Source organism: Acetobacterium fimetarium, assembly GCF_014284475.1.
Lineage (GTDB): Bacteria > Bacillota > Clostridia > Eubacteriales > Eubacteriaceae > Acetobacterium > Acetobacterium fimetarium.
Map to the genome: position 1 here is coordinate 57672 of NZ_WJBC01000002.1, position 115343 is coordinate 173014.

The 115343-nt window shown below is 41.8% G+C and carries 118 protein-coding genes, 1 pseudogene and 1 other annotated feature (2 of these 120 cut by a window edge); of the genes and pseudogenes, 84 read left to right on the forward strand and 35 right to left on the reverse strand.

Going from position 1 to position 115343, the window contains the following annotated elements; all coding sequences use genetic code 11:
• The 13 genes from smc to GH808_RS01605 all read left to right on the forward strand — a co-directional run.
• Window positions 1-1773 carry the end of a chromosome segregation protein SMC gene (gene smc, locus GH808_RS01545; protein ID WP_186841051.1) on the forward strand. It extends 1800 nt beyond the left edge of the window, so only the last 1773 of its 3573 coding nucleotides appear in the window; its start codon lies off the left edge, out of view; the stop codon is at window positions 1771-1773.
• 348 nt (window positions 1774-2121) lie between these two features.
• Entirely contained in the window at window positions 2122-3024 is a 903-nt protein-coding gene (gene ftsY / locus GH808_RS01550) for a signal recognition particle-docking protein FtsY (RefSeq protein WP_338000859.1), read from the forward strand.
• Window positions 3025-3105: 81 nt separating this feature from the next.
• Complete coding sequence (ylxM, locus tag GH808_RS01555; protein ID WP_186841052.1) at window positions 3106-3462, forward strand: YlxM family DNA-binding protein; 357 nt, start codon at window positions 3106-3108, stop codon at window positions 3460-3462.
• Between the two features lie 9 nt (window positions 3463-3471).
• Window positions 3472-4809, forward strand: coding sequence for a signal recognition particle protein (gene ffh / locus GH808_RS01560; RefSeq protein WP_186841053.1), 1338 nt, complete (start codon window positions 3472-3474; stop codon window positions 4807-4809).
• A 57-nt stretch (window positions 4810-4866) separates the two neighbouring features.
• On the forward strand, window positions 4867-5112 hold the full coding sequence (gene rpsP / locus GH808_RS01565) for a 30S ribosomal protein S16 (RefSeq protein WP_186841054.1): 246 nt from the start codon (window positions 4867-4869) through the stop codon (window positions 5110-5112).
• 16 nt (window positions 5113-5128) lie between these two features.
• The gene (locus GH808_RS01570) at window positions 5129-5362 is read left to right on the forward strand and encodes a KH domain-containing protein (RefSeq protein WP_186841256.1); all 234 of its coding nucleotides are present in this window, start codon (window positions 5129-5131) and stop codon (window positions 5360-5362) included.
• A 287-nt stretch (window positions 5363-5649) separates the two neighbouring features.
• Window positions 5650-6162, forward strand: coding sequence for a ribosome maturation factor RimM (gene rimM / locus GH808_RS01575; protein ID WP_186841055.1), 513 nt, complete (start codon window positions 5650-5652; stop codon window positions 6160-6162).
• Window positions 6159-6857 (forward strand): tRNA (guanosine(37)-N1)-methyltransferase TrmD, encoded by a 699-nt coding sequence (gene trmD / locus GH808_RS01580; protein ID WP_186841056.1) that lies wholly within the window; start codon window positions 6159-6161, stop codon window positions 6855-6857. The genes rimM and trmD overlap by 4 nt, the downstream gene beginning before the upstream one ends.
• A 92-nt stretch (window positions 6858-6949) precedes the next feature.
• Complete coding sequence (rplS, locus tag GH808_RS01585; RefSeq protein ID WP_186841057.1) at window positions 6950-7294, forward strand: 50S ribosomal protein L19; 345 nt, start codon at window positions 6950-6952, stop codon at window positions 7292-7294.
• Window positions 7295-7467: 173 nt separating this feature from the next.
• A complete protein-coding gene (gene lepB / locus GH808_RS01590; protein ID WP_186841058.1) occupies window positions 7468-7995 on the forward strand; it encodes a signal peptidase I in 528 nt (175 codons plus the stop codon).
• A gap of 2 nt (window positions 7996-7997) precedes the next feature.
• Entirely contained in the window at window positions 7998-8834 is an 837-nt protein-coding gene (gene ylqF, locus GH808_RS01595; RefSeq protein WP_186841059.1) for a ribosome biogenesis GTPase YlqF, read from the forward strand.
• A gap of 421 nt (window positions 8835-9255) precedes the next feature.
• Window positions 9256-10032, forward strand: coding sequence for a ribonuclease HII (locus GH808_RS01600; RefSeq protein WP_186841060.1), 777 nt, complete (start codon window positions 9256-9258; stop codon window positions 10030-10032).
• Window positions 10032-10397: a YraN family protein gene (locus tag GH808_RS01605; RefSeq protein WP_186841061.1), complete on the forward strand. Its 366-nt coding sequence runs from the start codon at window positions 10032-10034 to the stop codon at window positions 10395-10397. The genes GH808_RS01600 and GH808_RS01605 overlap by 1 nt, the downstream gene beginning before the upstream one ends.
• Before the next feature lie 434 nt (window positions 10398-10831).
• On the opposite strand, the gene GH808_RS01610 is transcribed toward GH808_RS01605, so the two are convergent.
• Entirely contained in the window at window positions 10832-11152 is a 321-nt protein-coding gene (locus tag GH808_RS01610) for a nucleoside triphosphate pyrophosphohydrolase (RefSeq protein ID WP_186841062.1), read from the reverse strand.
• Between the two features lie 220 nt (window positions 11153-11372).
• Here GH808_RS01610 and GH808_RS01615 point away from each other — a divergent pair, with 220 nt between their 5' ends.
• Window positions 11373-12131 (forward strand): SDR family NAD(P)-dependent oxidoreductase, encoded by a 759-nt coding sequence (locus GH808_RS01615; RefSeq protein WP_186841063.1) that lies wholly within the window; start codon window positions 11373-11375, stop codon window positions 12129-12131.
• 256 nt (window positions 12132-12387) lie between these two features.
• Complete coding sequence (locus GH808_RS01620) at window positions 12388-13983, forward strand: ABC-F family ATP-binding cassette domain-containing protein (protein WP_186841064.1); 1596 nt, start codon at window positions 12388-12390, stop codon at window positions 13981-13983.
• Between the two features lie 240 nt (window positions 13984-14223).
• Here the strand turns inward: GH808_RS01620 and GH808_RS01625 are convergent, their stop codons facing one another.
• On the reverse strand, window positions 14224-14514 hold the full coding sequence (locus GH808_RS01625) for a DUF2769 domain-containing protein (protein ID WP_186841065.1): 291 nt from the start codon (window positions 14512-14514) through the stop codon (window positions 14224-14226).
• Between the two features lie 141 nt (window positions 14515-14655).
• A complete protein-coding gene (locus GH808_RS01630) occupies window positions 14656-15882 on the reverse strand; it encodes an MFS transporter (RefSeq protein WP_186841066.1) in 1227 nt (408 codons plus the stop codon).
• A 425-nt stretch (window positions 15883-16307) separates the two neighbouring features.
• On the opposite strand from GH808_RS01630, the gene GH808_RS01635 reads away from it, so the two are divergent.
• The 3 genes from GH808_RS01635 (at window position 16308) to GH808_RS01645 (ending at window position 20298) form a co-directional block, all read left to right on the forward strand.
• Window positions 16308-17861, forward strand: a complete 1554-nt coding sequence (locus tag GH808_RS01635; RefSeq protein WP_186841067.1) for an FGGY-family carbohydrate kinase — start codon at window positions 16308-16310, stop codon at window positions 17859-17861.
• A gap of 275 nt (window positions 17862-18136) precedes the next feature.
• The gene (locus GH808_RS01640) at window positions 18137-19345 is read left to right on the forward strand and encodes an EAL and HDOD domain-containing protein (RefSeq protein ID WP_186841068.1); all 1209 of its coding nucleotides are present in this window, start codon (window positions 18137-18139) and stop codon (window positions 19343-19345) included.
• Between the two features lie 86 nt (window positions 19346-19431).
• Window positions 19432-20298, forward strand: coding sequence for an SPFH domain-containing protein (locus GH808_RS01645; RefSeq protein ID WP_186841069.1), 867 nt, complete (start codon window positions 19432-19434; stop codon window positions 20296-20298).
• A gap of 49 nt (window positions 20299-20347) precedes the next feature.
• Here GH808_RS01645 and GH808_RS01650 read toward each other — a convergent pair whose 3' ends face one another.
• On the reverse strand, window positions 20348-21010 hold the full coding sequence (locus GH808_RS01650; protein ID WP_243166059.1) for a YczE/YyaS/YitT family protein: 663 nt from the start codon (window positions 21008-21010) through the stop codon (window positions 20348-20350).
• Between the two features lie 266 nt (window positions 21011-21276).
• Here GH808_RS01650 and GH808_RS01655 point away from each other — a divergent pair, with 266 nt between their 5' ends.
• Window positions 21277-21912, forward strand: coding sequence for a flavodoxin family protein (locus GH808_RS01655; RefSeq protein WP_186841070.1), 636 nt, complete (start codon window positions 21277-21279; stop codon window positions 21910-21912).
• Window positions 21913-21992: 80 nt separating this feature from the next.
• Here the strand turns inward: GH808_RS01655 and GH808_RS01660 are convergent, their stop codons facing one another.
• Genes GH808_RS01660 through GH808_RS15260 form a run of 3 tightly spaced genes read right to left on the reverse strand, consistent with a single transcriptional unit; the run spans window position 21993 to window position 23361 of the window.
• Window positions 21993-22838, reverse strand: a complete 846-nt coding sequence (locus tag GH808_RS01660; RefSeq protein ID WP_186841071.1) for a DUF4097 family beta strand repeat-containing protein — start codon at window positions 22836-22838, stop codon at window positions 21993-21995.
• On the reverse strand, window positions 22835-23056 hold the full coding sequence (locus GH808_RS15255; RefSeq protein ID WP_243166060.1) for a LiaF domain-containing protein: 222 nt from the start codon (window positions 23054-23056) through the stop codon (window positions 22835-22837). The genes GH808_RS01660 and GH808_RS15255 overlap by 4 nt, the downstream gene beginning before the upstream one ends.
• A gap of 23 nt (window positions 23057-23079) precedes the next feature.
• Window positions 23080-23361: a hypothetical protein gene (locus tag GH808_RS15260; protein WP_243166061.1), complete on the reverse strand. Its 282-nt coding sequence runs from the start codon at window positions 23359-23361 to the stop codon at window positions 23080-23082.
• Between the two features lie 485 nt (window positions 23362-23846).
• Between GH808_RS15260 and GH808_RS01670 the strand changes: the two genes are divergently transcribed.
• The 4 genes from GH808_RS01670 (at window position 23847) to GH808_RS01685 (ending at window position 26096) form a co-directional block, all read left to right on the forward strand.
• Window positions 23847-24131, forward strand: coding sequence for an ArsR/SmtB family transcription factor (locus GH808_RS01670; RefSeq protein WP_186841072.1), 285 nt, complete (start codon window positions 23847-23849; stop codon window positions 24129-24131).
• Between the two features lie 229 nt (window positions 24132-24360).
• Window positions 24361-24774, forward strand: coding sequence for a Fur family transcriptional regulator (locus GH808_RS01675; RefSeq protein ID WP_186841073.1), 414 nt, complete (start codon window positions 24361-24363; stop codon window positions 24772-24774).
• A gap of 204 nt (window positions 24775-24978) precedes the next feature.
• The gene (locus GH808_RS01680; RefSeq protein ID WP_186841074.1) at window positions 24979-25470 is read left to right on the forward strand and encodes a peptidylprolyl isomerase; all 492 of its coding nucleotides are present in this window, start codon (window positions 24979-24981) and stop codon (window positions 25468-25470) included.
• Window positions 25471-25529: 59 nt separating this feature from the next.
• On the forward strand, window positions 25530-26096 hold the full coding sequence (locus tag GH808_RS01685) for a zinc ribbon domain-containing protein (protein WP_186841075.1): 567 nt from the start codon (window positions 25530-25532) through the stop codon (window positions 26094-26096).
• 175 nt (window positions 26097-26271) lie between these two features.
• Here GH808_RS01685 and GH808_RS01690 read toward each other — a convergent pair whose 3' ends face one another.
• The 14 genes from GH808_RS01690 to GH808_RS01755 form a co-directional block, all read right to left on the reverse strand.
• A complete protein-coding gene (locus tag GH808_RS01690) occupies window positions 26272-27060 on the reverse strand; it encodes an acetyl-CoA carboxylase carboxyltransferase subunit alpha (RefSeq protein ID WP_186841076.1) in 789 nt (262 codons plus the stop codon).
• Window positions 27047-27934: an acetyl-CoA carboxylase, carboxyltransferase subunit beta gene (gene accD, locus GH808_RS01695; protein ID WP_186841077.1), complete on the reverse strand. Its 888-nt coding sequence runs from the start codon at window positions 27932-27934 to the stop codon at window positions 27047-27049. The genes GH808_RS01690 and accD overlap by 14 nt, the downstream gene beginning before the upstream one ends.
• 14 nt (window positions 27935-27948) lie before the next feature.
• On the reverse strand, window positions 27949-29301 hold the full coding sequence (accC, locus tag GH808_RS01700) for an acetyl-CoA carboxylase biotin carboxylase subunit (RefSeq protein WP_186841078.1): 1353 nt from the start codon (window positions 29299-29301) through the stop codon (window positions 27949-27951).
• A gap of 10 nt (window positions 29302-29311) precedes the next feature.
• The gene (fabZ, locus tag GH808_RS01705; RefSeq protein WP_186841079.1) at window positions 29312-29728 is read right to left on the reverse strand and encodes a 3-hydroxyacyl-ACP dehydratase FabZ; all 417 of its coding nucleotides are present in this window, start codon (window positions 29726-29728) and stop codon (window positions 29312-29314) included.
• A 1-nt stretch (window position 29729) separates the two neighbouring features.
• Window positions 29730-30206 (reverse strand): acetyl-CoA carboxylase biotin carboxyl carrier protein, encoded by a 477-nt coding sequence (accB, locus tag GH808_RS01710; protein WP_186841080.1) that lies wholly within the window; start codon window positions 30204-30206, stop codon window positions 29730-29732.
• A 3-nt stretch (window positions 30207-30209) separates the two neighbouring features.
• Entirely contained in the window at window positions 30210-31460 is a 1251-nt protein-coding gene (gene fabF, locus GH808_RS01715) for a beta-ketoacyl-ACP synthase II (RefSeq protein ID WP_186841081.1), read from the reverse strand.
• A gap of 9 nt (window positions 31461-31469) precedes the next feature.
• On the reverse strand, window positions 31470-32210 hold the full coding sequence (gene fabG, locus GH808_RS01720; RefSeq protein ID WP_186841082.1) for a 3-oxoacyl-[acyl-carrier-protein] reductase: 741 nt from the start codon (window positions 32208-32210) through the stop codon (window positions 31470-31472).
• Entirely contained in the window at window positions 32204-33145 is a 942-nt protein-coding gene (locus GH808_RS01725) for an ACP S-malonyltransferase (protein WP_186841083.1), read from the reverse strand. The genes fabG and GH808_RS01725 overlap by 7 nt, the downstream gene beginning before the upstream one ends.
• Window positions 33133-34080 (reverse strand): enoyl-[acyl-carrier-protein] reductase FabK, encoded by a 948-nt coding sequence (gene fabK / locus GH808_RS01730; protein WP_186841084.1) that lies wholly within the window; start codon window positions 34078-34080, stop codon window positions 33133-33135. Before fabK ends, GH808_RS01725 begins: the two co-directional genes overlap by 13 nt.
• Window positions 34081-34090: 10 nt before the next feature.
• The gene (locus GH808_RS01735) at window positions 34091-34312 is read right to left on the reverse strand and encodes an acyl carrier protein (RefSeq protein WP_186841085.1); all 222 of its coding nucleotides are present in this window, start codon (window positions 34310-34312) and stop codon (window positions 34091-34093) included.
• Between the two features lie 99 nt (window positions 34313-34411).
• Window positions 34412-35383, reverse strand: a complete 972-nt coding sequence (locus tag GH808_RS01740; protein ID WP_186841086.1) for a beta-ketoacyl-ACP synthase III — start codon at window positions 35381-35383, stop codon at window positions 34412-34414.
• A 30-nt stretch (window positions 35384-35413) separates the two neighbouring features.
• A complete protein-coding gene (locus tag GH808_RS01745) occupies window positions 35414-35878 on the reverse strand; it encodes a MarR family winged helix-turn-helix transcriptional regulator (protein WP_186841087.1) in 465 nt (154 codons plus the stop codon).
• 122 nt (window positions 35879-36000) lie between these two features.
• Entirely contained in the window at window positions 36001-37074 is a 1074-nt protein-coding gene (locus GH808_RS01750) for an NAD(P)H-dependent flavin oxidoreductase (RefSeq protein ID WP_186841088.1), read from the reverse strand.
• Between the two features lie 78 nt (window positions 37075-37152).
• Window positions 37153-38067 carry a DMT family transporter gene (locus GH808_RS01755; protein ID WP_186841089.1) on the reverse strand — a complete coding sequence of 305 codons (915 nt, stop codon included), beginning with the start codon at window positions 38065-38067 and terminating at the stop codon, window positions 37153-37155.
• A 168-nt stretch (window positions 38068-38235) separates the two neighbouring features.
• On the opposite strand from GH808_RS01755, the gene GH808_RS01760 reads away from it, so the two are divergent.
• From GH808_RS01760 to gloA, 7 genes are read left to right on the forward strand one after another with little or no spacing between them, the layout of a single operon-like run.
• On the forward strand, window positions 38236-38910 hold the full coding sequence (locus GH808_RS01760) for a histidine phosphatase family protein (protein ID WP_186841090.1): 675 nt from the start codon (window positions 38236-38238) through the stop codon (window positions 38908-38910).
• Between the two features lie 31 nt (window positions 38911-38941).
• Window positions 38942-39409 carry an rRNA maturation RNase YbeY gene (gene ybeY / locus GH808_RS01765; RefSeq protein WP_186841091.1) on the forward strand — a complete coding sequence of 156 codons (468 nt, stop codon included), beginning with the start codon at window positions 38942-38944 and terminating at the stop codon, window positions 39407-39409.
• A 57-nt stretch (window positions 39410-39466) separates the two neighbouring features.
• Window positions 39467-39871, forward strand: a complete 405-nt coding sequence (locus GH808_RS01770; protein ID WP_207722226.1) for a diacylglycerol kinase family protein — start codon at window positions 39467-39469, stop codon at window positions 39869-39871.
• Between the two features lie 20 nt (window positions 39872-39891).
• Window positions 39892-40788, forward strand: a complete 897-nt coding sequence (gene era, locus GH808_RS01775) for a GTPase Era (protein ID WP_186841092.1) — start codon at window positions 39892-39894, stop codon at window positions 40786-40788.
• Window positions 40789-40808: 20 nt separating this feature from the next.
• Entirely contained in the window at window positions 40809-41570 is a 762-nt protein-coding gene (gene recO, locus GH808_RS01780; RefSeq protein WP_186841093.1) for a DNA repair protein RecO, read from the forward strand.
• Window positions 41571-41599: 29 nt separating this feature from the next.
• Window positions 41600-41965: a NifB/NifX family molybdenum-iron cluster-binding protein gene (locus GH808_RS01785; protein ID WP_186841094.1), complete on the forward strand. Its 366-nt coding sequence runs from the start codon at window positions 41600-41602 to the stop codon at window positions 41963-41965.
• A gap of 45 nt (window positions 41966-42010) precedes the next feature.
• Window positions 42011-42400, forward strand: a complete 390-nt coding sequence (gene gloA / locus GH808_RS01790) for a lactoylglutathione lyase (protein WP_186841095.1) — start codon at window positions 42011-42013, stop codon at window positions 42398-42400.
• Window positions 42401-42476: 76 nt separating this feature from the next.
• On the opposite strand, the gene ltaE is transcribed toward gloA, so the two are convergent.
• Complete coding sequence (gene ltaE / locus GH808_RS01795) at window positions 42477-43511, reverse strand: low-specificity L-threonine aldolase (protein ID WP_186841096.1); 1035 nt, start codon at window positions 43509-43511, stop codon at window positions 42477-42479.
• 332 nt (window positions 43512-43843) lie between these two features.
• Between ltaE and GH808_RS01800 the strand changes: the two genes are divergently transcribed.
• The 4 genes from GH808_RS01800 to GH808_RS01815 all read left to right on the forward strand — a co-directional run bounded on the left by GH808_RS01800 (window position 43844) and on the right by GH808_RS01815 (window position 48220).
• The gene (locus GH808_RS01800; protein WP_186841097.1) at window positions 43844-44482 is read left to right on the forward strand and encodes an MBL fold metallo-hydrolase; all 639 of its coding nucleotides are present in this window, start codon (window positions 43844-43846) and stop codon (window positions 44480-44482) included.
• Window positions 44483-45084: 602 nt separating this feature from the next.
• On the forward strand, window positions 45085-45711 hold the full coding sequence (locus GH808_RS01805) for a corrinoid protein (RefSeq protein WP_186841098.1): 627 nt from the start codon (window positions 45085-45087) through the stop codon (window positions 45709-45711).
• Window positions 45712-45873: 162 nt separating this feature from the next.
• Entirely contained in the window at window positions 45874-46851 is a 978-nt protein-coding gene (locus tag GH808_RS01810) for a uroporphyrinogen decarboxylase family protein (RefSeq protein WP_186841099.1), read from the forward strand.
• A 340-nt stretch (window positions 46852-47191) separates the two neighbouring features.
• Window positions 47192-48220 carry a 3-deoxy-7-phosphoheptulonate synthase gene (locus GH808_RS01815; RefSeq protein ID WP_186841100.1) on the forward strand — a complete coding sequence of 343 codons (1029 nt, stop codon included), beginning with the start codon at window positions 47192-47194 and terminating at the stop codon, window positions 48218-48220.
• Window positions 48221-48246: 26 nt separating this feature from the next.
• Here GH808_RS01815 and GH808_RS01820 read toward each other — a convergent pair whose 3' ends face one another.
• Window positions 48247-49002: a ZIP family metal transporter gene (locus tag GH808_RS01820; RefSeq protein ID WP_186841101.1), complete on the reverse strand. Its 756-nt coding sequence runs from the start codon at window positions 49000-49002 to the stop codon at window positions 48247-48249.
• 291 nt (window positions 49003-49293) lie between these two features.
• On the opposite strand from GH808_RS01820, the gene GH808_RS01825 reads away from it, so the two are divergent.
• On the forward strand, window positions 49294-50901 hold the full coding sequence (locus GH808_RS01825) for a dicarboxylate/amino acid:cation symporter (protein WP_186841102.1): 1608 nt from the start codon (window positions 49294-49296) through the stop codon (window positions 50899-50901).
• A gap of 177 nt (window positions 50902-51078) precedes the next feature.
• On the forward strand, window positions 51079-51552 hold the full coding sequence (locus tag GH808_RS01830) for an HAD family hydrolase (RefSeq protein WP_186841103.1): 474 nt from the start codon (window positions 51079-51081) through the stop codon (window positions 51550-51552).
• 158 nt (window positions 51553-51710) lie between these two features.
• Here the strand turns inward: GH808_RS01830 and mgtA are convergent, their stop codons facing one another.
• Both mgtA and GH808_RS01840 read right to left on the reverse strand, forming a co-directional pair.
• The gene (mgtA, locus tag GH808_RS01835) at window positions 51711-54242 is read right to left on the reverse strand and encodes a magnesium-translocating P-type ATPase (protein ID WP_186841104.1); all 2532 of its coding nucleotides are present in this window, start codon (window positions 54240-54242) and stop codon (window positions 51711-51713) included.
• 241 nt (window positions 54243-54483) lie between these two features.
• On the reverse strand, window positions 54484-55161 hold the full coding sequence (locus GH808_RS01840) for a TetR/AcrR family transcriptional regulator (protein WP_186841105.1): 678 nt from the start codon (window positions 55159-55161) through the stop codon (window positions 54484-54486).
• Window positions 55162-55472: 311 nt separating this feature from the next.
• Here GH808_RS01840 and GH808_RS01845 point away from each other — a divergent pair, with 311 nt between their 5' ends.
• The 16 genes from GH808_RS01845 to GH808_RS01920 all read left to right on the forward strand — a co-directional run bounded on the left by GH808_RS01845 (window position 55473) and on the right by GH808_RS01920 (window position 74934).
• Complete coding sequence (locus GH808_RS01845) at window positions 55473-55670, forward strand: hypothetical protein (protein ID WP_207722227.1); 198 nt, start codon at window positions 55473-55475, stop codon at window positions 55668-55670.
• Between the two features lie 89 nt (window positions 55671-55759).
• On the forward strand, window positions 55760-56236 hold the full coding sequence (locus tag GH808_RS01850; protein ID WP_311135735.1) for a DUF6431 domain-containing protein: 477 nt from the start codon (window positions 55760-55762) through the stop codon (window positions 56234-56236).
• An 84-nt stretch (window positions 56237-56320) separates the two neighbouring features.
• On the forward strand, window positions 56321-57700 hold the full coding sequence (locus GH808_RS01855) for a DDE-type integrase/transposase/recombinase (RefSeq protein ID WP_186841108.1): 1380 nt from the start codon (window positions 56321-56323) through the stop codon (window positions 57698-57700).
• Window positions 57693-58508 (forward strand): ExeA family protein, encoded by an 816-nt coding sequence (locus GH808_RS01860; RefSeq protein ID WP_186841109.1) that lies wholly within the window; start codon window positions 57693-57695, stop codon window positions 58506-58508. The genes GH808_RS01855 and GH808_RS01860 overlap by 8 nt, the downstream gene beginning before the upstream one ends.
• A complete protein-coding gene (locus GH808_RS01865; protein WP_186841110.1) occupies window positions 58505-58798 on the forward strand; it encodes a DUF6618 family protein in 294 nt (97 codons plus the stop codon). Before GH808_RS01860 ends, GH808_RS01865 begins: the two co-directional genes overlap by 4 nt.
• Before the next feature lie 153 nt (window positions 58799-58951).
• Window positions 58952-60949, forward strand: a complete 1998-nt coding sequence (locus tag GH808_RS01870) for a chemotaxis protein CheA (RefSeq protein WP_186841111.1) — start codon at window positions 58952-58954, stop codon at window positions 60947-60949.
• Window positions 60950-60969: 20 nt separating this feature from the next.
• Window positions 60970-61497, forward strand: coding sequence for a chemotaxis protein CheW (locus GH808_RS01875; protein WP_420797514.1), 528 nt, complete (start codon window positions 60970-60972; stop codon window positions 61495-61497).
• Window positions 61481-63205, forward strand: a complete 1725-nt coding sequence (locus tag GH808_RS01880) for a methyl-accepting chemotaxis protein (RefSeq protein ID WP_186841112.1) — start codon at window positions 61481-61483, stop codon at window positions 63203-63205. Before GH808_RS01875 ends, GH808_RS01880 begins: the two co-directional genes overlap by 17 nt.
• Window positions 63206-63228: 23 nt before the next feature.
• A complete protein-coding gene (locus tag GH808_RS01885) occupies window positions 63229-64065 on the forward strand; it encodes a CheR family methyltransferase (protein ID WP_186841113.1) in 837 nt (278 codons plus the stop codon).
• Window positions 64066-64183: 118 nt separating this feature from the next.
• Window positions 64184-67318 (forward strand): PAS domain-containing hybrid sensor histidine kinase/response regulator, encoded by a 3135-nt coding sequence (locus GH808_RS01890; protein WP_186841114.1) that lies wholly within the window; start codon window positions 64184-64186, stop codon window positions 67316-67318.
• Between the two features lie 18 nt (window positions 67319-67336).
• The gene (locus GH808_RS01895) at window positions 67337-67735 is read left to right on the forward strand and encodes a response regulator (RefSeq protein WP_186841115.1); all 399 of its coding nucleotides are present in this window, start codon (window positions 67337-67339) and stop codon (window positions 67733-67735) included.
• A 166-nt stretch (window positions 67736-67901) separates the two neighbouring features.
• Window positions 67902-68276: an ArsR/SmtB family transcription factor gene (locus tag GH808_RS01900; RefSeq protein WP_186841116.1), complete on the forward strand. Its 375-nt coding sequence runs from the start codon at window positions 67902-67904 to the stop codon at window positions 68274-68276.
• A gap of 13 nt (window positions 68277-68289) precedes the next feature.
• Window positions 68290-70401, forward strand: coding sequence for a heavy metal translocating P-type ATPase (locus GH808_RS01905; RefSeq protein WP_186841117.1), 2112 nt, complete (start codon window positions 68290-68292; stop codon window positions 70399-70401).
• Between the two features lie 240 nt (window positions 70402-70641).
• Complete coding sequence (locus tag GH808_RS01910) at window positions 70642-71373, forward strand: ATP-binding cassette domain-containing protein (protein ID WP_243166062.1); 732 nt, start codon at window positions 70642-70644, stop codon at window positions 71371-71373.
• Between the two features lie 178 nt (window positions 71374-71551).
• On the forward strand, window positions 71552-73447 hold the full coding sequence (htpG, locus tag GH808_RS01915) for a molecular chaperone HtpG (RefSeq protein WP_186841119.1): 1896 nt from the start codon (window positions 71552-71554) through the stop codon (window positions 73445-73447).
• A 245-nt stretch (window positions 73448-73692) separates the two neighbouring features.
• Window positions 73693-74934 carry an EAL and HDOD domain-containing protein gene (locus GH808_RS01920; protein ID WP_243166063.1) on the forward strand — a complete coding sequence of 414 codons (1242 nt, stop codon included), beginning with the start codon at window positions 73693-73695 and terminating at the stop codon, window positions 74932-74934.
• Window positions 74935-75096: 162 nt separating this feature from the next.
• Here the strand turns inward: GH808_RS01920 and GH808_RS01925 are convergent, their stop codons facing one another.
• Window positions 75097-75501 carry a bacteriohemerythrin gene (locus GH808_RS01925; RefSeq protein WP_186841121.1) on the reverse strand — a complete coding sequence of 135 codons (405 nt, stop codon included), beginning with the start codon at window positions 75499-75501 and terminating at the stop codon, window positions 75097-75099.
• Window positions 75502-75722: 221 nt separating this feature from the next.
• Here GH808_RS01925 and GH808_RS01930 point away from each other — a divergent pair, with 221 nt between their 5' ends.
• The 4 genes from GH808_RS01930 to GH808_RS01945 all read left to right on the forward strand — a co-directional run bounded on the left by GH808_RS01930 (window position 75723) and on the right by GH808_RS01945 (window position 78769).
• A complete protein-coding gene (locus GH808_RS01930; RefSeq protein WP_186841122.1) occupies window positions 75723-76367 on the forward strand; it encodes a toxin-antitoxin system YwqK family antitoxin in 645 nt (214 codons plus the stop codon).
• Between the two features lie 279 nt (window positions 76368-76646).
• Entirely contained in the window at window positions 76647-76898 is a 252-nt protein-coding gene (locus tag GH808_RS01935) for a zf-HC2 domain-containing protein (RefSeq protein WP_186841123.1), read from the forward strand.
• A 192-nt stretch (window positions 76899-77090) separates the two neighbouring features.
• Window positions 77091-77798 (forward strand): DUF4349 domain-containing protein, encoded by a 708-nt coding sequence (locus tag GH808_RS01940; protein ID WP_243166075.1) that lies wholly within the window; start codon window positions 77091-77093, stop codon window positions 77796-77798.
• Between the two features lie 185 nt (window positions 77799-77983).
• On the forward strand, window positions 77984-78769 hold the full coding sequence (locus GH808_RS01945; RefSeq protein WP_186841125.1) for a FlxA-like family protein: 786 nt from the start codon (window positions 77984-77986) through the stop codon (window positions 78767-78769).
• Window positions 78770-78894: 125 nt separating this feature from the next.
• Here GH808_RS01945 and GH808_RS01950 read toward each other — a convergent pair whose 3' ends face one another.
• Entirely contained in the window at window positions 78895-79785 is an 891-nt protein-coding gene (locus GH808_RS01950) for a LysR family transcriptional regulator (RefSeq protein WP_186841126.1), read from the reverse strand.
• Between the two features lie 212 nt (window positions 79786-79997).
• Here GH808_RS01950 and GH808_RS01955 point away from each other — a divergent pair, with 212 nt between their 5' ends.
• From GH808_RS01955 to GH808_RS01975, 5 genes are all read left to right on the forward strand, one after another.
• Entirely contained in the window at window positions 79998-80960 is a 963-nt protein-coding gene (locus GH808_RS01955; protein ID WP_186841127.1) for an aldo/keto reductase, read from the forward strand.
• A gap of 27 nt (window positions 80961-80987) precedes the next feature.
• The gene (locus tag GH808_RS01960; RefSeq protein ID WP_186841128.1) at window positions 80988-82232 is read left to right on the forward strand and encodes an L-lactate MFS transporter; all 1245 of its coding nucleotides are present in this window, start codon (window positions 80988-80990) and stop codon (window positions 82230-82232) included.
• A 26-nt stretch (window positions 82233-82258) separates the two neighbouring features.
• A complete protein-coding gene (locus tag GH808_RS01965; RefSeq protein WP_186841129.1) occupies window positions 82259-84181 on the forward strand; it encodes an oxidoreductase in 1923 nt (640 codons plus the stop codon).
• Window positions 84182-84399: 218 nt separating this feature from the next.
• Complete coding sequence (locus GH808_RS01970; RefSeq protein ID WP_186841130.1) at window positions 84400-85068, forward strand: PspA/IM30 family protein; 669 nt, start codon at window positions 84400-84402, stop codon at window positions 85066-85068.
• 4 nt (window positions 85069-85072) lie between these two features.
• Window positions 85073-85858 carry a GIDE domain-containing protein gene (locus GH808_RS01975; RefSeq protein WP_207722228.1) on the forward strand — a complete coding sequence of 262 codons (786 nt, stop codon included), beginning with the start codon at window positions 85073-85075 and terminating at the stop codon, window positions 85856-85858.
• Window positions 85859-86099: 241 nt separating this feature from the next.
• Here GH808_RS01975 and GH808_RS01980 read toward each other — a convergent pair whose 3' ends face one another.
• The 3 genes from GH808_RS01980 to GH808_RS01990 all read right to left on the reverse strand — a co-directional run bounded on the left by GH808_RS01980 (window position 86100) and on the right by GH808_RS01990 (window position 88785).
• On the reverse strand, window positions 86100-86348 hold the full coding sequence (locus GH808_RS01980) for a CPF_0552 family protein (protein WP_186841132.1): 249 nt from the start codon (window positions 86346-86348) through the stop codon (window positions 86100-86102).
• Between the two features lie 349 nt (window positions 86349-86697).
• Window positions 86698-88038, reverse strand: coding sequence for an LPXTG cell wall anchor domain-containing protein (locus tag GH808_RS01985; RefSeq protein ID WP_186841133.1), 1341 nt, complete (start codon window positions 88036-88038; stop codon window positions 86698-86700).
• 174 nt (window positions 88039-88212) lie between these two features.
• Window positions 88213-88785 carry a hypothetical protein gene (locus GH808_RS01990; RefSeq protein WP_186841134.1) on the reverse strand — a complete coding sequence of 191 codons (573 nt, stop codon included), beginning with the start codon at window positions 88783-88785 and terminating at the stop codon, window positions 88213-88215.
• Window positions 88786-89012: 227 nt separating this feature from the next.
• Between GH808_RS01990 and GH808_RS01995 the strand changes: the two genes are divergently transcribed.
• From GH808_RS01995 to GH808_RS02045, 11 genes and pseudogenes are all read left to right on the forward strand, one after another.
• Window positions 89013-89828 carry a nitroreductase family protein gene (locus GH808_RS01995; RefSeq protein ID WP_186841135.1) on the forward strand — a complete coding sequence of 272 codons (816 nt, stop codon included), beginning with the start codon at window positions 89013-89015 and terminating at the stop codon, window positions 89826-89828.
• 262 nt (window positions 89829-90090) lie between these two features.
• Window positions 90091-90699 carry a TetR/AcrR family transcriptional regulator gene (locus GH808_RS02000; protein ID WP_186841136.1) on the forward strand — a complete coding sequence of 203 codons (609 nt, stop codon included), beginning with the start codon at window positions 90091-90093 and terminating at the stop codon, window positions 90697-90699.
• Window positions 90700-90763: 64 nt separating this feature from the next.
• Window positions 90764-92833: pseudogene (locus tag GH808_RS15720) on the forward strand (chemotaxis protein CheW).
• 40 nt (window positions 92834-92873) lie between these two features.
• Window positions 92874-93380 (forward strand): chemotaxis protein CheW, encoded by a 507-nt coding sequence (locus tag GH808_RS02010; RefSeq protein WP_186841137.1) that lies wholly within the window; start codon window positions 92874-92876, stop codon window positions 93378-93380.
• 68 nt (window positions 93381-93448) lie between these two features.
• Complete coding sequence (locus GH808_RS02015; RefSeq protein WP_186841138.1) at window positions 93449-94849, forward strand: HAMP domain-containing methyl-accepting chemotaxis protein; 1401 nt, start codon at window positions 93449-93451, stop codon at window positions 94847-94849.
• Window positions 94850-94916: 67 nt separating this feature from the next.
• Window positions 94917-95732: a CheR family methyltransferase gene (locus GH808_RS02020; protein ID WP_186841260.1), complete on the forward strand. Its 816-nt coding sequence runs from the start codon at window positions 94917-94919 to the stop codon at window positions 95730-95732.
• A 3-nt stretch (window positions 95733-95735) separates the two neighbouring features.
• Complete coding sequence (locus GH808_RS02025) at window positions 95736-96764, forward strand: protein-glutamate methylesterase/protein-glutamine glutaminase (RefSeq protein ID WP_186841139.1); 1029 nt, start codon at window positions 95736-95738, stop codon at window positions 96762-96764.
• A gap of 8 nt (window positions 96765-96772) precedes the next feature.
• Complete coding sequence (locus GH808_RS02030) at window positions 96773-97243, forward strand: chemotaxis protein CheD (RefSeq protein WP_186841140.1); 471 nt, start codon at window positions 96773-96775, stop codon at window positions 97241-97243.
• 47 nt (window positions 97244-97290) lie between these two features.
• Window positions 97291-100341: a PAS domain S-box protein gene (locus GH808_RS02035; protein WP_186841141.1), complete on the forward strand. Its 3051-nt coding sequence runs from the start codon at window positions 97291-97293 to the stop codon at window positions 100339-100341.
• An 80-nt stretch (window positions 100342-100421) separates the two neighbouring features.
• A complete protein-coding gene (locus tag GH808_RS02040) occupies window positions 100422-100820 on the forward strand; it encodes a response regulator (RefSeq protein ID WP_186841142.1) in 399 nt (132 codons plus the stop codon).
• An 18-nt stretch (window positions 100821-100838) separates the two neighbouring features.
• Window positions 100839-101624, forward strand: a complete 786-nt coding sequence (locus tag GH808_RS02045) for an HD-GYP domain-containing protein (RefSeq protein WP_186841143.1) — start codon at window positions 100839-100841, stop codon at window positions 101622-101624.
• 88 nt (window positions 101625-101712) lie between these two features.
• On the opposite strand, the gene GH808_RS02050 is transcribed toward GH808_RS02045, so the two are convergent.
• Window positions 101713-102075, reverse strand: a complete 363-nt coding sequence (locus GH808_RS02050) for a helix-turn-helix transcriptional regulator (protein WP_186841144.1) — start codon at window positions 102073-102075, stop codon at window positions 101713-101715.
• A 97-nt stretch (window positions 102076-102172) separates the two neighbouring features.
• Complete coding sequence (locus tag GH808_RS02055) at window positions 102173-102355, reverse strand: hypothetical protein (protein WP_186841145.1); 183 nt, start codon at window positions 102353-102355, stop codon at window positions 102173-102175.
• Window positions 102356-102508: 153 nt separating this feature from the next.
• Here GH808_RS02055 and GH808_RS02060 point away from each other — a divergent pair, with 153 nt between their 5' ends.
• A complete protein-coding gene (locus tag GH808_RS02060; RefSeq protein WP_186841146.1) occupies window positions 102509-103084 on the forward strand; it encodes a flavin reductase family protein in 576 nt (191 codons plus the stop codon).
• Window positions 103085-103193: 109 nt separating this feature from the next.
• Here GH808_RS02060 and GH808_RS02065 read toward each other — a convergent pair whose 3' ends face one another.
• A complete protein-coding gene (locus tag GH808_RS02065; protein ID WP_186841147.1) occupies window positions 103194-104216 on the reverse strand; it encodes a branched-chain amino acid aminotransferase in 1023 nt (340 codons plus the stop codon).
• A 35-nt stretch (window positions 104217-104251) separates the two neighbouring features.
• Window positions 104252-105148: a DUF445 domain-containing protein gene (locus tag GH808_RS02070; protein ID WP_186841148.1), complete on the reverse strand. Its 897-nt coding sequence runs from the start codon at window positions 105146-105148 to the stop codon at window positions 104252-104254.
• 384 nt (window positions 105149-105532) lie between these two features.
• Between GH808_RS02070 and GH808_RS02075 the strand changes: the two genes are divergently transcribed.
• From GH808_RS02075 to GH808_RS02100, 6 genes are all read left to right on the forward strand, one after another.
• Entirely contained in the window at window positions 105533-106237 is a 705-nt protein-coding gene (locus GH808_RS02075; protein WP_186841261.1) for an ABC transporter ATP-binding protein, read from the forward strand.
• Window positions 106221-106943 (forward strand): protein kinase domain-containing protein, encoded by a 723-nt coding sequence (locus tag GH808_RS02080; RefSeq protein WP_186841149.1) that lies wholly within the window; start codon window positions 106221-106223, stop codon window positions 106941-106943. The genes GH808_RS02075 and GH808_RS02080 overlap by 17 nt, the downstream gene beginning before the upstream one ends.
• Window positions 106944-106987: 44 nt before the next feature.
• On the forward strand, window positions 106988-107419 hold the full coding sequence (locus GH808_RS02085; RefSeq protein WP_186841150.1) for an EamA family transporter: 432 nt from the start codon (window positions 106988-106990) through the stop codon (window positions 107417-107419).
• A 61-nt stretch (window positions 107420-107480) separates the two neighbouring features.
• Window positions 107481-109328, forward strand: coding sequence for a TIGR03960 family B12-binding radical SAM protein (locus tag GH808_RS02090; protein WP_186841151.1), 1848 nt, complete (start codon window positions 107481-107483; stop codon window positions 109326-109328).
• Entirely contained in the window at window positions 109321-110007 is a 687-nt protein-coding gene (locus GH808_RS02095) for a TIGR03936 family radical SAM-associated protein (protein ID WP_186841152.1), read from the forward strand. Before GH808_RS02090 ends, GH808_RS02095 begins: the two co-directional genes overlap by 8 nt.
• Before the next feature lie 823 nt (window positions 110008-110830).
• On the forward strand, window positions 110831-111304 hold the full coding sequence (locus GH808_RS02100) for a nucleoside-diphosphate kinase (RefSeq protein WP_186841153.1): 474 nt from the start codon (window positions 110831-110833) through the stop codon (window positions 111302-111304).
• 226 nt (window positions 111305-111530) lie between these two features.
• On the opposite strand, the gene srtB is transcribed toward GH808_RS02100, so the two are convergent.
• Window positions 111531-112244 carry a class B sortase gene (gene srtB / locus GH808_RS02105; RefSeq protein WP_186841154.1) on the reverse strand — a complete coding sequence of 238 codons (714 nt, stop codon included), beginning with the start codon at window positions 112242-112244 and terminating at the stop codon, window positions 111531-111533.
• Between the two features lie 263 nt (window positions 112245-112507).
• Window positions 112508-112576, forward strand: a sequence feature (ribosomal protein L21 leader region).
• Between the two features lie 12 nt (window positions 112577-112588).
• Here srtB and rplU point away from each other — a divergent pair.
• The 5 genes from rplU to GH808_RS02130 all read left to right on the forward strand — a co-directional run.
• Window positions 112589-112906: a 50S ribosomal protein L21 gene (gene rplU / locus GH808_RS02110; RefSeq protein WP_186841155.1), complete on the forward strand. Its 318-nt coding sequence runs from the start codon at window positions 112589-112591 to the stop codon at window positions 112904-112906.
• Between the two features lie 5 nt (window positions 112907-112911).
• Window positions 112912-113244: a ribosomal-processing cysteine protease Prp gene (locus tag GH808_RS02115; protein WP_186841156.1), complete on the forward strand. Its 333-nt coding sequence runs from the start codon at window positions 112912-112914 to the stop codon at window positions 113242-113244.
• A 12-nt stretch (window positions 113245-113256) separates the two neighbouring features.
• Window positions 113257-113544: a 50S ribosomal protein L27 gene (rpmA, locus tag GH808_RS02120; protein ID WP_186841157.1), complete on the forward strand. Its 288-nt coding sequence runs from the start codon at window positions 113257-113259 to the stop codon at window positions 113542-113544.
• A gap of 111 nt (window positions 113545-113655) precedes the next feature.
• Window positions 113656-114939 (forward strand): GTPase ObgE, encoded by a 1284-nt coding sequence (gene obgE / locus GH808_RS02125; protein ID WP_186841158.1) that lies wholly within the window; start codon window positions 113656-113658, stop codon window positions 114937-114939.
• Window positions 114940-114990: 51 nt separating this feature from the next.
• Window positions 114991-115343 carry the 5' portion of a YhbY family RNA-binding protein gene (locus GH808_RS02130; RefSeq protein ID WP_186841159.1) on the forward strand. The gene runs 7 nt beyond the window's last position, so 353 of the gene's 360 nt are visible here — the first part of the coding sequence; the start codon lies at window positions 114991-114993; its stop codon lies beyond the right edge, outside the window.

Sequence of the window (115343 nt, forward strand, 5' to 3'; positions counted from 1 at the left end):
GAGAACCTGCCCGGCGTCGAAGGCATTGCCAGTGAACTGGTCGAAACCGATGCGGCTTACCGAAAAGCGGTTGAAAGTCTGCTGGGTAGAGTCATTGTTGCCAGCGATTTTGCGACCGGAAAAGAGATCCAGAAAAAACTGGCATCCAAATTCACCGTGGTGACGCTGGCGGGTGAAATCTTCTATCCGGGCGGTGCGATCGTCGGGGGACAAAGCAAGGATAACCGCCAGTCGCCGCTTTCCAAGAAAATAGAAATTGAAAACCTCGAAAAAGAAATGGCGGAACAGGAAAAATCATTATCGGCTCTGAAAATCCGGGCGCAACAAAGCCACGCTGCCCTGGCCGGGCAGGCGGAGGAGTTAAAAAGCCGTGAAGGCCAGTTTAATCTGGCTAAACAGAGCTTATGGGAAAAGAACAAGCTGGCCGAAGATCTGGCCCAAAAAAAATCGGCGAACGACCAGACGCTCCGGGAACTGCAGGAAAGAACCCAGCTTCTGGAACAGTGCTGTCAAAAACTGGAAGCGGAGTTGGCGGCGACCGAAAAAGCCTACAGCGACGTGAAGGAGCTGACCAGAGGGCAGAATTCCGATGAAAATACTGAAGCCATCCGGCTGCAGCTGGATGACTTGCGGACCCAGATATCAGAAAGTCAAATGGCAATCACCCGGATAAAAGGGGAAATCGCCGGTCTGGATCAGCAGTTGAACCTGATGCAGGAGCAGTTAAACCAGCAGACGGATCGAAAAACGGCGTTGGCAGATGAACAAAAAGGCTATCAGCAGAATTCAACCGAGCTGCTGGAAAAACAGAAGTATCTGGCCGTTGAAATCATCCGACTGAAGGAAATGATAAAAACCCGACAAGACAAAAACAGAAATGCCCAGGAGCAGCAAAAGAAGAACGCCCAGCGGCTGGAAACGCTTCAGGAAGAGATAAAAAATGACAACCATCAGCTGATCATCAACAATGATCAAAAGAATACGCTGACGACTCAGATCAATGGCCTGCAAATCCAGATGGACCACTGGGAAGAGAACATGTACAAAAGCTATGAGATGAACTTCCTGATGGTCACCGATGCGTATCAGCAGCTGGCGGCCGCTCAGCAGCTGGATGAACTGGATTTGTCCGAGGAACGGCAGCGTGAACTCAAAGGAAAAATTGCCGCACTGGGCAATGTTAATCTCAATGCGATTGAGGAATACGAAGAAATTCTGGCCCGACATGATTTCATGAAAGAACAACTGGATGACCTGATCAAAGCCAAACGGGAGATTCTGGATATCATCAACACCCTGCAGGATGCGATGACCGAGCAGTTCAAGAACAACTTCATCAAACTGCAGGAGAATTTCACCCGGATTTTCAGTGTCTTATTCGAAGGCGGAAGAGCCTATCTGGAATTTACAGACCCGACGGAAATTCTCGATGGTGGTATCGAAATGGTGGCGCAGCCGCCGGGAAAACGGCTACGGCATATTTCGCTGCTTTCCGGCGGCGAAAAATCGATGGTGGCCATTGCGCTGCTGTTTTCGTTTCTGGAAATCAATCCGTCGCCATTCTGCGTGATCGATGAGATCGATGCAGCCCTTGACGATCACAATATTTACCGTTACATTAATTATTTAAAAAAAATAGCCGAAAACAATCAGTTCATCGTCATCACGCATCGCCGGACAACCCTGGAAGTCTGCGATAACCTCTACGGCGTTTCGATGTCGCAACAAGGCGTATCCCAACTGGTGTCGGTGCGTCTGACTGATTATGCTTAGGACAGCGTGAGACTAAAGTGCCGTGAGCTTCGCTGCCGGTTTCCGCGAACCAATTGTTACACTGTACGGCGGACAGTTCAGCAGGCTGATGCGATAACCCGTACCGACCAATTGTTAATCTGTTGTGGTGCTGCAGAATCGGACACTCTTCGAGATGTCCGCTCTGAGGCACACAACATGATGTAACAATTGTCGGTACTCCGTTTGTACCTTTGAGCTACTGTTTCGTTTAACGAACTGTCCGCCATACAGTATGCAATTTGGTTCGCGTTAACCAGTAGCGAAGCTAGTGTAGGTCTTGCAAACGCCCAATAAGTCTAATAATATATAATCAAAGGAGGAGTTAAAATGGAATTGAGTTTATATGAGCGGATGCGCAACCGCTTGATCAAAACGAAGGATAATTTCAAGGAAAAAATAGAAAACGTCATGTACATGGGGAGCTTTGATGACGACTTTTTTGACGAGCTCGAAGAAACCCTGATTCTTTCCGATTTAGGGGCGCTGACAGCGACGAAAATCACCGAAGCGCTGCGGGCCAAAATTAAGGAAACCCGATCGAAAAGCAAAGAGGAAGTGATGGGCTTTCTGAAAGAGATTCTGATCGAGATGGTGCAGGTGGAGCCGGTCGAAAAGCAGTATCCGACGATTATGCTAGTAGTCGGCGTCAACGGCGTCGGGAAAACCACCACCATTGCCAAGCTTGCGAGCCGCTACAAAAAAGAAGGCAAAAAAGTGATCATCGCAGCAGCGGATACCTTCCGGGCTGCCGCCGCTGAACAGCTCGATGAATGGGCGCAGCGCGTCGGGGTGGACATTGTCAAAAGCACTACTGGTGCCGATCCCAGCTCGGTGGTCTACGACGCCATCGGGGCGGCGAAAGCCCGCAACGCGGATATTCTGATCTGTGATACCGCCGGTCGGCTGCATAATAAAGTCAATCTGATGAAAGAGCTCGAAAAAATATCCCGGATCATCAACCGGGAGGGGAGCGGCTTCACGATCCATAATCTGATGGTGCTGGATGCCACCACCGGGCAGAATGCCATCAATCAGGCCAAGGTGTTTCACGACTGCGTCGATATCAGCGGCATCGTGCTGACCAAGCTCGATGGAACTGCCAAAGGCGGGATTGCGATCGCGCTGATCGATGAATTGCAGATACCGATCGAGTACGTTGGCATTGGCGAAAAATCCGAGGACCTGATCGACTTTGATCCGAAAAAATTTGTTGATCTCTTATTTGAATAAAAGCTTGACATTTTAGCGTTCAGGACTTACAATAGTGAAGTCGTCAAGTAAAAATCCTTTACGACATTAATGAAGGTGACTATGGAAAAGAAGGTCGAAGAACAGTATTTATTTGATTTCTACGGCGAGCTGTTGACGCAGAAGCAGAAACAGATCCTGGGGTATTATTATGACGAGGATTACAGTCTGGCTGAAATTGCCGAAGTCATGTCGGTCACCCGGCAAGGCATTTTCGATGTGATAAAACGCTCCAAAGCCATGATGGAAGTCTACGAAGAAAAACTGGGACTGATCGAAAAATTTCTGAAATCACAAATTCTGCTGGATGAAGTCCAAAAGGATTTAATGGGTTTGGCTGATCGTGAAACGGATGAGAAAAAAAAATCCGAACTGATGGTGGCAGTTGAAAAACTGAAGCAAGTCAGTGAGGAAAACTAAAGGTGAAATATGGTCTTTGAAGGACTCAACGAAAAATTTCAAAATATATTTAGCCAGCTTAAACGAAAAGGCAAGCTTAACGAAAAAGATATTCAGGAAGTCAACCGGGAAATTAAACTGGCACTGCTGGAAGCCGATGTCAATTTCAAAGTCGTTAAGCAGTTTACCAAAAATCTCAGCGAACGGGCAGTGGGCCAGGAAGTTTTAAACAGCCTGACGCCCGGACAACAGTTTATCAAGATTGTCAAAGATGAAATGACGACCCTTCTGGGTGGTGAAATTGAACGCATGGATTTTGTCGACGGCCGCCAGAATGTATTTATGCTGGTGGGTTTGCAAGGCGCGGGAAAAACCACCACGGCAGCTAAGTTAGCTAATCTACTGCAAAAAGAGAAAAAATTCAAACCCTTGCTCGTGGCCTGCGATGTCTACCGTCCGGCGGCGATCAAACAGCTTGAAATATTGGGTAACGAATTAAACATTGCGGTGTATTCAGAACACGATGTGAAAGATCCGGTCGGCATTGCCCGACGCGGGTTGCAGAAAGCCGTGGCTGAACACTATGATCTGGTCATTATGGATACGGCCGGGCGACTGCAAATTGACGAAACACTGATGGAAGAGCTGGTCAACATCAAGGAAGCCATCAATCCAACCGAAATTCTGCTGACGGTGGATGGCATGACGGGGCAGGAATCCGTAAATGTCGCCAATGAGTTCAACCGCCTGTTAGATATTTCCGGCGTCATTCTGACCAAGCTTGACGGCGATACCCGAGGTGGGGCAGCTTTATCAATTACCTACACCATCGGCAAAGCAATCAAATATATCGGTACCGGTGAAAAGCTGACCGATATTGAACTTTTTTATCCCGACCGAATGGCCTCGCGAATTCTGGGGATGGGGGACGTGCTGTCTCTGATCGATAAAGCCCAGAACATGATGGATGAAGAAAAGGCCAAACAGCTCGAAGAAAAATTAAAAACTCAGGACTTTGATCTCAATGATTTTCTGGAGCAGATCAAACAGTTTGAAGATATGGGCTCGATCAGCAGTTTGCTGGAAATGATGCCCGCCGCCAATCAAAAGGCGTTTAAAAACATGGATTTGTCGCAAACCGATACCAAACGAACCGAAGCCATCATTTTGTCGATGACCAAAGAAGAACGACACAAACCCGGCATGATCAATGCCAGCCGCCGGAAGCGGATTGCTTTAGGCAGCGGCACCAAAGTGGCGGATGTCAATCGCCTGTTAAAAGGTTTTGAGCAGTCAAAAAAAATGATGAAACAGATGTCAAATCCGAATATTGCGAAAAAAGGCCGCATGAAGTTGCCTTTTATGTAAAATGTTATCAAGGACTCTAAGTCATGAGATAAAGAAGTTAAGAAAGGGGGAAATAAAATGTCAGTAAAAATTAGATTAAAAAGAATGGGTAAAAAGAAAAAACCTTTTTATAGAATCGTCGTTGCTGATGCACGAGCACCACGTGATGGAAAATTCATTGAAGAAATTGGCTATTACAATCCTTGCATCGAACCGAACATTGTAAAAGTTGATGCCGAAAAAGCAAAAGCATGGTTAGCTAATGGTGCAAAACCAACAGATACCGTTAAATATTTACTAAAAAAAGAAAACGTAATCGAGTAGTATCAGGAGGTAAATGATGAAAGAACTTGTGGAAGTTATTGCAAAGTCTCTGGTTGATCACCCCGATGCCGTCTCTGTCCAGGAAGTTGAAGGCGAACAATCCATTATTTTAGAATTGAAAGTTGCTGACGATGATATGGGCAAGGTAATCGGAAAACAGGGGCGAATCGCAAAAGCAATTCGTACCGTCATAAAAGCCGCTGCCACGAAAGAGGACAAACGTGTCATGCTGGAGATCATCCAGCAGTAAGGCATGGGGCTGTGTATACAGCTCTTTTTTTTTCGCAACCGAACAGCCGTAGGCTGTGCGGTCAGTTCGATGAAACGGACTAAAGGTAAAAAGCAACCGGAGTACCGACAATTGTTACATCATGTTGTGTGCATCAGAGCGGACATCTCGAAGAGTGTCCGATTCTGCAGCACCACAACAGATTAACAATCGTCGGTACGGGTTTAGCAACAACCTGCTGAAAACAGCGTCCTGAACTGACCGCAAAGCAATAATTGTTTGCTTTTTATTATGATCAGGAGAAGAAGATGAAAGATAACCACTTGATAATCATTGGCCGCATCATTGGTGTTCATGGCATCAAGGGCGAGTTGAAGGTGCTGCCTTTAACTGACGATCCGGGACGTTTCTATGATTTGGAATCCGTCACTTTAGTGAAGGGGGAAACCGAACAGGAGGTTGCGATTACCGCCTGTCGTTTGCATAAAACCAATGTGCTGCTGTTTCTGGATGGCGTAAAAACCCGGAATGACGCGGAAGCATTGATTGGCCGCGAAGTGGGAATTTCCCGGGAGCTGGCGGTGGCGCTGAACGAAGATGAATTCTTTGTTGAAGATCTGATCGGTTTGCCGGTTTACAATGACGGCGAGCTGTTGGGAAAAATAACCGATATCCTGCAGACCGGTGGTGTCGATGTGTACACCATCACCGGCGGCAAAAAAACCTATTGTGTGCCGGCCCGGAAAATCTATTTTAAAACGGTTGATCTTGGCAGTCGCCGGATTGATGCGGCGATTCCGCAGGAAATTCTGGAGCTATGAAATATTATTTTCTGACCTTGTTTCCCGAAATATTTCAGGCGTATTTTCAGAGCGGCATGATTGGTCGCGGGGTGAAAGCAGGAATCATTGAATACGAAGTGATCAATATCCGCGATTTTTCAGGCAACAAGCATCATAAGGTCGATGATTCCCCCTACGGCGGCGGCGCCGGGATGGTGATGGCAGCAAAACCGATTGCCGATGCCCTTAAAAGCATCCCCGACTACAGCCAGTATCCGGTGATCTATCTGTCGCCGGGCGGCAGAACGTTCGCGCAGAAGGACGGCATCGCCTTAGCGCAGCAGCCGGGGCTTATTTTTATCTGCGGTCATTATGAAGGCATCGACCAGCGGGTCATTGACCGTTACGTCACTATGGAAATTTCGGTCGGCGATTATGTTTTAACCGGCGGTGAGTTGCCCGCCTTAACGCTGGCGGATGCGATCGCGAGGCATCTGCCCGGATTTTTGGGGAACTGCGACAGTTTAGCCGAAGAATCATTTGAGGCTGATCTGCTGGAGTATCCGCAGTTCACGAAACCGCGTGAGTTTGAAGGCATGGAAGTGCCGGAAATTCTCTTGTCCGGGCATCATGAAGCGATCAGAAAATGGCGGATCGAACAAGCCGAGGAGAAAACACGAAAAAATCGGCCTGATTTATATGAAAAATATGAAAAAAACTTGCAAAAAAAATAGATCCAGTGTATAATTCATTGGTATGATATTAATAGAGATGGTCCTCTGTACTTGATACACGAACGTCGAAAATCGAATTTAAGGAGAAAAAAATGGACATTATCAAAAAGATTCAATTGGAAAACATGAAGGCAGAGGCACCAAAGTTCAGCGTTGGTGATACTGTCAAAGTTCATGTAAAAATAGTCGAAGGTAAACGCGAAAGAATCCAGATTTTTGAAGGCATCGTATTGAAAAAACAAAACGGCGGTGTTGGCGAAACATTTACGGTACGTAAGATTTCTTCCGGCGTTGGTGTCGAAAGAACCTTCCTGATCCATTCACCCAAGATTGAAAAAGTTGAAATTGTTCGACACGGTAAAGTGCGTCGAGCTAAACTGAACTATCTTCGTGATCGTGTTGGTAAAGCAGCAAAAGTCAAAGAAAAAAGAGCGTAATTCAGAGGCTGTCAAGCCTCTTTTTTGGTTATTTTCATGAAATCATGCTCCAGCGAAGCTCACATAAACATAAACTGACGTTGCTTTGATGTTGGTTTACGCAAACCGGCCGCGACGCATACGGCAGTTTTACAACCACTTAACTGGTTATTTTATAGCAAGGAAGTAAAAAAATGAGAGAAGATGAAAAGTCCAAAGGTAATTTGGAACTGAAAGAATGGATACAATCTGCATTAATTGCCATTATTCTGGCTTTTATTATCAAGATGTTTTTATTCGACTTCGTGATGGTTCAGGGAAGCTCAATGTTCCCGACGCTGGAAGAGGGAAACCGGTTGATTGTCAATAAAATCGGCTATACCATCGGCGAACCGGATTATGGCGATATTGTCATCCTCAGTTACAGTGATAGTGTCGAGTATGTCAAGCGGGTCATCGGCAAAGCCGGCGATACCATTGAAATAAAAGATATGGTGGTCTACCGCAACGGTGAAGCCCTGAGCGAGGATTATATCAATACCCAGGCGTACGAGGATTTTGCCAAAGTCACCGTTCCGGACGGCACTTATTTTGTGATGGGTGATAACCGGGCAAACAGTTCCGACAGCCGCTATCCAAGCCTTGGTTTTGTAAAAAAAGATGCCATTGACGGTAAAGTGATTTTCAGAATCTGGCCTTTCACTGAAGTCGGGACGGTATAGTAATGACGGAAGAAAAAATCGAATATATCCAATGGTATCCTGGCCATATGGCCAAGGCCAACCGGGAAATAAAGGAAAAGCTCAAACTGATTGACGTGGTCATCGAAGTGGTGGACGCCCGTTTGCCGCTTTCGAGCAAAAACCCGGAAATCAATCAATACACCTGGAACAAACAGCATATCCTCTTATTGAATAAAGCGGATTTGGCTGATCCGGATGTCAGTCAGGACTGGATCGACTGGTTCAAGAAAAATACCGATATTCAGGAAATCATGCTCTACGATGCCTTTGACCGGCGCCATAAAACAGAATTGGTCAAACAGATCCAGCGCCTGAATGTCAAAAACAAGGCGCAATTAAAATGCATGATCTGTGGCATTCCCAACGTGGGCAAATCGACGGTCATAAACAGCCTGATCGGAAAAAAGAAAACCCAGGTTGGCAACAAGCCGGGCGTGACAAAGGGTCAGCAGTGGCTCAGCACGCCGGATAAACTGATGCTGCTGGACACCCCGGGAATTTTATGGCCCAAGTTTGAAGATCCGTTGGTGGGTTTACACCTGGCCTGGCTGGGTTCGATCAAAGATACCATTTATGAAAAAGAGAACATTGCTGCGGATCTGTTAAAATATCTGGTGGCTTACTATCCGGATGAACTGGAAGTGCTGTATAAGATCACGCTCGACGATAAAAATCTTCCGGAAGTCTTTGATGCCATTGCCAAAAGCCGTGGTCTGCTGTTACGAGCGGGAGAATACGATTATACCCGCACCAGTGTCCTGCTGCTGAACGACTTTAAAAATGGCCGTATCGGCCGAATTACACTGGAACGCCCCTAATAAAAACAGTGCCGTATCGGCGCTGCTCAGTTGGGCGGCAAAAACCGTACCGACCAATTGTTAATCAGTTGGTTGCGGCAACTCAGACAAAACTGCCGTTTGCTTCGTTGCCGGGATTCACGAAATCATTTCTACACTGTACGGCGGACAGTTCTCCGAACGGTTCGCCTACACGTTACGAAATGGTTTGTGATTCCCGGCCGCTCCGCTCATTTTGTTCATACAGCCGACAACACGATGTAACAATTGTCGGTACTCCGTTTGTGTTTTGTCTACTGTCGCAATAGTGCCTAAACCGGCGCTTTTTTTTTGCTCAATATCAGGATCATGGCATTCAACAAATATGGAAGTTGTAGTATAATGGGGACATACGAACCGGTGCCATCAACAAGACCGGGTTAAAACTGAAAAAGAGGGTGCTATGAATTCATTTCAGAATATGACCGTTAAATCGATAAAAGAGATCGTGGCCAATTTGAATAGTGAGCGTTATCAAGAGACGATTCCGCTACTGAAAGCTGATTCCCGCGTGGCCGTGCAGAAGATGGGTCTTTCGCTGGAAAAAAAGCTGCTGGCAATCGCTGCTGAAACGCAGCGAATCGAAAAAATGAAGAGCCTGGAAGCGTCGTATTATGCCAAAGGCATCAAAAGAATCGGCGGGATCGATGAGGTCGGGCGGGGGCCGCTGGCCGGTCCGGTGGTAACCTGTGTGATTATCCTGAAACCGGATTCTCATCGGCTGTACGTCAATGATTCAAAAAAACTGTCGCAAAAGATGCGTGAGCATCTCTGTGAACAGCTCCTGGAGGATGCCCAGGACTACGCCATCGGCATGGTTGACAATGACATTATTGATCAGATCAACATTCTCAATGCCACCAAAAAAGCCATGACGGACTCATTGACCGCACTCAAAGATCCGCCGGAGCTGCTGCTGATCGATGCGCTGCAAATCAATACGGCGATTCCCCAAAAATCGCTTATTCATGGCGATGCCATCAGTTACGCCATTGCCGCGGCCAGCATCGTGGCCAAGGTCTACCGGGACAATCTGATGCAGATTTATCATCAGGAATACCCGGAATATGGGTTTGACCATAATATGGGTTACGGCACGGCGGCCCACATTGCGGCCTTGAGAGAATACGGACCGACGCCGATTCATCGAAAAAGCTTTATTTCTAATCTGGTGCGGTGATGAAAACGCACAATGTCAAAAAAGGAAACCAGGGGGAAGCATTGGCAGTTGCCTTTCTTACAAATGCCAATCACCGTATTTGTGAGCGGAATTATAAAAAACAGTCCGGCGAAATCGATCTGATCACACTCGATGGCGATACGCTGGTTTTCGTCGAAGTCAAATATCGGAAAAATCTGGATTATGGCTATCCCCGAGAAGCCGTTACGGTAGCGAAGCAGCGACGGATTTCCAAAACGGCGCTCTGGTATATCAAGGAGAAAAAACTCTACGACTGCAACGTCCGGTTTGATGTGATCGAAATCTATTTCGATAAAGACGGCCAGCAGATCATCAATCATCTGGAAAACGCCTTTACCTATTAAAGGCCTGGCGTTCAGCAGGTTGTTGCAAAGACCCATACCGACCAATTGTTAATCAGTTGGTTGCGGCAACTCAGACAAAACTGCCGTTTGCAGAGTGGACGGGATTCACGAAATCATTTCTACACTGTACGGCGGACAGTTCTCCGAACGGTTCGCCTACACGTTACGAAATGGTTTGTGATTCCCGGCCGCTCCGCTCATTTTGTTCATATAGCCGACAACATGATATAACAATTGTCGGTACTCCGTTTGTTTTTTCCTTTAGTCCGTTTCATCGAACTGTCCGCCGTACAGCATAAAAATTGGTTGATTGTAAAGCCAAAGGTACTTTGTTAATTGTGCGAATTCCATGAAAATAAAAAAAGGACTGTTGCCGACCCGGTGCTTTTTACCGGTGCGCAACAGTCCTTTAGCGTTTCTGCTTAGCGTTAATTTTATTGGCCATCGTCGACAGAAATCAGAAAGACTTTTTCAGAGTAGGAACCCTTGTTTTCTTTGTTCTGAATTTTCAAATAGTCGATATGAAGGGGTTCGTAATCGAACGCTTCAACAATGGTCTCCAGCAATTCATAGATGTCGGAGAGTTCATCTTCGGAGGGGCTATTCATAAAAACTTGCGCTTTTTCAAGAAGCTTATCTTTCAGTGCAGTCCGAATTTCTGATTGGCCCAGGATTTTGTATTCACAGGCACGTCCGCTTTCTCTAATGATTTCAGGAACTTTATCCCGAACAAGTTTGTTGTATTCAACTTTCATAATCCATCACCTCACGCTTATTATACCCGCTGCTGCGGTCTAAAAACAAGTCAGAAAAGTTATTTTAAGAAAAATTTCAAACTGACGGCAAAGCTAACGGAACGTTTTGCAATCGCCTGAAACAGTGATATAATATGAGCAAAATTTGGGCGAGATCGATCAATTCGTTGATCGTGCAGGATTAGGACAAAATAAATTTAGATGCTGGGAGGCAACAAAAGTGGATTTGAAACTGAAGGGAAGAAATGCGATTGTAACCGGCGCGTCCCGGGGAATCGGCAGGGCCATTGCCCTGGGGTTGGCTGAGGAAGGCGTGAATTTGGTCATCACGGGTAGGCATGTCGATGATAAATTGACGGAAGTTGTGGAAAAGGCAAAAGCTTTGGGGGTCAAGGCTTTTCCGGTTGCGACCAATCTGGAAAACGCGGATGAAGTCCTGACGATGATGAAGGAAGCAGAAACCCTGCTCGGCGATCTGGATATTCTGATCAATAACGCCGGAATCTGGCTGACCGGATGGATTCAGGACATTCCCCTGGAGGACTGGGAGCTGACGATGGATGTCAATCTGACCGCGCCGTTTCTCACCTCCCAGTACTTCGCCAAAGCGAACTTAAAAAAGAAACGGCCGGGAAAAATTATCAATGTGACTTCACAGGCTGCCTTTAACGGTTCCACGACTGGGCATTCTCATTACGCGGCCAGCAAAGCCGGTATGGTCGCGCTGACCATTTCGATGGCCAGGGAACTTTCTCCCAAGGGGATTACCGTCAACGGCGTTGCTCCCGGTGTCGTGGAGACGGATTTAATCCGGGAGAGTATTATTGCCAAACCCGGTTATTATGAAGGACGGATTCCGATGGGGCGGGTGGCGCAACCGGAAGACGTCGCCAACATCGTGGTTTTCCTGGCCTCGGAGCCGGCATCCTATTTAACCGGCACCACCATCGATGTGACCGGCGGGATGCTGATGCGCTAGCAAGAGACTTTCTATGATTCAGATCGTTTATCTGCTGCCAGACGAAGTCCGGCGGCCTTCCGGCAGCAAGGGGAGAAGCAGAATAACTTTAGTATTTATTAAAAACACACGATTTACGCAATATTTTGCAAAAAGACTGGAAATATTATCCCATAAAGGGTACAATGTAAAGGCTTATGGTAGAGGTTCTTTATCAGATACACTGATGAAGGCCTTTTCTTTATGATGATAAAAAAAGTGGAGGACCATTTATATAATGATAACTGTATCTGACTTAAGTTTAAATTTCAGCGGAGCAAATCTTTTTTCAAACGTTAATATAAAATTCATACCAGGAAACTGCTATGGTGTCATCGGCGCAAACGGGGCCGGCAAGTCGACCTTTTTACGGATTCTATCCGGCGAGCTTGAGCCATCAACCGGAAACGTCGCGATTCCTGCTAATATGCGGATGTCTGTTTTAAAACAGGATCACTTTGCCTTCGACGCTTATACTGTTCTGGACACCATCATCATGGGCAACGAAAGACTTTATTCGGTCATGAAGGAAAAAGACGCGTTGTACATGAAAGAGGATTTTTCGGATGAAGACGGCATCAAAGCCGGCGAACTTGAAGGCGAATTTGCCGAAATGGGCGGCTGGGAGGCAGAATCCGATGCCTCCCGGATCATTCAGGGTTTGGGTCTTGGTGCGGACATTCTTGATGCCAATATGGACTCGCTTTCCGGTAATGAAAAGGTCAAGGTTTTATTGGCCCAGGCGTTGTTTGGCAAACCCGAAATCATTCTGCTTGACGAACCGACAAACCACCTCGATATTCAAGCGGTTGAGTGGCTGGAGGAATTCATCATGGATTATGACGGCACCGTCATTGTCGTGTCCCATGACCGTTACTTCCTGAACAATGTCTGTACACACATCGTCGATATTGACTTTGGCAAGATCCGGGTTTACGTCGGTAACTACGATTTCTGGTATGAATCCAGTCAGCTGATGCAGCGACTGCTGAAGGATCAGAACAAGAAGAAGGAAGAGAAAGCCAAGGAGCTGCAGAACTTTATCGCCCGCTTCTCCGCCAATAAATCGAAGTCCAAACAGGCGACATCGCGTAAGAAAATGCTCGATAAACTGGACATCGAGAACATGCCGGCGTCTTCGCGAAAATACCCCTGGGTCGGTTTCCAGATTGATCGCGAACCGGGCAAAGAAATTCTATCGGTTGAGCATTTATCAAAAACCGTCGACGGCGTGAAAGTGCTCAATGACGTCAGTTTCCGCGTCAACAAAGGGGACAAGATCGCCTTTGTCGCCGACAATGAAATTGCGATGACGACCCTCTTCAAGATTCTGATGGAAGAAATGGAACCGGATGAAGGAAGCTTTAAATGGGGCGTCAGCACCTCGCAGAGCTACTTCCCCAAAGACAACAGCGAATTTTTCAACGGCTGCACCTTGAACATCTGCGAATGGCTGCAGCAGTATACCGAAGAAATCACCGAAACCTATATCCGCGGATTCCTCGGCCGGATGCTTTTTTCGGGCGATGATATTTACAAAGAGGTCCAGGTCTTGTCCGGAGGCGAAAAGGTGCGCTGCATGCTTTCCAAGATCATGATGTTCGGCTCCAACGTGCTGGTGATGGATCAGCCAACCAACCATTTGGATCTGGAATCCATTACGGCGGTCAACAATGGCCTGATCGATTTCAAAAGTAATTTGCTTTTCGCCAGCCACGACCATCAGTTTATGCAGACCGTGGCCAACCGGATCATCGAGATCCGCGAAGAAGGTGTCCTGGATCGTTTGTCAACCTACGACGAGTACATCGAGTATAAAAAAACACTGGCTTAGGCTTTTTGCGAAAGTACCGTGAGCTTTGCTGCCGGTTTGCGCGAATCAATTTGTACACTGTACGGCGGACAGTCTATCGACTGTTCGCCTACACGTTACCAAATTGATTGCGAAACCGACATCAAAGCAATGATTGTTCGTACATTTTCCGTTGCATCATTATCGAGCAGACTTTTCTGCGAAAAGAGAAAAGTCAAAAATAAATTTTACCAGCAAAAGGCAGTCCGCGGACTGCCTTTTTTATAGGGTCGGTTTTCCGCCTTCGATGATGCAGAAAAAGTCCTTATCCAAATCGAATTCACGGAATAATTCGCAATCTTCACAGAGGCAGCCTCTCTTTTCTTCAATGCAGCGACTGGTTTCATCGAAAGCGCAAAACATTATTTCAGCATGGCGCTTTTCTTCGACTGAGCCAATTATCAAACCGATATTCTCGGGCACTGATTTAACTTTGCAAAAGAAATTGTAACTCGGACACTTCATACACAGACATTTCTTCAAATTTTCCTTGGTTTTTGGTATGACTGACATATTCAGACCTCCTTTAGAATCAAAATGCAAACAAATCTGTTTGAAATATTTCTACCCCATTCAGCCCCTGATTAACCTGAAAAATGAAAATGAATGACAGTGGGCTGATGATCCGGATCATCAGGCATTATTCTGGCCCGGTCAGCTTTTTTCGAAAAAAGAAACAAAAACGATCAGCATCAGAACACTGGTGATTACGCCACAGATCAGGAAACCCATGCCGGCTCCGAAATTTTCGGTGATTGCGCCGGCGATGAGATTCCCGATGGGGGTTGTTCCGAGCAGAGAAAAAGAATAAATACTCATGATTCTTCCTCTGAATGCGTCACTTGTGTTAAGTTGCAGGGTAAGGTTGGCGGTTGACAGGAAAACGATCGTCAGAAAGCCAATCATGATAAGCAGTGCGACCGTTAATGCCAGCGAGTGAACGAAGTTGAGTGAGACAAACAGCAGTGAGTCCAGAAAGGCACAGGTAAACAGCCTTCGCATATGGTTGCCTTCTTTGCCTCCGGATGCAATCAGAAACGATCCAACGAGCGAGCCGATGCCCAGTGCTGACATCAGTATCCCGTATCCGCCGACACTTTGTTTTAGAACATCGACCGCATAGATTGGAATAATCACATAAAAATTCATCAAAAAGGTGCTGAGTATAAACAGCGCCAAGACGGTGCTTAACATCGTTGGCGAGCGTCGAATATGGATAAACCCTTTGTAAATTTCGGACAGTACTTTTTCTTGATCACGCCGGATGGCGGGATTTTTTATGCGGATTCGTTGGATCAAAATGATCGCGGGCAGGAAACTGATGCCGTTCAATAGGAATAAAAAACTGGGATGAAGCTGAGTCAGCAGCAGCGCGGCTAAAGCCGGGCCAATTATTTTGGCGCTGTTGAAGACCACCATATTGAGACCAATGGCGCTGCGAAGCTCATTTTTGGGCACGATTTCCGGGACGAAAGACTGGCGGGCGGGTGTATCGACGGCATTAATCAACCCGGAAAGCACCGATAAGGCAAAGATTTCCCAATAGGCGTGATGACCGAAAAATACGATCAGTGACAAGAGCAGGGCCTGAATCATTGCGGCGGTCTGGGCAAAAACAATAATCTGTTTTCGGGGATAGCGGTCGACCAAAACACCGGCAAAAAGCGAAAAAAACAGGACCGGTCCAAACTGGGCAACGCCAAGTAATCCCAACAACAGCGCGGATTTTGTGATGGTGTAAACAAACCATTGCAGCGCGGTGATTTGAATCCATGTTCCCACCAGGGAAATGGATTGACCAAACCAAAAGTATCGAAAATCGCGGTACTTCAAAGCGGGGAAAGAATTTTTGAGATCAGTTCTTAATATCGTATTTTTCATCTTCGCCAACCTCCGTTGCTATTAGTTTACCCAGTTTGGGGTATAAATAAAAGCAGTCAATGACAAAATCGAAAAGCAATCAGATTCATCAAGACAGCCGACTTAGTTGATAATGACTTGATCAGGAAAGCGTTTGAATAAGTGTGAAAATGTTTTCTGATACGCTAAGCATGAAAATAATTTCACTATTGCATTTTGCTTGATTTAGTCATTACAATGTACTCAAATAGCATTTGAAGATCGATCAATTCATTGATTCAGACATGCACCAAGCATCCGCTGCTCTTTAAGACCCTGAATTTTTATACGTTCCTGAAAGGTATCTGTTGATTCCTTATTTATATTGGGAAGCCGAATGCATCATTTTTGTACATCCGGTACTTTTAATTTTTCTATTCAATATTATATTGCTTTAGGAGGTAAATATGATGACGAAACCCTGTTTTATCGGATTTGATTGCGGAACAATGGGAACAAAAGTGGCATTATACGACGTCGACGGGATCTGTCTGGCAGAAGCTTTCGCGGAAAATGAATTCTCGTATCCTCATCCCGGCTGGGTGGAAATGAATGCAATGAAGTATTTTGAAAACATTGTAAACGGTATCACTGAATGCCTGCAAAAGTCAGGTGTGCCAGGTGAAGCGGTCAAGGGAATATCTTCCAGCGGGATTGTCGACGGAACCGTTCCCGTCGACGAGGATTTTAATCCGGTCGGGCCGTTTATTCCTTATCTCGATATGCGTGCCCAGGAAGAGGCGGCTCAAATCCGAGAAAACTGCGAACCCATCTGGGTACAGGAAAGCGGAAAAACCGGGATCGGCCCGGACTGTGTACCGATGGTCATGCGATGGCTTTACAAGAATAAAATACCATATGTCGAAAAAGCAAAAAAATTCGTAAATATTTCGCCATTCGTTACCGGAAAACTTGGTGGATTCAAAGCCAAAGACGCGTACATCGATTGGTCGATGGCTTCAGGGTGGCTCGTTGGGTTTGATCTCGAAAAAAATACCTGGTCCGAACGCCAGTTTAAAATGTTTGAAGTGCCAACTGATATCCTGCCAAAAATTGTTGCGCCGTGGGAAGTGGTCGGTGGTGTTTGCGAAGAAGTAGCACGACGGACCGGATTGAAGGCGGGTACGCCGCTTGTCGCCGGCGCTGGCGACCTGATGGTTTCAACGCTGGGAGCTGGCGTTGTCGGACCCGGACAGGCATTTGACGTCGCTGGCACCGCATCAATCATGACCTTTATCACGACCGATATTCAGGCCGCCGTCAACAATAAAGTACTGGTGACAAGCAAACATATATTTCCGGATGAACTGTGTCTCTGGGGCTGTCTGTCATCCGGCGGATTTTCCCGCGGCTGGTATCGCGACGGCATCTTGAACTTAAAAGGAATTTCACCCGCCTATCCGATGATGGACGCGCTCGCTGATGCGGTCCCTCCCGGAGCACTCAACCTGCTTTTTGCCCCCTATCTTACCGGTACGATGACACCTTCCTGGCCGGATGCCAAAGGAACCTTTATGGGATTAACGCCCAGCCACAATCAGGCCCATTTGTGGCGTTCGATGATGGAATCGGTGGCCTATGAATACCTGCTTTTCCTCAAATCATTAGAAGAACAGGGCGTCTATTATGATCGTGTTATTGGCGTTGGCGGTGGCGCAAAATCGCCGATATGGAATCAGATCAAATCCGATATGCTCAACGTACCGTATACCCTGATTTCCACTCAGGATACCGGCGCTTTAGGAAATTGCGTGATTGCCGCTCACGGAACCGGCTATGTGTCCGATATGATCCAGACGGTTAAAAAATGGTCACAGGAAACCCGTACCTTTACACCGAGAGCGGAATACAATGATTTCTATAATCAAGTTTTCGAAGTGCGTCAGGAAATTTTCAATGGACCGCTCGATGAGATCTTTAAACTCTGGTCAAAGATCGAGACCATTCAACCGCCGAAATAAGCAGCATCAGTTTTAATCCTTGTTTTTTCAAGAGCATCGCATTGCGATGCTCTTTTAAAGTTAACGCCAGTTATCAAAAAAATAAAGCGGATGGCTGAATTCAGTTTGTTTTACTGAAAAGATAAATTAAGTCAAAAAAATGGCATACTTACTTTTATTAGTGGCAATAAAATGATATAATACAATCATCCATTAAAAACGTTTATCATAGAAAAATGAGGAACCGGCGTGATCAAAACGAAAAAAATCACAACCGGCTTCAGGAGGAACAGATCATGTTTATCGCAAGACAGCCTATTTTTAACACAGAAATTGAAGTGATTGGATATGAATTGCTCTATCGTTCCGGCAATCAGTCACAAGAATACGATGGTGTTTCGTCCGAAGAATCAACGGCGTCGGTTATTATCGGATTGTTTGAAGCCGGCTTGGATAATATCATCGAAGACAAATATGCCTTTATCAATTTCGATGGTAACTTTATTCATACCGATGCGCTGGAACTGATAGAACCGGATCGCCTGATCGTCGAAATGCTGGAAGATGTCGAAGTGGACGATTTGCTGACGGATCGTTTAAAGGAAGTCAAGCATAAGGGCTATCGCATTGCGTTGGACGATTTCCGGGAAAGTTATAACGATTATCCGCTTACGGAATATGCGGACATCATAAAATATGATCTGCTGGCGACTCCGTTAACAACGATCGCAATCGATGTCGACAAGGCGCTGCTGAATAAAAAAACGATATTGGCGGAAAAAGTGGAAACGGAAGAGGATTTCCTGATGGCTAAGGAAATGGGATTTCAGTTGTTTCAGGGCTATTTTTTCTGCAAACCGCACATCGCTGGCAAATCATTTGATAAATCCGCTTCTAAAGGTCAGTATATTCGGATCATCGCCGAGCTGAAAAAGGACGAACCGTCATTTGAAATGCTATCGGAAATTGTTGAGCAGGACGTCACGTTGGCCTACCGATTTTTGCGCGTGGTCAGTTTTCGAAAAGGCAGTGATTTGGTCTATTCGATCAAAAGCGCCTTAACCTATATGGGCCTCAATGAAATCGAGCGCTGGATCAATATCCTGATGCTCCAGGATTTGGGAAAATCGAAACCGAAGGAATTGATGAAAATATCGCTGATTCGCAGCAGCTTTTCGGAATCGCTTGCCGAGCATTTAGGACTCAATGGCCTGGCCCATGAAGCGTCTTTGATGGGACTGCTCAGTGTCTTGGATGCGATGCTGGATCAAAGCATGGAGGAAGCACTCGATGGCATCGCACTGCCGGATTCCATCCTGGCAGCGTTGATTGATCATGAAGGCATTTTGTTACCGGTTTACGAATTGCAGATTGCCTACGAAACCGCCGATTGGTCGACCGTCGACGCGATTTCAAAGCAATTCAGTATTGATGCCGATCAATTATTTGAAGAATATATGATCGCGCTGGAATGGGCGAATGATGTCGTTGGCAAGATCGCATGAATTTGTGTAATGAGATTTCGCGTTGACTGGCTGCAAAGCGCACGGCAGTAGCGTGATGCTCCGACAAGAAAAAAGGAGAAAAAGAGATGATTTTTTTTATAATAATTTTCGTTGTTGGCCTTGCCGTATTTTTTGCAGGCATCCGCATCGTCAGACCGACGAGCCGCGGACTGATTGAGACCTTGGGGAAGTACTCGAAATTTGCCGAACCGGGTTTTCATTGGATCCTGATTGGGGTGCAAAAAATTTATGTGGTCAACATAACGGAACAGATGTTTAATGCGGAACCGCAGGTCATCATCACCAATGACAATCTTAATGCCACGGTTGATGCACAAATTTATTTTAGAGTTAAATCGGATGAAGAAAGCGTCAAGAATTCTGTCTACAATGTCAATGATTATAAAATGCAGATTGTCAATCTTGCCAGAACCACGTTGCGTAATATTATTGGTACCATGACCTTGAAATCGGCGAACAGCGAGCGCAGCATCATCAACACGGATTTACTTGTGACATTGAAAGAAGAAACGGATAAATGGGGTATTGATATTGTTCGCGCTGAACTGCGGGAGATTGATCCGCCGCAGGATGTTCAGGAAACGATGAACAAGGTCGTTAAAGCGGAAAATGAAAAAGTTGCTGCGATTGATTTTGCAACGGCGACGGAAACCACCGCTGATGGGGTTAAACGGGCGGAAATAAAGAAAGCAGAAGGCATCAAGCAGGCGCGAATTCTGGCGGCCGAAGGCGAAGCCCAAGCCATTCAGCTCGTGAATGAAGCGGCCGATCGGTATTTCATTGGCAACGCGCAAGTGTTAAAAAAATTGCAGACGACAGAAATTGCGCTGAAGAACAATGCCAAAGTTGTCGTGCCGGCAAATACGGAATTAATCAATGTGATCGGAGAAATGTCCGGCGTCTTACCGCTTGAAAGATTAAAAGCGGACTGAGCTAATTGAAGAAGATCGCGGGGCGACGCTTAGTTTGTCGACAACCTGCTTACTCTTTATCTTTTTTTAGCTGGCGGAGGTTTTTAACCATCATGCCAAACGTTTCATGCTCAACCAGGGTCGGATCAAAGCGCATTATTCTGAAAGTTGCTTGAATACACAGGCCAATGGCAAAAGCCGAAAGCACGGTACCGAGACCAACCATGCCGCCCAGCAGTCCGCCGATAATGACGACGCTGACTTCCAGGAGAATACGGCAAAAGCCAACCGGAAGATTGGTTTTACGGGTGACTGCGACCATCAGGCTATCCCGGGGACCGGCCCCGAAGGCTGAGGAAATATAGAAGTAAGTTCCCAGTGAAATGATGAAAAGGCCGATGATCATCACGAGCGCACCAAGCCAGAAATTGTGGATCAGCGGAATCAGATTCAAATTGAGAATGAGATCCATAAAGAAGCCGATCATAAACATATTGAAGATGGTTCCCAAACCGATTTTTTCGCCGAGCAGGCAGACGATGGCAACGATAATGGCACCAACGACGGTATTGACCAAACCGATGCTTACCCCCAGAGTCTGACTGATGCCGCTATGAAGGACTTCCCAAGGGGCATAGCCAACATTCGCCTTCATCGTGACAATGATTCCCAACCCGTAAAGAAACAGCCCAAAGTTGAGCTTTAAAAAGCGGACGATATATGTTTTCATCATGGACTCCTTTTGTGTGAACACCATCATTTTGAAACTGCCCAGAAAAAAAAGTCAGTAAAATATTTTTCTTGTCTTTGGCAATAATGAAAACAGTATAACACAAAATGAAAGTGAGAAAAAGATCAAATGATATTCAGGGATCGCAATAACGAAGCGACTGGTTAAAAAACCGCTCGGGGATTCAGCGGATGATGTTTGTTTAGTCGAGATTGTGCTATACTACAGATAATAAAAAAGTTGAAGCGCATTGCTTCGGGAGGTTGAATATGAAAGTAATCGGAATTAACGGCAGCCCGCATGGGGAAGGAAACAGCTTCACGGCTTTAAACATCGCGGGCGAGATTTTCAAACAGAATAGCATTGATTTTGAGATTTTCAATGTGGGGATGAAAGCGGTTCAAGGCTGTACCGGTTGTAATGCCTGTGGCAAGAATAAAAACGAAGAGTGTATTTTTACCAAAGATGTAGTTAATGAGGGCATCCAGAAAATTAAAAAAGCGGATGGCATCATCCTTGCCAGCCCGGTTCATTTTTCGGGAATCAGCGGAAATATGAAATCATTTCTGGATCGTGCTTTTTATGTAGCGGGAGCGAATGACGGCCTGTTCAGACACAAAGTGGCGGCAGCAATGGTCGCTGTCAGACGCTCAGGTGGCGTTGCCACGGTGGACCAGCTTAACCACTATATCACCTATTCGGAGATGGTAATGGCAACCGGAAATTACTGGAATGTGATTCATGGCCGCAAAGCCGGCGAAGCCGAGCAGGATACCGAAGGGGCGCAAGCCATTGAGGCCACTGCTGAAAATATGGTTTGGCTGATGCGGCTGATCGAAAACGGGAGAGGCGTTATTGCGGAACCGCATCCGTATAAAAAAACGTATATGCATTTTATCCGTTAGAAAATTTAACGACGGATTCATTCCCTGAAAAAAAGCCACCGCAAGTTCTGTTGCGGTGGCTTTTTTAGGGGTGTATTGTTTTAGTGAATAACAATATTGACAGGTCCGATGCCACCCTCAATGTCAATGGTGTTACCGGCTGATTTTGAACCAGTGCCGTTTTCGGAAATCCCGGAACCATTAACGGTAATGGGCCCTAAACCCTGTTCGGCATCAATGAAATAGTCAGCGGCATTGCCGGAAATGGTTAAATTGGTTTGACCGACGCCACAATCGAGTTTCATCGCTCCGGTGATTACCCCCTGCATTTCAATCAGACCAACCCCACCTTCGATATCAAAATCCTTGAGAATTGCATCAGAAAAGCTTACCGCACCGGCACCGCCTTTGAGCTTCCCAGAGTTTGCTTGAACATGTGTAGCGACAATTTCTCCAGCCCCCTGGGAAATGATTAAATCATCCGTAACGATATTTTTTATCTCGCCGCGTCCCGCACCCAATTCAAGATCGACATTTTCCAGTTTTGTGTTTTCCGGAACAGTTACCACTAAAGTCGGGGTCTCGTTCTGATGGAATAAATTGGTCAACAAATTCCGGACGCCTTTTTCAGTGATGACGAGTTCACCGTTTTCCATTTTGACATCCAAGTTTGATGAAAGATCGGAGCCTTCCACATTAAACTGACTCCCGGTTTGAAGGATTAGATTTCCGGCATCAAAGCTGATGGAAATCGATTCCGGTTTTTCGGTGTAATCCTGGCTGTAAGAAGCATTCGGTTTCCCGATCTGTTCGAATTCATTTTCAATTAGACCCAAGCCCTGTAAAACGTAGATGCCGCCATTGACAATGGCGGAAATAATCCCCAAGGCTAAAACGAGGCCAAAAGCAATAGCGAAATATTTAATCCATCCGTTATCTGATTTCATTTAATTTCAGTGCCTCCAAAAATGCTGGTGCTGTTGATATAAATGGTCGGCGGATTTTCGCCAAGTGGCTGGATCGCTTTATTTGTCGTGCCCCCAAAAATTGGCGTGCTGGAGACCTCAACACGGATATTGTTCGGAACCAGAATATCGATACCACCGAATACGGCAGTCGATGAGATATAGATATCCTCATTGATGATCGCTTGTCTCAGATCCAACGAGACACTGCCAAAAACGGCGGTTAAGCTCGCCCCTTTGAATTCTTTACCCGGAAATTTAATTCCTGAGCGCCAAATATTGCAGAATATTCTATCAGTCCATCCTTGTTTATACTTTCAATCTGTTTGAGGTTGCGGTTGAAGTTCCCCTTAAAAATGACACTCAAACCAATAGCGATGATGATGATGGGAAAGATCAGATCAGCAATTAGCTGTCCGCTGAAAAAGCCCTGGGCGGAAGCGAACAATAACAAACCAATGCCTAAACCAATAGCATTCCAAAGTTGAACACCATTTTGGAACATACTGATGGCGCAGGGAATAATGATAAACAGGGTCCATTAGCCATTAAAAAACAGCTCAAAGTTCCATAGACCAAACGCATTTCCGGCAAAACCCAGACCGAAAGCAACTAACAAGAGCCCCCATAACAGGTTACCAACTCGATTTCTCGTTTTATCTCCTTTATTGTGAAATTTATTAACATTATAGCATGCTTTTATCAATTTATACAAACGAGAAAAGAATAAAATTGAAAAAAAAGCAAAACTCTGCTCTTGATTAAGGTATTAGAATGTGGTAATGTATAATAAATAAATGCACCAAAACTGAAAGCGATGAATACGAAGAACCAGCTTGCCAGATCGCTCAGAGAATTCATCAAAAATGATCAGCTGAGCCGTGAGTAAATTATGAATGCGAGTAAATAGTTGTGAGTCTATAATTCGGTATCATGCATCATGATCATGCGGTACTTGTTTATTCGTAAGAAAGAGGGAGAGTTCATTTTATGGATATGAATTTGAAAGACTATGAGGAAACTGCAGAAATTATCAAAGCGCTGGGCCATCCAATCCGACTCTGCATCACAAAAGGACTGATAGCAAAAGGACGATGCAATGTCTCTTATATGGAGGAATGTCTTGAGGTATCTCAATCCGGTGTTTCCCAACACCTGTCTAAACTGAAAAATGCCGGGATTGTGAAAGGTTTTCGAGCGGGAAACGAAATTTACTATGAAGTTGTCAGTGAACCGGCGCAGAATATTATCCGCGCATTGTACGGAGAGGATTAGTAAAAAATTATTCTGATGGTAGGCTTTTGCAAATCGAAGATATCGATTTATGAAAGCCTGTTTTTTTTGTTGAATTGCACAACTGCAATAAATAAAACCGGTCATAAAACCAATTCAGTGGTGGGGCGGACATTTCATTTGGATAAAAAAGTATAAAAGAAATTTGACAAAACGGTCAATAAATAATATAATAAAAATACAAATTATTAATTAGGAGTTATTCTTATTCATGAAAAGTAAACAAATACAATTGTTCACGGATATGATTCGTGGAGCCGGATTAAAGGCAACACCACAACGTATTGGTGTTCTCAAAGTTTTGTCAGAAATGACATCCCATCCAAGTGCAGAAATGCTGATGGAGACCCTTGAAAATCAAGGTAATATCATGTCTGTTGGCACAATTTACAATATTCTGGAAACATTTTCCGAAAAAGGATTGATTCTAAAACTTAAGGATAATCAAGAAGTGATGCGTTTTGATGCGAATACGAAGTTTCATGTTCATATCTATAACGAAAAGGACAATAGAATCTGTGATTATTTTGATCCCGAACTTGAAGTGCTGCTTTCTGGTTATTTTGAAGAAAAGCTGCCTGAGCAATTCTCTTTAAACCGGATTGAATTATCTCTTTACGCCTAATAGCGCAAGATATTAAAAAGAGTCTGATTATTCATATCAGACTTTTTTTAATTGGGGTGAAAGATCAATCTGATCGACGCTTGAAAGACCGTTGTTTCTCAGTTAAGAAGCGAGTTTTCACTTTTAATTTAAGATGAGATAGTGTATAGTAGTGTATAGTAAGTGCAATAAAAATAAATTGAAATTAATTCTTTGGAGGATATTATGTCAGAAACAAACCCAGTTGTAAAAATCGAAATGGAGAATGGTCAAACGATGAAGCTGGAGCTTTATCCGGAAACGGCACCAATCACCGTTGAAAACTTTTTAAAACTTGTTAAGGACGGATTCTATGATGGATTGACTTTTCATCGGGTCATACCAGGCTTTATGATTCAGGGCGGATGCCCGATTGGCAACGGTACCGGTGGACCCGGACACAGTATCAAAGGTGAATTTTCCGGAAATGGCGTTGTTAACGATCTTAAGCATGACCGCGGCGTGATTTCCATGGCAAGATCCGGCATGCCGAATTCGGCAGGCTCGCAATTTTTTATTATGGTGGCAGATGCCCCCTTCTTAGATGGTCAATATGCCGCCTTCGGGAAGGTTACCGATGGTATTGAAACAGCTGATGCTATTGTTGCTGTTGATCGCGACGGTTCGGATAAACCTCGTCAAGATCAGGTTATTAAAAAAATTGAAGTAGTTGCCTGATTTATATTTAGAAACCATTATGTTTTATGCTAAAATAAAATAAAAAGGATGTGAATGCAATGGCAAAGTATTGCCCCAAATGTTATGCGGGTCTTCGCGATGACGCGACTGTTTGTAGTAACTGCGGCACTGTCTTGGAAAAAGAAGTTGTTGCTGAAGAGAATATCACGGGTGGCGTTTTCGACAACGAAAATATTTCCCATGATGTTACTGGCAAAGAAATTGTTGGTGAAACCGTCGCTGACGAAACATCTTCCGATGAGATGATTGCTGATGGAGTTGTTGCTGATGATATCGGGACAACAGAAATCATCGCGGCAGAAAGTGTTGCCAGTGATCCGATTCCGGCTCAGGCAGCCCCGCAAAAACCATCTGCTGTTGACAAAACTGAAGAAGTCATGACGTTGGGAGACTGGATGCTGACGCTTTTACTGACCTACATTCCCATTGTCAATATCATTATGCTGATTATCTGGAGTGTGGATGCGAGCACAAACGTCAATAAAAAGCATTTTGCATGGGCTTCACTGATCTTCATGGGGATCGGCATTGTCCTTTCTATTATATTTTCGAGTATTGTCATTGCAATCATGGCTTCAGCGATGCATTCAATGAGATATTATTAAACAAAAAAAGAACTGTCAAATGGCAGTTCTTTTTTTTGTGTCGATAAACTCCGTACCGACAATTGTTACATCATGTTGTATGCCTCAGAGCGGACAGCTCGAAGAGTGTCCGATTCTGCAGCATACAACCGATTAACAATTGGTCGGTACTGTGTTAGCAATTTTATTGTCTTAATTATATTTTATTTTCGAGAGCACCAAATTTCCGAAAGCGATGATAACGGTTTTGCGTCAGTGTCTCGGTGGGGATGATCTGTTTTTTTCGAAAGCTCTTATAGAGGCTGAGTTTCAATTCTTGATAGACATTTTTGAAATCCCGATGGTTTTCAGAGATGATTTTATCGATCACATCCAGTTCCAGTAAATCCTGAGCTGTTAATTTCAGACAATTAGCGGCTTCTTTTGTTTTTGATGGGTCCTTCCAGAGGATACTGGCGCAGCCTTCCGGAGAAATTACCGAGTAGATGGCGTTTTCAAGCATCCATACTTCATCCGCAACGCCCAGTGCCAAAGCGCCGCCGCTGCCGCCTTCGCCAATGACGACGGAAATTACCGGCACCTTCAGGCTCATCATTGCCATCAAATTCTGAGCGATGGCATGACCCTGGCCACGTTCTTCGGCGCCAATTCCGCAAAAAGCACCAGAGGTATCGATCAAACAGACGATTGGCCGATTGAATTTCTCAGCCAGGTGCATTTGACGCAGGGCTTTCCGGTAGCCTTCCGGGTGAGGGGAACCGAAATTTCGCCGAATCCGGGACTTGGTATTATTCCCGCGTTCCTGGGCAATAATGGTTACCGGCATATCCATCAGATAACCCAGCCCGGCGATGATGGCGGGATCATCGCCGAAACAGCGATCGCCGTGGAGTTCGATAAAATCGGTAAAGATATTGTCGATGAAATCCTGTCCGGTGGGTCGTGTTTTCTTGCGGGCTAATGCGACCCGTTTATATGCTTCCATTTTCATCACCGCCTTTTGGTATGGAGTGGAGGGCCAATAGCTTAGTCAACGTATCTTTTTGCAGATTACGGTGAACAATCCCATCAATAAACCCTTTTTCAAGTAAAAATTCAGCTTTCTGGAAACCTTTCGGCAAACGCTGGCGAATCGTCTGTTCGATGACGCGTGGTCCGGCAAAGGCAATCAGGGCATCCGGTTCGGCCAATATGATATCGGCTTCCATGGCAAAACTGGCGGTTACACCGCCGGTGGTGGGATCGGTGAGGAGTGCGATATATAAAAGTCCGGCATCGCTGTGACGCTTGACACCACCGCTTGTTTTGGCCATCTGCATCAGCGCCAGCATCCCTTCCTGCATCCGGGCGCCACCGGAAACGGTAAATCCAATTACGGGAAGACGGTGCGCTGTCGCATATTCAAAAAGCAGGGTAATTTTTTCACCAACGACCTGTCCCATACTTCCCATCATGAAGGTGACTTCCATGACAAACATAGCCACTTCATGACCGTTGATTTTTCCGATGCCGGTGATGACGCCTTCTTTTTCATGGCTGAAGAGCGTCGCCTGCGTTAATTTTTCTTCATATTCCGGAAATTCCAATCGATTGATTGAAGCGAGATCCGGATGGAGTTCGGTAAAACTATTGGCATCGGCAATCATGTTGAGTCGCTGTCGGGCGTTAATTCGAAAATGATGTCCGCATTTGGGGCAGATCTGGTAATTATTATCTAAATCCGAGGTGAAAATCAACTGTTTGCATGAGGGACAGCTGCGGCAAAGTTCTGTTGGTATGGCCGGATCACCTTGTCGCTTGACGCGATGATGGCCTTCTAATTCATTTTTTGGTTTTTTAAATAGACCTTTACTAATCATTTAAAACTCCCTTTCTATTCCGACCAGGGTTTGCCTAATTCGTTTTCCATAAAATCAGTATAATAGTCCCCTTTCACAAATAGGGGATGGCTTAAAATATCAAGTAGAATCTGGCTGGTATGGTCGATTCCTTCAATGACCAGCTCACACAAGGCGGCTTTCATTTTCCGAATCGTCAGTTCTCTGGTTTTGGAGTGAACAATCAGTTTTCCGACCATTGAATCATAGTACGGCGGAATGGTATAACCCTGATAAAGCAGGGTATCGAACCGTACCCATGGGCCTCCGGGGACATGGAGAAAGCTGATCGTTCCACAGTTTGGCCGAAAGTCAAGCAGCGGGTTTTCGGCATTGATCCGGCATTCGATGGCATGCCCCTGGATATGAACATCTTCCTGCCCGAAGGTGAGGGGTAAACCGGCAGCGATCCGAATTTGCCACTTAACGATATCGATTCCCGTGACCATTTCAGTAATGGGGTGTTCCACCTGGAGTCGGGTGTTCATTTCCATAAAATAAAAATGCTTCTGCTCGTCCATCAGGAATTCAATGGTGCCGGCATTTTCATAACCAATGGCCAGAGCGGCCTTTCGGGAAATCGCCATCATCGTTTCACGGATTTCAGGTGTCAGCGAAGGGGACGGACTTTCTTCGAGCAGCTTCTGATTCTTCCGCTGGATCGAACATTCCCGTTCCCCGAGAGCGACCACATTTTTATGCTGGTCGCAAAGCAGTTGGATTTCGATATGCTTGACATGCGTTAAGAATTTTTCCAGATAAACGCCGCCATCACCGAAGGCATTTTCTGCTTCCTGGCGGGCCAGCTGAAATTCGTTTAAAAAAGCCGCTGAATTTTCGACCAGACGAATGCCTTTGCCACCGCCGCCGGATCGTGCTTTGACAAGCAGGGGATAGCCAATTTCATCGGCTTTTTTCTGCGCTTCGACCGGATCATCCACGATATCGGTGCCGGGAACGATGGGGACCCCGGCGGCGGACATGGTTGAACGGGCCTGGTCTTTGTCGCCCATCTTCTGGATAATTTCCCAGGTCGGTCCGATAAAGGCAATCCCGCACTGGGCACATAATCGGGCAAATTTAGGGTTCTCAGAAAGAAGGCCGTAACCCGGGTGAATCGCTTCGGCTCCGGTGAGTACGGCGGCTGACAAAATCGCTGAGATATTAAGATAACTGTTGACAACCGGCGCCGGTCCAATACAAATGCTCTCATCGGCCAGACTCACATGAAGACTGTCTTCGTCCGCTTTTGAGAAGACCGCTACGGTGGCGATGCCCATTTCTTTGCAGGCTCTGATAATTCGCAGGGCGATTTCTCCGCGATTGGCAATGAGTATTTTAGTAAACACGGTTGCCTCCTTAGTCCATCAGGGCAAATGAAAATTCGCCAACAACAGCAACCTTGCCATTCACCTTGCCGGAACCGCTCGCAAAATAAAAGGGTGGTTTGGACCGGGTAATGTTGCATTCGATTTCCAGGGTGTCGCCAGGAAGCACCTTTTGTTTGAATTTAACCTTGTTCAGACCTGTGAAGTATGGCGTTTTTTTCGCATTGTTCACTTCAGCCAGCAGAACACAGCAGGTTTGGGCCATGATTTCACATAAAACAACACCCGGTACAACCGGATTTCCGGGAAAGTGACCCTGTAAAAACCATTCATCACCTTTTACGGTATAACGTCCTGTAGCAGTATTAGCATCTGTTTTTTCAGCCTCATCAATCAGGAGCATCGGTTCCCGGTGGGGCAAAATCGTTTTTAATTCGTCACGTTTCATATTAATTTCCTTCTTGAATGCGGTAAAGAACCTGACCAAATTCAACAACTTGACCATTTCCAACACATACTTCCATAATGGTGCCGGCAGTTTCAGCAGTAATTTCATTCATCAGCTTCATCGCTTCAATAATACAGAGGGTATCACCGGCTTCAAAATGCTGTCCTGTTTTTACATAGGCTGGTTTATCGGGCTGACTGCTCTGATAGAATACGCCGACCATCGGCGATTTTATTTCTTTCCAATTTGCATCGATTGTTTTTTCTGTTGCTTCAGCGGTAGTGGTTTTAACTTCAGCTAAAACCGGTTGGATTCCAGCCTCCGGAAAGTTGCCTGATAAAACGGTGGCCGGCTGAGCTGAACCAATTTCACGTTTCAGTTCTATTTTCAGATTACCCTGATCAATGGCAAGACTCGTCAGATTTTCTTCAGACATGACCTTGGCCAGGGTCTGAATGGTTTCAGTGGTTAATTCCATTTTTTACACCCCCGCGTATTTTGTAAATGCCAGACAAGCGTTATGACCGCCAAATCCCAGCGAAACGGATAAGGCCACGTCGCTTTGCACCAACCGTTTTTGGTTGGGGACAACATCCAGATCACAATCAGGATCTGGTTCGACATATCCGATGGTGGGGGGGATAACCCCGTCTTTTAAGGCCATAATTGAAGCAATGGCTTCGATGGCACCGGCGGCACCTAACATGTGTCCCGTCATCGATTTCGTCGAGCTTACCAGGGTACGTGAAATATGATCACCCAAGGCTTTTTTAATCGCAATGGTTTCTGATTTATCGTTCAGCGGGGTACTGGTACCGTGGGCATTCACGTAGAACTGCTGATCGTTAAGGTCCAATCCCGTCGCGACGGCCTCATCCAGAGCCAGCGTGATGGCCCGGGCTCCGCCAATGGCTTCTGGGTGGGGCGCAGTGATATGATACGCATCACAGGTGTTGCCATAGCCAACGATTTCGCCATAAATTTTCGCGCCGCGCTGCAAGGCAGTTTCCAAATCTTCCAAAATAACGGCACCGGCACCTTCGCCCATGACAAAGCCACTGCGACGTTTGTCAAAAGGAATCGAAGCCTGAGTCGGATCGCTGACGGTGGTTAAAGCCATACAATTCGTAAAGCCGGCAATCGAAAGTGGTGTAATACTGGCTTCGGTTCCGCCGGCAATGATGGCATCGGCATAACCATGTTTAATGGCCCGATAGGCTTCACCAATCGCATTGGTTGAAGTTGCGCAAGCGGTGACCACTGGCAGACAGGGACCCTGGGCATTGTAGCGAATGGCGATGGTGCCGGCGGCAATATTTGAGATCATCATCGGGATAAAGAAAGGAGAAATTCGGCCGGGACCTTTGGTGGCCATTTTTTCGCACTCAGTAATAAAGGTGTGAATGCCGCCAATTCCGGATCCCATATAAACGCCTAAACGGGTCGGATCGACATGTTCCTGAACACCGCTGTCTTCCATTGCCTGAATGGCGGCTCCCAGTGCATACTGGGTGAATAGATCGGTTTTTCTGATTTCGTTTTTCTTGATGTAGTCCAGGGGTTCAAAATCATTGACTTCCCCGGCAACGGTTACTTTCAAATCAGTGGTATCAAATTTTTTGATAAAATCGATCCCGCATTTTCCGTTAACCAGGTTTTTCCATAGGGTGTCCACCGTGCATCCCACTGGGGAAATGGCACCGCATCCTGTTATTACAACTCTTCGTTTCATTGATTACTCCTAAATATAGAGACCGCCATCAACTTTAATGACTTCTCCAGTAATATAGTCTGATAAATCACTGCTTAGATAAACACAGAGGTTTGCAATGTCCTCTGCTTGTCCCAAACGTTTTAACGGAATGAGTTTTATGATTTCATCCCGTATTTCAGGTTTGAGATCTTTGGTCATGTCCGTATCGATAAATCCCGGCGCAATGGCATTACAAGTAACGCCTCGCACAGCCATTTCTTTGGCGGTGGATTTGGTCAGACCAATGAGTCCCGCTTTGGCAGCGGCATAATTGCATTGCCCCACGTTTCCCATGAGTCCGGACACCGACGAGATGTTGATAATTCGACCTTTTCTTTGTTTTAAAAAGTAAGAACCGGCATGTTTGGTCATATTAAAGGCACCTTTTAAATTGGTGGCAATAACGGTGTCAAAATCTTCTTCCTTCATCGCAATCAGCAGCTTATCCCTGGTGATGCCGGCATTATTGACAAGAATGTCGAGACTGCCGAAATCTTTGATGACCTGAGCAACCATTTCTTTGGTCGCTTTGAAATCGGATACGTCACATTGATAGCTGAGGGCTTTGACGCCCATGGCCAGCAGTTCATTTTTAGTTTCTTCAGCTTGTTTTTCGCTTCCGCGATAAACGAGGGCAACATTACCGTGTGCTTCAGCAATTTTAAGGGCGATAGCCCGGCCAATGCCTTTGGCGCCGCCGGTGATGAGCGCGGTTTTTCCTGTTAACATTCGAAAGACCAGTCCTTTCCAGCATTTTTGGTTTCAATATAATCGGTCAGTATCTGCTCGCAGTGATAATAAGCGACAGACGGATTTATTTTCTTTAGAAATCCCCCCAGCGTCGTTCCGGGACCACACTCAATAAAGGTTTTGAAGCCGTCATCGATCATGCGACGGATTGTTTTTTCCCAAAGTACCGGATGGTTGATCTGATGAATAATATGGGATCTGATATCGACGGGTGAATCCGGGTATGGTTCGGCATAAGCATTGGAATAAAGGGGGATAGACCCTGGTGAAAAAGTCAATTCGAAAACATCTTTTTCCAGCAGTTTTGTTGCATAAGTCATGAAAGGGGAATGAAATCCACCCTGTAAACTCAGCGGGATCGCTCTGCCGCCCGAATCTTTAACACGTTTAACAAACGCCGTGACATCGCTCTTTAACAGGGACACCACCAATTGACCGGGACAGTTGTAATTGACTGGATAGCACTGGTTGAACTCTTTGCATATTGCTTCTACTTGCGTGTTATTCCGTCTTAAAACCGCTACCATGGCAGCATCAATTTTACCGGCGGCGGCATCCATAGCCTGACCACGCTTTTTAACAAATTTCAATCCATCTTCCAAAGATAACATACCAGAGGCAACCAGACCGGTCACTTCACCCAATGAAAAGCCGGCCAATCCCTGAATATCAACGCCGATAGCCGTCAGTGTTTCCAGGGCAGCCAGCTCCACCGCAAAAATACAGGGCTGGGTATTAAAGGTCTTATTCAATTCTTCGATCGGACCTTCAAAACATTGTTTTAAAGTCCCGACGCGTAGGGATTCTATCTGATCAAATACTTTTTTTGAGGTGGGACTCTGTTCATATAATGGTTTTCCCATTCCGACAAACTGTGATCCCTGACCCGGAAAGAGTACCGCTATTTTACACATTGAAGGCCTCCTTTTAAAGCAGTTTCTGTTTCTTCAATCAGTGTTAAAATAATATCTTTGGCACTTTGTTTTTCTTTAATCATGCCTGCGATTTGTCCGGCCATAAAGCATCCTTTCTGAGCATCTCCTTCCTGGGCGGCAATACGCAGGGCACCGCGACCGTACTCTTCCAGCGTTTCCCGAGGCGTGGAGGGGTCGTTTTCTGCTTTCACAAAGTCTCTTGAAAATGAGGTTTTCAGAGAACGAACCGGATGCCCCAGTGATTTTCCACTGAGAATGGTATCGATGTCTTTGGCTTTAATAATTTTGTCTTTATAGTTTTCGTGGATATTGGTTTCATCAGCGACCAGGAATCGTGTTCCCAGCTGAACACCAACGGCACCCAGCATCAGGGCTGCCGCAATGCCTCGGCCATCACCAATGCCGCCAGCAGCAATCACTGGAATCGATACGGCATCGCAGACTTGAGGGACCAGAGGCATGGTCGACATTTCGCCAACATGCCCGCCGGACTCGCCGCCTTCAGCGATGACGGCGGTTGCGCCAGCGCGTTGCGCAAATCGGGCCAGTCCGGTGGAAGGGACGACCGGGATCACTTTAATACCGGCTTCGATCCATATTTTCATGAACTTACCGGGGTTGCCGGCGCCGGTGGTGACCACCGGTACTTTTTCTTCAATCAGAACCTGAGCAATTTTGTCCACATGTGGATTCATCAGCATGACGTTAATGCCAAAGGGTTTGTCAGTCAGGCTTTTTACTTTTTGTATTTCCTGTCGCAGCCAGTTTTCATCAGCATTCATTGACGAGATGATCCCCAGACCACCGGCATTGGAGACGGCAGCTGCAAGCTGGGCATCGGAGATCCATGCCATTCCTCCTTGAAGAATGGGATATTCAATGTTCAACAAATCGCACAGTGGTGTTTTAATCATCCGGATACACCTAAGCGATTGCTTTTTCGATCAATCCTACAACATCAGCGATGGTTTTCAGCTCGGTATCCATTTCAATGCTTGTATCAAACGATTCTTCCATTTCCATTACTAATTCAACGGTATCCAATGAATCCAGTTCAAGTTCCTCAAAGGTTGAATCCATACTTACTTCCAGTTCCGGTTCCTCTTTGTAATTACGTAAAATTTCTACTACTTTTTCAAATACCATTTGTTTAATCCTCCTAAGATTAGCTATAATTATTTTAATTTTTATAAGTGTGTTTCATTTTTTTTCGCAAATTAATTTATCTGTGAAAAAGATCGGCGATCAGAATGACTTCTTTGACCATTCCAGTACGCAGGCACCCGTTGTCAGACCGCCGCCAAAAGCGGACAATGCGATTCGCATGCCGGGCTTGAGTTTTCCCTGACGATTCATTTCATCCAGCACCAGTGGAATACTGGCTGCCGATGTGTTGCCGCAGGAATTGATCTGCAAGGCAAACTTTTCCATCGGAATCTTCAAGCGTTTTGCCGCGCTCTTGATAATGCGCAGGTTTGCCTGATGGGGAATAATAAAGTCCAAATCTTCGAATGTGATTCCGGCCTGTTTGACAACGGTTTTTAAATCATTGCAAATGGCGGCAACCGCAAAGCGGTAGACTTCATCTCCGTCCATGAGTAAATAAGGACTGGGAGTCTCCTGATCTTTCAGCAGGGGATGATTTCCCTTCGCCCAGGGGATGCAAAGCGCGTGTTGATTACCGACGGATGTCAAACGAATGGCCTTGAGATCATCGCCATTTGAGAGTATCGCCGCACCGGCGCCATCTCCGAAAAGAACAGCAGTGCTGCGGTCTTTCCAATCCACCAATTTTGACATGGCATCCACCGCCACCACCAGAATTTTCATTTCCCGGTTGCGGCAAAAATAAGCGTCCGCCAAATCCAAACCATATATAAATCCTGAACAGGCAGCATTGAGATCGAAACTGGGACAGGTTGCTTCCAGTTTTTCCTGTATTAGACAGGCAAGCGAAGGGGTGACGGTGTCGCCGCCCAGTGTTGGACAGATAATCAGATCCAGTTCCTTCGGGTTGATATGCGCGTTGTCAAGGGCATTGAGGCTGGCTTCAAGTGCGATATCCAAAATGGATTCCTCAATACAAATATGTCTTGCCTCGATTCCGGTTCTTGAAACGATCCATTCGTTTGATGTTTCAAAGTATTCGGTGAGGTCATCATTGGTCTGAATTGTTTTTGGCAATGCAGACCCTGTGCCAATAATTGAAAAGGACATTTGTGCCTCCAAGCATCAAGGAGCAGGAATTTATTTGTCTGATAACCTTGATATTTTTTTTGCGAAAAAGCGGTTTAATTTTTCCATTCCCTGGATTAAAACTTCTTTTTCATCATCTGTCATTTGTCGGGTAATTTCTTTAACCATTTTCATATGAAAATACTGATGGATTTTATCGATCCTTAAACCTTTATCCGTGAGCCGGACATATACGACTCGTCCATCGATGCTGCTTTTTTCTTTTACTACGTACCCTTTTTTAGCGAGTTTATTTATCGCAATGGTGACTGAAGGCAGCGTAATTTTTTGACTTGCGGCAAGGTCACTGATGGTTTTTCCATCGTTTTTGTTTTTTCCCACATCCTCAATGAGATGCATTTCACTGATGGATAAATCAGTATTGGCAGAGCTCTTTAGCAGATCTTCTTCATATTTCAAGACATTGCTAAAGGTATCTACCAAAACTTCATTGAGTTGAGAAGAAAAAGATTCCACAAAGATACCTCCATAATTAATTAGATAGTCAAACTAATTATAATCCAAAAAAAATATTTGTCAAGAAAAGCTCGCCGTCAGGGACGGTTTCTTTAGATTATTCGTTGAACAATACCGATTTACTAGGAATCGATTTCTGCCATCAGTTCATTCATTAATGATTCCACGGTTGTAATTTCTGTGATTTTGTAGGCATTGGCGCCCGAAAAAACATAACCATTTGCTAAGTCGCCGCGTTTTCCGGCCATCAGCGCTAAACCGATACAATAGGGAGATGTTTTATAGTCACAGGATTTAATGCAATTAAAGGGGCAGTTGACGGGTTTCCTTAAACCGGCCTTGACTTCTTCAAGAAAATGATTGTGAATGGCCCGGCCCGGCAATCCAGCGGGACTGACAATGATTTCAATATCCGATTGTTTGGCATTGAGCATCGCTTCTTTAAAGGCGGATGCCGCATCACATTCTACCGTGGCGACAAATCGGGAACCTAACTGAACCGCTGCTGCTCCGGCTTCCAGAGTCTCTCTCACATCTGCTGCGGTGGTAATTCCGCCGCCGGCAATCAGGGGAATAGGGCGACCAGCCAGATCTTCGTAAGGTTTGATTTCTTCCAGGACGCCGGGAATAAGGCCTGGCAATTTTTGCTCCAATAATCTTTCGGGAGTCAGATCTTCATTCTTAAAACCTAAATGACCGCCAGCCAATGGTCCTTCCAGGACAATAGCATCCGGGACCACTTGATAGTGCCGCCACCAGTGTTTTAAAAGCAGCTTCGCCACTCGTTTTGATGATATGATTGGTGCGATTTTAGTTGCAGAATTCCGGGTTAATTCCGGAAGGGTTAAAGGGAGACCAGCTCCTGCGAAAATGATGTCGACGCCGACTTCCACAGCATCCTTGACGATCTGTTCGTATTGAGTCAGAGCGACCATGATATTAAGCCCGATTGGACGATTGCCGGAAATCTCTTTGGCCCGCTTGAAGTGATCTTCCAAGGCCTGTCGGTCGGCAAGTTTCGGATTTGTTTTGTAGTTCGGGTAATCACAACCCATTTCCACACTGGAAAGCACACCAAGACCGCCATTCTTCGAGACAGCGCCGGCAAGGCTGGAAAGGGAAATGCCAATACCCATACCACCTTGGACGATGGGCTTTGAGAATTCCAGATTTCCAATATTAAATTGCGTTTTCAAAAAAAAAACCTCCTCTGCAATTGATATTGCGATTGGAGGTTATCATAGCATAATTAAGTTTGAAAAGTAAAGAAAAAGCTACGGCTCAATAATTTTTTCAGGATTATTTTGCTTAATCTTAAGAAAAGACCATTTCGTTTCGGCGGTGATGATCCCGATAAAAATAATGATGCAGCCCATGAACATCGCCAAGGTGAATACATCTCCGAGCAGTATAATTGATAAGGTGCTGCCGAAAACAGATTCCAGACTGAGTATAATCGCCGCATGGGTCGAGCTGGTGTATTTCTGAGCCATGTTTTGCCCCAAAAACGCCAGAAAGGTACAAAAAACACCGAGATACACACCGCTGAGAAGGCCGGGAACCGGAACCGAAACGGTAAATTCTCCGGAAACAATAACGTAAACTAAAGAGACGATTGCGGCAAAAGCTAATTGAATAACGGTGAGCGCAATGGGATCATGCTGCTTCGAAAAAATACCGACGACCACAATATGGCAGGCAAAAAGAAAGGCGCAGAGCAGCGTCAATACATCACCCGAATTGCAGGAAAACCCTGTTGAAAAATCAATCGTCAACAATGCCAGACCAAGCAGCATGATAAAAGCGGCGATAAAATTATAAAGATCGGGTTTCTTTTTTTTGACAGCCCAGTAAATAAAGGGCACCATAATCACATTGGTAGCGGTCAGAAAGGCCTGTTTCCCGGCAAGGATGTATTGCAGACCGATCATCTGCGCAGCGAAAGCAGAAAAAAGGAAAAATCCGATGATGCAACCAGCCTTAATGGTTTCTTTAGATAAATGCTTGAGGTTTTTTCGAAAAATGATGCCTGATAAAAGGGCGGCGACGCTGAAACGCAGGGCCATGAGCATCATCGGCGTCATCGAATCCAGGGCGCTTTTTGATGCAACGAAGCCGCTGCCCCATACCAGGGCAACCGCAAGGAGTCCGAGATCAGCGTAAAGTGAATGTTTTAAAGTTTTTTCCATGGTGACTTCCTTTCTGAATTCATCAGTTAATTATAACGAAAAAGACGGCTATAAGCAAAAATATTTTGTTATCCAGAAAAAATGAGTTATAATAAATACATGAATAATTGTCAGTGAGAAAGCCGCACCAAACAATTAAATAATTTCAAACGACATAAGGAAAATGAAATGAAACTTGTATTAGTAAGACATGTAGAAACAACCGGCAATGTGGAACACCGGCTTAATGGCCATACGGAATCGCAATATACAAGTCGGGGTGAGGCCATGAAGGAGCTGCTGGTTGAAGAATTGATTGCGCTGGACGAAAAATTAGCTTTTGATAGAATATACAGCAGTCCGACTTCCCGGGCTTACAAAATTGCCGCCGACGTCGGGGCGGCAACCGGAAAACAGATTCAGGTGGATCATCGCCTCCGCGAGTTTAACTTCGGGATTTTTGAAGGTAAAACCAGAGACGAATGCTGTGAAATAGCAAAAGATGAATGGGATTTATGGATGGAGGATTATCTGGACTATGTTGTGCCGGAAGGTCAGAGTCAACGGGAATACCATATTTTATGCAAGGAATTTTTGAAGGAATTGAATTCAGACGAAACGGTGTTGGTGGTCGCTCATGGTGGAACCGTACACGGGATGCTCACCAGTCTTCTGGAGCTTCCCATTGACAGCAAGTGGCATTTTGATATCAGATTAGGCAGTATTACGGTTGTCAACTACAATGACGGCTTTGGAATGCTGTCAACCATGATGACACCGCCATATGATGAATTAATAAAGAACCAGCCGTCTTTGAGAGAATCAAACGTATCGGTAATGAAAGCATCAGTCGTCAACGGCTGATATTGAATAGAAGAGGAGAGAAAATAATTTTATGCTCGTAGTAGCTTATGATAATCGAAGTGATATTGAAATAGAAGAGTCCATATTGGAAGAAATTGAAGATGCCATGAAGCGAACCCTGCTTCACCGGGAAATTGGGGTGGAATGTGAGATCAGCTATTCATTTGTAAATGCGGATGAGATCAAAGAGCTCAACGCAACCTATCGTGGAAAAGATGCCGCCACCGATGTTCTGTCATTTCCCATGCATGAAGATTTTTTATATGATCGTGTCGCCATTTTAAAAGAGAATTCACACCTGCCTTTGCTGCTTGGCGATATCGTTATTTGTGTTCAGCAGGCGGTCGCTCAGGCAAAAGAATATGGAAACAGCCTGACCCGGGAGCTCTGTTATCTGTCTGTTCATAGTGTGCTTCATCTTCTGGGGTATGACCATATGGAGGATGATGACAAATCCGTGATGCGCCGCATCGAAAAAGAAATCATGGGTGATCAGTAGGACATTCTGAGTTTCAGAATTAGTTTGGGCGAAACTGATCGTCAAGCAGACGGCACTTTGGAAGTCTACAAAGAATTATATAACCAGGAGGTGGGAAAGATCAGAAGAAAGCTTGCAAAAAGTTTCTCTTATGCCATCGATGGAATAAGATATACGATTAAAACCCAGCCGAATATGCGGGTTCATCTTGGCGTCGGCATGATTGCCGTTGCGGCAGGGATTGCGTTTAGAATCGCAAGTTATGAGTGGCTGGCGCTGGTGATTGTGATCTGTTTTGTATTTATCCTGGAGATCATCAACACCGCCATTGAAACCCTGGTGGATCTTTATACCGAAGAATATCACCATTTGGCAAAGGTTGCAAAAGATACCGCGGCAGGAGCTGTGATGGTTGCAGCGATCATGTCCGTTTGTGTGGGCCTGATTATCTTTTTACCGAAAATAATGAATTGGTTTTTTTAACCAAAGAAGGAATGTGAACAATGAACGAACCATTTAAATCAGGATTTATCAGTATTGTCGGGCGGCCGAATGTTGGAAAATCGACGCTGTTGAATAATATCATGGAAGAAAAGCTGGTGATTACATCAGCCAAGCCCCAAACCACGCGAAATGCCATCCGTTGTATTTATACTGACGAATACGCGCAGATGGTGTTTATTGATACGCCTGGTATGCATCGGCCCAAGAATAAACTCGGGGACTACATGCAGAAAGCAGCAGAAAATACCGTCTCGGATGTGGATGCAGTATTGTATCTGGTGGAACCCGAGACGAAAATCGGACCGGGGGATCAGTATATTCTTGAAATGCTGAAGAACTGCGGCACGCCGGTTATTCTGGTCATCAATAAAATCGATTTATTGCCAAAAGAAGAGATTCTACTGACCATCGCCGCCTATCAAAAATATGATTTCCTGAAATGCATTATTCCGATTTCAGCCGCAAAAGGAGACGGGATCAAAGAACTTCTGGATGCCATTACAAAATTGTTGGATCCGGGACCGATGTTCTTTCCGGCGGATATGATTATCGATCAGTCTGAACGCTGGATTGTACAGGAACTGATCCGTGAGAAACTCCTGAATCTGCTGAAGGATGAGGTGCCGCACGGAATTGCTGTCGAAGTCACATCGATGAAGCCGCGAAAGGGGAAAGATATCGTTGATATCGAAGCCACCATTTATTGCGAACGAAAAACCCACAAGGGAATTCTGATTGGCAAAGGGGGATCGATGCTGACAAAAATCGGCAGTCAGGCCAGGAAGGATATCGAATTCTTTCTGAAATCCAAGGTTAATCTTCAGCTTTGGGTAAAGGTACGGTCTGATTGGCGGGACAGTAATTTTGATCTGAAGGAGTTGGGCTATTCTGAATAGTACCTGTGTACAGGAGAATTATGGCACTGATTAAAACGAAAGGTCTGGTCATCAAAGAGCAGGCATATAAAGAACAGGACAAAATTCTGACGATTTTCACAGAAGATGAAGGAAAAATTCAATGCATAGCCAGGGGAGTACGCCGTCAGAAAAGCGGCCTCTTGGCCAGTACCCAGATTTTTGCCTATGCGGAGTTCGTCTATTATCCGGGAAAAAACTTTGGCGTCATCAATCAGGCGAATCTGATTGAAGCGTTTTATCCCTTAAGAAATGATCTGACAAAAATGGCTTTAGCGGCCTATTTGCTGGATCTCATTAATAATGCCTACGATTTTTATCAGAAGAGCACGGAGATTCTAAAACTTTTACTCCATGTGTTATTCTATTTGTCTGGCGGAACAGCAAAAAATGATCTTGTTCTGGTTGGGGCCTTTCAGCTGAAACTCATTAGTGTTCTGGGATATCGCCCCGGGATCAGCCAATGTATGATTTGTGAAACAGATGCGGAATTAACGGCTTTCAGTATTGAAAGCAACGGCGTCTTATGCAAAAACTGCAAGCATCAGGCGACCGGCTATTCCTATAAACTGACGCCGGATATGCGGGATCTTTTGCTGGAATTTTTGAGAAAATCGATGAAAGAGTTGAAAGACATCGATGCTTCCTCGATGGATGTGATAAAGATCAATGATATGCTGGACCATTATATTGGTCACTGCATTGGAAAATCATCAAAAGCCTATACTTTTTATAAAAGCTTACTGGACCCTTTGTCCTCATAAAAAATAGATAAATTGAGAAGGAGATCAAAATGTATCTGGCAATGACAATGGACGGAAAAACGTTAGCAAGCAATGTATCATCCCAGTTTGAAACATGCAGTTATTTATTGGTTGTGGACACAAAGGATTTAAGCGTCAAGGCGATTGAAAATAAGAGCGATCTTTCGGAAGAAAATCTGGCTCAAAAAGTAATTGCTTGCGATTGCGAAGGCATTATAACCGGAGCCTTCAATTCAGCAGCATTTAATGTTTTAGCGGACGCTTACATCACACGATATGCTGGCGCCGGTTATTCTGGGTTAGAAGCTCTGGAGTTAATAAAGCAGCGAAAACTGGATTTGATAAAAACGCTTGATGGTTCGGATGGATGCGGTGGCGATCATCATCAGCTGTGAGTCTGGTTGCGATAACGCATATAAAAAAATAAAAAGGAGAAAAAAATGGAAAAATTCAAAATGGCACATACGATGATTCGGGTATTGAATCTGGAAAAGTCGTTGGCTTTTTACAAGGAAGCATTAGGTTTTGAAGAAGTGAGAAGAAATGACCAGCCAGCGGGGCGGTTTACTTTGGTATACTTAAACACGGGCGATCCCGACGGTCATCAATTGGAAATTACCTACAATTACGATCAGGTGGTACCCTATGATTTAGGCACGGGCTATGGTCATCTGGCCTTGGGAGTCGATGATCTTGAAGCTTCTCATGCCGATCATAAAGCCAAGGGTTATAATCCAACGGATTTAAAGGGCCTTGGTGGAGACAGCAAACCCCGTTTCTATTTTATGTCAGACCCTGATGGTTACAAAATCGAGATCATTCGCAACTGAAGATATCGTTTATTATTAAAACAGCGAATAAAATATAAAGTTTTATTCGCTGTTTTAATTTGTGCAATTCATCGTGTTAATGAGATGCTTTTACGATCAGCGTTTTCATCGTTTCGATCAGCTTATCGATGGCTTCAGCGGATACGTCACGGTTAGTCACAAAGCGGTATAGCCCATCTTCCTGACCGTTAATTCTGAACTTTTCATTATTCAGACCTGAAACAAGAACGGACTCGCTGATGACGGTCTCATCCAGGGTGAAAAACACCATATTGATATCCAGACGATCGCGAAGAACATGGCAGGACTCAATTTCTTCAAGGCGATCGGCAAGATATTTGGCATGATCATGATCTTCTTTTAGTCTCGCGGTCATTTCAGTCAGAGCGATGATGCCAGCTGCCGCGATGATTCCGGCCTGGCGGAGACCGCCACCCATGAGTTTTCGGTTTTTTCGGGCTGTTCTGATATAATCGCTGCTACCCAGTAGTAGGGACCCGATTGGAGCACATAAACCTTTGGAAAGACAGACATTAACAGAGTCGCCACAGGCGGCAATTTCTTTTGGATCGACTCCAAGGGCTGTTGCGGCATTGAAAATCCGTGCGCCGTCGATATGGACAGGAATGTTTTTCGATTTTGCAAGCCGGTAAACAGCCTGCATATTTTCAAGAGCAATAGCCGTTCCGGATGAATGTGCGTTTTCCATACAGATCAGACCGGTATTGGGATAATGAATATCATCGCCGCGGATCATTTTTTCCAGCGCTTTTACATCAGCCTGTCCTTTATCGGTGGGAAAAGGCCGGGTTTGAACGCCCGATAACACAGCGGCGCCGCCGACTTCATGCATCAGGATGTGGCATTCGTCCCCAATCAGAATCTCATCACCTCTTCTAGTATGAGACATAATGGCAACCTGATTCCCGAATGTTCCGGATGGAACAAAAAGTGCCGCTTCTTTTTCGAACATTTCACTTGCTAATGCTTCCAGTTTATTGACCGTTGGGTCATCACCATAGACATCATCACCCACTTCCGCAGAGGCCATCGCCTGTCGCATTGCGTCAGTCGGCTGGGTAACGGTATCACTTCTGAGGTCGATCCACATTTTATTTTCTCCTTCCAAAAATGCTATATAAATTTCTATAGCACATCATCAATCATTTTTTAAATTATAACGCGATTTTCTGAAAATGTACATCGTTTTTATGTTTGATATATAACAAACAATATACGTTTTGATTGAATCTTACGATTATGAGGCGAGTAAGCAGATCGATTGAATTAAAGCATAAATATCAGACGTTATCATGCAATTGAAGTTTGGACAAGAATGGAATTTTGGTGTAGAATATTTAGAAAAGAACTGGGTAGATAAAAAAAGCTTGATCGTTCGCTTGGTTTACTACGTTAAAATGAGTGTTAAGGAGGACTGTTGCGATGGCAAAGTTACTTTATCAGGGCCATGGGAGTTATCGTGTTGTATCAAAGGATGGCCTCGTCATCTATGTTGATCCATACGCGGGAGTTGGTTATGATCTGAGCGCGGATATCGTTTTGGTGACACATGAACATGCGGATCATAATGATTTATCGCTGATCAACAAGAAAAAGGACTGCCGCATTTTGAGAGCGGCGGATATGCTTGTTCATGGTAAATACCGGAAGCTGGAAATAAATGGGGTCATGATCGAAGCGGTGCCTGCCTATAACGAAAACCATAAAAGGGACTGTTGTGTCGGTTATATTATCACAATTGATGGTATTAAAATTTATGCGTCAGGGGATACTTCATACACAGATTTTATGCAGGCGAAGCTATCGCAGGCGGAGATTGATTACGCGTTGCTGCCAATTGACGGCATCTTCAATATGGACGTCAAAGAAGCCGAAAAATGTGCGAAAATAATTAATCCAAGACACACCATCCCCATTCACACATCACCTGTTAATAAACCATCCCGACTTGATAAATCAGGAGTATCGGTTCCCTTTGATCTTAAAAAAGCTGAGTCGCTCGATGTTGAAGGCCGGATCATCATGCGGCCGGCAGATGAAATAGAACTTTTCGAAAAATAGTCCGTTTGTTTTGATTAGGTATTTTCAAACCGGCAGAGAGCAGCGCACTGTTAAAAAACATGGAAGACAGCATCATCAATTGCTGAAAAAGTCCGTAAATTAAATAGATGTAAGATCAAAAGCTTGATTAAAAAAGAAAATAGGCTATTTTTCTTTTTTAGCGAGCTTTTGTTTTATTGAACCAGATATTTAAAGAGGCGATAACGCCACGGTTGGGAATAGAAAAACAGCTGAAATATAGGAAATATGGGATGTGAATAGCAGTGCTTCACGCTTTGATTGATGAATTGGGAAATATGCGCATTTTCCTAATTCGTAAATAATTAAAAATAACAAATAATGATTGACATAAACATTAAATTGATTTAAAATTGAATCAAGCAAGAAAACTATGAGAGCAATCTTAAGTTGTGAAAGATATGAACAGAGCAGTCAGAAGCCGAGTACTTTTGCAACGAATGAAAACCTTTGCACTTATCGCTGGATGGAATCAATTTGGGAAATCAAGCAATAAGAAAAGTTGAATCTCAAAGAAATGATTGCGGATTGTTAACTACACACATAGTTAAGAATAAAACTGATAAAAAATAGGAGGAATCAAAATGTCAAAAATTGAAGAAGTAAAAGTACTGGTAGAAACAGGTAAATCCAAGAAGGTTGCAGCAGCCGTTCAGGAAGCATTGGATGCAGGCGTTAAAGCCCAGGATATTCTGGATGCAATGGTTGCATCAATGGGTGTTGTCGGAGATAAATTCTCAGCTGGAGAAATCTTTGTACCAGAAATGCTAATTGCGGCCAAAGCTATGTCAAAAGGCGTAGAAGTATTGAAACCTCATATGGCAGGAGACAGCGCATCTTCATTGGGAACCTGTGTTATTGGCACGGTTGCCGGCGATTTGCATGATATCGGTAAAAATCTTGTTTCAATGATGATTGAAAGCGCAGGCTTTACAATAGTTGATCTTGGCGTCGATGTACCAGCTGATAAATTTGTTGAAGCAATAAAAGCTAATGAAAATGTAACATTAGTGGCCTGCTCAGGACTTCTGACAACAACAATGCCAGCATTGAAAGAAGCTGTACAGACCATCAAAGCCAGTGGATTAGATGTTAAAGTCATTGTCGGCGGCGCACCTGTAACACCAGAATACGCAGCTGAAATCGGAGCTGATGGATATGCTCCTGATGCAGGTTCTGCTGCAGTAAAAGCGAAAGAAATTGTAGCGTAAGTTTTGAACAATAAAATTTGATTTTCCCGGGGCTTCAGGCCAGATTTAACTGAAGTTTTCAGGCTAATTATTTATGATCGTGTTGCGATGAAATAATTGTCTTAAAAATCGAATTCTCCCGATGCTTGAAATAAAATGAAACTAACACAAGGAGGAATTACAATGTTAACAAAAAGACAGAACTTAATGGAAACAATTAAAGGCGGAAAACCAGATCGCTTTGTCAAACAATATGAATTTATGAACTTCATCATGGAAGCTCCCATGGGCGCGATGGTAGGTCCTGGTCAGACGATTGTGAATGACTGGGGCATTACATTTACATGGCCAGAAGGTCAATTGGGTGGTTTCCCGGTTCATGATGATGAACATAAAGTATTGAAGGATATCACCGAATGGAGAAAATTCGTTAAAGCTCCTTCTGCTATCTATCCCGAAGAAAGATGGGCGGCTGCGATCGAACATGCCAATGCAATTGATCGCAACGAAGAATTTGCAACCTGTTTTGTGGCACCGGGTATTTTTGAAATGACCCATCATCTGATGAGCATGGAAGATGCCTTGATGGCTCTTTATGAAGAACCGGAAGATATGCATGACTTGATTGACTACCTTGTTGAGTATGAACTGGCCTATGCAAAAGAACTGATCGATCATCTTCATCCAGATTGTATTTTTCATCATGATGACTGGGGCAGCCAACGTTCGTCATTCGTTTCTCCGGAAATGTTTGAAGAATTCTTTTTACCGGCTTACAAGAAAATTTACGGTTTCTATAAAGCAAATGGTGTTGAACTGATTGTCCACCACAGTGATTCCTATGCTGCTAATCTTGTTCCATACATGATTGAAATGGGCATCGACATCTGGCAGGGAGTTATGACAACCAATAATGTCCCGGAACTGATTAAAAAATACGGCGGACAAATCTCCTTTATGGGTGATATTGACAGTGGCGTCATCGATTTTCCAGGCTGGACACCGGAGATTATTTTTGAGAAAACCAAAGAAGCCTGTGAAAGATGCGGTAAATTATATTTTATTCCTGGTGCAAGCCATGGCTTGAATTTTGGATGCTTCCCAGGCGTATACGAATCGAATGACGAAGCAATTGATAAAATGAGCAAGGAAATGTTTTAATAAAGATATTTCATAATCGCCCATAATTTGATTGAGAACCCTATTTTGAAAAGAATCTCATCTGATTCCAATTCAAATGGGGTTCTTTTTTTCGTGGGTATCCATGCATAAAAGTGGATCGGCAGTGTGTTTTCCGACAAAAGAAAAAATTTCATGAGTTAGAATGAGATATTGCGCAATTAAACAACTCAAAAAGCGCGAAGACGCACAATAAAAACCTTGTCATATGTTGAATTAATCCCTATAATAACTACAAACGATAAGTCCTTTTGAAGTCTGACATCAAACCAGTCAGGAGAATATTCGGAAGGCTTTAAAAATAAAAATAAGGAAGTGTTAAATGAGTTTCAAACTAATTCAGGAAATTCCATCACCCGGCGAAATTTTTGAAATACTGCCGCTGTCTGAAAAAGGTAAAAAATTGAAGGCAGAGCGCGATCATATCATAAAAGATGTCTTTGAAGGTAAAGATGATCGTTTTATACTGATTATTGGACCCTGCTCAGCTGATAATGAAACGGCTGTTCTTGATTATGTGAGTCGTTTGAGTAAAATTCAAAAAGAAGTGGAAGACAGAATCATTATCATACCGAGAATTTATACAAACAAGCCACGAACGACTGGTGAAGGGTATAAAGGGATGCTGCATCAACCAGATGCAAACAAGAAGTCAAATATGGTAGAAGGCATTAAAGCCATCCGTCAATTACACATCAGAGCCATTGAAGAAACGGGTTTATCCTGTGCTGATGAAATGCTTTATCCGGAGAACTATGCATATTTAGAGGATGTGCTCAGCTATGTGGCAATTGGCGCAAGGTCAGTGGAGAATCAACAGCATCGGCTGGCTATCAGTGGTCTGGAAATACCGTCAGGAATGAAAAATCCGACGAGTGGTGATATCACGGTGATGCTGAACTCAATCCAGGCGGCACAGGCGGGACATACTTTTATTTATCGAAACTGGGAAGTGCAAACATCGGGAAATCCTCTGACCCACGCTATTTTGCGCGGTTCGGTGGATCAGCATGGCCGGAATCATCCGAACTATCATTATGAGGATATCAAGCGACTGATTAAAATGTATGAAGAACGCGGATTGCAAAATCCCGGCATTATCATTGATCTGAATCATGCCAACTCAAACAAATGTTTCAGTGAACAGCCACGAATAGCCCGGGAAGTGGTTCGTAACCGTCATTATGACGCCGCAATGAAAAAATATGTCAAAGGCTTAATGATCGAAAGCTATATCGAAGAAGGCAGCCAGCCAGTAAATGGCGGCGTGTACGGAAAATCGATTACCGATTCATGTCTTGGCTGGACAATGTCAGAAGCCCTGATCAGAGAGATTGCAAAAAAATTATAAAAAGCGAAACCAAACCAACAATTAATTTAGCCAATATGGCTGATGACAAAAGCCAGGAAAAACCCGAAGGCTGTTGCCAGGGCAATGAATCTTCCACCTTCCTCAAATGCTTCAGGCATCATGGTGTCAGCGATCATGGCTAAAATTGCACCGGCGGCCAATGACAGTGTAATGGCTATCACGTCTTTAGAAGCATTGCCTAAGAAGGCATAACCTAAGACAGCAGCACAAACAGAGGTTGCAATTGTGATTCCCCATACCGAAAGAATATAAATATTTGATTTCCCGGCGCTTTTCATGCCCTGAGCGCCGGATATGCCTTCAGGAAAGTTGCTGATAAAAACGGCAACCATCATACTGAATCCAACCCCTTGGCCGGCGGCTAATCCAATGCCGATGGCTAATGATTCAGGAATACCATCCAGAATGGCTCCCAGAAGTATGGCTGAACCTGAGTTGACAGTTTTTTTGGACTTTGCTCTGTTGATGTGAGATTTTCCGTGACCATGTTTGCGTGAGTGTCCACCAAAATGGTCGATGAAATAGTCTCCGACAACAAAAAGCAACGTACCAGCAATGAATCCAAGCGAGACCGAATTGAAACCGCCAGATATAAAAGCATTTTCCATAAGATCAAAGGTTAGCGCAGAGATAAGCACCCCGGAACCAAAAGCCATGATGGCACCAATGAAATATTTTGGCACTTTCAAATACATGCCTAATAGTGCGCCCACAAAAAGTGTGGAACCGCTGATAAAACCGAAGATAGCTGCTATTGTCATCCGGATTTCCTTTCTGTATGGTCGATGAATTTAGAAGGGGATTTGCGACGGTCCTTTTTTGAAGTCAAAGATAATTCCTAGTGTTGAGTGGAGTTTACTACAAATTTCATTCCGTTGTCAAGGATTCTCGAAGAAATCGAGATGGCCAAATTGCACGACAAGTTTGATTCGATAGTAAAAAAGGCGCCCGGATTGATAAATCAATTCGGACGTCTTTTTATTTGCAGGTGATTATGTTATTATATACAGGTATATACTCATAAAGCAATAAATCAGTTTAAGGAGAACCATGTGGAGACAAAAAAAATCTTTTCTCTAAGTTTGGACAGCATCGAAAGTGCAAGTAAATTTGTCCAAACGTTGCTGGAAAAATACAATTGTACAAAAATGGACAGCGTTCGTGCTCAGCTTTTTGTCGAGGAGACCATTGTCTACTGGAAAAAAGAGTCTTGTGAAAACGAAAAATTTGAAATTTCACTGCGGAAGCGGTTTAAAACAATCACCCTGTCAATGAACTACTGGGGGGATCAATCAAATCCTTTGACACTGCCGGAAGAAACAGAAGAGGCGGAGATGGATCTGATCGGCCAGAACATTTTAATTGGATTATCCGCAGTTACTTATTCCTATGATAACGGCTGCAACAATGTCTCCTATACTTTAAAGGAGAAGCCACTGAACCCGGCCATGACGACGGCTATTGCCATGGCAGCGGCGATTATTATCGGTTTAGGATTGCTGCATTTTGCTCCAGCTACGGGGGGGCTGATTGCCAGTACCATTCTGACGCCATTGAGCAGCATCTTTTTCGGCTTCCTCAATGCTGTCGTTATCCCGGTATTATTTCTTTCAGCAATCGGCAGTATTTTCAACATGGATAATATTTCCCAGATGAAGACAATATTTAAGAGCCTGCTCGAGTGGTGTGTGGGAATCATGGTGCTGGCTTCGGTTATAGCCCTGGCGGCGGCTCAGCTATTTTATCTTGGTAACAGTTCTGTGGCTTCCGGCGGTGGCAATAGTGACTTATGGAGTCAGGTCGGAAAGATGATATTCGGCATCATACCGGCCAATATCATTCAGCCTTTTTTGGATGGGAATACGTTACAGATTATGTTTCTCGCTATTATTGGCGGCATCGTAATGCTGACATTAAAAGGGCGTTTCCCTTTTGTTACAAAGATAATAACAGAGGCTAATTTAATTTTTTCAACGATTCTTGATGCCGTTTGTTCGCTGATGCCTTGGGTTGTATTTATCAGCATCTTGAATATGATGGTCTCCGGAAATGGCGGAGCCCTTTTTGGAGCAATCGGAGTGATTGCATTGATTCTAGGGTGTTACTTGATATTGGTTCTTATCATGCTACTGAGTGTCGCACTGATTGAAAAGATGAATCCCATCGCGTATCTGAAATCCGCGGCGCCATTTTTATTGATTGCCTTTTCTACAGCCAGTTCAAGTGCCTCTTTTGCAAGTCACAACGCAACGGCAATTTTCAAGCAGGATATCCGGGACTACGTGGTCAATTTTTCAATTCCGGTAGGTGTGTTATTCAACAAACAATCAGTCATTATCACGATGGTGTTGACATCGTTATTTATGGGTGGATATTATCAGATGACCTTTTCAATTGGAGAAATTATACCAGTGATCATACTCTGTATGATTTTGTCGGTGGCCTGTCCGCCAACTCCGGGAATGGGGGCTTTTCTTTTTACCATCGCGTTTAACCTGATGGGAATTCCTTTGGCAGGATTGGCGTTGGCCGTTAGTATTGATATCTTTCTGGACTATCCTTGTACTGCCATCCATGTGCTGATAACAAACATAGGCATGCTGCATACCGAACATATGCTGAGAACAAAAGAGGGTAAGGCTGTCAGCATCAAGAGTTAGAAAGAATCGTGAAGTAGTCGTTAGCGTGAAAACTAAAATCGCGAAATAGTAGCATTCTCATTTATGGCAATGTGGTATACAACAAATCATCAGGTAAACAGATTAAATTAAAAATAGTGTGATGTTGAATTCTTTATTATTGGATTCAGGAGCATCACGAATTTACAGAGGTGAAAAATGATATCATTAGATATTCCGGGATATAAAACGTTCGAAGTGAAAAATGTGGTGTTTGATTTTAATGGAACCCTGGCGGTAGATGGTGTTCTGATCGATGGCGCCAAAGAAAAATTAGAGGCATTGTCAGCGCGTGGACTTGATCTTTACGTCCTGACAGCGGATACGTTTGGGACAGCAGCAGAGCAGTGCCGGGATTTACCGCTTGAAATCCAGGTGTTCAGCAAAGAAAACATTGCCACGAGCAAAAAGAAATTTGTTGAAGAAATTGGTGTTGCGAACACCATCGCAGTCGGAAACGGCAGAAATGATCTTGCCATGTTTGAAAAAAGTATTCTTTCAATTTGCATCATGGGCAGGGAAGGCTGCTGTTCTAAATCAATGAATGCGGCAGATATCATCGTGAATAATCCATTGGATGCCCTGGAAATGCTGCTTAAAAATGATCGTATGGTTGCCACACTGCGAACGTAAATAAAAGGGGCGGGTATGAAACCTGGACAGGTACTACCCACCTGTCCAGAGAGTCAGCAACAGAAAGAGTAAGACCTTGATTTTCTTCCATTGAAAATACTTTTGGTGTCTATCATTAAGTGCTGATGTCAGATCGGCACAGTGAGTGTTGTTTAGAATTATCGTTTTGAGCTAAATCTCGACCGAAAGAAGAAATACTTGGCGATTTCTGTGGTGATAAGATATAGAATAGCAAGACCAAACAGAGCCAGAAGTGTTAAAGGCGGTATGGTGATGAAATCCAGAATATTCCTTAGCGGCAAATAGGGAAGAATCACAGTGAGTATTCCCGCACCGATGGTTGAGTACAGCAGAATGGGAGCAGGCTTGCTTTTATAAAAAGGTCTCTGGGTTCGGGCGACCATCAACATTAGCAATTCTGTCAGGATCGAGAGGACAAACCAGCCGCTTTGAAAGAGTTCCTCTTGAGCATTGAATCCAAACAGAAGGACTGCAAAACAAAGATAGTCAAAGACAGAACTGATCAGACCGAAAGTGAACATAAAGTTACGAATGAATCGGATATCCCAGCGATGAGGCGTCTCCACCATTTCAGGATCCACTGAATCGGTGGAAATCATTAAGGCCGGAAAATCTGAAATAAAATTGATCAATAAAATTTGTTTGGGCAGGAGCGGCAGGAACGGCAAGAATAAAGAAGCGCCGGCCATGCTAAACATATTGCCGAAATTTGCACTGGTAGTCATGTAAATATACTTCAGCGTGTTGGCAAAGGTGGTCCGGCCGAGTTCAATTCCCCGTCTCAGCACATCCAGATTTTTCTCTTCAAGCACAAAATCAGCAGATTCCTTAGCAACATCTACAGCTGTATCTACGGATATGCTCACATCGGCATCATGCAGAGCCGGTGCATCGTTAATGCCGTCACCCATAAAGCCCACCACATGGTTGTTCCTTTTCAATGCAAGAATCACGCGCGCTTTCTGGTTGGGATCAACTTCAGCGAACAGATCGGTAGTTTCGACGACACTTGTGAGGGATTTGTCGTCAAGATTCATGATTTCAGCGCCGGTTAAGGCATTTCGGATGGTTAATCCGATGGCGTTTGCTGTGTGGTAGGCAACCAGTTTATTATCACCAGTGATAACCCGTAGCTGAACCCCAAGCTGGGAAAGGCTGTGAATGGTTTCATCGACGTCATCCTTTGGTGGATCGAAGAAGAGAAGAAACCCCATAAAAGTCATAGCCTGTTCATCTTCAACGCGGTATTCTTTCTTCAGGGTTACCGATTTTTCAGCGATGCCAAGAACGCGGAAACCCTGAGCACTCCAGTCTTCAAGGTGCTGTTGAATGGCATCGAGAGTTGGAGTATCCATCGTCTGCTTCACAGAATCAATCTGAACCTGATCGCAGATTTTCAGGACACTGTTCAAGGCACCTTTTACAATCATTTTGTATTCACTGTTTTCCTCAATAATAACGCTCAATCGCGCACGCGAAAAATCAAAAGGGATTTCTTCGCGCTTTTGTGCTGTACTGATATCGAAATCTTGGTGGGCGATGATCGCATGATCCAGTTCATTAATCAGCCCGGTCTGCAGACTGGCATTGAGATAGGCCAGTCGGAGTACCGTTTCAGAGGTTTCTCCGTTCACATCCACCGCATTGTCTAGTGAGATTGATCCTTCAGTCAGGGTACCGGTTTTATCCGTACATAGTATATCCATACTGCCAAAGTTTTCCAGGGCGGTCAGGTGGCGGACGATAACGCCTTCCTTTGCCATGGTTTGGGAACCCTTGGCGAGGGTAATGTTGATGATGGCTGGCAATAATTGAGGGGTGATTCCAACGGCGAGGGCAACAGAAAAAAGAAGGGAATCGATAACTGGCCGTTGGTAGATGACGTTGACAATAAAAACAAATACCGTGAGAACCAGCATAATTCCGGTGAGAAGATAGCCGAATCGGCGTACGCCACGGACAAACTCTGTTTCAGGCTGACGTTTTGCAAGTTCTTCCGCGATCTGTCCGAATTCAGTGGCCTTACCAGTTTGTGTAACCAGCACCGTTGCACTGCCACTGACAACATTAGTACCCATGAAAACGCAATTATTACGCTCGGGCAAGTCTGCGTTTTTCGAAACGATGGATGGGCTTTTTTCAACAGAGAAGGCTTCACCGGTGAGGGTGGATTCGTTAACATGAAAAAGATCAGATTCAAGGATCAATCCATCCGCAGGAATGAGACAGCCTCCGGAAAGCAGGACGACATCCCCTGGAACAAGCAGTGTAGTGGGAATTTCTATCTGCCTGCCATCGCGAAGAACAGTCGATTTAATGTGCAGCTTTGAACGGAGCTCGTCAATTGCGTTGCTGGCATTGTATTCCTGGAGAAAACTCAGAACAACGCTTGCTAGCACAATTGATATGATGATGAGAGAGTCAAGCCATTCACCAGTAAGAGCTGATATTGTTGTTGCGACAATCATAATGAGAATGATGGGATTCTTGAATTGGTTGATAAACAGCATCATTGGAGCAGTATTTCTTGTTTTAATGGAATTCTCTCCATGCTCGTTTAAACGTAATGCAGCCTCATTTTCCGTGAGACCTTCAGTCGATGAATCGAGATTTTGAAGCACATCGGCAGGCGGCAGACTCCAGTATTTCATTGCTTTTGATTTTTTCATAAATGTCCCTCACATTCTCATTAAGATCCTTCCGGTCAGTTGCTTTTTTGATGGTTGCATGATTACGGATGCCTAACCAGGATAAGCTGTCAATATATTTATATAAACAAGAATACCCAAGAACGGTTAGCTTCAAACAGATCATCGCAATCCTAATCATCATTGATCTTTTTGAAAGCGACAGTGAAAGTGCATAACATTATTGATTAAATTGATATTGAAAATGGTTAAAGCATAGGTGTTATTTTATCAAATACTGATGAATATCCAAAAGGTGGGGATATTTTTCAAGCAGAGAATCGATCTGTTCTTTTGCTTTTTGAATAATGTCGGCCGTACGTTTAGGATCACGATCATAGCCCAGACAATAATACATTAAATCAACCGAATGTGTTAAAGACTCATCATCGCTAAAATCAAATCCCTCACTCTGTTTCTGCAGTATCGCTCCGAAAGCAGAGTAGGTAGTGGCAAGAAACAGGGTGAGATTCTTTTCCTTGCTGTAACCATTTGGTCGCATATCCTCCATCAATTTAAAATAAATCTGCTTGAAACTACTTGAATAAATGGCTTCACAGCCGATATTTTCGATTTGAGTTTCCCTGACAAAATTGAGTTTCTCAGGATTGGCTTCATATATTCGGGAGGTCAGATTGTAGAGACCTACGACGTATAGAAAAGTATCTTCGTCCGGATTGATAAAATATTTAAGATAGGTTGATAATATCTGATAATCTTCTTTGTAAATTTCGATAGCGATATTGCGTTTTGTTTTAAAATGGTAAGTGATCAAACCTTGACTGATACCGATCTTCTGGGCGATACGGCGAAAGCCAACCTGATAACCTTCAGTAAAAAAAAGATTCTTGGCAGTATCATAAATAAGCTGTTTGTTTGTTTTTTCTTTATGTTCAGTCATATTCTTTTCTTTTCTAATGCAAATTTATTTAATTAAACCACAAAAGCAAGAAAAATTCAACATCATGCTATACGCGTATTAAATAAGTGCTGGCGGAGATGATCTGACAAGAATCAATCCACGATCCAAACCGGAATAAGAGTTTTTTTTGTGGTTAATAGCGCTGAAAGTTTATTTTAAACTTTGCATATTTAAAAAAATACAGTGAATATTAAAAGATTTTACGGGTATTCAAATTTACATAGTGCAAAAATAGAAGATAAATGGATAAATGTAGTGAAAAAACAATGAAGATGATGGAGGTGAAAAATGTGTCAACGAATTTTGAAAATGAACCCATGATGGAGATTTATATTTTTGAAACGAATCAGATGCTGGATCAATTGGAACAAGCAATTGTTTTTGACCTGTTGAATGGTCAAAAAACTGCTCAGGTTGCATGTCCTTCAATTGCTCTGTATAATGTCATTATCACAGAGAAAGGAAAGACCCCAAGGAACCTATCTTAGCAGGACAAGCGTTCCGAGGGGTCAACCAACATGATTATTATAACAAACTATACGTTGGTCTACAACGAGGAACACGCTTTTTTTACACAGTGAGTCATGAAGAGCCATGCATCTGCCCGATATGCGGTGGCAAGCTCAACTACCGGGATAATCGGTTGCGGATTTTCAAAGAGTATGGCGGTGATAAAAAACAGCTGCGGATCCGTCGTCTTAAATGCAAATGCGGAAGGCTGCATCACGAGATCCCGGATTTTCTGGTTCCACATAAGCACTACACCAATGAAGTGCTTGAAAATGTGCTGGATGATGTCTCCACACCAGAGGATCTGTCCAGCGAAGACTATCCCTGCCAGATTACCATGAAACGCTGGAAAGACTGGCTTTCCAGGAACCGCTATCAGATTGAGGGGATGCTTCGAACCATCGGTTACAAGCTGCCTGGATTTACAGTAGCATTTCTGAAATCCAGGATTTCATTACTCACAGGCCTGCGGGAGAGCGGGAGCGATTGGCTGGCAACCATCCACCGTCTGATTTATAATTGCGGATTGCGTTTAACCCCTTAAACGGGAGGAGTGGCATGCACCTGATTTGTTTTGCTGTCATTGGCATGGACATGCTATGATGCGCAAAAAAGGAGGTGCTTGTTTATGACAAAACAGAGCAACACCATCGACGACTGGAAAGAGCAGCTCGCCTTACAGCGTCACGAAATCATTACGCCCCTGTTGGATGATTCTTTGGACCCTCAGAAAAAACAGCAGTTAAGGGTTCGGCAGGCAGAAAAGTACGGGCTTTCAACCCGGACGATCAGTCGTTATGAGACGGCCTATTTAAGCGGCGGCTTTTCCGGGCTGAAGCCAAAATCGCGGGACAAACGCCCGTCGCCGGAACTGCCAGAAAATTTTGAAGCCCTGCTGCACGAAGCAATTCTTTTAAAAAGAGAAGTCCCATCCCGAAGCATCAATCAGATTATCCTGATCCTGGAAATGGAAGAACGTGTTCCCCCGGGGGTGCTCAAACGCTCAACTCTTCAGCGCCATCTGTTTGAGGCCGGTTTTGGCAAGAAACAGATGAAACAATATGTGGAAGCCAAAGTTACATCCGCGGGACGGTTTGTAAAGCCCCACCGGATGATGCTTCTCCAGGCGGATATCAAGTATGCCTTAAAGCTGCCCATTGGAAAGAATGGTAAAATGATCCAAACTTATCTGTCGGCAGCCATTGATGACTGTACCCGCTTTGTCGTCGCCTCCGGCTTTTATGCCCATCAGGAGGCGACCATCGTGGAAGATACCCTGCATCAGGCAATTTTAAAATACGGAAAACCGATGGCACTTTATGTTGATAATGGAAAGCAATATACGTCTACACAACTCACTAAAATATGCGCAGCGCTCGGTATTCGTTTGATGCATTGCAAACCATATGTTCCCAAAAGCAAGGGCAAAATAGAAAAATTCAATCATTTCGTCAATGCCTTTATTGCTGAAGCCAAAGCTGCCCGGATAAAAACCCTGGAGGCGTTAAACCATCTCTGGCGGGTCTGGCTGGAAGCCTATTATCATGATAAACTGCATGACGCACTGGGCGATGGAGCAACTCCCAGGATGGCCTTTAATCGGGACAGCCGCAACCTGATTTTTCTGGATGTCGATCTGATTGCCGAAGCCTTTCTGCATCACGAGCAGCGGCGGGTCGATAAGAGTGGCTGTATCAGCTTTAAAGGGCGAAAATACGAAGTGGGCCTGAGTCTGATTGGCGCAACGGTCACCATCGCTTTTGATCCCATGCAGGATGAAACGCTCACCATTTCCTATCGCGATATGGAGGCCTTTGAATCAAAACCTCTGGCGATTGGCGAATTCTGCCAGAAAACGCCCAAAGTCCCACAACATCTGCTGCCGACGGAGCCGGAAACCTCGCGCTTCCTGGATGGACTGGAAAAGAAATATGACCAGGAAAAACGTCAGGTCGCTAACGCCATCTCCTTTGGTACCTATAAAAAGGCGGTGAGCGATCATGTATGAACCATTTTTTGACATGACCGGCACCCCTTTCGTTCGGGATATCCCCACCGATGCGCTGTACGAATCACCCTATGTGGGAGAAATCCTGGGGCGACTGTCCTATGCCGCCGATCGTCAGCTGTTTGCAGTCCTGACCGCTGATCCGGGCTGCGGCAAATCCACCATTATCCGGAAATTCACCCAATCCCTTCCCGGTGATGGTTATGTCCTGCTCTATCTGTCGGATTCCAAGCTGACACCCCGGTGGTTTTATAAAGGGCTCCTCGATCAGCTGGGGATTGAATCCAAATTTTACCGTGGTGATGCCAAAAGACAGCTACACAGGGAAATCGAAATTATCCGCGGGGTACAGAAGAAAAAAGTTGTCTGTGTGCTGGATGAGGCGCATCTCTTGGACAAAGAAACCCTGGAAGAATTTCGTTTTTTGCTTAACTTCAAGTTTGATTCCATGAGCCCCATGTCACTGATCCTCGTCGGTCAGACCGAGCTCTGGGAAAAACTGAAACTCCAGCGTTATGCTGCCATCCGGCAGCGGGTCGATCTGAATTGTGTGCTGCCGCACCTTGATGGTGCACAAACCGCTACCTACATCCAGTGTCACCTCGCCTATGCCGGTTGTGACCACGAACTTTTCACCGATAAGGCGATGGATGAAATTTATCGCTGTTCCACCGGAACCATGCGGATCATTAACCGGATTTGCGAAAAGTCGCTGATGTACGCTTGCCAGCAACGCAAAAAGCTCATCGATGATCATGCTGTTCGCTACGTCATCGAGCACGAAATGTTAGGAGGTGACCGTTTATGATTAAGTATGAATGTCATCAAACCGTTGGTAAACGAACCACCCGATGGGTCTGCACCATGGAACTCAAAAAAAAGCAGCCGCCTTATGAACTGGAGCTGTCCGCAAGGGGATATCACTTTCACATCCTGTTCGGAAAACATGCCTATGGGAATTTTCTCTGCATTCCCAACTGGGATATCGGCTGCGAAATGGTCGATTACAGTGATACCTTCTGGAACACCGAGCGGCTTGCCCGTCATATGAAAAAAGCAGATGCTATCTCGATCGCTCAGGCATTATCGGTGATCTGAGAATACTTGAATTAATCTTCCACATTCGGGGCTGACGCCCCGAATTATTAGCTCTCAAAATGACAGCTTTATGAGCAGAATGATGACAGCTTATGCGAGCTGTTTGGTGACAGGCGAACAAATCTTTAACAAGCAATCATCAGCAGCGAAAAAATGGGCGGATTCAGTGATGAAAACGTCAGTGAGATTTTTCGTTTCATGCATACTATCAAGGGTTCATCAGCCATGATGCTTTTTAATTCAATTGAAAGGGTGGCACATACCGTAGAGGATATCTTTTATTTTATTCGGGAACAAAAGCCGACAGCTCTCGATTATTCTGCGATTTCGGATCTCGTTTTGGAATGTGTTGATTTTATAAAACTTGAAGTTGAAAAAATAACTGACAAGAATGAACCGGATGGTGATGCTGAACCATTAATTCAATCTCTGAAAGGCTTGCTTGATGGGATGAAAACGGAATTCAGCGTTGATGAGATTAAAGAAAAACCAAAGGAGACAGCACCTGAACAATACTACATTCCCCAGGAAAAAAATCCTGCTATATCGTTAAACGCCTGTTATCATGCGCTTGTTTTTTTTCAGGATGATTGCATGATGGAAAATATTCGCGCCTATACGTTGGTTTTAGGGCTAATGGATATGGTGGAGGAAATTTACTTTTCACCGGCTGATATTGCCGACAACCCGGAGACGGCCATAGAAATTCGCGAGATGGGGTTTGAAATCTACATGAAGTCGGATGCCGGTTACGAAATGATCAAAGCTTATTTTGACAAGAGTATTTTTGCTGAGCGGCTTTCAGTACGGGAAGTCGATGAAGGTACGTTAAAAACGTTTCAGAATAAACTGCAAGCCGCTTCACCATCAGTACCGAAAATTCCGGAAATCGATTTATCCAAAGATCCGATTTTAAACGAACAAGCTAAAACAAATGGTGAGATGGAAAAGAACACTAGTACGAACGGGTCCAATGGACAGACAATGATCAGTGTAAACGTTGACAAACTCGATATGCTTATGAATCTGGTAGGTGAACTGGTCATATCTGAATCGATGGTCACACAAAGTCCGGACGTTGAAAAGATAGAAGCCGAGAATTTTCATAAGGCTTCATTGGAATTGCATAAAATTACGGAAGAGCTTCAGGATATGGTGATGACCATTCGGATGGTGTCCTTATCAAACACTTTTATGAAAATGAATCGGATTGTACGGGATATGTGTAAAAAACTGAACAAAGAAGTGGTGCTTGAATTTGCTGGAGAACATACAGAGGTGGATAAAAACATCATTGAACATATTTCAGATCCATTAATGCACGTCATCCGAAATGCCATCGACCATGGGATTGAAAACGAGGATGAGAGGCTGTCTAAAGGAAAGGATAAAGTTGGCCATATTTTCCTGGAAGCCAAAAACATGGGAAGTGATGTGCTGATTGTCGTAAAAGATGATGGCCGCGGACTTTCAAGAGAAAAAATAATCGAGAAGGCTAAAAAAAATGGGATTCTGGAGAAAGCGGAAGAAGAAATGACAGACAAGGAAATCTATAAGCTCATTCTCCTTCCGGGGTTTTCAACAAATGATTCGATTACCGAGTATTCCGGACGGGGCGTTGGGATGGACGTGGTTGTAAAGAATTTAGAAAGTATCGGTGGAATAGCAGTGGTTGACAGTGAACCGGATCGTGGAACAACAATTACGATGAAAATTCCATTAACGCTGGCTATTGTTGAAGGAATGAATATCAGTGTCGGTCAATCCCGGTATACAATTCCCATCACGACAATATCGGAGTCTTTCAGACCTCAGGAAAGTGATTGCTTCAGGGATCCCGATGAAAATGAAATGGTCATGATCAGGGGGAAATGTTACCCGGTTTTACGATTGCACGAGCATTACAAAATAAAAAATGCCCAAACCGATTTAACAAAAGGAATACTGATAATGGTTGAAGAGGATGAAAAACAGATTTGTCTTTTTGCTGATGAACTCTTAGGACAACAGCAGGTTGTGGTGAAATCACTGCCGCATTATGTAACGACAATGAAAAGAATAAATGGACTGGCGGGATGTACGCTTTTAGCTGACGGCAGTATCAGCCTCATAATGGATATTGGTGGTTTCACTGGTTTGCGTATCCAGTAATCGATGAGGAAAGGAAATGAATGATGAACAATGAAGCATTAAATATCTTTGATGAAGAAATCGATCAAAAGGGTCAATTTCTGACATTCTTATTAGAAAATGAAGCTTATGGGATTTGGATTGGGTACGTAACCGAAATAATCGGAATACTGCCATATATGGAAGTTCCGGAATTACCCAATTATCTCAGAGGGATTATTAATCTTCGCGGTCGCATTATTCCGATTATGGACATGCGGCTGCGTTTCGGTAAACATTTTGTTGATTATGACGAACGAACCTGCATCATTGTCGTTGATATCGAAGAGGATACGGTGGGGTTTATCGTAGACAGCGTTTCTGAAGTTGTTACGATTGATGATGATAAAATTATTGAACAACCAATGATGAGCACAGGAATTTCAAACCAATTTGTAAAGAGCATTGGCAAGGTTGCTGATGAAGTAAAACTATTGTTGGACTGTGAAAAGGTATTAAGGTACAAAGAAATGGAAAAACCATTAACTGAAGATGAACAAAGGAGAATAAAAAATGAAATGGTTTTATAACTTGAAAATTGGAACAAAACTGATTGTCAGTTTTTTGTTTGTTGCTCTGGTAGCAGCCGGAATTGGGGTGCTCGGAGTCGTAAATATCAACCGTATCGATAATCAGGACAGTTATCTGTATAAAAATATGACGGCGCCATTAGGTGAACTTATTTATATTGTAGAATCCTTTGCTGAAATAAGTTTGGACATTGACGATATTGCGACGGCCACTTCTCAGGAGGAAATAGCCAGACTTGAAACCAATATTCAAAAAAACAGTGCGTCCTTTGACGATTATTTAAGCAGTTTTAAAACGACTTTGGTGTCTGAAGAAGGGAAACAGCTGGTTGAAGAAATTACGGTTCAAAAAGAAAATTTGGATAAACTGGTTTCGGAAGTCATCACCCTTTCAAAACAAGGAAGACAGGCAGAGGCGTCTGCCCTTAAGAATGGCAATGATTATGCGAATGTACTGAGTGTGATTAGAACGGACATCAATCGTGCGATCGAAATTAAACTTCAAACGGCAGAAGAAACGGCCCAAAATAATTCAGCGATAGCTAGTTCATCGACTGTTCTGATGATCATCATTCTCGTAGTTGGAGTTGCGATTTCAACGATGTTGGGATTTTTTGTTTCATCGACGATCAAGAAGCCTGTCCGTAAGATGATGACGGCATCCAGAGAGATGGCAGATGGCGATTTGGATATATCCGTTGATATCAATTCAAAAGATGAGATGGGTACTTTGGCGGAATCGTTTAATCAAATGCTGACGAATATCAATGAAGTGCTTCACAATATTAATGAAGCAACGGACCAGGTTGCGACGGGTTCCAGACAGGTTTCCGATTCCAGTATTTCCCTGGCACAGGGGGCAACAGAACAGGCCAGTTCGGTTGAAGAATTGACATCATCAGTTGAAGAAATTGCAGCTCAAACGCGTTTAAATGCTGATAATGCAAATCAGGCCAATGAGCTGGCAGAACTTACCAAGGAGAATGCATTTAACGGAAATAATCATATGCAGGAGATGCTGCGCTCGATGGAAGATATCAGTGATTCATCAAATAACATTTATAAAATTATTAAAGTGATTGATGAAATTGCGTTTCAGACAAATATTCTGGCCCTTAATGCTGCGGTAGAGGCAGCTAAAGCAGGGCAGAATGGTAAGGGGTTTGCAGTGGTAGCCGTGGAAGTCAGAAATCTGGCAGCGCGCTCTGCGAATGCCGCAAAAGAAACAACAGCACTCATTGAAGGCTCTATCAAAAAGGTTGAAGGTGGCACAAAGATTGCTAATGAAACAGCAGCGGCGCTGGTTCAAATCGTTGATTCGATTGAGAAAGTCTACACCCTCATCAATGATATATCGGTAGCCTCTAATGAACAGGCAATTGGGGTTGAACAGATAAATCTGGGGATTTCTCAGATTGCCAATGTTGTTCAGTCGACTTCAGCAACTTCAGAAGAAACAGCAGCGGCAAGTGAAGAATTGGCTAGTCAGGCGGAACTCTTAAAAGAACAAGTAGCACGCTTTAGACTCCGACAGAATACATTCATGGGTGCAGCGGGTTATGAACAGTTAAGTCCGGATATGGTGAGAATGTTCGAAAACATGAAGGAAAAGAATAAGCAGTCCATTGCAAGAAGTAAAAAGGAAGGAATGGAAGTATCATCCGAAAAAAGAATTATTCTCAGTGATGACGAGTTCGGAAAATATTAACAAGCAAGATTGGATGTGATGAAATGGAACAGCTAATTGAAATCACGAAAGAAGAGTACATGCTCTTAGCAGATTATATTTATAAAGAATCAGGGATTGATTTGAAAAAAAATAAGGAACTGCTTCTCGTGGGACGACTACGTAAGTTGCTTGTTGAATTGGGCTTCAGTTCTTTTTTGGAATACTATCATTATCTGATCAATGATAAAACTGGCGTGGCGAGTTCGGTGTTGATTGATAAAATTTCAACAAATCATACTTTTTTTATGCGGGAATCAGATCATTTTGAGTATTTCAAGAATTCGGTGCTTCCATATTTGAAAAATTCAAAAGAGGATCGCTTAAAGCGAGATATTCGCTTATGGTGCGCCGCCAGTTCCACCGGGGAAGAACCTTATACACTTTCATTTCTGATGAAGGAGTATTTTGGAAAAGATGCGTCGTTGTGGGATACAAGGCTCTTAGCAACTGATATTTCAACTACTGTTCTGGATGTCGCAAAACGGGGAATTTACAGCTGTAAAGATATTGAACCACTTCCCCGAGCATGGAAAATGAAATACTTCACACGACAGGATGAAGATTATGTGAAAGTAATCGATGAAATCAAAGAGAACGTTATCTTTCGACGTTTTAATCTCATGAATTGCACATTTCCATTTAGTCAAAAATTGGATGTCATTTTTTGTCGGAACGTTATGATTTACTTTGATCAAGCGACGAAGGATCGACTTTCAGAAAAAATGTACGATTGTCTGGAATCTGGAGGCTTTCTGTTCATCGGACATTCGGAATCGATCAATCTGCAAACAACCAAATTCAAATATGTGATGCCCTCTGTCTATCGTAAATGGGCTTAACAAAACACGTGATTGACAAGGCGACAGAAGGATGAAAAGAAAAATTAGAATCTGAGATAGTCGGGATCATCGAAAACAAGGATAGTCAGAGCATTACGCATTATATGGAGTGATTTTAATGAAGGATATTAAAGAACAACTGACGAATAAAGATAAAGCGTGGCTGGTATCCACTCTCTATTGTGCCGGAGATGCTATCATGACCAGTGATATCGATGGTAGCGTTGATTTTGTTAATGCAATAGCTGTTGAGGTATTGGGTCGGCCTTCATCGGAATTGATTGGGCAACCATTTCACGAGGTTTTTAGAATTTATCATCATGATAGAAAAGAACCCATTCGATTTCGAAAAATCAAACGACATATCGGCCTTCCGGCCCAGTCTTTTTATATCAGTCCTGATGGTGAAAAAAAATTTCTTTCAGCCCGTCTGGCACCTCTTTTTTCTGACTCTGGTGAAAATTTAGGGCATGTTATTGTTTTTCGGGATATTTCAAGAATTGTCGAGGCGGAAGAATTAATTAAGAGGGAACGAAATAATTTAAAAACAATGTTTCAATTGCTACCGACTGCTATGGTAGTCGTCAACAAAGACGGTAAAATTCGCGTTGTAAATGAGACGTTCTTAAAAATATTCGGATTGGATAACAGCAATTTGACTGGAAAAGCGATCGGAGATGCACTTGGGTGTGTGTTCAGTTTTGATGGAGGTTGCAATTATTCATTGAATTGTGCATTTTGTCGAATCAGAAAATCAATGAAAAAAGTAATTAAGGAAGAAAAATCGGTGAAAGAGAATTCCGTTCCATTCAAATATATGAGAGATGGGATCGAACACGTAATATTTCTGAATACCAGTATAATGGTTAGTACGTTTGAGGAAAAGAAAGAGTTTGTCATTACGATTGAAGATGTTACTGAAGCGATGTACTATGAGAAAAGTCTGAAAGATGCGCGAAACACATGCATGACAACTCTGGACAGTTTACCGATGATGATTTTTAAATTTGATCAGAATCATTCATGTGATTTCATCAATCAGACATTTAAGTCTTATATGAACATCACCAAAGAATCATTCCTGGAAGCACTTAAACTACATATGAAAGCTTCGGATTTTAGACGGTTTGAACAGATTTTTGGCGAATCCATCCGCACCGAGCAACCCTTTAATATTGAAGTCGAATTATCTGACTCAGATGGTTCTTACCGAATTTTCAGAAGCATCGGAAGACCATACTTTGGAAAAAACGGCGAATTCGCCGGGATAATTGGTTTGTTTCTGGATATCCACGATGAACGTTGTGCGGAAGCGCTTTTTCAACAAAGTCAGCAAAAATATTTTTCCTTGTTTAAAAATATTGATAGCAGCATTACGTATTTCAAGGCGATATCCGACGAAAAAGGTCACGTTGTTGATGCACAAGTGGTCGAAATGAATCAGGCAACAGAAAAAATATTTGGTATTTCACGTCACATGGGCATCGATCAATGTGTTTCCAGAATGAAATTTCTGGACCAGGAAGAAATAAAAATGATTATTCAATATTTTGATAAAGCAATTTCTGAAGGTAAAAATATTAATGTCGAAGAATTCTATTTAAAGCGGGTGAAACGATGGGTGGAAGCATCCATTTGCAGTCCTGAACCGGGTTATATTGCGGCTCTCGCTTGGGATATCGATGCCAAGAAACAGACCGAACTAAAATTGAAATCAGCGATGGAACGATCGGAGGAAGCAAATCGCGCCAAAAGTGAATTTTTAGCGAATACCAGTCATGAAATCAGAACGCCGCTAAACGGGATAGTCGGAATGATTGACCTCACCATGCTGGAACCGCTTACAAATGAGCAGAAAGAGAACTTGGAAATAGCGAAGGGATGCGTTCATTCATTGCTTGATATCATCAACGATATTCTGGATTTTGCCAAGATTGAAGCAGGAAAATTGATGATTGATCCAATCTGTTTTAATCTGCTTGATACCATTGAAGCCACAATAAAAATGCATCGAAATCATGCCATGGAAAGAGGCTTGAAACTAAGTGTTAATTATGAAAATGTGCCTGAAACCTCAATTATCGGGGATGGCAGACGATTGAAACAGGTTTTAAATAATCTGCTCAGCAATGCTATTAAATTTACTGATGAAGGATCAGTAGAATTAATCGTCAATCAGGAAGTTATTTGCGAAGAGCCTGATCAGGTGATGCTGCATATCGATGTAAAGGATACGGGAATTGGCATTGACCCAAGTAAATATTCAAAGCTCTTCAAAAGCTTTACACAGATTGATGGATCTTATACCAGAAAGTACGGGGGAACGGGTATCGGATTGGTGATTACCAGGCAATTAACAGAGATGATGAAAGGACGGGTTAGCTTCATTAGTGACATAGGTTATGGAAGTACCTTCTCGGTTCATATACCAATGACGATAGGAGCTAAGTTTTCGAAAAGATATCAAGCATCTCAGCCGGAGATCAAGTTCAAAGGAAGTCGGATATTACTGATAGAAGATGATCGGGTCAATCAGACGGTTCTCAGCAGAATGCTGGAGAGTTTTGGAATATCAGTTGATTTAGCTGAAAATGGAGAAGAGGGAGTTTTCTTTGCAGGTAGAAACAAATATGATCTTATTCTGATGGATATCCAAATGCCGGTAATGGACGGAATTAAGGCAACGCAGATTATTCGCGGTAAAAAAATATTGAATTCAGATGCGCTCGAAACAGTAAATCTGGATCTTTCACAAAATCAGAGCACCCCGATCATTGCCTTATCTGCTTATGCGCTTAAGGGAGATGAGGCCATTTTCAGGGCAAGTGGAATGGACAGCTATTTATCAAAACCGGTCGATCGCCATCAAATGCAGGTATTCCTGAGTGAATATCTAAGGAACACGAATACGAGTGAGCTGGCGATGATAAGAGATCGGGTTGAACGCTACCAGCAAAGCATCGACGAAAATACTGATAAAAGTGAAAAGATGCCGCTGTTTTTAGATGGAAAAATAAAAATAGAAATCAATCAAAGTATTAAGAAACTCAATATGCTTGGACGAGATCGGGACTTTATCATGATGGAAATTGTGGCACATCAACTAAAGCAACTGTTTGAAGAAATCAATGCAGATGGATTAAAGAATCTGGTGTTCAAGTTGGAACTCGACATCCGCAAGGATCTGTTGGAAAACATTCCAGAGCATTTAAAACGGATTGAAGAAACTTGGCAAATGATGGAACAATACTAGGTGTAGGAGGGAATTGAAGTGAAAAGAATTTTAATTGCAGAAGATGATATGGTGAGTCGCAAGTTTTTAAGTAAGTTTTTAAGCCAGTATGGCGATTGCGATTCGGTTGTGGATGGGCTTGAAGCCATCGATGCGTATATGCTTGGTATAAAGGAAAAGACACCTTATGATCTGATTTGTTTGGATATCATGATGCCAAAAATTGACGGAGTTAAGGTTCTGAAAACGATCCGTGATTTAGAAAAACAGCAGGAATTATCTGAATCAGAAAAAGCGAAGATTATTATAACGACGGTTTTAGGTGAATCTCATGTTGTTCAATCAGCTTTTGAATTCGGGTGCAATGCATATGCCAACAAGCCACTGGATATGAAAAAAATAACGGAAGTTTTAAAAAGAATCGATTTCATCGAGTAAAAGTATGATCAGAAAGAAGAAATCAATACGGTTTTAATTGATAACATGAACACTTGAACAATATCTCATATTTGTATTGACAAACCATTGAACTGGAGCTATAATTGCATCATAATATATGAACAGTTGCTCAATCGATCAACTGAAATTAATTTGAGGTGATAGTATGGCTAGAAAAATGGAACCGATAGAACGGTGTGACTGTGATGTCATTCATGACGATATTGTAAGACAGGTAAAGAACAAAATGCCTCAGGAAGAGACTTTATATGATCTTGCTGAATTGTTCAAAGTTTTCGGGGACTCGACGCGAATTAAAATACTCTGGGCTTTGGATGAAGCTGAAATGTGCGTCTGCGATATTGCATTTTTATTGAACATGACACAGTCTGCTGTATCACATCAGCTCAGAGTTTTAAAACAGGTGGATCTGGTGAAAAACAGAAGAGATGGAAAAAATGTGTTTTATTCTTTAGATGATGAACATGTCAAACAAATATTTAATCAGGGTTTGATTCATATTTCAGAGGAAGACAATTGAGGGAGGTCAAGCAATGCAAAAAAAAGAACTGAAACTGGAAGGTCTGGACTGTGCTAACTGTGCATCAAAGATAGAATGTGAAGTTAACGAGTTAAGTGGCGTACATGCATCCATGAATTTCATTAACAAAACGCTGACATTGGAAACTGAATCAGCGATTGATATACAAAACACAATTGATCAGGTCAAAACCATTGTTCATAAACATGAACCCGATGTCAGCGTAAAAGAAAAATCAAGCGAAAAAGAGACCGGTGAAGACGGAAATGAGGATAATCGCAAAACACAAATGATTAAACTCATCATCGGAGGAGCGTTTTTTGCGGTTGGCATGATTTTCAATTTTCAGAATTGGCTGGAATTTGCGATATTTCTAAGCAGTTATATCATTGTCGGAGGAGGTGTTCTTTTACGCGCTGTAAAAGGAATCGCCAGAGGGCAGGTATTTAGTGAATATTTTTTAATGAGCGTTGCTACAATCGGTGCTTTTTTAATTGGTCAATACGCAGAAGGAGTAGCTGTTATGCTATTCTATATGATTGGTGAGATGTTTCAGGATATGGCGGTGGATCATTCCAGAAAATCAATCAGTTCGTTAATGGATATCAGACCGGATTACGCCAATCTTAGAGTCGGGGATAAACTCAAAAAAGTATCCCCGGAAGACGTGAATATCGGGGATCTTATCGTTATAAAACCGGGAGAAAAAATACCGTTGGATGGCAACGTAATCGCGGGCACTTCAATGGTTGATACATCTGCATTAACGGGTGAATCACTTCCCCGGGAATTGGAACCTGGGAAAGCGGCATTAAGCGGATTCATTAATAAAAATGGCGTTCTGACAGTGGCGGTGACAAAAGGTTTTGAAGATTCTACAGTGTCTAAAATTCTCGACCTGGTTGAAAATGCAAGCAGTCGAAAAGCACCAACCGAGCAATTCATCACAAAGTTTGCACGATACTATACGCCAGTGGTTGTTTTCAGTGCGCTGGCGCTTGCAATCATACCGCCTTTGGTGATTCCGGGAGCACTCTGGTCTGACTGGGCCTATCGTGCCCTGGTATTCCTGGTGGTATCCTGCCCATGTGCGCTGGTAATTTCGATTCCATTGGGCTTTTTCGGCGGGATCGGTGGTGCGTCAAAGAAGGGCATACTGATAAAAGGGAGCAATTATCTTGAGGCATTGAATAACGTGGAAGCCGTCGTATTTGACAAGACGGGAACGCTGACAAAAGGTGTCTTCAAAGTGACTCAATTGAATCCCCAAAAAAATTATACCGAAGAACAAATTCTGGAATACGCGGCTTATGCCGAAAGTTATTCAAATCACCCAATTGCTCTTTCTATTGTAAGTGCTTATCGTAAAGAAATCGACGAGAGTCGGATCAAAAATTATCAGGAAAAAGCGGGAAATGGAATACACGTGACCATTAATGGTAATGAAGTTATCGTAGGCAATAAGAGAATGATGGAAAGCGAGCGAATTTCGTGTGAAAATGATGTTGACACGACAGGAACGGTTGTATATATTGCGGTCAACCAGAAGTATGCCGGTAACATTGTCATTTCGGACGAAATTAAAGATGACTCGGCTCAGGCAATCAAAGAGATTAAATCTCTGGGTATTAAAAAAACAGTTATGCTCACCGGTGATTTGAAAATTGCAGGCGAGAAAATTGGAAACCAGCTGGGTATGGATGCGGTTTATTCTGAATTACTGCCTGGTGACAAGGTTGAGAAACTCGAGTGGCTGGAAAGTAAAAAATCACCGAAAGGAAAGCTGATGTTTGTCGGCGACGGCATCAATGATGCACCGGTATTGGCGAGAGCGGATATTGGCGTGGCAATGGGAGGACTGGGTTCTGATGCGGCGATCGAGGCTGCAGATATAGTCATTATGACTGACGAGCCATCAAAGATTGCATCAGCGCTTCGAATAGCAAAACGAACGAGAGTCATTGTTTTTGAGAACATAATCTTTGCGTTAGGGGTTAAAGGCATATTCCTTGTATTGGGGGCATTGGGTTTGGCATCCATGTGGGAAGCTGTATTTGCGGATGTCGGAGTGGCTTTGATTGCGATTTTCAATGCCTTGAGAGTGCTGAATACAAAGAATTTATAAGAAAAAAACACAATAAATCAAATGAAACAGCTCTGATCGTATTTAGATAGAGCTGTTTTTTATTTGATTTGTTTATTGTCGAAAAAAATGGATAAAATAATAAAGAAAAAATACACTGATTTGTATGGATCCTATCGATGAGATTGATGCAGGAACCAATGAAAGTAGATGCAGGGTTCACTCAAATTCAGCAACGTCGGAAGAAATAACCACATAAGACAGATAGTGAGGGAGAAAGAAATGCTTAAGCTTGAGAATATTTCATATGTAGTGGAGAATGATAAGAAAATTATTAAGGAAATTAATCTGACGATTGGTACCGGAAAGCTCATTGCCATTACCGGACCAAATGGTGGGGGAAAATCGACTCTGGCGAAAATTATTTCCGGTATCATTAAACCGACAACGGGTAAAATCATTTTTAACGGTGAAGACATCACAGAACTTAACATAACAGAACGTGCAAGAAAAGGAATTAGCTTTGGATTTCAGCAACCGGTACGTTTTAAGGGGTTGACGGTACATGACTTAATCGATATTGCGGCAGCAAAAAAGATGTCGGTACAGGAAGCCGGCCATTATTTAACTGAGGTTGGTTTGTGTGCCAAAGATTACATCAATCGGGAGCTTAACGAAGGGCTTTCTGGCGGTGAAATTAAGCGAATAGAAATAGCAACAGTAATCGCCAGAAATACAAGTCTATCCATCCTTGACGAACCGGAAGCCGGGATCGATTTATGGAGTTTCAACCATTTGATTGAAGTTTTTAAAAAAATGAATGCGGATGCGGGTAAAACCATTATCATTATTTCTCATCAGGAACGAATTTTGGATGTTGCGGATGAAATAACAGCCATGGTGGAGGGGGCAATTGCGCAGCAGGGTACGAAGGAAAGTGTATTGCCAGACTTGTTAAACTGTTCGGATCCAAAGAACTGCGTGTATTGTAAAGATCTTTTGGAGACAGATTGAAATACTGAAATAATTTAGAAGTCATTTATAGTAAGCAGAAAACCTTTCGGAATAGAATTTGCTTAAAAAAATATTAAACAGTGTTGACACATTCCACAAATAAATTTACAATATAGTTATTAGCACTCGTTCTATTTGAGTGCTAATAATAATATGGCATGAAGAAAGGGTATGTGCAATGGAAAAAAAGCAATTTAAATCAGAATCCAAACGTCTTATGGATTTGATGGTCAATTCAATTTATACGAACAAAGAGATATTTTTACGTGAATTGATTTCTAACGCCTCAGACGCAATTGATAAAGTTTATTATAAGACGTTAACGGACAAGGATAAAAAATTCAATAAGGATGATTATTATATCCGCATTCATCCAAACCAGGATGATCGAACCGTGACAATTTCAGATACCGGTATCGGTATGACTGAAAAAGAACTTGAAGAAAATATTGGAACGATTGCCAAGAGTGGATCTAACGAATTCAAATCAGAACAAAAAATGGAAGAAGAATTTGACATCATTGGTCAGTTCGGCGTCGGTTTCTATTCGGCCTTTATGGTTTCAGACAAAGTTGAAGTGGAAACAAAATCCATCGATGAAGATCAGGCCTACTTATGGACTTCTGAAGGCGCTGATGGTTACACGATTGAGCCATCCGATATGAAATCCCATGGCTCTAAAATCATATTACATATCAAAGAAAACACGGATGATAATAATTACGATGAATACCTGGAACCGTATCGCATTAGAAGTCTTGTCGAAAAGTATTCAAATTATATCCGCTACCCAATCAAAATGGTGGTTGAAAAGAGTCGCGTTAAAGAAGAAACAAAGGATGCTGAAAAGCCAGAATACGAATCATATCTCGAAGACGATGTTCTGAACTCCATGGTTCCAATTTGGAGAAAAAACAAGAATGAACTGAATGACGAAGCGTATGATAATTTTTATCACGAAAAAAGATTTGGCTATGACGAGCCGCTGGCGCACATTCACTTAAGTATTGAAGGCATGCTGAGCTATAAAGCAATATTATACATACCGGGACAACCGCCGTTTGACTACTATACCAGAGATTATGAAAAAGGTCTTGAGCTTTATTCCAACGGTGTGCTGATTATGGATAAATGCGGGGAACTGCTGCCTGATTATTTCAGCTTTGTAAAAGGTGTGGTGGATTCGGAAGATTTATCGCTCAATATTTCAAGAGAAATGCTGCAGCAGGACAGGCAGCTTCGGTTGATCAGCCGAAAAATCGATTCCAGAATTTCTGAAGAGCTTAAAAATATGCTGGAAAATGATCGGGAAAAATATGAAGAGTTTTTCCTGGCCTTTGGCAATCAATTAAAAGTGGGAACATACGATAGTTGGGGTCAGAATAAAGACAAGTTACAGGATTTCCTGCTTTTCTATTCTTCAAAAGAGGGAAAATTGGTCACATTAAAAGAATATGTAGACCGTATGCCAGAAGATCAGAAGTATATCTACTTTGCATCCGGTTCGTCTGTGGAACATATCGAAAAATTGCCGCAGGTAACCATCGTTAAGGATAAAAATTATGAAATACTTTACCTGACAGAGACTATTGATGAATTTGTTTTACAGACGATCCGTCAGTATGCTGAAAAGGAATTCCGATCTGTATCCAGCGATAATCTGGGACTGGAAGCACCAAAGGAGAATGCAGATGAACCGACCGCAGCGGAAACTGAGGCGGATGAAAAACTGCTTGAAAAAATGAAGGAGATCATTGGAGAAGAAGTGGTCAGGGTTAAGACGACGGGTCATTTAAAAGACGATGTTGTTTATCTCTCTACAGAAGGTGAGCTTACCATTGAAATGGAAAAAACACTAAACTCCATGCCTCAGGGCGGCAAAGTCAGCGCCAAGAAAGTGCTGGAAATTAATAAAAATCACTCAGTCTATAAAAAATTGAAGGAATTCTATGAAAAGGATGAGGAGCAGCTCGAACTTTATACTCACTTACTGTATAACCAGGCCAGATTAATTGCTGGATTGCCAATCGATGATGTTGTTTCGTTCACTCAAAATATCAGTAAACTCATGTAATACTCAATACCATCTGTTTATAAAGTGTACCTCAAAGCTCAGACAAAAATCTGGCAATTTGGGGTGCGCTTTTTTTAAATCTATTTATTAATGAAGACAATCATTCAAATAGAGAATAATCATTTCAAAATGGTTATTATTTTATTGAAAACACGGTAGTAAAATGATATTATTAAGTTGTTTTTAAATAGAAATAAATTTTATATGATTGCAGTGGACGCTATTGATTAGAAGTTTGTTTCCGGTTGCATGAATATTTTGGAAAGTTGGAACGCATCATGTTTATCGCCAGACAACCTATTTTTAACAGTCAATTGGAAGTTTATGGATATGAATTGCTTTTTAGATTAGAACGGCAGTCAACTCAATTTGGAGGCATATCTTCTCAGGGTGCAACAGCAACAGTTATCACCGGTTTATATGAATCTGGATTGGAAAATCTCGTTGATGATAAGTATGCTTTTATTAATTTTGACGAAATATTTGTTCATTCGGATGCGCTGGAATTAATTGAACCGAATCGGCTGGTTGTGGAAATGCTTGAGAATATCAAGATCGATCGTCTGTTGTTGGAGCGGTTGGAAGAAATAAAAAACATGGGATATAAGATTGCACTGGATGATTTTTCCCGAAAATATCTTGAATATCCCTTAACAACTCTAGCCGACATAATCAAATACGATATCCTGGCGACGCCTTTAGAGACAATCAGAACAGATGTAGCGACAGCCTTATCCCAGAATAAAATTCTTTTAGCAGAGAAAGTTGAAACGGAAGAAGAATACATTGAAGCTAAAAAAATGGGATTTCGTTTATTTCAGGGATATTTTTTCAGTAAACCCCATATTGCCGGTAAATCATATAATAAAACGACTAGCAAGTCTCAATATATACGTATCATTTCGGAGGTAAAAAAAGAAGATCCAAGTTTTGAAAGACTGACGGAACTGATTGAGCATGATGTCACTTTGGCTTATCGTGTGATGCGTATGGCATGTTTTCGATCAGGAAATAGCCAAGTTTGTTCTGTTAAGTATGCGTTAACCTATATGGGATTAAAAGAAATTGAATGCTGGATCAGTATCATCATGCTTCATGATTTAGGAAAAGATAAACCGGGAGAGTTGAAGAAAATTTCGTTAATCCGATCAAAGTTTGCTGAGTCGTTGGCTATTCATGGCAACCTGAAGGAATATCAACATTCTGCTTCAATGATGGGATTATTTAGCGTACTGGATGCGATTCTTGATCAGTCCATGGAAGAAGCCCTGGCTGGAATAGCACTTCCTTCTTCAATAACGGAAGCGTTGATCGATCATAAAGGGATACTTTATCCAATTTATGAGTTGATACTGGCTTGTGAAAAAGGAGAGTGGTTTGCGGTAGAAAAAATTTCGATAGACCTGAATATAAGTAATTCTGAATTGGCACTTTCCTATCGGTGGGCAATTCAGTGGGCAAATGAAGTGACCTCTCAGGTGATTTAGATTTATTACGATAAAAAGCTCACCTTTTATTAGGCGAGCTTCTTTTTTTTATAAGGGTAGTTAGAAATATGTCGATCTTTCAGAAAGTACCCAATGCATTAAAAGTGGTGATGTATCACAGATAAAAGTAAACTTGTGAAATGCTTTACGGTGGTCGTTTGACTATTTGAGTGTTTTAGCATAGATGCCAATTTTTTTGTCCATCCCTGAAATATGTTTGGTAAGCCATTCGATAATCATCTGGTTGGCATTGATTATCAAAGAAATATTTCCACCGGATGTTTGATATTCTTTTTTTAGTTTAGTTAGTTCTGCAATAAAACTCTGATGGGCATTTTTTTGAGCCTGTAGTTCAGGATAGTGGATACTCATCATGTAGGTTTCTTCATCATGGAAATGTTGTTTGGTATAAGTATCGAGGAAATCCAACATTTCCGCGATAACGTCTTTTGATTTGCCGGCTTTACCGGCAGAGAATAGTTGATCAGCCTGTTCAAACAATTTTTTGTGTTGAGAATCAATGTTTGTCACACCGACTGATAAATCTGGAGTCCATACTATAGCCATTATTAAATCCTCCTAGTTGATCAAATTATAGAATTAATTATAGTACTTTATTATCACAATATCATGAGCGATTATAAAATAAAAATCATTCAACTGATTAAGAACATGTGCAACTCCAAAATTGAAAAATTAGCGAGTATTGCTTTTTTGTGCGAATTCAAATATAATGACCGGATATATTTAGATATTGGAAAATGATATGAAAGTGAGTAAATAAAGATATGAATGCGGGAACAGTTATACTTTTGCTTATTGTAATCACTGCATTTGCAGTCTGGGGAATTTACAATGCGCAACAAAAAGGCAAGTTCTTTTCTAGTGGCACAGAGGCGAAGTCGACAATAAAAGTATTTTGCAAAAATGGCTTTATGATCGGCTATTATATAGAAGGCGACTTGTTTAAGGGGAAAAAATATATAAACAGCAAACTTGCGGCTGACGGAATTTTTTTTAATGGGGTGCAGGTAGGCCAGGGAAGAGAGTACCATGAAAATGGGAAGCTGAAATACATTGGCCATTTTCTAAACGGTTACGCAGCGGGATCGGGGAAGTTATTCAATGAAGATGGAAGATTGAAATATGAAGGAAATTTTGAAAATGGTTACGCATCTGGCATTGGAAAACTGTATGATAATAACGGACATTTGAAATGTGAGGGAAATTTTGCCAGACTATCGATAAAAACTGAATCACAGAAAGATCCTTCTGCTCCTTCGGGTAAATGTAGAGAATATTATGAAAATGGCAAAGTGAAATATGCCGGTGATTTTTATAACGGACTTTGGCATGGTGATGGTAAATATTATGATAAAAGTGGGAGGTTGCTACATCGGGGAAGATTCTTATCTGGCAAACCAGTTAAGTAATAAGAGTTGGTAACTGAAGCAGTAACACTGTCAGCTTTTGGCTTTCTTAAATAAGCAAAATAATAAGCACTTGGAATAACAAGAGCGCCACCAATGATATTACCGATGGTTACCGGAATGATTAGTGACACTTGATAACGGGACAGCAATGTCTGTTTGAAAAAGTTAAAAATGGTTATATTTAAAATAGGATCATTATAGAATTAAACTATATTAAAGATAACATAGGATAGTTTTTCAAACACTCTATAAGAGACATTCTCAAGGGAGGGATGAATCATGGACCATCAAAAATATCGAAATTGGATAGAAATGGATATGAAAAATGAATTGAGTACGGAGGAAAAAGAAGAATTTCTGAAACATCTTGAATTATGTGAAAACTGTCGGATGGAACAGGAAGAAAAGAATAAAAAAAATAAAAACGTTGCTTCACCGGTAGAATCAGATCGAAAAAAAATAGAAGCTGACGAGGATAAGCAGGAACTGAAAATTGAGAATAAATCGATGAAAAATTCTAAAAAGAGATGAAAATTCTGGAAAATTGCGCTAATCGTATCGGGCAGCATCATTTTTATATTTACAGTCTTGGTACTCATAATCAGTTTGTTGTATGGATTTGCTGGAGGGGGGTCGTCAGCAGTCAATGATGGTGTTGTAAATGAGTACGATCAGAAAACAACGATCGATTCGTCATCAACTTCCAGTACGGTCGATTCGAGTTTGCAACTCAATGCGTCAAAGATCATCTATTCTGGAAATATCAGTCTTTATACTGAGGATTATCAGAAAACATTTAATGAAATTGGTGAATTTGCGGTGGCACAGGGTGGATTTGTGCAGAACTCAAGTTCTTCTTGTGCCGATCAAACTGAAAATGTTGAGACAAACTCAGGCTATTTAACCATAAGGGTACCATCGACAAAATTCAATGAATCCATGAAGGAAATCGAGACATATGGAACCGTAATCAGCTCCAGCATCAATAGTACAAATATTTCTCAGGAGTACCAGGATATAAAAGGTCAATTGGACAATCTGAAAATTGAAGAAGCAAGGCTTCAGGGATATTTGAATCAGGCAGTAAGTTTAGGTGATTTGCTCCAAATTGAAAGTGAACTCAACAGAGTTCGAACTGAAATTGATAAACGAACGACACTAATTAAAAATTGGGATACTGAAATAGCCTATTCCACAATTTATATTTCTGTGTATGAAAAAGTGCTTGGGGCAAGTAGCATTGTATCACCTTTTTCAGGATTTGTTCAAAAATTAACAGAAGGTTTCATTGCTTCAATCAACTTTTTGTTGAACATCATCGCTGTACTTATCCTTCTGTTTGTCAGGCTCATTCCCTTTGTGGCAATACTGGGAATCGGCTATCTGATTTATAGAAAAGTTAGACAGTTTAAAAAGAAAAAGAATTTATAATCCCTGGAAAGGTTTTGAGTTCGAGCTGTCAGGAATAAGTCTAAGAGAAAAATGTCAACACAGTCAAACAGTGTTGACATCAATGCGATAATACGATATGATTTCAACTAATAATAAGGATAGCCAGTTCTTACCGGCTGGTTTACAGTTAACAGTTGATTTTAAAAACTCAGCGGAGGTTGAAAATGAGAATAGCATCGATCACCAGCAACTCTTCTAATTTTTATAACAGTATCCAAAAAACATCAGAGAAGCAAAAGGATGGCGTTTCGGAGAGTATTCAGAAACAAATAGATAATCTGAAAGCACAAATGACCAGCATTTCAGAAAATGAAGACATGTCGGTAGAAGCAAAAATGGAAAAAAAGAAAGAATTGCAGTCAATGATCGATGAGTTGAATAACCAGCTGACGCAAAGAAAAATTGAAGTTCAGAAACAAAACCAGGAAGAGAAAGCGGAAGCAATTGACAACTCTGATTTAAATATACAGCAGACAGTGAACACTAACCAAGTCGCTTCCAGCATGGATGAAACTTCAATGAAGAGTCTGATTGGTGCCGGCATTGCCATGTCCCGGATAAATAAGGCCGAGAGTGTAAAGACAAACATGAAAGGTGAGGCAGGGGTTCTGTCTGAAGAAATAAAGCTTGACAGTGCAAGAGGTCGTGATACCGATGGCAAACAAAAGCGGCTCAGCAAAATTAAAGGAAATATCAGCAGTATTTCTGTCAATAATGCGGCAAGACTTTCGGATGTCAATAAGGAAATGGAAGAAACAAAGGGAAAGAAATCAGAAAAAGAAGCTGACAGAATTGAAAATGTCAATGATCAGATCGAAACGAAAAAAGCTAAAAGCAGTTCAATAAAAAGCGAAGCGGACGAAAAAGCGATGGTGGATGAGAATGACAAAATGCCGACAGTAATTGATAATGTTTTTGTTCCCTATGATTCGATGGACCTCATAGTCTGATTAGTATCAAAAGCAAAATAAAGCTAGGGTTAATGATTGATTATTGACAATTCATGAATTTGTCAAAGATTGAGCATTGACCTTTTTATTTTTTGCCATAAAGCAATTTTTTACTTAAATCTTTATTAGTAGAGACTGATCTCTTTTTGTTTAACAAATTCTAAAAATGATCGGATTGCTCCAGTTTGATAAAGTCTCTTATTATAGGCACAATAGACAACGCGTGTTTGAAGATCGATATCCAGTGGAATGATCTTAAGGTCGAATTGCGCAATCAATGGAAGATCTTCGATAATCCCCACGCCAAAACCTTCCGAGACAAATCCTCCGATAGAAGTTTCATCATTTAATGCAAAAACGACACGAGGTTCTATATTATAGTTTTTAAAAATGTTTTTAACAAGAACCCCCAGTGAATTAGAATGGCTGTTATAGGTGACGATAGGGTACGCAGATACTTGCTTTAAAGTCACCTTTTCAAATTTAGCCAGTTCATGTTTCTTGGGAACAATGATGACTACTTTCTGGGTTAAAATAGGGAAAAATTCCAAGTCGGATTCGTTCTTTACATAAGAACTAAAGACAATGTCGAATTTTCCTGATTTCAACCCTTCTATAACGGTAGAAGTGGGAGAACTGAACAGGTCAAAAGTTGTTTCAAAGTGATATGTTTCAATGTACTCTTTGATTAATTTAGGCATATAGCTTGAACCTATTGTATAAATATAACCGATATCAACCTTTCCGGTTTGCACATCTTCATTTTTCTTTACAATCTTAATTCCTTTTTCTAGTTCTGACAAAGAAGAATCGGCATATTTTAAAAACTCCACACCGTTTTCAGTAAGAGAAATGATTCGGCCGCTTCGTTGAATAAGATTTGTACCCAATTCTTCTTCTAAAGAAGAAATAGAATAACTCAAACTTGGTTGGCTGATATGTAGTTCCTGTGCAGCTTTTGTGAAATGTTTTACTTCAGAAAGCTTTTTAAAATAATATAACTGATTTAGATTCAAGGCAATATCCTCCTCTTCCGTACAAGCGTAATTTTATAATAGAATCTCTTTATAAAGCAATAGATAATTCAAATTATAAAATTTATCTATAGATTCATAGATATTTAGTATTGGCTTTTAAGCAAGCTGCTCAATTATAATGTGTCCATACACAGTTAGTTTTTTGATTCGTGTAAAGGTTCACACAAAAGAACTGCAAAAGGGAGGATATTATGGAATATTTAAAAGTTAAAGGCATTGAAAAGCAAGTATCAAAGTTGATCATGGGCACAGCCTGGTTCGGACCGTCATTTGAAGATGAAATTTTTCGGATGATGGATACCTATGTTGAAGCAGGTGGTACCGTTATTGATACGGGACGATTCTATGGAGTTGCTCAATCTGAAAAAATACTGAAAAAGTGGTTTGATGGAAGAAACAATCGCAAAGATCTGGTTATCGTAGACAAATGCTGCCATCCAATTATTACTCCGGACGGAGCACATCATCCTGATTACTGGCGAGTAAAACCGGATTTAATCACAGATGATTTGCATTATAGTTTGTTTCATACGGGCTGCGATTTCTTTGATCTATATTTAATGCATCGTGATGATGAAAACGTACCAGTTGGCGAAATTATCGATCGTCTGGAAGAACACAGAAAAGAAGGCTTGATCGGAGCTTATGGTTTATCAAACTGGGAATTGCCGCGAGTCCAGGAAGCTGTGAAATACTGTGAAAAGAAAGGATATCAGGGGATTTCTGTAAATAACCCTTCTTATTCATTGGCTAAAGTCAGAAAAACGAGATGGCCGGGTTGTGTTTATGCTGATGATGAATATGCACAATGGCATGAAGGCAAAGATGTGACTTTATTTAGCTGGGCTTCGCAGGCACATGGTTTTTTTGCTGACATTTACAAAAGAGATGGCAGCGCTCCACAGGACATTCAGGAGGCGTTCTTCTTTGATGATAACTTTGAGCGTTTGCGTCGGGCACAGGAATTGGGTGCTGAAAAAGGCGTTGATTCAATCAACATTGCACTTGCTTATGTAATGTCTCAACCATTCCCAGTTGGAGCCATCATCGGAAGCAGAAGCAAAAAAGAATTTGAATCTTGTGTAAAAGCACTCGATGTAAAATTGACACAAAAAGAATTAGATTACTTGTGCTTAAAAAGTGATGTACGCTAATTTGTAAAAAGAAGAGGAGAATTTATTATGGAAAAAACAAAATCTGTTGTTAACAGGACTGTCGTCTTCACTGCTGCATTTTTTATTATATTTGTCTGTTCGGGTTCAGCAGCATTTTCGGTATTTGTTACCCCTTTAACCCAAGCCACCGGAGCAACTGCTGCTCAAGTATTGATTACCCTGACGATTTATCAGTTTGTTATGTCACTATTTGGCGTAATTTCAGGAAAAATCGTCGATGTGTTTGGCCCCAAAAAGTTAGTGTATATCGGAGGGCTTGTTTTTGGAATCGGCTGGGCTTTGACAAGTGTTGCTTCCAGTTTGCCAATGCTTTATCTTTCTTATGGTTTATTGGCCGGAGCAGGAAATGGATTATTATACAATCCTGCGATTAACACGGCCTTGAGATGGTACCCGGAAAAGAAAGGGACCATGTCGGGAATTCTTTTGGCGGCAGCATCGCTTGGTCCTCTGGTTCTTGCTAAAGTTGGGGCGATCTTGTGCGCACAATTCGGAACACAGGGATTGATTTTTATCGGTGGATTCTATTTTGTATTGGTGTGCCTGGTTGGTTGGAAAATGACAGCACCGGAACCGGGTTGGGTACCGGAAGGCTTTACCGCCCAGGCAGCAGCTGCTTCTGCAGGAATAGACTACACGCCGCAAGAAATGGTGAAAACAGGTACATTTTGGATTTTGCTGGTATTGTTTTCGATCGCCTGTACAGCTGGAATCATGCTGATTGGTTCTTTGTCGGCGATTGCCCAGATACAATTGGGGATGACGGCTGTCACCGCCGCTAATATGGTTGTCATTAACTGTCTATCTAATTTCGGTGGGCGTTTGATTGTTGGAAAACTCTGTGATAAAATCGGCGAACTGAAAACTCTGTCAATTATCTTTGTATTGACAATCGTCGGGTTAATGGGACTGAAGATTGCGACTGATCAGGTCATGTTTATTATTTTTCTTGTTATACTTGGTGCATCTTTCGGTGGTGTTCTGGTTGTGTTCCCGCCGCTGACAAACAAAACTTTTGGTGTTAAGAACTCGGGTATCAACTATGGGATAATGTTTTTCGGTTATTCTATCGGGGCTCTTATCGGACCTCAGATTGCGGCAAGATCGCTTGATAAAGCTTTAGGTGTTGCTGCCTACAGCCAGGCTTATGTGATCGCTGCAATTGTTGCGGTGGTAGGTCTTGGTATCACAGCAGTTTTAATTGCCAAACAAAAGAAAGAAGAAAATTCTTCTGTTACAGCAAATAACTAGATTTCAAGTGAAGGGGATTATGATTTATGAAATTTAAAGCGATGTTCAGCCCAATCGAAATCGGCCCAATGCAGGTACCAAACCGATTTGTTGTTGCGCCAATGTGCAATAATTTTGCAAATGCAGATGGAACGTTAAGTGACAGAAGCTTAGCTTATTACCGTGAGCGCGCTTATGGCGGTTTTGGATTAATTACCATCGAAGCCACTGTTGTCGATAAAAGCGCAAAGGGAGGAACCAATAAGGCCTGCCTGTTTGATGACACCACGATTGAAAGCTTCGCACGTGTTATTGATGTCTGTCATGAGGCTGGTTCAAAAATATCCATTCAGCTTCAGCATGCCGGCCCTGAAGGAAATGCAAAAGCGGCGGGATATCCAATTAAAGCGGCTTCTGCCATTCCCGCATCAGCAGGACGTGATATTCCGGTTTCTGTTTCAACAGAAGAGATCTATAATTTCATCGAATCCTTCGGTGATGCAGCATTACGGGCAAAAAAAGCTGGTGCTGATGCGGTAGAAGTTCATTGTGCCCATGGATATTTTATCGGCAGCTTTCTGTCACCAAGAACCAACAAGCGTGTTGATGAATTTGGCGGATGCTTTGAAAACAGATTGCGTCTTCCGCGTTTGATCATTGAAAATATCCGCAAAAAAGCAGGACACTCCATTGCAATTCTGTGTCGGATCAATAGTTCCGATGAAATTCCAGGTGGCCTGGATATTCATGACAGCGCAGCAATTGCTGCCTATCTGGAAGATTGCGGTATTGACGGCCTTCACGTTTCCCGTGCGGTTCACATCAAGGATGAATATATGTGGGCGCCGACCGTCATGCACGGTGGATTCAGTGCCGACTTGGTAACTGAAATTAAACGAGCCGTCAGTATTCCTGTCATCACAATCGGACGTTTTACTGAACCTCATTATGCAGAACTATTGGTACGTGAAGGTCGTTGCGATTTGGTTGCATTCGGACGTCAAAGTCTGGCTGATCCACAAACGCCGAATAAAGCTGCGGCGGGTCGTCTGGATCAACTGAATCACTGTATCGCCTGTCTGCAGGGATGTGTTCATAATATGTATCAAGGAAAACCAATTACTTGTCTTGTCAATCCATTGCTGGGCCGAGAGTCGGAACTTAAACCGGCCGTGATGCCTAAGAAAGTGATCGTAATCGGCGGCGGCGTTGCCGGAATGTACGGCGCCTCCATCGCAGCGCAACGCGGTCATGATGTGACTTTGTTTGAAGCAACCGATATTCTCGGGGGGCAAATGCGTTTAGCTGCTTATCCTCCCGGAAAAGGGGATATCACCAATATGGTCAGAAGCTATATTAAACGATGCGAATTATCTGGCGTGAAAATCCGAATGAACACCAGAGTAACGAAGGCGTTGTTTGCAGCAGAAGCTTTCGACGCCGCCATTGTTGCGACCGGTGCGATACCACTTGTATTACCGATTCCTGGTATTGAAGACTCGGGGTTAATCCATGCGGTTGATCTTCTTGATGGAAAAGAAACCTGTGGAAAAAAAGTGCTGGTTGTAGGCGGCGGTATGGTCGGATCTGAAACAGCAGCATTTTTGGGAGAACTGGGACACAACGTCACAGTGGTGGAACTTCGTGAAGATGTAGCGGCAGATGTGATCTCCGAACATCGGTTGTTCTTAATGAAGGATTTTGAAAAATATAATATTAAATCGGTCGTTAATGCAAAAGTATCCAAATTTCTCAAAGACGGCGTAGTTTACACATTGCCTGATGGAACTGAGCAGCACCTTTCAGGATTTGATACAGTCGTACTTGCAATGGGGGCTCGGGCTTACAACTCGATCGGCGAAGATGTAAAAGAAGCCATCAAAGAAACCTACATTGTTGGCGATGCGGTAAAAGCTCGACGGGCATTGGATGCCACAACAGAAGCAATGGAAGCTGCCTTGCAAATCTGATTTTGATTTATCAAAAAGAGAATTCAAAAGTTTCCGTCTGCTCAGATGAGTAGTAAATAAATAGAAAAAGAAAGCAGTAGCCATTGAAGGTTATTGCTTTCTTTAGAATACAGATAATTATAGTTTAAAAATAGTTGGACTTATTTTTCTTGTTCTGTTAGTATAATAATAAAAATAGAGTGGTAATTGCGTAGTATAACGCAAGAAGGAGGAAATGAATGGCGATTTTTGAACGTCTTGGAGACTTGTTAAAAGCAAACGTAAACGATATGCTGGATAAAGCAGAAGATCCAGAAAAGATGGTGAAGCAGATTATCATTGACATGGAAGCTCAAGTCAATGAGGCAACCCAGGGATTAGGGGCTGCGATGGGGAGTGAAAAACAGGCATTAAAACAGCTGGAATCGGCAAAAGCATCTTCAGAGGATTGGAACAAGAAAGCAAAGTTGGCTTTACAATCCGGAAATGAAGAACTGGCGAAGAAAGCCCTCGCTCAAAAAGCAAGTGTGGACCAGAGCATCGTTCAATTTCAAGCAGCTTACGATACCATGAGTATGCAGACTGCACAACTGAAAGACCAGGTGCGCCAATTAAAAGCTAAACTTGAAGAAGCACGAATGAAACAAAATATGCTGATCGCCCGTTCAAAAATGGCAGATGCTCAGAAAGGCATCAGCACTTCCTTGAACAGTACAGATAGCACGAGTGCATTTTCCAAACTTGATAAAATGGAACAGAAAGTTAATGCAAAAGAAGCGGAAGCTCAGGCATTTAGTGAAATGGCTGGTGAAAGCAACAGTGTTACGGATGAATTTGCAGCTTTGGAAACAGAAAACGCAGTGGATGATGAACTGGCAAAGCTTAAGGCCGAAATGGGAATAAGCTAGAGCCATGGAATATATAATTGGGTTACTTTTAATTATAGCAGGAATTGGATACGCCATTTATGTGTATCGAAAAAACACAAATAAAGCGCAGGAAATGCAATTTCAGCAAACAAGCTGTATCAAGGACGTGCTTGATATTGTCGGAAATTTATCGGATTTAGACGAAAACTATCGTCATTACAGCGAAGTAAAAGGTCATCTCCATAGTTTATCTGGGGATGTTGAGGCACCCTATTCGCAGCGGCCAGCCGCTTATTATGAAAACACGGTATATTCCGTGAATGAAGAAACGCGAACGGAACGGGACGATGACGGCAATACCAGAACCATAACCGATAAGGTTGAAACAGTTCTATCGAACGAGAAGAGTCCGGTTGAAATTTACCTTTCCGACAATAGCTGTGAAGAAAAAGTGTATATCGATATTGAGAGCTTTGGTAGCGATGTGGATTTGATGTCCGGCTGTGATCGTTTTGAATCAGAAGGTTCCAGTTGGGTTCGGGATAATTTCAATTTTAGTTTTTCAAATCCGAGAGGCTCCCGATTTTTGGGATACCGGTTTTTTGAAGAGATTCTTCCAGAAGATCAACCCATGTATATACTTGGAGAAATCCATAAACGGGGAAATCGTCTATATGTAGGAAGATCAACAACAACGAAAAAACCTTCGCATGTCACATATAAGTCAGAGGAAGAATTGCTGGATGATGTGAAAAAAGAAAGAGTTTTTGCAGCAGGGGTTGGAGTAGTTGGTGTGATTGCTGGCATTCTCGTGATGATATTAATGTAAAAATTTCATCATGAAGTCCTGGTTTCTTCCGGAGCTTCTCTTTTGCAGATAAACAAATGTGGTAAATGTTTGCCTGCACTTCTTGAACAAATTAGTTTGTGAATTAATATGGCGAAGAAAAAGAACCCTATTTCTCTGATGATTTATTTTATCAGGAAATAGAGTTCTTTTCTTTTTAGACTCAATCACAAAACAAGATTGCTTAGTCATCAGGAAAAGGGGCTTCAATTTCTTCTTGAAATTAGAACTCCATTTGTCTGACTAAAACAGACTCAAGGGTAGATAATTCTTTCTTCATAAGCGCAATTTCGTCATCCGTATCTGGTAAAAACTCTAATAAAATCAGGCCACTTGTGCTACAATGCGCCGCCGATGATTCATGCAATCCAAGACGCGTCTTGATAATGCAGCCATGTTTTGTCAGCAATTCTTGAACCCTTGAAGCCTCATGTTCACGATCACCTACTTGGATACCCATAATTTGTCTCATAATAAATCCTCCTTTTAAATGTAGATATTTATATTTTTGGTATATACCCAACTAGCTGTTCTTTAAATCATATTATTTTAAATAAGTGAATTAATCACCAGAAAAATATCAACGCCAGCTGGTAAACGTAGCAATGATTAATTATTGGTTTAGATTAAATGATAAAGATAGCAGTTGAAGAACTATTGAAGAGGAATTTAAAAATCAGCGATTCGGAAAATGAAGATTCCGTATGAATATATAAAATTGACTCAACAGGTGATTGGAGATATACCTGTTGAGTCAATTTTTTAGTCAGCTGAAATGATTCATTCCAGTAGATTTAAACGGTATTGCCAATTAGGAGTCACTAAGAATTAAGTTCTCGTTTTGACATTACTATTGCCAGCCCCATTAAAGAAATAAGGGCTAAACCAGCGATGACTGCATCCGTTGCTGTTGTTTCGACACCCGTTTTTGGGTTAGAAGAGGCAGCGTGATGATGTCTGAAATGCTTGCCGCACAGTGGTTCAAGATACAAGCAAGAAGCTGAAAGATCAACCGGTCCGTAGCATGGGTTAATATAAACGCCTTCATGGCCTTCAATTGCTAAAGGATTAATGCCACCAGATGTGCAAAGATCAAGGATCCCACGGTTGATGACTACCCAACTATTTGCATGCAAACCTCTTGCTTCACCGGTTACAGTTGTTGAATCAACCGTTGTGTAACCGCCATTGAATACGATGTCGTCAGCGGCGCCAATACCCCAGCTAGTGCCAGCTGCAGAATCGGTAATCACATCAAGATCGCCTTTATTGACATAAACATCGCCATATGAGTATACACCATAGGCGCCGTTTACACCAGGATTGATGGCGGTAACATCAGTATAACCACCATTGAACATGATATCACTGGTTGCAGTGGTGCCAAAGATCCCAACGGCAGCACCTGTACCAGCATTGCCGGTGGCTATGAAATCATAGTAACCACTGTCGATGCTGATGTCCTGAGTTGCACAGAGACCACCACCCGATGAAGTTGCTGTGGCGGCTCCTTCAGCTGTTAGTCTGCCGTCGCCACTTAAATTGATGCTGCCATCAACGTCAATAGCAAATCCAGCATTGGTCGTTAACTTGTTCACACCATGCAGTACCATTTTGAATAGATCTGCATTCGATACGACATCCAGTTCTTGTCCGGTGAAATTGTCAAGTGTTAATGTGTTGGCTGCAGTGTCAAATGAATAGCCAGCCCCGGTGTTGGTAACCAGAAGATTAACAACGGTGCCGCCGGTTAGCGTTAAATTGACAACCGTGGCAGCTAACGTATCGATGGTTTCATCAATGGCTGCTGTTTGAACAACTGGCGTATCAACAGCCGGAGTTGGTGCAGCTGGTGTTGTAGTAGCCGGAGTTGTTGTTGCTGGTGTTGTAGTAGCCGGAGTCGTTACAGCAGGCGTATCAACGGCCGGAGTTGTTGCCGGAGTTGTAGCCGGTGTTGTAGTAGCCGGTGTCGGTGTGTCTACGGCTGTTTTATCTGCATCAGTTGTAGCAGGTACCTCATTTGTTACAAGAACAACGGTATCTTTATCAGTTGCAGCTGCAGCCGCATCGGCATCATTAGCAGCCAGGGCAGAGACGGGAACCATCATAAACATCATGGCCATAACCATCAACAATGACAATAATTTGGACATTTTTCTCACTTTACTATTCCTCCCTTTTCTAAAAAAATTGATTTACAAAATATTTGACCTACGTTTAGGTCTTTACCTCCTTTCATAAAAATTAAAGCTTGTGATTGACATTTAATCGATAATGCCAATCGATTTAATAAATACCCGTAAATCAACACAATATTCAAACTAATCTTAAATTTTTCAAAGAAAATTATCGCCAAGAGCATTTTTTATGTTTGGAAGCCGGAAACTCACAAAAAGATCCATCAAATGATCCCAGTAGGGGGGATACTGATCGTATCCTTGCGAGTGAAAGGTTTCAGCTTCTTTAAATTGGATGATGAGATCCCAGGAAAAGGCCGGTGAAGAAGTTAGTTCACCATAGTTTTGTTTCCAGTCGATGATAAAGAGATTGTAAAATGATTTCAGAAATCGAAAACACGCTTCATGATCATAATATAGTTCAGGAAGATCGGGATAGTAACAGATAAAAGGGCCTTCAAAGGTGACACCGGTTGGCGTTCTAAAAAAAGTGATTGTTTGACTGATCTCACCCTTTTTTCGGGTGGTGACATCGATTCGGACTGTGGAATTTTGAAGAAAAGTCGTTTCTTGGCCGAAATTATTTTCACAGGCGTTGCAATGATAGCGTGGTTGTGCTGTCGGAATTACTATCGGTCCAGACTGCTTAAATTCTTTTGAATCGGCTGAATTATCTTGAATAAAAATGGTGGCGTTTTCGCTTCCGCAAATCGGGCAAATAACAGGGGTCATAAAATTCTCCTTAATGATTTTTTATCTAGATTATAGCACACATGATCGCGTATATTTAAAGAAGTTGGATTTATCTGAAAGACAATCAATCGTGAATGCAAGGCAAAACATTTATAAACATCTTGCATCCTCCGGTTTATTCTGTTAAAACTGTATGGAACAATAAAATACAGTACGTAAGAATTCGCAATATTAAGAACAGAATGAAACTGAGATAGGAGAAAAAAATGGATTATAAAAAAGCCATTGAAGATAGACGATCAAGAAGATCGTATTTAGAAAAACCAATCAATGATATCGCTGTAGAGCGATTGCAAAATCTGATTGAACAGGCCAATGAAGAAAGTGGCTTGCACCTGCAATTGTGCATAAATAATAACGATGCCCTTTCAGGCGTTAAAATGAGTTACGGGATGTTTAAAAATGTGCGAAACTATATCGCATTGGTGGGAAAAAAGAGTGACTTGGATTTGGCTGAGAAAATTGGTTATTACGGCGAGCGTATTGTGCTTGAAGCAAAACTTCTCAAGCTTGATACTTGCTGGGTAGGTGGAAGCTACAAAGAAAAATCATGTCAATGCGATATTGGAGCAGATGAAACGCTTCGTGGAATCATTACGATTGGTCATGCTCCGGAAGCGTTGTCATTTAAAGAGAAAGCAATTTGCTCTATCATGCACAGAAAGACAAAAAAAACAGAAGAGATGTTAAAATCAGATATTGAGATACCAGAGTGGATCCTGGATGGGATGAAGGCAGTGCAGCGCGCACCTTCAGCAGTCAATCAGCAACCGGTGCAATTTATATATAAAAATGGAAAATTCAATGCCTTTGTTATATTGAAGCTGGGTTGTGAAATGATCGATTTAGGTATTGCAAAATTGCACTTTGAAATCGGTGCTGACAATATCGGCAAATGGAAATGGGGAAACAGCGGAGAATTCGTAATTAATAAAACCGAAAATAATTCTAACAAAGAATTATCTGATGAAACCAATGCCATACAAGTCTGCGTTCATGATTCAAATTTGGCGACAGTATAACCATAAGACGAGATCAAGCAATAAATAATAAATAGGCCAATTAGTAACTAACTGCGTGCGAAATTTTGAAAGATCGTGGGCATGATGATAAACTAATTGGCCTATTTTTGTGCCAGCTACAATGTAGATACTGACTAATGATGTGAGTTGCCCTGGAAAAAACTTAAGCATTTCGAAAAAACTTATAAAACAGATTGACAAAAAAGAATGAAAAGATGTAATAATTTTATAGGAGTGAGTAATCACTCCGGGAGGCGAAAGAATGAAAGGATCTTTGATAAAAAGAAGAGAAAGTATTATCGTATCTACAATAGTAACGTTAAATCAAGTTGGACTTCAAAATTTATCAACAAAATTGATCGCAAAACGTGAGGGTGTATCAGAAGGGACACTATTTAGACATTTTAAAAACAAAACTGAAATATTACTAGCGGTGATTGATCAATTCAGTCAGTTCGATGATGCCATTATAGAAACATGTCAAGTAAATAAGCTTTCTTCTTTAGAAACAATTAAATACTTTTTTAATGCCTACGCTGAATATTACGAAAATTATCCTGAAATCACGGTGATTGTTCAGTCATATGACAGCTTGATGTGTGATCCTGAATTATCTGATAAGGTTCGCAGCATCATAGATAAACGAGCGGATTTCATTTTTAAAACAGTGAAAGAAGCCCAGAAAAATGGAGTCATCCAGAAGAACATTGAAGCTCGATTAATTGAAGCGATTCTATCAGGCGCCAGCAGAGAACTTTGTCTGAAATGGCGGATGTCAAAATTTGATTTTTCAATTAATGAGAAATCAAGGGAAATGGTCAATGCAGTTTTAGCTGCTTTTTCAGAAAACAGTCATTCGAAAGACGCATAGTTAATCATTACAAATATTAATTTGCAATTCTCTATTTAAAAAGTACTTTAAGGAGGCGGCAACATTGGCATCACAATATGTAAATGATCCAATGCTGGAAGTATTTATTTTTGAAACTTCGCAGCAATTGGAACACGTGGAACAATCCGTTCTTGAAACAGAAACGCTGGAAACCTATCCAACTGATACAATCAATGAAATATTCAGAATCATGCATACCATAAAAAGTTCGGCGGCAATGATGTTATTCAACAACATTTCGGTTCTGGCTCATACGACCGAAGATTTATTCTACTTTATCCGGGAAGACAAGCCACAGGAACTTGATATGACGACCCTTTCCGATCTTGTTCTTGAAAGTATCGACTTTATGAAAATGGAACTGGAAAAAATTGAAAACGGAGAAAAAGCAGATGGAGATCCCCAGAATTTAATCGAAAACATAAAAGAACATTTAACGGCATTAAAAAAATTAAACAATTTGCCAGTTACAGCTAAAGTGAATGATGAACCGGTTAAAGAGCAGTATTACATCAGTTCCAACCGTTCGGCAAAAGCGACTCAAACAAAAACCTATAAAGCCGTTCTGAAATTTGAAGAGGACTGCGGGATGGAAAACATCCGTGCCTTTACAGTGATACATAACTTGAAAGATATGACAGAAGAGGTAATCAGCAATCCTGAAGATGTCATCAATGATGTCGATTGTGTTGAGATCATACGCAAAGATGGACTCGTCCTTTATATAAAAACCGCGGAGTCTGAAGAGAAACTGCATTCCTTATTTAAAACGATGGCGTTTATTGAGCGTGTGGATCTTCAAGCATATGCCGAAATTGCAGAACAGAAATCGACCGAAAACAAAATTCTGTTGACGGGTGATGAGATAATAATCCCGGAAATGAAGGAACAGACAACAGCAAAAAATACGGTGCCCGCTGGTGGACATCAGAGTCAGGGCATGATTTCAGTCAGCGTTGAAAAGCTTGATAAGCTGATGAATATGGTTGGGGAAATTGTCATTTCCGAAGCAATGGTAATACATAATCCAGATCTGAATGGACTGGCTCTGAATAATTTTAAAAAATCGGCGTTGCAACTTAAAAAAATTACCGATGAACTCTAGGATATGGTGATGTCCATTAGAATGGTTCCACTGGGGCCAACTCTTCATAAAATGAACAGAATCATCAGAGATGTCAGTAAAAAACTAAACAAAGAAATTTCTTTGAAAATTATTGGCGAAGATACGGAAGTTGATAAAAATATCATTGAAAAAATAGGCGATCCGCTGATGCATCTTGTCAGAAATTCCGCTGATCACGGGATCGAAACCGCGGAGGTTAGAATTCTTCAGGGAAAACCCGGAACCGGAACCGTTACCCTGGAGGCAAAAAATGCCGGCGGAGAAGTCCTGATTTTAATCAAAGATGACGGAAAAGGACTGAATAAAGAAGCAATCATGAAAAAAGCAATGGAAAACGGCTTGGGTGGAGAAGAACTGGCTGAAATGACGGATCAGGAAATTTTCAATCTGATTTTTCTTCCCGGCTTTTCGACTAAAGAGGCGGTCACCGAATTCTCGGGACGGGGTGTAGGAATGGACGTCGTTGCTAAAAACATCGAAAGTGTCGGTGGCAAGATCTTGGTTGATAGTATTGAAGGAAAAGGTACCGTCATCACTCTGAAAATACCATTGACTTTAGCGATTATGGAAGGCATGAACATCAAAGTCGGTAAGTCATGCTATACACTTCCCATTATGTCTATCAAAGAGTCGTTTATACCAAAACCTGATGAAATTTTCAGAGGACCCGATAACAATGAAATGATTATGATCCGTGGTCAGTGTTACCCAATATTGAGACTGCATGAATGCTATCAGGTCAAAACAGAAGTAACCAAGATTGAAGAAGGCATCCTGATTATGCTCGAAGGAGATACCAGAACATTTTGTCTGTTTGCAGATGAATTGATGGGTGAACAGGAAGTGGTCGTTAAAGCGTTGCCAAAATACGTCAGCCGTATGAAAAAAATAGACGGTTTGGCCGGTTGCACACTACTGGGAGACGGAAATATCAGCCTGATTCTCGACGTCGACGGATTGAATTCACGAAACAGCAAAATCAACTGAACACTTTGTGTTTAAATTTATTATACGAGGAGATGATACAATGCCAGAAGAATTTGAAGAATTCGAAGAAAATGAATTTGAAGAATACGACGAGGAAGACGACAAGGACGAAGGACAATACTTGACGTTTTCAGTGGAAAATGAATCGTATGGATTGGAAATTATTTATGTAACTGAAATAATCGGAATACAGAGAATCACCGAAGTTCCGGAATTGCCGGAATATGTCAAAGGGATAATCAACCTTCGCGGCAAAATCATACCGGTGATGGATATCAGATTAAGATTCGAAAAACCATTTAGAGAATACGATGAAAAAACATGTATTGTAGTTGTAGAAATTCAGGATATCTCAGTAGGAATCATTGTCGATGCCGTATCAGAGGTCATTACAATACGTGACGAAGAAATTGTGCCACCCCCTGATTTAGACGATGGCTATAGCCAGAAATATATGAAGGGAATCGGCAAGGTTGGAGATGAAGTCAAATTACTTTTAGACTGCGATAGATTGGTTAATGAGGATGAAATTCAGGATTTGAATTAACGATCGGAATGATGAGAAAATTAAATTATAACTGATTTAAATAAAAACTTTATTGGAGGAAATAAATAATGAAATTATTTAAGAATTTGAAGATAAAAGAAAAACTGATTACGTGCTTTATCTTATTTGCAGTAGTGACTGGAATGGTCGGGTTGTTTGGCATATACAGCATGTACACAATCAATACCAGAGCCGAAAATATGTATACAAATGCGATGTCGGTCGAAAACATGTCAGCTGAAGCAATTTCAGCCCAGACGCAGACGCTGGCTGAGAATACAGCAAATTTCAATTCAGACTGCATTGTTATGGTCGTCATCATGGCTCTTGGCATAGCAATCGCGGTAGGCGTTGGCTTGAAGATAGCTAAAACGATCACTCAACCATTGAATTTACTGGTCGGATCGGCTGAAAAAATTGCGGGAGGGGATTTGGATGTGGATATCCACATCAATACCGGTGATGAGATCGCCGATTTGGGAAGATCGTTCCAAAAAATGACTGATCATATTAACGATGTTATGACAAGTATTGACTCAGCAGCCATACAGGTTGCGGCAGGATCAAAACAGATTGCGGATTCAAGTATGGGTCTGTCTCAAGGGGCAACCGAGCAGGCTAGCTCCATTGAACAATTAACCGCTTCGATTGAAGAAATCTCTTCACAAACGAAACTGAATGCGAATAATGCTTCTGAAGCCAGTGAACTTGCAGAGAGCACGAAGGAAGATGCGCTCCAGGGGAATAGTGAAATGAAATTGATGCTCCAGTCAATGGAAGAAATAAATGAGTCTTCCAATAATATTTCGAAAATTATTAAAGTGATTGAGGAAATTGCTTTTCAAACAAATATACTCGCATTAAACGCTGCAGTAGAAGCAGCACGAGCCCGACAGCATGGAAAAGGATTTGCAGTTGTTGCCGAAGAAGTCAGAAACCTGGCAGCACGATCAGCGGATGCGGCTAAAGAAACAACGGCAATGATTGAAGGATCCATTAAAAAGGTTGATCACGGAACGCAGATTGCAACAAAGACGGCAGCAGCATTGAACAAAATTGTTGGTGATGTAACCAAAGTATCGGATATTGTTGGAGAAATTGCGACCGCATCCAACGAGCAGGCGATCGGAATTTCCCAGATTAATCAGGGAATTATGCAGGTATCCGAAGTTGTCCAAATGAATACCGCAACTTCAGAAGAAAGCGCAGCAGCCAGTGAAGAATTATCAAGTCAAGCTGAGTTGTTACGAGAACAGGCAGAAAGATTCAACCTGAAAAAAGTATCACATTATTCGTATCGAGGGACAGAGGAATCAAAATCAGATATTGAAGAAATTCTCAGAAATTTAAGTAGCAGTAACAACGTTTATTCGAATAAACGGGGCAATCAACCGAGTTTTGAGACAAATGAATTGGCGAGCAATCCGACCCATATTGTTTTAAATGACAATGAATTTGGAAAGTATTAAAAATATTTTAATTCGGCATCATCAGTAATTAAATGATCCGATTTAACCAGGCTTAAAGGAAGACATGATGGTTTCTATCACAGAAAATGAGTTTAAAGAGTTAACCGGCTATATAAAAAACAACTACGGCATATACTTAAACGATGAAAAGAAGAACCTGGTTACAGGAAGACTTCATCATGTCCTTCTTGAAAATAATTGCCGAAATTTCTCAGAGTTCTTCATCTTGTTAAAAGCAGATAAAACAGGAAGAATTGTGAATACCCTGATTAATAAAATCACGACTAATTATACTTTTTTTATGCGCGAGTCTGATCATTTTACGTATTTTCAAGATCAAGTGTTACCACATCTTGAAAATACGGTAAGTGATCATGATTTAAGAATCTGGAGTGCCGGTTGTTCTTCAGGAGAAGAACCCTATACGCTGGCAATGATCATCGATAAATATTTCGGTAATACAAAAAAATTCTGGGATGCAAAAGTATTAGCAACAGATATTTCAGATGGGATTCTAAAAAAAGCAAAAAATGGTCACTATTCCAAAGAACAGGTGAGTTCTTTACCAATCGATTTTAGAATGAATTATTTTAATGAAATAGATGGCAAAAATGATGCAATTATTGATCGATTGAAGGCAGAAGTCATTTTCAGAAAATTCAATCTCATCAGCAAAAATTTTCCTTTTAAGAAAAAATTTCATGTCATATTTTGTAGAAACGTCATGATTTATTTCGACAACAAGACAAAGATAGAACTGGTCGATAAATTCTACGAATGCATGGATCCGGGAGGGGTTTTATTCATTGGTCATTCTGAATCCTTGATTCGTGATCAGACGAAATTCAAATATGTTTTACCGGCCATCTACAGAAAGGCTTGAGAAATGATAACAAAAGAAAAGATAAAAGTTTTGATTATAGATGACAGCAGGGTTTATCGAGACGTGATGTCATGGGGATTGTCATTGGATCCGGATATTGAAGTGGTGGCAACAGCTCAGGATGCCTATGATGCGAGAGATAAAATACTGCAGTACAGACCCAATGTAATCACTTGTGATTTCGAAATGCCTAAAATGAACGGCGTTGAATTTTTGAGGCAATTAATTCCGCAGTATCCACTCCCAGCAATTGTGGTTAGTTCATTCAGTCTAGAATTGCTGGAAATTTTGAATGTCGGGGCAACAGACTTTGTATCTAAACCTAATCTCAATGTTTCCAAAAATGTTGATGACTTTTTTTATGAATTAAGAAAGAAAATCAAATGGGCAGTACAGGGAAAACCTGTTGTCTCAAAGCAGATAACGACACAACAACGATTAATTGGTAAATTAAATGTGTCTTCAGATAGGCTGATTGCGATTGGTGCTTCTACGGGTGGAACGGAGGCCATTTTCAATATTTTAAAAAATTTGACGCCAGATTGCCCCGGCATTGTTATTGTTCAGCATATTCCACCGGTTTTTTCCAAAATGTATGCTGAAAGGCTCAATTTACAAACACCACTTGAATGCAAAGAGGCCGAGCATGGTGATATCGTTGAGACGGGAAAAGTCCTTCTTGCCCCGGGAGGACAGCATATGAGAGTGAAAAAAATTGGAGAAAAATATAAAGTGGAAGTATTTACAGGTGAGAAAGTAAATGGACATTGTCCATCAGTTGATGTTCTTTTCGAATCGGTTGCAAAAGAAGCCGGCAAAAAGGCAATTGGGATTATTCTTACCGGCATGGGGTCGGACGGAGCCAAAGGACTGCTCAGCATTCGCAGCAGCGGTGCCGTAACGATTGGTCAGGATGAGGAATCTTCTGTCGTTTATGGAATGCCACAGGTTGCCTATAATATCGGCGGAGTCGAAATACAGGCTCCTTTGGAAAATATACCTAAATTAATACGTGCAACAGTAAACGAGTAGGTGATAAAATGATCAGAATTATTGGAATCGGCGAAATGGCCATTTCAAACGATATTAATGATAGCATTAAAACATATGCTTTGGGTTCTTGTGTCGGTATTACCGCTTACTCATCGAAAAGAAAGGTCGGCGGTCTGATTCATATTGCATTACCAAGCCCTTCTAAGATTGTTGATGTTGACACGCGCTGCTGTTTTTACGCTTCAACCGGTCTTCCGATTTTTATTAATAAATTTCATAAAGAATATGGATGCAGCAAAGGAGAACTGATCATCAACGTCTTTGGTGGTGCCAATTCAATAAGAAATTGCGATGCTTTCAATGTTGGGCGAAAGAATGTCGAGTTTGTAAAAAAATATTTGGATGATGTGAATCTGAAGATAAATTTGATGGAAACAGGTGAGAACGTAAGCAGAACGGTTGAGTTGAGTGTTGCGACCGGGGAAATCACTGTCTGGCATCAGAAAATTATTATCTAGAGATGAAAGTGACTGAAGGAGTACCGGTAATGATTAAGGAGGTTGCAATGTTAAAAAATAAGCCGTCAGATAATGAGGATTGTTACACGCAGGAGTTTAATATTATTTCCGTTGGTGTGCTTGTTTTGGATGAAAGCCAAAACATTACGAAGGTGAACGACACGCTATTGAAGTTTTTCAATGGGACCAGAAAAGATTTTCTGGGAAAACGATTTGGCGATGCATTTCAGTGTAAGAACAGTGTTTTGAATAAAAAGGGATGTGGCTTTGATCGGGAATGTGAGCAATGTGAACTGCAGATCGAAATTGAAAAGGTGCTGAGCCTGGAAAAAAAATCAGTCAAACTGGAATTCAAAAAGAGCATGCTTTCCGGATACCTGCAAAACGATTATTGGTTTAAAATAAATATTGCACTTATGATTCAGGAAAATGCCAGAAATCTGGTGATCACTTTTGAAGATATCACAGAGGGAAAAAAAAATGAAATCTCAATCGAAGAATCGAGAGATTATTATCTTCAGATGTTTGAAAATTTTCCGTATATAATCTGGAAAATGGATGTCAAAGAGAATATTGTTTTTACCAACCGGAGCTGGTTCCTGTTTACCGGAAAAGATGAGCAGAAATACAGTCGTGATAAATGGATTGAGATGATTCATCCGGAAGACAGAAATCACTATTTGAGATTACTGAATGTTGCGTTTGAAAATAAAAGTTCTTTTAAAATCGAATTCAGAATGCTTCATGCAAGTGGCGAATATCGCTGGATACAGGGTATTTACTGTCCCTTACACGAAATCGATGGCGTTAATATCTGCTATATCGGTCTGGGTTTTGATATCACTGATCGGAAAATGATGGAAGATGGACTGACCCGTTATAAAATGCTTGCTGAAAAAGTTTGGGATGCTATAGTATTTTTTGAAAAGAGCAGCGGCAGAATCATTGAAGCGAACAGAGCGGCGTATAATCTTTTTGGTTGCGATAAAAAAGAAATGCAAAAATTAATAGTTTATGATTTAATACTTAACGATAAAAAATTGATCATCGACCGCATGGAACAGGGAAATACGAACGGGTCTGTTTTTGAAACATTGGCAATAAATAAAGATGGAACCAAGCTACCAATCGAAATTAGTTTCAAAGGCACTTCAATCAATGGAAAAAGAGTCGTATTGAGCATTATCCGGGATATCTCAGACCGGAAGAATTCCGAAAAAGCACTGAAAGCGAATGAGGAAAAATTTCGTGAAATATTCAATAATTCAGTCGACGCCAAATTTGTGCAGAGATTTGGCAGCAAAGGCATCAACGAAAAAATAATAGAGGTTAATAAAACGGCGACTGAAATGTTCGGTTATTGCTATGAGGAGTTCTTATCGTCTGAGGAGTCACCGGTCCGGCTCGTCGATGCGAAGCACAGCATGGAGAGCTATTCACAGAAACTGATCAAAAATGGGTATGTAACCATTCGGGCATTGGCTCAAAAGAAAGATGGAACATTACTGCCGGTTGAAGTGTTTTGCGATCGGTGTTACATCAATGGTGAAAAAGTAATCATTACTATTATTCGGGATATTACGGAGAGAGAAGAATTCGAGAGTGCTCTGCATCAGGCGAAAGAAGAGGCAGAAATTGCCAACAGAGCCAAAAGTGAGTTTTTGGCAAATATGAGTCACGAAATCAGAACGCCATTAAATGGCATTGTGGGAATGGTTGATTTGATGCGACTCTCAAATTTAAGCCCAGATCAGCAGGAGAATATCGCAATTGTTAAAACCTGCGCCAATGCATTGTTGAATGTTATCAACGACATTTTGGATTTTTCAAAGATGGAAGCTGGGAAAATGGTGATTCAAAAAGCTGACTTCGACATAAAATCACTGATTGAACATACAATAAAAGCGCAACTCCCGCATGCATTAAAAAAGGGGATTGAACTTAACTATGCTTTTTCAGCTGCGACACCACACTATCTGGTTGGGGATTCCCACAGAGTCCAGCAGATACTCAATAATCTGATCAGTAATGCCATTAAGTTTACTGAAAATGGTGAGATCTGGGTTAGAATAAAAAAAATCTCTACAGAAGATGATTCTATAAAAATACTTTTTGAAGTTGAAGACACCGGCATTGGTATTGACAGCGAGAACTTGACTAGTATTTTTGAAAGTTTTAAACAGGTTGATGGCTCATTCACGAGAAAATTTGGGGGAACAGGCTTGGGGCTGGCCATTACAAAACAGCTTGTTGAGATTATGAATGGAAAAATATGGGTAGAAAGTAAAAAGGGGGTAGGAAGCAAGTTTTCCTTTGTATTAGTTTTCGAAGCCGGCAAACCCAATCATGAACAATCGGGAATAAACCGTGAGGTGTATACCATTGACAAAGATTATAAGATACTGCTGACAGAAGATGATAAAGTCAACCAGCTCGTTACAGCTCGTATGCTCAAAGAATGCGGATATTCTGTGGATATCGCCAACAATGGATTTGAAGCAGTTGAAATGGCAAAAAAAAATGCCTATGACATCATTCTGATGGATATTCAAATGCCTGGAATGGATGGAATCGAAGCAACCAAGAGAATCCGGGAGACTGATAAAATGACACCGGTTATTGCGCTGACAGCCTATGCTCTTCATGGTGATCGGGAACGGTTTTTAGCCCAAGGCATGGATGAATATATTTCTAAACCGATAAAAGTTGAAAAACTGGTCTATGCAATTGAAAAGATGATTGCCGAAAAACAAAAAAATACAAACCTGGATAACTTTGGTATTTCATTTAATGAAAACGGAGAAGTTCTTATTTCCGAGAAGAAAAAAAATGAAAATACACTTCACGATGAGTCCGAAATCAGGAAACTTTCTGAAGCAATTGATTTACTGAATAATAAAATTAAAAATGGCGAGTTGACATCTTTTGAAACGCTGGCTAATAGAATAAAGAGCTTAGCAAGTGAATTGGAAATTGAAGATCTGAAAACAATTGCTTTTAAGATTGAATTGGATGCAAGAAGAGGCGACTATGATGAAGCTGTTAAAAAAGCACATGGACTGAGTGAGATCTTTGAAGTGTTTAAAAAGACCGTTTAATAAAAAAAGGCAGATCAGCAGACCATGATAGATTTATCTTGTAATGAATCAGTATTTAAACAGGAAAGGAAAAGAATAAAATGAAAATCTTAATTGTAGAAGATGATATGATCAGCAGAAAGTTTTTATCAAAATTTTTGGAACAATATGGAGAATGTGACATTGTCGTCGATGGGATGGAAGCATTGGATGCATATTTAATTGCAGAAAAGGAAAAACAGCCTTACGATTTGATTTTTCTTGATATTATGATGCCGAAAATTGATGGTATAAAAGTTCTCAAAGCCATCAGGGATTTTGAAAAACAAAGAAAAATTATGACGGAAGATCAGGTTAAAATTATCATCATAACGGCTTTGGCTGACACCGAATTCGTTCACCAGGCATTTGAAATAGGCTGCGAGGCTTATGCTGCAAAACCCATCGATACCGATAAACTCGTTGAAGTGATGAACAAATTAGGAATAGCAAAAAAATAATCAAACAGAGGTAAAAAAATGCAGCTTGAAGAATCAAAATATAATATAAAAGAACCATTGACTGATTTGATATACGAATTGGATGAAACGTCAACAGATAAGTTGAATCGGGAAATATTGCTGGAATTAAAAAAATGTTTGAGTAATGTAATTTTTCAGAAAGAATATACTTACACACGAATTACCGAATACCTTGCTCACATGTATGAAAGCATCAATGGCAATGCGGTCATCATTGCGGCACTTGATCAAATAAAAAAAATGGATGAGTATACTTTTACTCACAGTATTAATACTGCATTCTATTCCATGTTTATTGCGATCTGGATGGGGCTTTCCGATCAGTCAATAATCAATGCCACTCAAGCTGGACTATTACATGACATTGGAAAAATTTATATTCCGGGTGAGATTTTAAATAAAAAAGGTCGTTTGACAAACGAAGAGTATGAAGAGATACAAAAACATCCCTTGTATGGGTACTTTCTGTTAAATGAATTCACTGAATTTAATCTGGATGTTAAGCGTGCTGTTTTATTTCATCATGAGAGAATTGATGCAAGTGGCTATCCATTAAATGCAGAGTCAGATTATGTCGGTGTCCTTCCTAAAATAGTGGCTGTAGCGGATGTATATGATGCAATGACGACTGACCGAGTTTACAAAAAAGGGCTAAAACCAATTGATGCCATTGAATATCTCAGTGATACCGGAAGGAAGACGCTGGATGAGCGGGTATTGCGACTTTTTCTGGGTAATATCCCGGTCTACGATTTCAAGCAGACTTCAATGGCAAAGCATTAATGAATTTGCGCAAAACACCTCTTCGGCAATGATGTTGAAGAGGTGTTTTGCAAAATCACAAACAAAGAATAAGTTTAATGTTAAGGGATTAATGGACCATACGGACATCTTTTTTTTCGCAATTTGCCTGACTGCCCTTGGGTTTTGGGGAATCTTCAAAAAACAATGCATCAATGGATATTCTGAAAACTTTTTTTAAAGCATACAAAAACTCAATTGATGGAAGTTGCAGACCATTCTCTACTCGTTCAATATACTGATAAGGAAATTTAAAACCTTCCTGTTCAAGGGCCTGCGACAGAGAATAAACTGAGAGATCAAGGGTATCACGCCAATTAGCCATGTTATTTGGCAATGGCACATCAACCCATTCGTCTTGATTGAATTCACTTGTACGGGCTTTATTACTGAACTGAGTTTCGGTTAAATATATTTTTCCGTTTGTTTTCATGATTGCCTCCTTGTCAAAATGATTCTGTCGTATTTTATTTAATCCTCACAGATTCTTCATTCATTATTCTGATAAGCACTACCGTCAGATGTTTATCTTACTCTTCATCGTCAAAACCATACATGCAATAATCTTCAAGGGCTTCAAATAAGTATAAGAGACTCCCGGTCATGCTTTCTGCAGTTGTAACAACGATTTCTTTTTCTTCTTCTGAAAGATCCATGAATTCTTCCTCAAGATCACATAGACGCTTTACTAAAAATAATAGTTCTGTTTTCATATTTCTCCGTTCAAAATTGTTATGCTAATAATATATTATCTATGTTGATAAAAAAATGCAAGATAAAACTGCTTATTAATTGATTTTCTTCTTTTTTATCTGGGAAGCTGATATAATACTCGATAGCATAGAATTACAAGGGAGAAATAAAAATTGAGTAAAATAAAATGGCCTGGAAGCGTTTTGCTGGCACCCGTTCCGCCGGTGTTAGTGACCTGTGGGCAGGCAGAAACATCAAATGTTTTAACGGTTGGTTGGACAGGAATTCTAAATACAAAGCCGCCGATGACTTATATTTCCTTGCGGCCCACCCGTTTGTCCTATGAAATTATTTCAGAAGCAAGAGAATTTACAATCAATCTCTCGACCGTTGATTTGGTAAAGGCTGTTGATTTTTGCGGGGTTCGCTCGGGTCGGGAAGTGAATAAACTTGAACAAATGGCATTAGAAATCAATCCTGGCGATTTGATTAAGTCACCGATGCTGGCAGCAAGTCCGTTAAGTATGGAATGCAGGGTGAAAGAGATCATTCCATTAGGGACGCATGACATGTTCATGTCTGAAATTCTGGCTGTTCATGTCAGTGAGGAATTGCTTGATGCGAATGGCAAGCTGCATTTAGATAAAGCAGGTCTACTGGCTTATGTTCACGGAGAATACTTTGGCCTTGGGAAAAAATACGGGACTTTTGGTTATACGGTGAGAAAAAAAAGAAAGAAAAAGAAATAGTCTAATGAATTAATCAGCATTTCTTTTTTGCATGACAAGAGGGGCTACTCAGACAGTCACCCCTCCGGTTATGCATTTAAGCGAAAACACATTCATCCGATAAAAAGGGTCAAAGCTTGGTTATCCAGCCGTCAGGACCTTCTATATCACCGATCTGGATAGCGGTTAAGGTGTCATATAGTTTTCGGGTTATCGGACCGACCTCGGTTTCACTGTAAAAAACATGAAGTTTGTTTTTATATTCGATGCCGCCAATCGGTGTAATAACTGCTGCTGTTCCACAAGCACCAGCTTCTGAAAAACCATCTAAGGCATCAATATAAACATCCTCTTCCGATACTTCAAGACCTAGTACATTTTCCGCCAGGTATAAAAGGGAGTATTTGGTAATACTTGGTAGGATTGATGAAGATTTCGGCGTAACAAAGCGATTGTCTTTTGTAATTCCAAAAAAATTAGCGGCGCCAACTTCTTCAATTTTTGTATGTGTCGTTGGATCCAGATAGATGCAGTCGGCAAAGCCTTTTTCAGCGGCGATTTCGTGGGCAATAAGAGAAGCCGCATAATTACCGCCAACCTTTTGCTGCCCTGTGCCGTAACATGCGGCCCGATCGTAGTCGGATACCATGAAGTTAACCGGCGTCATGCCACCTTTAAAATAAGCGCCTACCGGCATGCAGAAGACAGTAAACAGATATTCTTTTGCTGGTTTAACTGCGATGCTGTTTCCCACACCAATCATCATCGGTCGAATGTAGAGAGAACCACCAGTCCCATAAGGCGGCAGGTATGCTTCATTAGCTTTCACCACATCAGTGCAGGCTTTTATAAAAGTTTCTACTGGAATTTCCGGCATCAAAAGACGTCGGCATGAATCCTGCATGCGTTTGGCATTCTGATCGACTCTAAAGAGTTGAAGATCACCTTTTTTTGTCCGATAAGCTTTAAGGCCTTCAAAACACTGTTGTCCGTAATGAAGGCAGGGTGATGATTCTCCAAGATGCAGTACATTATCCTCGGTTAATACACCTTCGTCCCAGTTTCCGTCTTTCCAGTAGGACAAATAGCGAAGATCAGTTTTCATATAATCAAATCCTAAATTTTTCCAATCAATTTCTACTTTTTTTGTCATAGCAATCTCCTTTTTCTAATTTTACCATTTGTGTTTTAGACAATTAACATGATCAAGCCCATCACAAATCCCAAGAGTCCACCTAACCAAACAATCGCGTTTAGTTCCTTAGACATGATATCCAGAATGATTTTTTCAAAGGTCAAAACATCATAGCTGTTGATCTGGTTTTCAACTAATTGTGATAGATCCACAGCATGAAGCAATGCGCGGATGTTTTTTTCAATCAGCATATGGTAGGTGTTAATGACCCAATCAACGAATTCAGGCATTCGTTCTTCATACTGAGCATAAAGGTCGCATAACTTTTTATCCATCAGGTTAGCTCCTTCCTTTTGAACAATGTTATCTAAGATTTCCGCTCCTCTTTCAGCAATTAATTTCTCGATGATTTCCGACATTTTAACTTTTGCCGAAGCGATGAGGTTATCACTGATGAGCATTGAAAACATCGAGCCTTGAAGATTTGCGGCAATTTCTGTAACGGCAATTTCAGACAACAAAGCGCCCAGTTCGAGCTTTTTCATCCGTTCATATGAAAAGTCCACAATTTTATGGGATACTTCATCTGCGATGCTTAAACCTTGTTCTTCTCCCACGAAGGAAAAAAATACTTCTCTGAGCGTCTCTTCACTGGTGCTTTTTCGATCAATGAAATTATTTAATGTGATTGCTATTTTTTCGTCCATTTCTGGAGACAGCAAACCATTTTTAATAACATTTTCATTGAGCAGTTCACTGGCAACCACATCACCTAAAGATTTCGCGATTCGCGATTTTTCTTTGGGAATCAATCCCGGTGTGAAGGGCAGTGTTATTCCAAAAATTTTTACGGGCTTTAGTGGGCGAAACAGCATTCTAATGGCTATCCCGTTGGTGATAAGTCCGATGACAGCCCCAACGACTGGGCCAACAATAAAACTTAAATTCATCGTATTCCTCCTAAATATAAAACTGAATAATTATAATTTCACCGCAAGTGTTCTTTATTGGGACTTTAAAAAATAATAAGGAATGTTTCCAGGTCAAATTGATAATGGCTTAATTGTAAACTTTTTAAAGGTGACTGTCCAGTCTGAGGCCTAATAAAATGTCAAATCGATGCGCACTGTAGCAGAAAGCAATGTTTCTTCTTCACTAATCTGCTTTTAGGAGCATCGAAAGGAAGGGTTTATCTTGACGGATGAATTTTATAAAGCTATACTAAAATAATGTCAGATAGAATGAATACTAAGAAACCTGTCATTATACAAAAAGGTTACAAACAATAAAATGGAAATGTCAAAAAGAGATCAATAGGAATAAGGTAAAGAATGATGAAACATTTTATCGAATTTAAAGATGTTTACAAGCGTTATCATATGGGAGAGGTTACCATTAATGCAGCTAATGGAATCTCTTTTTCAATTGAAGAGGGACAATTTGCCGTTGTGGTTGGGCCAAGCGGTGCCGGGAAAACAACGGTACTTAATATTCTGGGCGGAATGGATAGCTGCGACGAAGGCCAGGTATTTGTGGGCGACAAGGACATCGCATCACTGACACGCCGGGAGCTTGCGACTTATCGGCGTTATGATACGGGATTTGTTTTTCAGTTCTATAATTTAGTCCAGAATTTAACGGCGGTTGAGAATGTCGAACTGGCAACTCAAATCTGTAATGATCCCATGGATGCAAAGACGGTTTTAAAAAGCGTCGGGCTTGAGGAACGGATGAGCAATTTCCCATCTCAGCTTTCAGGTGGTGAACAACAGCGTGTGGCCATTGCAAGAGCTCTGGCAAAACGGCCCAAGCTGCTGCTCTGCGACGAACCAACAGGTGCCCTTGATTATAATACGGGAAAGAATATCCTGAAACTTCTTCAGGAGACCAGCCGAAAAGAAAAAATGACGGTAATTTTAATTACCCATAACCAAGCCATTACACCCATGGCGGACAAGGTAATCATCATGAAAAATGGCAGAGTTCAGGAAAGCTATTTAAATGAAAAACCGATGTCGGTAGATGAAATTGAATGGTAGAGACATTCGTACTATAAAAGGGGCGCTTTCGCTTTCTGGTTACCAATTGTCAGGCGTTTTAGGTTCGGGACGGTTTGGTACCTGTTACTCAGTATCACGGCATGAAGAAAACTTTGCCCTAAAAGTTTTCAACAAAAATGATGTAAAACGGAGAAAAACCAAAATCGCCCGTGAAGGCAAGATCCTGGCCGCCATCGATCATTGTGCAATTCCCAAAATGATTCAAGTGATCGATGCTGATGGCATTTATGGCCTGATTATGGAAAAAAAGCCAGGCAACAGTTTGGAAGAGTTGATAAATTGGGATTATGATTTTTCTGAAAATGAAATTTTATCAATCACAACTCAATTGATTGATATTATGGAGTATCTGTATTCATTGAAAATAAGTCATCGCGATGTCAAGCACTCGAATATTTTATGGGATCACGGAAAAATATTTTTAATCGATTTTGGTTCTGCCAGAATGCTCTCTGAACAAAAAAGACGCTTTAACGCAGATTTTTGGGGAATCGGGGATGTCTTTCTGCGATTAGCTTTGACTTCCCAGGAAATGGCGCTTGATGAGGGGGATTTCTCTGTCGATGGTTTGGGTTTGGATGACATGCAAAAAAATGTCATTAAACGTCTTTTGTATAGCAAACAGCCTTATGAGAGTATGTACGCTGTCAAACGAGATTTTAAAAAGGTATTTAACCTTGATTGAAACGAGGAGAATATCATATTAAGCTGAAGGAGATTTAAACTGCATTGAAAGAACTGACCTTTTACTTTCCTGTTTTACTGATTGTAGCAGCTAATGTGTTTTACAATATCTGTGCAAAGTCAGTGCCGGAAGCCGCCAATCCGTTTTTATCTTTGCTGGTAACCTATCTGGTATCGGCGCTTGCAACACTTATTTTGCTGTTTATTACCGGATTGGACGAAAACGTCACCGATGCATTCGGAAAAATAAATTGGGCCAGTGTTATCCTGGGCTTATCCGTGGTTGCACTGGAATTCGGATATATCACGGCCTATCGCGTTGGGTGGAATGTGAGCGTCTGTTCGGTTGTCGCGAATATTGCCTTGGCGGTCATCCTTGTTCCGGTAGGAATTTGTTTTTATAAAGAAGTTTTGACAGCCGATCAATTAATTGGCATCGTTCTATGCTTAGGGGGTCTGTTTTTTATCAATCGATAAACAAACTGCGTTAACAATCGGAAACTACAAATTGTTTAGAAAATAAAATATGAGGAATTGAATGAATAATTACATTGAAAAAAATATTTTGCCACTTGTGACAAAACCAATCACCTATCTCGGGAATGAGGTGAATGCCGTTCATAAAACACCCCATGAGAAGATGATTCGTTTTGCCTTTGCTTTTCCGGATACCTATGAGGTTGGAATGTCTCATCTGGGAATGAAAATTTTATATGGACTTCTTAATGAAGAAGCGGATATTTGGTGTGAACGGGTTTTTGCGCCCTGGGTTGACATGGAAGAACAGCTGATAAAGAATAATCTGCCATTATACGGCCTCGAATCGATGATGCCTTTGAATGAATATGATTTTGTCGGGTTTACCCTTCAGTATGAAATGAGCTTCAGCAATGTGCTGAATATGTTGAAACTTGGTCATATCACGCTTGAGGCTAAGGAGCGACAAGAGGGAGAACCCTTTGTGATTGCCGGTGGTCCATGCGCCTACAATCCTGAACCGCTGTCGGATTTTATCGATTTTTATGTCATTGGCGAAGGCGAAGAGGTTATTCTGAAAATTATGGAATCTTACCGCCGATGGAAAAAAACGAATGGCAAACGGATCGACTTTTTAAGGATGGTTGCAGAAATCGAAGGGGTATATGTTCCGGCCTTCTACGAAGTCACTTATGATGATGCTACCGGTGTAATTAAATCATTTTTGCCAATTGTTGAAGAGGCGCCCAAAACCATTCGGAAACAGTTCATCAATGATCTGGATGCTTCCTATTTTCCTGAAAAAATTGTCGTTTCCTATACTGAAACAGTTCATGACCGGATCAGTTATGAAATATTCAGAGGTTGCGGCCGGGGCTGCCGGTTTTGCCAAGCCGGTATGATTTATCGTCCGACACGGGAAAAAACGGTGTCCACGATTCAAAGTAAAATTAGAGCATTGGTCGACGCAACCGGCTATGATGAGGTATCACTTTCCTCGCTCAGTACCGGAGATTACAGTGAAATTGAAACGCTGATTAAAAACCTGGTTGACGAATATGAAGATCAGAAAGTGAGTATTTCCCTGCCATCCCTTCGGATCGATTCGCTTAGTATTGAGATGCTTGAGGAGATACAGAAAGTCCGAAAAGCGGGACTCACATTGGCTCCGGAAGCAGGAACCCAACGCATGCGCGATGTCATCAATAAAGGTGTTACCGAGGAAAACCTGCTCGATACTGTGCACACAGCATTTGAAAAGGGCTGGGGACACGTAAAATTATACTTTATGATCGGTTTACCTGGAGAAACCGATGAAGACATTGAAGGGATTGCTGATTTAGGTCAAAAGACCGTTGATGAATATATGAAAATTGACAAGGAACAGAGAAACAAAAGTCTCAAAGTGGTTCTAAGCACGTCATCGTTTGTGCCGAAACCTTTTACGCCTTTTCAATGGATGGGACAAAACACCCAGGAAGAATTCAAAAAGAAGCAGCGCCAACTGAAGGCATCCATCAAGGATCGAAAAATCTCCTACAGTTGGCATGACAGCGGAGTCAGCTTTCTGGAGGCGGTCTTTGCCAGAGGCGATCGTCGTCTTGGTCAAGTTCTGAAAAAAGCCAATGAAAAAGGATGCCGATTTGATGGATGGGGAGAGCATTTTCAGCTGGAAAAATGGAATGAGGCTTTTGCTGAGGCTGGTATTGACCCTGAATTTTATGCCCTTAGAAATCGGGATTATGATGAGATGCTGCCGTGGGATTTTATCGATACAGGAGTAAAAAAAGAGTTTCTGAAAGCGGAAGCGCTAAAAGCGCTAGAAGCGTTAACCACTCCCTATTGCCCGGAAAATTGTTCAAATTGCGGAATTATGGAATTTAAAAAAGGATGGAAATGTCATGTCTAAAATACAATATCAGTTCAAACGCTCAACTCCCTTGCGTTTCTTATCCCACCTTGATCAGCAGCGGCTTTTTCAGCGCGCTTTTCGTCGGGCAAATCTGCCCATTGAGTATTCTCAGGGTTTTAATCCGCATCCTAAAATGTCATTTGCTTTAGCCATGTCAGTTGGCTTGACAAGTGATTGCGAATACGGAGAAGTCAATGTGTCGGAGGATCTGAACAGCGATGAATTTTTAGCTCGTATGAACGCAGCTTTGCCGAATGGCTTGCAGATTGTCAACGCAAAAGTTTGCGAGGAGGGAACGAGCTCGCTCTCTTCATCCATTGAAAAAAGCTATTACTTGTTAAAAGTGAAGTTAGTGCCGGAGATGAGTTTTTTGAGACTTGATGAGATCATCAAGTCTTATCTGGAACTAACTGATATCAAGATGGAAAAACGCAATAAGAAAGGGAAGATGGTGGAAAAAAACATCCGCCCCTTTATTGAATCAATCGCTGTTTATCAACTGGATGGTGAAAGCGATCGGGTTAACATCGAAATGACCTTAACCTATATCGATCAACAATGTGTGAAGCCGGAGCGAGTTCTTGAAAGCATCAATAGCCTCTATGGGGGTGCTTTTATTGTTGACCCAACCATCGAATGTCATCGTCAGAAATTGCTTCTTAAAGCTGATTTCTAGATTTACAAAAGCGTTACAAACGTTTACAAAAAATCGATTTACTTTCGCTGAAAAGGTGCTATAATTAGGCTAAATCAAAAATCAATTCTTTTCTAATCAATATGAAAACTGCCTAATTCAGATGAATGAGGAGAGGCCGATTCGAAGAATCGTTTCACTTGATATGGTAAAATATTTCAAAAATCCGGAAAAGATATCCGGATTCAGAAAAACATATTTGTTGAAAAATTCATCGAATCAAGAGAACCAGTTCTTGAAGTTTAAGAAAAAGTTCTCAGGATCGGTGAAGTGATCTCCGAGAATTGAAGAAACCAGTTCCTAAAGATCAGAGGAAAATCCATACCTGAATTTAGAAAAACAGTTTTAGAGATTCAAAGAATAGCTTCCTAGAATTAATGGAATGAACGCTTATAATCCGGATCAAATGAAGTGCACGGGTTATGAAAGAAAGATTCTTGAATTCGAAAGAATCCATTCTCAGAGGCGACGGAATAAGTTCCCGAGTTTTGAAGAAAAAAAATACCAGGATTTGGAAAAACAGTTTCTTAGAATCGAAAGGGTGGCTTTTAGATCATCTCGAGTTAACATTTGAAGTGAGCGAATATGAAAGATAAGGTTTCTGATCACGAGAAAGAAGAAAATCCCTAAAGTAAGTATGAGGTTTTCATTTGAGAAGAAAAAAGAAGATTTTTGATAAAGTGAAAGGGGTGAGTCCAAAAGAAATGACAACTGAGATTGAATGCTGATGCTGATTCTGCAATTATATGCGGGGTCAGCTTCAGTATTTTTTGCGTTTATAGAAGTCTTTTGGAGAGGTTAGTTTATGAAATCTTATGCATTAATCATTATGAAGCCTGATGCTTTAGAATTAGATTTGGTTGAAACCATTATCCAGCGATTTTTGAAAGAAGGATTTAAAATTGAAATGGTTGGCTTTAAGCAGGTTGATCAGTATTTAATTCTTTCACATTATACTCAAGTCATTGATAAACTGGGCGAGCAGTTTAAACAAATGATCATTGCCGATTTTGTCGGAAAGAGTATGATGCCGGTGATTTTAAGCCAAAACGGGAAGAAGGCGATTGAAAATGCAAGGGCTTTGACCGGGGCAACGGATCCGTCGGCGTCTTTACCGGGAACGATACGTGGAGATTATGGCGTGGATTCTATGAAAGCGGCTGATCGCGAAAAAAGAGTCTGCAAGAATCTTGTTCATTGCAGTGATTCCAGGGAATCATTCCTAACTGAAATGAAGCTGTGGTTTAATCAGAAAACCTATGATATTTTTTCCGTTTGAGGAGATCTTACTCTGGATGTACTGAAGTCATCCGGAGCATTCCTTTAAACACGGCATCCTGAAAAGAATCCAGCAGCGCCCAAGATGTCACCATTAGTGGCGGCCAAATTGAAGCGCTGCTGGATTATGAAATTCTCAGAGATAAGATGTTGCAAGGGCTATCGCTCATAACAGCGTGTCAATATCGCTGAAGAAATATATCATACAGAAGAGGGCAATTGAACTGTTATTTTTTTCGTGCCTGCACCACAAATCTGGCATTTTCAAAGGTATAGATACAGGTGGATAAAGTGAGCACTTCATCAGTTGGCTTGACAACTACGCCGGTATCATAAAGTGAACAGGCTTTACAACGATTCATGTATGCCAAAAACGCTGCATCGTCATTAAACTCCGGTTGACGATAATCGTAATCTGCATCAGTTACGTATGCCGCGAATATTTCCCAATCGCCCGGATCATTAGGTCGATCAAACTTGATGACCGGATGTTCGGTAAAATATGACTGCTGCTGATAGTGCCATAAACTGCCAAACATCGACTCATCACGCATATAATGACCATAAAGCACATTATTGCGAGTGCGTTCGGTGTTGCAGAGATAATCAAGAAAAATAGTTCCTTCAATGGATGCTTCATTATTAAAACTATTGTGTAGATAATAATCGTTGTTGTCCGTTTGAACAACCGGGTATTCCAGGGGTGTTCCATCAATCTGAACCCAGCCAACCGTCTGGGGATTTATGGCAAGCAGTGCGTTAAAATCAATGCGATTTTCTGGAGTGGCTTCACTCGCGTTAGCTGCTTCAATAATTTGATTTTTCTCCAGATGCTGGGAGATCATAGGGTAGAGAAAATAACCAATGCAACATAATGCAACAACGATAAGCGTTGTACCGACGATAATTTTCATTTTGCGGTTGTTTTTTTGTGCTATCATTCTTACCTCCAAAATACCTTTTTATTTATTATAACAACAATCTGCTTCATTTCCAAACAATAAATGAAATAAAAGATTTAGACTTCTGAAAAATTATTGTAGTTTATTTGGCAACTATATGTCAGAACATGCGTCATTGTCATGCTCACGAATAAGTCTGGAGTTTGCTTAAAAAAATGACGATAAAAATATCTGTTTAAAGCAAAACAAGTCATAAATATTTATTTTAGTTGACTTTATAGGTTTCCCGTGTTATTATCTTAAAAGTTATGTAGCCGCACACACAAGGTTTTAAGTCGAAAGCACCTTTTGTGGCGAGTCTGGTATGAGGAGGTGTAGAAACTATGTACGCAATCATTAAAACAGGTGGTAAACAATACCGCGTTCAAGAAAATGATGTGATCGAAATTGAAAAAATCAATTTCAAAGAAGAAGATGTAAAAGAAGTATCCTTTACTGAAGTGTTAGCTGTAAACAAAGATGGCGAAATGACCGTTGGAACTCCAGTGGTTGAAAATGCTGTTGTTAAAGCTGAAATTCTCGAGGTTGCCAAAGGACCTAAAGTTATTATTTACAAGTATAAATCTAAAAAAGATTATCGTAAAAAACAAGGCCATCGTCAACCGTTCATGAGAGTTAAAATTACAAGCATTCAAGCTTAAATTTTATGATTTCAGTAAAGATCAGCAAAAAAAATAATGAAACACATGAGATAATCGTATCTGGCCATGCAGGTTTTGCTGATCAAGGTGAAGATATTGTTTGTGCTGCTGTTTCGGTGTTGACCATCAGCATCCTTAATGGCCTCACAGAGATTGTTGGTCGGAAAGATCTGAATGAAATGGTGGAAGAAGGATACGTTCGTTTTACCATTCCTGAGATTTCAGATGAAAAAATGAAAATGAAGACGGATACTTTAATCTCAACTTTACTCTTGGGAATCCGAGGGATAACGGAAGCTTATGGAGATTATATCCAGTTTGAAGAAGAATATAAATAGGAGGTGAACATAATGATTAAAATGAACCTTCAACTATTTGCCCATAAAAAAGGGGTTGGTAGTTCAAGAAATGGTCGTGATAGTGAGTCAAAACGTCTTGGTGTAAAAAGAGGAGACGGTCAATTTGTACTTGCAGGTAATATTCTAGTTCGTCAAAGAGGAACAAAAATTCATCCAGGTACTAATGTTGGAAAAGGCGGAGATGATACATTATTCGCATTGGAAGACGGTATCGTGCGTTTCGAAAGAAAAGGCAGAGACAAAAAACAAGTAAGTATTTATCCACGGGAAGCAATCTAGTTTTCCAGTGACAAAATAATACAGCTATAAAACCTCTTATGCTCGTTTTTGACAGATAAGAGGTTTTATTTTTTGTTGTACGGATTGATATTATAAAATAGCGAGGTAACAATGTTTGTAGATAAAGCGGAAATTATACTTAAGGCTGGCAATGGGGGACATGGAGGCATGAGCTTCCGACGAGAAAAATATGTTCCCAATGGTGGCCCGGATGGTGGAAATGGAGGCCATGGAGGTAGTATTATCTTTATGGCGGACAATGGCCATCGGACTTTAATAGAATTTAAATATAAAAGAAAACACAAAGCAGAGAATGGGGAAAATGGATCGGGCTGCCGCTCGGCTGGTAAAACAGGCGAAGATTTGATTATCAAAGTGCCGGTTGGAACCATTATTAAGGATAAAGAGACCGGTCGCGTCATCTGTGATTTATCAGAAGATGGACAAAAATACCGGGTGGCAGATGGCGGTCGTGGCGGTCGTGGAAATATGAACTTTGCAACTGCGACAAGGCAGGCACCGCGATTTGCACAAGGTGGTGTTAAAGGTCAGGAGCGGACGGTTATTCTTGAGCTGAAGTTACTGGCGGATGTGGGACTGATCGGATTTCCAAATGTTGGAAAATCAACACTGCTATCGGTAGTTACAAAAGCAAAACCAAAGATTGCCAATTATCATTTCACAACGATCGTCCCCAATTTAGGGGTAGTCGAATGGCGGAATTTTGATCCATTTGTTATCGCCGATATCCCCGGTTTGATTGAAGGCGCCCATGAAGGAACTGGACTTGGCGACCAATTTCTCAGACACGTGGAGCGAACGAAACTTCTCATTCATCTTCTGGATGCATCTGGAAGTGAAGGCCGTGATCCGTTGAATGATTTTAAAAAGATCAACTACGAGTTGGAAAAATACAATGAAAAGTTAGCGAAGCGCGTGCAAATTGTCGCTTTGAACAAAGTTGATTTAATCTCGGATCAGGAAGAACTGAATACTTTAAAAGGTGAACTTGAAACTTTGGGGTATGAGGTGTTTGTCATTTCTGCTGTTACCGGCGCGGGAATAAATGAACTTTTAAGCCGCACCATTCAGCTTCTTGATGAAATTGGAGAAGTTGAACCGATTTTCGATCTGGAACCAGTTGAAGAAACTGTTTACACACCGGAATTCAAGGAAAAACAATTTACCATTGAAAAAATTGATAATGTATTTATTGTTGAAGGGGCATTCCTGGAACGTCTCATCAATTCAGTGAATTTTGAAGATTTGGATTCCATCGGCTTCTTCCAACGCGTACTGAAGGACAAGGGCGTCTTTGAAGAACTTGAAAAGATGGGCATCAAGGATGAAGATGTCGTTCGATTGGATGAGATTGAATTTGAGTATTTTAAATAGATTTCACTCCTTATTATATGTTATAATAACATCGCAGAAAGTAGAGAAAAAATGTTAACAAGTAAACAAAGAAGTTATTTGAAAAAACTTGCCATCGATATTCCAGATATTATTTTTATTGGCAAGGAGGGGATAACCCCCCAAGTAATCGTTCAGACCCGGGATGCTATTATCGCCCGTGAATTGGTTAAGGGAAAAGTACAAAACAATTCACTGGAAGACGTTGATGATGTCGCCCGTGAATTGGCGAAGGCTACAAAATCGGATATTGTCTGTACCATCGGCAATAAATTTATTTTGTACAAAAAAAATCTGTTGAAAACAAAAATTGAAGTTCCTACTAAAAATCAAAAGAAAATCAAACGAATCAAGAGAACATCAACGAGTAATTTAAGAAAAATAGA

Bases quoted from the DNA above. Each gene is read 5' to 3' on its own strand.
- ftsY (WP_338000859.1), top strand. From the start codon at position 2,122: ATGGAATTGAGTTTATATGAGCGGATGCGCAACCGCTTGATCAAAACG.
- ylxM (WP_186841052.1), top strand. From the start codon at position 3,106: ATGGAAAAGAAGGTCGAAGAACAGTATTTATTTGATTTCTACGGCGAG.
- ffh (WP_186841053.1), top strand. From the start codon at position 3,472: ATGGTCTTTGAAGGACTCAACGAAAAATTTCAAAATATATTTAGCCAG.
- rpsP (WP_186841054.1), top strand. From the start codon at position 4,867: ATGTCAGTAAAAATTAGATTAAAAAGAATGGGTAAAAAGAAAAAACCT.
- GH808_RS01570 (WP_186841256.1), top strand. From the start codon at position 5,129: ATGAAAGAACTTGTGGAAGTTATTGCAAAGTCTCTGGTTGATCACCCC.
- rimM (WP_186841055.1), top strand. From the start codon at position 5,650: ATGAAAGATAACCACTTGATAATCATTGGCCGCATCATTGGTGTTCAT.
- trmD (WP_186841056.1), top strand. From the start codon at position 6,159: ATGAAATATTATTTTCTGACCTTGTTTCCCGAAATATTTCAGGCGTAT.
- rplS (WP_186841057.1), top strand. From the start codon at position 6,950: ATGGACATTATCAAAAAGATTCAATTGGAAAACATGAAGGCAGAGGCA.
- lepB (WP_186841058.1), top strand. From the start codon at position 7,468: ATGAGAGAAGATGAAAAGTCCAAAGGTAATTTGGAACTGAAAGAATGG.
- ylqF (WP_186841059.1), top strand. From the start codon at position 7,998: ATGACGGAAGAAAAAATCGAATATATCCAATGGTATCCTGGCCATATG.
- GH808_RS01600 (WP_186841060.1), top strand. From the start codon at position 9,256: ATGAATTCATTTCAGAATATGACCGTTAAATCGATAAAAGAGATCGTG.
- GH808_RS01605 (WP_186841061.1), top strand. From the start codon at position 10,032: ATGAAAACGCACAATGTCAAAAAAGGAAACCAGGGGGAAGCATTGGCA.
- GH808_RS01610 (WP_186841062.1), bottom strand. From the start codon at position 11,152: ATGAAAGTTGAATACAACAAACTTGTTCGGGATAAAGTTCCTGAAATC.
- GH808_RS01620 (WP_186841064.1), top strand. From the start codon at position 12,388: ATGATAACTGTATCTGACTTAAGTTTAAATTTCAGCGGAGCAAATCTT.
- GH808_RS01625 (WP_186841065.1), bottom strand. From the start codon at position 14,514: ATGTCAGTCATACCAAAAACCAAGGAAAATTTGAAGAAATGTCTGTGT.
- GH808_RS01630 (WP_186841066.1), bottom strand. From the start codon at position 15,882: ATGAAAAATACGATATTAAGAACTGATCTCAAAAATTCTTTCCCCGCT.
- GH808_RS01635 (WP_186841067.1), top strand. From the start codon at position 16,308: ATGATGACGAAACCCTGTTTTATCGGATTTGATTGCGGAACAATGGGA.
- GH808_RS01640 (WP_186841068.1), top strand. From the start codon at position 18,137: ATGTTTATCGCAAGACAGCCTATTTTTAACACAGAAATTGAAGTGATT.
- GH808_RS01645 (WP_186841069.1), top strand. From the start codon at position 19,432: ATGATTTTTTTTATAATAATTTTCGTTGTTGGCCTTGCCGTATTTTTT.
- GH808_RS01650 (WP_243166059.1), bottom strand. From the start codon at position 21,010: ATGATGAAAACATATATCGTCCGCTTTTTAAAGCTCAACTTTGGGCTG.
- GH808_RS01655 (WP_186841070.1), top strand. From the start codon at position 21,277: ATGAAAGTAATCGGAATTAACGGCAGCCCGCATGGGGAAGGAAACAGC.
- GH808_RS01660 (WP_186841071.1), bottom strand. From the start codon at position 22,838: ATGAAATCAGATAACGGATGGATTAAATATTTCGCTATTGCTTTTGGC.
- GH808_RS15260 (WP_243166061.1), bottom strand. From the start codon at position 23,361: ATGTTCCAAAATGGTGTTCAACTTTGGAATGCTATTGGTTTAGGCATT.
- GH808_RS01670 (WP_186841072.1), top strand. From the start codon at position 23,847: ATGGATATGAATTTGAAAGACTATGAGGAAACTGCAGAAATTATCAAA.
- GH808_RS01675 (WP_186841073.1), top strand. From the start codon at position 24,361: ATGAAAAGTAAACAAATACAATTGTTCACGGATATGATTCGTGGAGCC.
- GH808_RS01680 (WP_186841074.1), top strand. From the start codon at position 24,979: ATGTCAGAAACAAACCCAGTTGTAAAAATCGAAATGGAGAATGGTCAA.
- GH808_RS01685 (WP_186841075.1), top strand. From the start codon at position 25,530: ATGGCAAAGTATTGCCCCAAATGTTATGCGGGTCTTCGCGATGACGCG.
- GH808_RS01690 (WP_186841076.1), bottom strand. From the start codon at position 27,060: ATGGAAGCATATAAACGGGTCGCATTAGCCCGCAAGAAAACACGACCC.
- accD (WP_186841077.1), bottom strand. From the start codon at position 27,934: ATGATTAGTAAAGGTCTATTTAAAAAACCAAAAAATGAATTAGAAGGC.
- fabZ (WP_186841079.1), bottom strand. From the start codon at position 29,728: ATGAAACGTGACGAATTAAAAACGATTTTGCCCCACCGGGAACCGATG.
- accB (WP_186841080.1), bottom strand. From the start codon at position 30,206: ATGGAATTAACCACTGAAACCATTCAGACCCTGGCCAAGGTCATGTCT.
- fabF (WP_186841081.1), bottom strand. From the start codon at position 31,460: ATGAAACGAAGAGTTGTAATAACAGGATGCGGTGCCATTTCCCCAGTG.
- fabG (WP_186841082.1), bottom strand. From the start codon at position 32,210: ATGTTAACAGGAAAAACCGCGCTCATCACCGGCGGCGCCAAAGGCATT.
- GH808_RS01725 (WP_186841083.1), bottom strand. From the start codon at position 33,145: ATGTGTAAAATAGCGGTACTCTTTCCGGGTCAGGGATCACAGTTTGTC.
- fabK (WP_186841084.1), bottom strand. From the start codon at position 34,080: ATGATTAAAACACCACTGTGCGATTTGTTGAACATTGAATATCCCATT.
- GH808_RS01735 (WP_186841085.1), bottom strand. From the start codon at position 34,312: ATGGTATTTGAAAAAGTAGTAGAAATTTTACGTAATTACAAAGAGGAA.
- GH808_RS01740 (WP_186841086.1), bottom strand. From the start codon at position 35,383: ATGTCCTTTTCAATTATTGGCACAGGGTCTGCATTGCCAAAAACAATT.
- GH808_RS01755 (WP_186841089.1), bottom strand. From the start codon at position 38,067: ATGGAAAAAACTTTAAAACATTCACTTTACGCTGATCTCGGACTCCTT.
- GH808_RS01760 (WP_186841090.1), top strand. From the start codon at position 38,236: ATGAAACTTGTATTAGTAAGACATGTAGAAACAACCGGCAATGTGGAA.
- ybeY (WP_186841091.1), top strand. From the start codon at position 38,942: ATGCTCGTAGTAGCTTATGATAATCGAAGTGATATTGAAATAGAAGAG.
- era (WP_186841092.1), top strand. From the start codon at position 39,892: ATGAACGAACCATTTAAATCAGGATTTATCAGTATTGTCGGGCGGCCG.
- recO (WP_186841093.1), top strand. From the start codon at position 40,809: ATGGCACTGATTAAAACGAAAGGTCTGGTCATCAAAGAGCAGGCATAT.
- GH808_RS01785 (WP_186841094.1), top strand. From the start codon at position 41,600: ATGTATCTGGCAATGACAATGGACGGAAAAACGTTAGCAAGCAATGTA.
- gloA (WP_186841095.1), top strand. From the start codon at position 42,011: ATGGAAAAATTCAAAATGGCACATACGATGATTCGGGTATTGAATCTG.
- ltaE (WP_186841096.1), bottom strand. From the start codon at position 43,511: ATGTGGATCGACCTCAGAAGTGATACCGTTACCCAGCCGACTGACGCA.
- GH808_RS01800 (WP_186841097.1), top strand. From the start codon at position 43,844: ATGGCAAAGTTACTTTATCAGGGCCATGGGAGTTATCGTGTTGTATCA.
- GH808_RS01805 (WP_186841098.1), top strand. From the start codon at position 45,085: ATGTCAAAAATTGAAGAAGTAAAAGTACTGGTAGAAACAGGTAAATCC.
- GH808_RS01810 (WP_186841099.1), top strand. From the start codon at position 45,874: ATGTTAACAAAAAGACAGAACTTAATGGAAACAATTAAAGGCGGAAAA.
- GH808_RS01815 (WP_186841100.1), top strand. From the start codon at position 47,192: ATGAGTTTCAAACTAATTCAGGAAATTCCATCACCCGGCGAAATTTTT.
- GH808_RS01820 (WP_186841101.1), bottom strand. From the start codon at position 49,002: ATGACAATAGCAGCTATCTTCGGTTTTATCAGCGGTTCCACACTTTTT.
- GH808_RS01830 (WP_186841103.1), top strand. From the start codon at position 51,079: ATGATATCATTAGATATTCCGGGATATAAAACGTTCGAAGTGAAAAAT.
- mgtA (WP_186841104.1), bottom strand. From the start codon at position 54,242: ATGAAAAAATCAAAAGCAATGAAATACTGGAGTCTGCCGCCTGCCGAT.
- GH808_RS01840 (WP_186841105.1), bottom strand. From the start codon at position 55,161: ATGACTGAACATAAAGAAAAAACAAACAAACAGCTTATTTATGATACT.
- GH808_RS01855 (WP_186841108.1), top strand. From the start codon at position 56,321: ATGACAAAACAGAGCAACACCATCGACGACTGGAAAGAGCAGCTCGCC.
- GH808_RS01860 (WP_186841109.1), top strand. From the start codon at position 57,693: ATGTATGAACCATTTTTTGACATGACCGGCACCCCTTTCGTTCGGGAT.
- GH808_RS01865 (WP_186841110.1), top strand. From the start codon at position 58,505: ATGATTAAGTATGAATGTCATCAAACCGTTGGTAAACGAACCACCCGA.
- GH808_RS01870 (WP_186841111.1), top strand. From the start codon at position 58,952: ATGGGCGGATTCAGTGATGAAAACGTCAGTGAGATTTTTCGTTTCATG.
- GH808_RS01875 (WP_420797514.1), top strand. From the start codon at position 60,970: ATGATGAACAATGAAGCATTAAATATCTTTGATGAAGAAATCGATCAA.
- GH808_RS01880 (WP_186841112.1), top strand. From the start codon at position 61,481: ATGAAATGGTTTTATAACTTGAAAATTGGAACAAAACTGATTGTCAGT.
- GH808_RS01885 (WP_186841113.1), top strand. From the start codon at position 63,229: ATGGAACAGCTAATTGAAATCACGAAAGAAGAGTACATGCTCTTAGCA.
- GH808_RS01890 (WP_186841114.1), top strand. From the start codon at position 64,184: ATGAAGGATATTAAAGAACAACTGACGAATAAAGATAAAGCGTGGCTG.
- GH808_RS01900 (WP_186841116.1), top strand. From the start codon at position 67,902: ATGGCTAGAAAAATGGAACCGATAGAACGGTGTGACTGTGATGTCATT.
- GH808_RS01905 (WP_186841117.1), top strand. From the start codon at position 68,290: ATGCAAAAAAAAGAACTGAAACTGGAAGGTCTGGACTGTGCTAACTGT.
- GH808_RS01910 (WP_243166062.1), top strand. From the start codon at position 70,642: ATGCTTAAGCTTGAGAATATTTCATATGTAGTGGAGAATGATAAGAAA.
- htpG (WP_186841119.1), top strand. From the start codon at position 71,552: ATGGAAAAAAAGCAATTTAAATCAGAATCCAAACGTCTTATGGATTTG.
- GH808_RS01925 (WP_186841121.1), bottom strand. From the start codon at position 75,501: ATGGCTATAGTATGGACTCCAGATTTATCAGTCGGTGTGACAAACATT.
- GH808_RS01930 (WP_186841122.1), top strand. From the start codon at position 75,723: ATGAATGCGGGAACAGTTATACTTTTGCTTATTGTAATCACTGCATTT.
- GH808_RS01935 (WP_186841123.1), top strand. From the start codon at position 76,647: ATGGACCATCAAAAATATCGAAATTGGATAGAAATGGATATGAAAAAT.
- GH808_RS01945 (WP_186841125.1), top strand. From the start codon at position 77,984: ATGAGAATAGCATCGATCACCAGCAACTCTTCTAATTTTTATAACAGT.
- GH808_RS01955 (WP_186841127.1), top strand. From the start codon at position 79,998: ATGGAATATTTAAAAGTTAAAGGCATTGAAAAGCAAGTATCAAAGTTG.
- GH808_RS01960 (WP_186841128.1), top strand. From the start codon at position 80,988: ATGGAAAAAACAAAATCTGTTGTTAACAGGACTGTCGTCTTCACTGCT.
- GH808_RS01965 (WP_186841129.1), top strand. From the start codon at position 82,259: ATGAAATTTAAAGCGATGTTCAGCCCAATCGAAATCGGCCCAATGCAG.
- GH808_RS01970 (WP_186841130.1), top strand. From the start codon at position 84,400: ATGGCGATTTTTGAACGTCTTGGAGACTTGTTAAAAGCAAACGTAAAC.
- GH808_RS01975 (WP_207722228.1), top strand. From the start codon at position 85,073: ATGGAATATATAATTGGGTTACTTTTAATTATAGCAGGAATTGGATAC.
- GH808_RS01980 (WP_186841132.1), bottom strand. From the start codon at position 86,348: ATGAGACAAATTATGGGTATCCAAGTAGGTGATCGTGAACATGAGGCT.
- GH808_RS01990 (WP_186841134.1), bottom strand. From the start codon at position 88,785: ATGACCCCTGTTATTTGCCCGATTTGCGGAAGCGAAAACGCCACCATT.
- GH808_RS01995 (WP_186841135.1), top strand. From the start codon at position 89,013: ATGGATTATAAAAAAGCCATTGAAGATAGACGATCAAGAAGATCGTAT.
- GH808_RS02000 (WP_186841136.1), top strand. From the start codon at position 90,091: ATGAAAGGATCTTTGATAAAAAGAAGAGAAAGTATTATCGTATCTACA.
- GH808_RS02010 (WP_186841137.1), top strand. From the start codon at position 92,874: ATGCCAGAAGAATTTGAAGAATTCGAAGAAAATGAATTTGAAGAATAC.
- GH808_RS02015 (WP_186841138.1), top strand. From the start codon at position 93,449: ATGAAATTATTTAAGAATTTGAAGATAAAAGAAAAACTGATTACGTGC.
- GH808_RS02020 (WP_186841260.1), top strand. From the start codon at position 94,917: ATGGTTTCTATCACAGAAAATGAGTTTAAAGAGTTAACCGGCTATATA.
- GH808_RS02025 (WP_186841139.1), top strand. From the start codon at position 95,736: ATGATAACAAAAGAAAAGATAAAAGTTTTGATTATAGATGACAGCAGG.
- GH808_RS02030 (WP_186841140.1), top strand. From the start codon at position 96,773: ATGATCAGAATTATTGGAATCGGCGAAATGGCCATTTCAAACGATATT.
- GH808_RS02035 (WP_186841141.1), top strand. From the start codon at position 97,291: ATGTTAAAAAATAAGCCGTCAGATAATGAGGATTGTTACACGCAGGAG.
- GH808_RS02040 (WP_186841142.1), top strand. From the start codon at position 100,422: ATGAAAATCTTAATTGTAGAAGATGATATGATCAGCAGAAAGTTTTTA.
- GH808_RS02045 (WP_186841143.1), top strand. From the start codon at position 100,839: ATGCAGCTTGAAGAATCAAAATATAATATAAAAGAACCATTGACTGAT.
- GH808_RS02050 (WP_186841144.1), bottom strand. From the start codon at position 102,075: ATGAAAACAAACGGAAAAATATATTTAACCGAAACTCAGTTCAGTAAT.
- GH808_RS02055 (WP_186841145.1), bottom strand. From the start codon at position 102,355: ATGAAAACAGAACTATTATTTTTAGTAAAGCGTCTATGTGATCTTGAG.
- GH808_RS02065 (WP_186841147.1), bottom strand. From the start codon at position 104,216: ATGACAAAAAAAGTAGAAATTGATTGGAAAAATTTAGGATTTGATTAT.
- GH808_RS02070 (WP_186841148.1), bottom strand. From the start codon at position 105,148: ATGAATTTAAGTTTTATTGTTGGCCCAGTCGTTGGGGCTGTCATCGGA.
- GH808_RS02075 (WP_186841261.1), top strand. From the start codon at position 105,533: ATGAAACATTTTATCGAATTTAAAGATGTTTACAAGCGTTATCATATG.
- GH808_RS02080 (WP_186841149.1), top strand. From the start codon at position 106,221: ATGAAATTGAATGGTAGAGACATTCGTACTATAAAAGGGGCGCTTTCG.
- GH808_RS02090 (WP_186841151.1), top strand. From the start codon at position 107,481: ATGAATAATTACATTGAAAAAAATATTTTGCCACTTGTGACAAAACCA.
- GH808_RS02095 (WP_186841152.1), top strand. From the start codon at position 109,321: ATGTCTAAAATACAATATCAGTTCAAACGCTCAACTCCCTTGCGTTTC.
- GH808_RS02100 (WP_186841153.1), top strand. From the start codon at position 110,831: ATGAAATCTTATGCATTAATCATTATGAAGCCTGATGCTTTAGAATTA.
- srtB (WP_186841154.1), bottom strand. From the start codon at position 112,244: ATGATAGCACAAAAAAACAACCGCAAAATGAAAATTATCGTCGGTACA.
- rplU (WP_186841155.1), top strand. From the start codon at position 112,589: ATGTACGCAATCATTAAAACAGGTGGTAAACAATACCGCGTTCAAGAA.
- GH808_RS02115 (WP_186841156.1), top strand. From the start codon at position 112,912: ATGATTTCAGTAAAGATCAGCAAAAAAAATAATGAAACACATGAGATA.
- rpmA (WP_186841157.1), top strand. From the start codon at position 113,257: ATGATTAAAATGAACCTTCAACTATTTGCCCATAAAAAAGGGGTTGGT.
- obgE (WP_186841158.1), top strand. From the start codon at position 113,656: ATGTTTGTAGATAAAGCGGAAATTATACTTAAGGCTGGCAATGGGGGA.